Consider the following 115,343-nt stretch of genomic DNA (forward strand, 5'->3'; position numbering starts at 1 on the left):
GGGCTCGCCAAATAAAGATGACATTGGCGGGTCAGTTTCAAGTTGTCTACAATTTAAAGCGTATCCGTAGAATCATGAAGAAATACGAGATTGTCTGTCCGGTTCGCAAAGCGAATCCTTATAAAAGAATGCTGAAAGCTACAAAAGAACATCGTGTAGTACCGAATCGATTAAATCGGGAATTTAAACAAAACGCCCCAGGAAAAACACTTCTTACAGATATCACCTATTTAGTTTACGGTAAGAATAAAAGGGCCTATTTGTCTACAATTTTAGATGGCTCAACCAATGAAATTCTAGCTTACCATGTTTCAGAACAGATGACATTAGACCTCGTAACGACAACCCTTCATAAACTGAAAAGGAATCAGAGGATTCGATTGACTGAAGGTGCATATATTCATTCAGATCAAGGAGCCCATTACACAAGTCCTACTTATCAAAAACTAGTCAAAAAGCTAAATCTCGGGCAATCCATGTCAAGAAGAGGAAACTGTTGGGATAACGCTCCACAAGAATCGTTTTTTGGTCATCTGAAAGATGAAGCACATATAAAACCTTGCGAGTCTTTTATTAAATTAAAAGAAGAGATTAAGAAATATATGACATACTATAATCACTATAGATATCAATGGAATTTAAAAAAGATGACTCCTGTTGAATACAGAAATCATCTTCTTGATATTGCCTAACTTTTTTCAAAATGTTCTTTACAAAGGGTACAGATTAGTATTTCATCGCTTCTTTTTTACTAAATCATTTTCAAAATCACAATCCCTACATAACCCTCTTAAACATCTTCTCCAACTCATAAGTAGAATGATGCACAAGAATCGGTCTTCCGTGCGGGCATGTATATGGATTTGTTGTTGTACGAAGTTCTTCCAGCAAAGCAAATATTTGATCGTTCGTTAAATATTGATTTGCTTTAATCGATGCTTTACAACTCATCATAATCGCTGCTTCTTCACGCAATTTTTTAATATCCACTTTTTTTAGTTTAACAACTTGCTCCATCATTTCATCAATAATTTCAGTTTCTTGTCCTTTCGGGAACCACGTTGGATGCGAACGGACGATAAAGGATTGATGGCCGAATTGCTCTAAAAATAGTCCGACTTTTTTTAGTTCTTCTAGTTGCTCTTCGACACGTAAAAATTCGGTAAGAGATAAATCGATACGATACGGTACAAGTAGTTCTTGTACTTCTTGTGCTACCCTTCCTACTTTATCACGGAAGTATTCATAATTGATACGTTCCTGCGCTGCATGCTGATCAATCATATATAGCCCGTTATCATTTTGAGCGAAAATATATGTTCCGTGCATTTGTCCAATTGGATAAAGTGGTGGTAAGTCATTACCGTTCATTTCAATCTCTTTTATTTCCCCGACTTCTTCTTCCAATTCCTCTAATTCAAAGTCGTCATCGTTACTATTCCACGAGTTCTCTTCTCGAATTGGTTCTTCGATTATCGGTTTAGTAGATGGCTGCCAACTTTGTTCTTCTCTTACGAGTGATTGTGGTGGTTGCCATTCTTGCTTCGGCGGTTGCCAAAGTTGTGCTGGCTGTTTCACAATCATTGGTTCTTCTTGTTTTTCATCCATTCCAGTCGGTAAAACAATGTTTGGCACCTGTGGTTCTTTCGGTTTTGTATGCTCAAACTGGAACTGTCCTTGCACACTTTCATCTTTTTCTTTTTTCTTCGTTGTTACACCTGCATCTGGGATGAGCTGTATTTTTTTGAATGCAGCTTGTAATGTCTCTTCGATAAGCTTTAGCAATTCTTGTTCTTTACTAAAACGAACTTCTAATTTCGCTGGATGTACGTTTACGTCAACAAGCATTGGATCCATTTCAATTGATAAGAAACCGATTGGATATCGTCCAACTGGCAGTAATGTATGGTACCCTTGCTGAACTGCTTTCATTAATGTGTAATTTCGAACGTAACGGCCATTTACAATCGTTGACATATAATTACGAGATGCTCTCGTTACTTCTGGTAATGTTACATAACCTTTAATTGTGAAGTCTAAAGATTCGGCTTCAATTGGAATAAGCTTTTTTGCAACTTGAATGCTGTAAATCGCCGCAAGTACTTGTCTTACATCACCGTTTCCTGATGTATGAAGCAATTTCTTCTCATTATGAAACAATTTTAGCGATACTTCTGGATGTGACATTGCAATACGATACACGATATCTGTAATATTCCCAAGCTCTGTATGAATGGTTTTCATATATTTAAGACGCGCTGGTGTATTAAAGAATAAGTTTTGTACTGTAATATCTGTTCCTTTTCGGCTTGCCGTTTTCTCTTGTTTTATAATGTCTCCACCTTTAATGATAAGGTGTGTACCAGGCGCATCACCTGTGCTTGTGATTAATTCTAATTCACTTACAGAGGCAATACTCGGCAGAGCCTCCCCGCGGAAACCGAGTGTTCTAATGCGAAATAAATCATTTTCATCTTTAATTTTGCTCGTTGCGTGGCGTTCAAATGCAACGATACAATCTTCTTCTGCAATGCCATCTCCATTATCTATGATGCGAATTTTCGATAACCCAGCTTCTTCTAAGTGGATTTCAATAGATGTACTATTCGCATCGATGGAATTTTCCACAAGTTCTTTTACGACTGAGGCAGGGCGTTCTACTACTTCCCCTGCCGCAATTAAGTTAGAGAGTTGATCATCGAGTTTGCGAATTTTCCCCATCTACTTACTCATCCTTTCTTTAACTTTTTCTGCAAGCGATACAGTTCGTTCATCGCTTCTAAAGGTGTCATATCAAGTAAGTCAATTTTTTTAATTTGCGCAAGCACTGCCGTTTCTTTTGCATCTAAAACTGGCTTGTCTTGTTTTTTCGTAGGCTGTTCTCCACCAAAGAAAGATAATTGTGAGTCTTCTTCATTCACTTCTTTCTCTTCTTGTACTTCTACTGGTGTTTCTTTTACAACTACAGGTGCTGGAATAACTTCTTGTACTTTCACTTCTGCACGCTTTGGAATAATAATTTCTTCTTGTCCTTCGAGCTGCGCTAACACTTCTTTCGCACGAGCGATTAAGCTATCTGGAAGCTCAGCAAGTTGCGCCACGTGAATTCCGTAACTTTTATCTGCCGCTCCATCTTGAATTTTATGAAGGAACACTACTTTCCCGTTCTCTTCAATAGCTGAAACGTGTACATTTTTCAATTGATCTAAACTTTCTTCTAACACCGTTAATTCATGATAGTGTGTTGAGAATAATGTTTTCGCACCAATTTGGTCATGAATATGTTCAATGATTGCTTGTGCAAGTGCCATACCATCATACGTAGATGTACCGCGTCCAATTTCATCAAATAAAATTAAACTTCTTTCTGATGCGTTTGCAATTGCATTTTTCGCTTCTAACATTTCGACCATAAATGTACTTTGACCTGAAATCAAATCATCCGCTGCGCCAATTCTCGTAAAGATTTGGTCAAATACAGGTAATACCGCTTCTGTCGCTGGTACGAAACAACCAATTTGCGACATAACCGTTACAAGTGCTAATTGTCTCATATACGTACTTTTACCAGACATGTTCGGTCCTGTAATTAAAAAGACATCCATATTCTCCGGCATAATACAATCATTTGGTACATACAATTTCCCGTTCAATACTTTTTCAACGACTGGATGGCGACCATCTTTAATAAAGATTTCACGCTTCGTTGTTAAAACAGGTTTTACAAACTGTTCCTCTTCACTCACTGTCGCAAAGCTTTGTAGTACATCCAATTCACTAATTACTTTCGCTAAATGTTGTAATTTCGGAATAAATACCTTTACTTCTTCACGAAGTGCTGTAAATAAATCGTATTCTAGTTGTACAATTTTCTCTTCTGCTTCTAGAATTAACGTTTCTTTTTCTTTCAGTTCATCTGTTATGAAACGCTCTGCATTTGCAAGTGTTTGTTTACGCTCATAGCGACCTTCTGGAAGTGCTGCAAGATTCGCTTTCGTTACTTCAATGTAGTAACCGAAAATACGGTTGTACCCGATTTTTAATGATTTAATTCCTGTAATATCACGCTCTCGTTTTTCAAGCTCAGCAATCCACGTTTTTCCGTTTTTACTAACGTAACGATATTGATCAAGCTTGTCATTATAACCGTCTTTAATAATATCTCCATCTTTAATAGAAAGCGGTGGGTTTTCTTGAATACTTCTTCCTAGTAATTCAGTTAAACTCTCACATGGATCCGCACCTTGAATCAACCTTGCTGCATAAGCATTATCTAAAAGACTGATCGCTTCTAAAATAGCTGGTACTTGAAGTAAAGAGCGTCTTAATTGTAATAAGTCCCGTGCATTTACATTACCAAATGCAACTTTCCCTGCTAAACGTTCTAAATCATATACCTCTTTTAACTTTTCTTTTAAATCTTCACGTAAGAAGTAATCATTTACAAATGTTTCAACCATTTCTAAACGCTCTTCCACTTTTTCTTTTTGGATAAGTGGACGTTCCATCCACTGTTTTAACATACGCCCACCCATAGCCGTTTTTGTTTTATCTAATAGCCATAATAATGAGCCTGTCTTTTCCTTCGTGCGAAGAGTCTCTGTTAACTCTAAATTTCGTTTTGAATGAACATCAATTTTCATAAATTGGTTCGTGTAATAAATTTCTACTGGTTGTAAGTGATCTAACGAACGTTTTTGCGTTCTTATCACATAGTTAAATAAGCGTCCAATTGCTTTAATTAACTTTGCTTGTGAAACATTTTTTACAAGATGTTCTAATCCTTCTGGGATAGTTGTTGCATCTTCATACGAAATCGTCATCTTTAATGTTTCAGTTAATTTATTTAATTCATCTTTTGAAAATGTAGAGTCTACAACAATTTCTTTTGAACCAGTTGCATACACTTCTAATAAAATGTCTTCTACTGAACCTGTTAATAACGTTACTGTGTTTTGTCCAGTCGTTAAATCATTACAAGCTAACGCATAAGACCCATCTTCAAAATGTGTTAATGCTGCTAAGAAGTTATTCTCTTTCTCATCTATTGTACGCCCTTCCATCATCGTTCCTGGCGTAATTAGTTGTACTACTTCACGACGTACTACACCTTTAGCTGTTTTTGGATCTTCCACTTGCTCACAAACAGCTACTTTATATCCTTTTTCAACAAGTTGTTCAATATAGTTTTTAGCCGCATGGTATGGTACACCGCACATTGGTATACGCTCACTACTACCACCATCTCGGCTCGTTAATGTAATTTCAAGTTCGTGAGCTGCTTTAACAGCATCTTCAAAGAACATTTCATAAAAATCACCTAAGCGAAAAAATAAAAAGGCATCTTGATAGTCTGCCTTAACCTTTAAATATTGCTGTATCATAGGGGTATATTGAGTCATACTTTTCCTCCATAATTCTTACATAATAATCTATTTTCACATATGTCACATTTCACGGACATCCATTTCTCCTATTTCAGGAGTCTTTCCTCATTATAGCACATTTCATAAGGAATCATGTTCATTCAGCACCACTTATGTATTGTAAAAAGCTAGGAAGAACTTCTCCCTAGCTTTCTATTACTCTTCTTCTGCATCAACGATAAAGTTCGGATCTAATTCTTCAAACTCGTCATCATCGATTTGGAAATCCTCGTCTGATTCTACGCAACCTTCAGGATTTACACTTACACAAATTTTTGTTTCTCCAACTACTTCTGTTACAAATTCACGTTCTACCGTCACAACAATTTTATTACCATTTGGTGATACAAGAGCTTCTAAACAATTTGGCGGCTGAATTACACGAGCGATAATTTCTAAATCGTCACCAGAGAAGTTTTTATCACGATACCCTATGCTTACTTCATCAGTGTAGTTAACACGTTCTGTTACAACCTCAGTCTTTGTATTTCCATCAAATGAATACCAAGTGTTTACATCATAGAAACCTTCAATTTCCACATGCTTTCCATTCTTTCTAGCTTCGTACGAATGGTTAATTACCCAGCACCCTAAAATACTTGTTGGCTCATTATTCGATTCACATGTATGCGTTGACTTTGTATACTTACGTCCTTTTCCAACCACTGCTTTTGTAATAATCTCTCTAAATTCGGACATTCGTAACCCTCCTCAATCACTATTCACTTAATCATATGCGTGACAATAGCGGAATGTGTCATTCTTTTTTTGAGAAGAATTTACGATATAACCCACTAAAAAAAGAGATGTCAATAAGACATCTCTTTAACAACCACAATTTCCTTTTTTACTTTCTACCGCTGCACCAGTTTCACCCTTCAACACATCGCCGCCAGTTGAAACTAATATTTCATCTGTTACATTGTTAGAAATCGTACTAGCAACTAGCTGTAGTAAGTCATTTACATATGTTTGTGAAGATTTAAACTCCTGTACAACAGGGATATTATCTAACTTATCCTGAAGCGCATCGATTTCAGCTTCTACTTTTTTCAAAGCTTCCCATTTCCCGTAATGTTGCAAGTTTACTGCTTGTTTTTGCAATGCTTTAATTTCATCAATTGCGCGCTTTACATTTTCATTTTTATGAATTTGCGCCTCTGCTCGCTTAAAAAAATCAACTTCTTCTGTTTCAGAAATCATTTTTGCTAGTTCTTTCGCTTGTTCAACAATTTCATCTTTCGTATATGCTTTCATCTATTATTTCACCTCAATCGGCTCTTCAACTAATTCCCCGTTAAGAGACCAAGTTTTTGCGTCCGTTACTTTTACTTTGACAAGCTGACCAATTAAAGATTTTGAAGCAACGAAGTTTACAAGTTTATTCGTACGTGTATACCCCGCAAGTACTTCAGGATTATTTTTACTTTCTCCATCAACTAATACTTCTACAATTTGTCCTATATAACGCTTATTCTTATTCACTGCATATTCATTCACTAGTGTATTTAAGCGTTGTAATCGCTCTTTCTTCACTTCCATCGGAACATTATCTTTCATTTTCGCAGCTGGTGTACCCTCGCGCGGAGAATAAATGAATGTAAATGCAGTATCAAATTCTACTTCACGATATAGCGACATCGTTTCTTCAAACTGCTCATCCGTTTCATTTGGGAAACCGACGATAATATCAGTTGTTAATACTGCGTTTGGAATTGTTTCTTTAATTTTTCTTACAAGCTCTAAATAGTGTTCTCGTGAATATTTACGCGCCATAATTTTAAGCATATCTGTACTACCAGATTGAACTGGTAAGTGGATATGTTCTACTAGGTTGCCACCTTTTCCAAGAACCTCAATTAAATGATCGTCAAAATCACGTGGATGGCTTGTTGTAAAACGAATACGGGCAATATCAATTTTACGGAGTTCGTCCATTAAATCGCCAAGACCATATTGTATATCTTCAAAGTCTTTACCATATGCGTTTACATTTTGTCCAAGTAACGTAATTTCTTTATAACCGTTCGCTGCTAAATGGCGAATTTCTTTAATAATATCTTCCGGACGTCTGCTACGCTCTTTTCCGCGTGTATACGGTACAATACAATATGTACAGAACTTATCACAACCATACATAATATTTACCCAAGCTTTAATATCACCACGACGTACTTTCGGAAGGTTTTCAATTACATCCCCTTCTTTTGACCAAACTTCAACTACCGTCTCTTTTGAAAACATTGCGTCCTTTAAGATATACGGTAATCTATGGATATTATGTGTACCAAACACCATATCTACATGCTGATTTTTTTGCATAATTTTATTTACAACAGATTCCTCTTGAGACATACAACCACATACACCAATTAAAAGATCCGGGTTTCTTCGCTTTAATGATTTTAAATGACCAAGTTCACCGAATACTTTATTTTCAGCATTTTCACGAATTGCACAAGTATTTAATAAAATTACATCTGCCTCTTCAGTTGAAAAGGTTGGCTCATATCCAAGTGTTGTAAAAATTCCAGCCATTACTTCAGTATCATGTTCATTCATTTGACAGCCATATGTACGAATGTAAAACTTTCTTCCTGCGCCAAAATCGCGGAACTCTTCAGGTAAGCCAAAATCTCGTTCAATTTTAACTTCTTCTTTCCCACGCTTTTTCGCATCTTTCAAGGAAGGTGGTTGGTACACACTTTCAAAGTATTTACTATAATCTTTCTCTTCTTTTTTCGTAGAGGAATTTGCTTGTCGACTTGCTAATCGTTGTTGCTCGTTCATCGGTAATCTCCTTTCACCCTTAACCTATACATTCTGTAGTCCATTTTAATGCGCTTAGACTCATCTCAATGATGTTAGATAGCTTGAGAGATAGCTTGCCCTTTGAAACTTGAGTAACCGATCTAATCATCCTTAAGAATGAAGTCTTCCCCACACAAATAGACATTCCCTTTTATTATTTCATCTTGTCCTATTGAAAAGCATATTGCTTTATCCCTATACACATTATCATAGTATAGAGCCTTTAGCCAACTTTAACGAAGAAGAATCATTATCCTATATTACACTTCACAGTTAATGAACATGCTATTTCTATACAACGATTTATTTATTATTTTATCATTCTGAATTTTCCAAGTAAACAAATCTATTAATTATTTTTATTCAATCAAAAAAGGTTGCCAAGTGGCAACCTTCTCTTTAATCATTACATAAATTCAGCAACAAGCTCATCAAACATTTTCTGATCCATATTCAAATCAGCTTGCACTAAAGGCTTTTCACTATAGTCTTTTACAAGCTCTTGGTAAGAAGGCTGCTTTGTATTTTGATAAATTAAACCAGTTACTAACCCGTTATTTTCCATTAATGTTTGCATAGCCATCATGCGGTTAGATGGATCATATCCTTCTACCGTACTTAGTTTCGTTAAATTCTCTTTAAACCAATCATAAGTATTTACTTTATTGTAAGTAACACATGGACTAAATACGTTAATTAATGAAAACCCTTTATGGTTAATACCAGCTTCAATAATTTGTGTTAATTCTTTTAAATCACTTGAAAAACTTTGCGCCACAAATGTCGCACCAGCTGTTAAAGCCATTTCCATAACATTTAGTGATGGTTCAATTGAACCTTGTGGTGTACTTTTCGTTTTAAATCCAGCTTCACTTCGTGGTGAAGTTTGACCTTTTGTCAATCCGTAAATTTGGTTATCCATTACGATATACGTAATGTCAATGTTACGACGAATAGAATGGATTGTATGTCCCATACCAATCGCAAAACCATCACCGTCACCACCGGATGCGATAACTGTTAAATCACGATTTGCCATTTTCACACCTTGTGCGATTGGAAGAGCACGTCCATGAATACTATGCAAACCGTATGAATTAATATAACCTGAAATACGACCTGAACAGCCGATACCAGAAATAACAGCTAGTTCATCTGGATTTAAACCAACGTTAGCTGCCGCACGTTGAATCGCAGCTTGTACTGAGAAGTCTCCGCAACCTGGGCACCAGTTCGGTTTTACACTGTTACGAAAGTCCTTAAATGTTGCCATTTAATACAACCCCTTTTTTACATTCGTTGTAAATCTCTTTCGGTAAGAATGGGTTTCCGTCATATTTTAAAAGACTAGAAATTTTCTCACCATTACCAAGATTCATTTTCATAATGTTAGCAAGCTGACCAGTTGCATTGTTTTCTACAACTACAACACGCTTCGCATTTTTCACAAGTGGATCGATTTCAGCTGTTGGGAACGGGTGAATTAAACGTATATGAGCATGGTTTACTTTCATTCCTTCTTGTTCCAAACGCTGCATTGCCTCTTCGATCGCACCACGAGTTGAGTTAAATCCAACTAGCAATACGTCTGCTTCTTCATGCTTAACATTTTTATAAACAGGGGTATTAAACTTTAAGTTCTCCATTTTACGGAAACGTTTGTCCATTTGATCTTTACGGTTTATTGCTGATTCAGATGGTTTACCCGTTTCATCATGTTCTACACCTGTAACATGGTGAATACCATTTTTCATACCAGGTAAAACACGTGGTGAAACGCCATCTTCTGTTACTTCATAACGCTTGAAGTATGCTTTATTCTCACGTTCTGGTATTTCTATGTCTAAATCAAGCTTACCACGACGAATTTCCACTTTATCTAACTTAAGTGGTTCTACAGTTTGTTTCCCTAAAGAAAGCTGTAAATCTGTTAAGAAGATAACAGGAACTTGATATTCTTCAGCTAAGTTAAACGCTTCTACAATATCATAGAAAGCTTCTTCAACTGTACTTGGTGCCATTACGATTTTTGGAATCTCACCATGCGTACCGTAAATCATCGCCATTAAATCAGACTGCTCTTGTTTCGTTGGTAATCCCGTACTTGGACCACCACGTTGTGTATCAACAATTACTAATGGTGTTTCTGTAATACCCGCTAAACCAATCGCTTCCATCATTAAAGAAAGACCAGGACCAGCAGATGCTGTTAATGTACGAACACCAGCATAGTTTGCACCGATCGCCATTGTACAAGCTGCGATTTCATCCTCTGTTTGGATTACTGTCCCGCCGACTTTCGGTAATTTTTTAATTAAGTATTCCATAATTTCAGATGCAGGTGTGATTGGATATGCTGACATAAAACGAGCACCACCAGCTACCGCACCAAATGCGATTGCATCGTTTCCAATCATAAACATGCGTTTCTGACCATCAGCTTTTTCAAGCTGCATCATGTTTACTTTCTCACCTAGCAATTCTTTCATATATTGAGAGCCACGTTTAATTGCGTCCATATTCTTTTGAACGACTTGCTCTCCTTTACGACCAAAGATCTCTTCAACAACATCTAAATAAGCCGTTTCATCTAATCCTAATACCGCACTTGATGCCCCAACAGCCACCATGTTTTTCATTAATGATGTGCCTAATTCTGAAGCAATATCTGTAAACGGTATCACATATAGATTTACATCTGTATTATCAGGTATTGTTGGATTAAATTTCGCATCCGCAACTACAATTCCGCCCGGACGTAGTTCATGGAAGTTAAAATCAATTGTTTCTTGATCAAAAGCAATTAAAATATCTAAATCATCTGAGATCGCGCGTACTTCTGTTGTACTTACACGAATTTTATTATTTGTATGGCCGCCTTTAATACGTGATGAGAAGTGGCGGTAACCGTATAGGTAATACCCTAATCGGTTTAATGCAATACAGAAGATCTCCCCTGTACTTTCAATTCCTTCACCTTGTTGGCCTCCAACTTTCCATGAAAGTTGACTAATCATCTCCTACACCCCTTTTGGCTGCATTCATTGTAGTGTATTTTTTTACAGTAATAGTTTAGCATTTTTTATGCAAATAAACTACAACGGACGCAAATTATGCCTCTTCTGATTTCCCTGAATCTTTAGTATAAAGCTATTTCGTTTTTCATTCTAGTATTAGGTCTTAAAAAAAGCAATAATATAGAATGAATTTATTTTAATTTTTCTGAATTTTTAAAAATGAAAACTCAGAAACTTATACGTTCGACAAAATTATCATACAAAAATCGTTCTACAGTAGATGTATCATAGTGTTTATAAAGCTCATTAACTACGTTTTCATACTCCCTATACGCCGTTACATTTACAACCGTCTCCAAAATACCATCAAAATCCGAACCAAATCCTACATTCTTTTCTCCACCTATTGAACAGATATATTCGACATGTCTTAATATATCTGTTATATGTGCCTGTCTTTCACTTGTTAAAAATTGCGGTACAAACGTAACGCCAATCATACTATTTCGCTTTATGAGGGCGCCAATTTGTTCATCATTTAAATTACGTGGATGCTGACAAATTTTATAACAATTTGAATGGGACGCAATAGGGTTTTTAGCAATTTCTATAACATCCCAAAAGCTTCTTTCATTCAAATGAGATACATCGGTCCATAAATGTAACATATTAAGTTCTTGTACAACTTGTTTACCAAAGCTCGTTAAACCTGCCGCACGTGTCTCTAGCGCACCGTCAGCTAATAAATTGGCATAGTTCCATGTCAGTCCAAAGGAGCGTACTCCTAAGCGATAAAACAGCCGTAATTTCATTACATCTTTTCCAATGGCTTCGCATCCTTCTAATGTTAATAGTGCTCCGATCTCGTCCTGTTTTAACATATTAATATCATCTTTTGTCTGAATAAACTTCATTCCTGGTAGCGATAGAATTTCACTGTGAAAGATATCTATCATTTGTAACGCGACTTCAAAACGCCTTTCGTAAGCCACTGTTTCTGGTACATATATAGCAAAACATTGTATACTTCCTTTTCTATTCTTTAATTGTTCAAATGTAATATGTAATTGTGAATCATTTCGAAAGTCTTTTTTTCCCTTTGCACTCCATAATTGAAAGAGCACATCACAATGAGCATCAAAAATTTTCATTTTCATTCCTCCATTATAAAAACAACCTGTTTGCATACTGCAAACAGGTTGTTTAAACTTAACGAGGTTCTACAATTAATTTTATTGCTGTACGTTCTTCCCCATCAATCATAATATCTGTAAACGCTGGGATACAAATCAGGTCCAAACCACTAGGCGCTACAAATCCTCTTGCAATTGCTACTGCCTTTACCGCTTGGTTCAATGCACCTGCACCAATGGCTTGAATTTCTGCTGTTCCGCGTTCGCGAATAACACCTGCAAGTGCACCAGCTACAGAATTAGGGACCGACGTTGCTTTAACTTTTAATATTTCCATTCCGCGTTTCCTCCTCGTTTCTATAAAAAGTATTAGCAATTATTTCACTTTAACTTATATTCACGAGGAATGGCACGTATTCCTGCTAAATCTTTGTAATTTTTCTAAAAAATTAAAATATAATAACTTATCTAAATTTTAATAGGACTTACTCAAAAAATGGTTGATCGTCATTGATTAAAATACGCTCAATTTTCTTAGCTTTTCCTGTGTTAGGATCCACATCAATTAGTACTGCACTTAATTGTGTTCTACCACTTGTCACTTCAAAACGTACTGGTAAGTTTGTTAAAAACTTCTTCAATACTGCTTCTCGATCCATACCTAAAATCCCATCGTACGGTCCTGTCATACCAACATCCGTAATATATGCCGTTCCGCTTGGTAAAATGCGATTATCCGCTGTAGGAACATGCGTATGTGTACCTACTACCGCTGTAGCACGGCCATCTACATACCAGCCTAACGCTTGTTTTTCACTTGTAGTTTCCGCATGAAAATCAATAAAGATAATATTCGTACGTTTTTTTGCAATGCTAATTAATTCATCCACTTTACGGAATGGACAATCAATCGGAGGAAGGAAAGTACGTCCTTGTAAGTTAATAACCGCAACTTCTGTTCCATTGCAATTCACAAAGATAAGCCCTTTTCCTGGAGTTCCTTCTGGGAAGTTAGCTGGTCTTGCAAGGTATTTTGCATCATCAATAAATTCAAATACTTCACGATTATCCCAAGCATGGTTTCCAAGCGTAACCGCTTGTGCCCCGCACTCCAAAAAGTTTCGATATATTTTTTCTGTAATACCACGTCCACCTGCTGCATTTTCTCCATTAATGATTGTTACTGTAGGTGTATATTTTTTCTTTAATGCCGGTACGTACTGTTGAATCATGTCTCTACCAGGAGATCCTACTACATCTCCAACAAATAATATTCTCATATGTCTTACCCTTTCTATGTACTGCATTTTTTATTACTATAACTTCAAGTGATTTCCTTACAATATATTTATTATAAGTTTGTTTCACTTGTATACTAGGTATAACTAATTTCCTTTATTTTATCCAATTCCAACACAAAAAAATAAAGTGGTATTTCACCACTTTATTTTGCGTATTCCACTGCACGTGTTTCACGAATAACAGTTACTTTAATATGTCCTGGGTAATCCAGTTCATTTTCAATACGTTTTCGAATATCACGAGCTAAACGATGAGCTTCTAAGTCATCAATTGTATCTGGTTTTACCAGAATACGAACTTCACGTCCTGCTTGAATTGCGAAAGATTTTTCTACACCTTCATAAGACTCTGAAATCTCTTCTAGCTTTTCAAGACGACGAATATAGTTCTCAAGTGTTTCACTACGAGCTCCCGGTCTTGCAGCTGATAATGCATCTGCTGCTGCAACTAAAACTGCAATGATAGAAGTTGGTTCTGTGTCACCATGGTGAGATGCAATACTGTTTATAACTACAGGATGCTCTTTATATTTCGTTGCGAGTTCAACACCAATTTCAACGTGACTACCTTCTACCTCATGATCAATCGCTTTTCCGATATCATGTAATAGACCAGCACGTCTTGCTAGTTTTTCATCCTCACCAAGCTCCGCTGCCATAAGGCCAGTTAAATATGCAACTTCCATAGAGTGTTTTAAGACGTTTTGTCCATAACTTGTACGGTATTTTAAACGACCTAAAATCTTAATTAAATCTGGATGTAATCCGTGAACACCCACTTCAAACGTTGTTTGCTCTCCGACTTCACGAATATACTCGTCCACTTCACGTCTTGATTTTTCGACCATCTCTTCAATACGCGCTGGGTGAATACGTCCGTCCTGTACTAGTTTATCAAGAGCGATACGAGCTGTTTCACGACGAATTGGATCGAATCCAGAAAGGATAACCGCTTCTGGTGTATCATCGATAATAAGGTCAATACCTGTTAACGTTTCTAACGTACGAATATTACGACCTTCACGTCCGATAATACGTCCCTTCATTTCGTCATTTGGAAGATTTACAACCGAAACGGTTGTTTCAGCAACATGATCAGCTGCACATCTTTGCATAGCAAGAGATAAAATCTCTTTTGCCTTCTTATCCGCTTCTTCTTTCGCACGAACTTCACTTTCTTTTACCATAACGGCAATTTCATGAGAAACTTCACTTTCTACTTTACCAAGAATAATTGCTTTCGCTTGTTCGCGTGTCAGATTGGAAATGCGCTCTAATTCTGTTTGTTGCTTTTGAACTAACTCTCCCACTTTGCTTTCCAACTCTTCAATCTGCTGTTGTCTCGCTACAAGAGAATCCTCTTTCTTTTCTAACTGTTGCTCGCGCTTATCGAGCGTTTCGTCTTTTCGATCAAGGTTCTCCTCTTTTTGCATTAAACGATTTTCTTGTTTTTGTAATTCGCTTCTACGGTCACGAATTTCTAATTCAGCTTCTGTACGAAGTGTATGAATTTCATCCTTTGCTTCTAAAAGCGCTTCTTTCTTAAGTGCTTCAGCATCACGATTCGCTTCGTCTAGAATACGTTTTGCTTCATTAGCTGCACCATTAATCTTCGCTTCAGCAATAGACTTTCGAACAAAAAAGCCAACAACTGCACCGACTGTTGCAAGCAAAATGGAGATGAGTATCCAAACTGTACTACTCATGATTTCACCTCCCCTTGCTATGAATGAAAAAAGACTGTCGGCATGTACATTGAATTTCAACGTACAGCAAAGACCGTCGTCCCGCTTTTTTAAGGGACTTTCTTCATTTCACAATTAAAATGTCATATTATTATTTCGGCAAGATTTAAGTCTTACTCCGAATATTACTTCTCTTCTTGAGAAGAGTGTATCGTATATAAGAAAAAATATACATTCTCATTGTATCTATCGCAATTTTCATTGTCAAGCGTTGTCTACTTTTACTTTCTTTACCTTCAGCCCTGAATCTTATATGGATTTAAAAAACAGACGGCATATTATCCTGGAAAACCTTAGTAAACCCCAATTTATTCCGTTAAAACATATAAATATTCCCCTATACACATTGCCTTTTGGATAGAATAAATATTTTATCTCTAGCGATATACAACGCTTTCATAATGCATTAAAAAATAAAAGACACGCTCCCGTGTCTTTTATTTTTTAATCTTGAAGAGTTGCATCTTCCGTGTCTTCAACACCAGAATCTTCACCAATTCCGTGATGTTCACGAACAAAGAAGGCAATTTCTTCTCTTAAATCCGTATTCTCTTTTAAGAATTGCTTCGAATTTTCACGACCTTGCCCTAAGCGTTCTTCATTATAAGAGTACCAAGCACCGCTCTTTTGAACGATATCAAGTTCAGAAGCCATATCTAAGATTTCGCCTTCTCTTGAAATACCTTCTCCGTACATAATATCAACTTCAGCAACACGGAATGGTGGTGCTACTTTATTTTTAACTACTTTTACTTTCGTTTTATTACCAACGATGTCGTTACCTTGCTTTAATTGCTCAGCACGACGTACTTCAAGACGAACAGTTGAATAGAATTTCAACGCACGACCACCTGGAGTTGTTTCTGGGTTCCCGAACATAACCCCAACTTTTTCACGAATTTGGTTAATAAAGATTGCGATTGTTTTTGATTTGTTGATTGCACCTGAAAGCTTACGAAGTGCTTGTGACATTAAACGTGCTTGTAAACCAACGTGAGAGTCACCCATGTCCCCTTCGATTTCCGCTTTTGGTACAAGTGCTGCTACAGAGTCAATTACGATAATATCAACCGCGCCACTTCGTACAAGTGCTTCTGCGATTTCTAGTCCTTGTTCCCCTGTATCAGGCTGTGATAATAGTAATTCATCTATGTTAACACCTAATTTTTGTGCATATACAGGATCCATCGCATGCTCCGCATCAATGAACGCCGCTTGTCCACCTTGACGCTGCACTTCTGCAATTGCGTGTAATGAAACTGTTGTTTTACCTGAACTTTCAGGTCCGTAAATTTCGATAATACGGCCGCGTGGGTATCCGCCTACCCCTAGTGCCACATCAAGTGCTAAAGAACCACTTGAAATCGTAGAAACTCTACGCTCCGCTTGTTCTCCTAATTTCATAATTGAACCTTTACCGAATTGCTTCTCTATTTGTTTTAACGCCATATCTAATGCCGCTTGACGATCACTCATTCAAAATTCCTCCTTAACTGAATTGCTAATCTTATTATACCTATTTTCAATTCAATTTGCCAACAAAAATCGAACATTTATTCGTTTTTTTTATTTTCCATCAAATAAAACTGAATTTAGTCATAAAAAAAGCTAGAAGAAACTTATATCTCTTCTAGCTTTTTATATAAATGATAAAATCCATATTTTGCCGATCGTTCCCTTATTTGTTGACGACTCCCACTTAAATTAAGAGGAAAGACTACAGTTCGTTCATCCTTAATCGCCAAGCCAACAAATACTGTTCCCGGCTCTTTATGTTCTGAAGCGTCTGGTCCTGCTACCCCAGTGAAACTAACTCCGATATCTGCTTTTAATAATCCTTTAACATTTTCCGCAAGATAACGAGCACATTCTTTACTAACCGCACCATCACTATGCAACACTTCTTCAGGCACATGTAAAATATGCTGTTTCACATCATTATGATAACAAATAACACCGCCTTTAAATACTGAAGACACACCAGCATGTTCTGTTACTTGATTTCCGAAGAGACCACCTGTTAAACTTTCTGCACACGCTAAAGTTAATCCTTTTTTCTTCAATAACTCTATCACCTTATGATGCAGAAATTCTTGGTCATATCCGTAGAAAAATTCTCCTACTCTTTCTAAAATCAAATCTTCCACATGCTGAATTAGCTTCTCCGCCTCATCAACATTTTGATGTTTCGCAGTTAAGCGCAATGTCACTTCTCCATCATTTGCGAGTGGGGCGATTGTCGGGTTTGTTTGCCCATCAATTAAATCTTGAACTTTCACCTCTAATTGGGACTCCCCGATACCAAAAAAGCGAAGCACTCGAGAATAAATGTTTTCTCCCGTTGTAAAGTTACGTAAAAACGGTTCTACATAACTTGCATACATCGGCTTCATCTCTTTCGGTGGTCCTGGTAATAAAATATAAACTTTTCCATTCTTATTTAAACCCATGCCAGGTGCCATACCGTGATCATTCGCAAATACTGTCGATCCATTTAAAACGAGCGCCTGCTTTTTATTATTCTCCGTAAATTCACGGCCTGTACGCTTAAAATAATCGCTTATCGATGTTAATGCCTTTTCATCATACACAAGCTCTTCACCTAAGCTAGACGCTATCGTTTCTTTCGTTAAATCATCTTTTGTCGGTCCTAATCCACCTGTGAAAATAAGCATATCAGCGCGTTCTTCAGCAACTTCAATTGCCTTCTGTAATCTCTTGTTATTATCACCAACGACAGTATGATAATACACATTAATTCCGATTGAAGCTAACTTTTCAGATAAAAACTGGGCATTTGTATTTGCAATTTGTCCAAGTAATAATTCCGTTCCAACCGCAATAATTTCAGCATTCATCCCAATTCCCCCATAAACTTCTATTTTGAGTTTACAAAAGCAGCTCTATTTTTCCAGAAATAATCCCATCCTGAAATAACAGTAAAGAATAGTGCAATCCATATAAAAATATCAGCAACCGGAATATGGATTAAATTTAAAGGTACATCGTGTAATAAATATGCTGCAATCGCGATAATTTGTGTCCAAGTCTTAATTTTCCCTAGCTGATTTGCTGCAACTACTTCTCCTGTTCCAGCAAGTACAAGACGTAAACCTGTTACTGCAAACTCACGGCTTATAATTACAATGACGATCCAAGCAGGTACGTATTGCATCTCTACTAATGTGATAAGTGCTGCCGAAACAAGTAATTTATCTGCTAACGGGTCAAGGAATTTCCCTAAGTTTGTTACAAGATTATACTTTCTTGCGTAATGTCCATCAATCCAATCTGTAGCTGAAGCAACAATAAAGATCAGCGCTCCTACTAAATGTTGAATTGGCAAATCAACATCACCAATTCTATATGAGCCCCAATTAAAGGGCGCTAACATAATTACCATAAAAATTGGGATTAAGAAGATTCTAGATATTGTAATTTTATTTGGTAAATTCACAGCTATTCCTCCATCATATCAAAAACATTTGTTCATTGAAAAAAGTCATCGAAGCGATGACTGTTATTGTGCAGGTTGATTTATCCCTAGATTTTTAATCAAGAATTTTTGATGATAATTCTCTTCTGGATTCAACGGGAATGAAACGACTTGGCCATTCAATTTAAATTCAACATTCGGTGCACTTCCTATATTAAGGTTTACCTCTTTCGCTGTTGATAAATCATATTTTTGGGTCTGGCCTTCCTCTATTGTACCACTAAAGATATCATTTCCTGCCTCATTTTTAATACCTACGTAACTTGCGCCTTTTGTTGTAATTTCTAGCTCTAACGTTTTATTATTATGAATTTCCAAAGTGGATTCCTTTCCAGTTGTCCCAACTACTTTTATCTCTTGCTGTCCAGTTGGTTGCGCTGGTTGTTCCTCTTTCTTTGGTTCTTCTTTTTTAGGTTCTTCTTTCTTTGGTTCCTCTTTTTTAGGCTCTTCCGCTTTCGCTTCTTCTTTTTTCGTATCTAGTGGAGAATTTTCCGCTTTTTTAACTTCAATTTTCTCACTTTGAGCACTCGGAACTTTCTCCTCATCTTTTCCAGTTAATGCTTGAAAAACAAACCAAACTACCACTCCAAATGCGATTACTAACAACGCAATCAACATTTTCGGCATATGATCTGCAATTGGCCATGATGAAGATTTTTGCATTGTTTCTTGTGTTTTTTGTCCAGTTGATACTTGTGGGACTTCACGTTTTTCAGATTGTGGTATCGTACTCTGATATTCTACAAGCAGTTCTTCTCCATTTAATCCAATCGCATCTGCGTATTGTTTAATGAACGCACGCGCATAAAAAGCTCCTGGCAATACATCATAATTGCCTTCTTCAATCGCTATTAAATGGCGTTTTTGAATTTTTGTAATCTCATGCAGCTGATCAATAGACAAGCCTTTCGCTTCTCTTACTTCTTTCAGCTTTTGTCCTAATTCTGTCACTACTAACACCTCAATATTTCTTTAAAAGTCAAACATAGAGAAATTATTTTGCGTACCTTGCTCAATTTCATCTACTAAATTATATTGAATTTCTTCATCATAATCGTTACGCAATTCGATAATATAATCAAAATCATCCAATGTGTATTCTGACTGACTCACAAACACATCAGGATGTTCCACAACTTTCGTTGCAGGCAATCTCATAATTTCACGAACAAGTTGCCAATGTCTTTCATTCGCACGCTTTGTTGACACAATTCCATCTAGGATGAAAATATTATCGTCGCTATACTCATCTTCAATCAATTGGCTACGAACAGTTTGCTTAATAAGAGTAGATGATACGAATAACCATTTCTTATTTGCACACACACTTGCGGCAACAATAGATTCTGTTTTTCCAACACGAGGCATTCCTCGTATCCCAATTAGTTTATGACCTTCTTTTTTCATTATTTCCGCCATAAAATCTACCAGTAATCCTAATTCATCACGCACAAATCGAAATGTTTTCTTATCATCTGCATCTCGTTGGATGTACCTGCCATGTCTAACCGCTAGCTTATCTCTTAACTTTGGCGGACGATATTTCGTTACCGTTATGTTATCCATCGTATTTAAAATTGATTCAAGTCTAGAGATTTGCTCTTGATTATCACACATAAGAAGTAACCCACGTCGTGCATTATCTACACCATTAATTGTGACAATATTAATGCCGAGCATACCGATTAACGAAGAAACGTCACCAAGCAAGCCAGGTCGGTTTTTATGTATTTCATATTCAAAATACCATTCAATCATCCAAGATCACTCCCCTTGCTTACTTTACACCTACGTACTATATTATATGATTTCACCTTAATAGGGAAGCTAAATGTATAATCTATCCTGTGTAATTATTATACAAAAAAAATAGAGAGGAGAATCTCCTCTCTATTTTTACTTATGTTGTACAAACTTCACCATTAAATTTGCGATTGTATGTTGCTCTTGTTCATCAGCAACTTTCCAAAGCTCAGACAATAATTTTTCTTGATCATTGCGCGCTTCTACTTCATTTGCTAAATAATCACCAACACGAAATGCCATATCTGATACGGCACCACCATCAAGCCCTTTTCCTCCCGCTTGTTCTAAACGTTCTCCTAAAAAGCTCTTCCACTGATCAAAATTATCTAACACTGACATGTTTAAGCACCTCACTATTGAGTAATAGAATCATGCTTAATTTGTACAATTTCTTGTTTTTTTATGTAAATATTTTTAGCAATGCCAACCGCCATTGACTCCAATAATTTGCCCGGTAATATAAGAAGCTCCTGGAGAAACAAGGAAGGAGACTGTTTTTGCTACCTCTTCCGGTAGTCCTATTCTACCTAATGGAATATCTTCAGCAATTCCAATTTTTTCTTCTTCAGAAAAGACACTTAACATTTCAGTTTCAATTGCCCCTGGCGCTACTGCATTCACACGTATTCCACTTAAAGAAACCTCTTTCGCTAAAGCTTTTACATAAGAGTTTTGTGCTCCCTTTACCATTGAATATAGTACTTCACAAGAAGCACCTATTTGCCCCCATATAGACGAAACAATTACAATATTACCACTTCTCCTCCCAATCATAGGTGGAAGTGCCATTGAAAGCAGTTTATATACATTCTTCACTTGAAGTTCTACCATATAATCCAATTCGTCGTTTGTTACATCTGTTACTAGTCCAAAGATACTCTTCCCAGCTGCGTATACAATCACATCAATAGGATGTTCAATTTGTTTCCACAATTGCTCGGCCCCATCACTAGAAGCTAAATTAGCTTTAACAGGGATTACTCCATCCCATTCCTTCTGTAACTCAATTACCTTCTCTTCACTGTTATTGTAATGAACATAAACTGTATATCCATCTTGAATTAATTGTTTCGAAATAGCAGAGCCAATCCCTCCGCTCCCTCCAGTTACTAACGCATACTTTTTCATAAATTCCCTCTCTTATCTCTACAAGTTCAATTTTCACACAACTAAATAATACCCTCATCTTACAATTTTTCAATAATAAGATGAGGGTATCTTTAAAATTTTATTTTTTCGGTAAAACCTGACAAACGCTCATTTGTTCTTCTGATAATAATATTTTTGCTACTTCCTGTAAGTCTTGAACGGTTAGCCCTTCTAATACAGTCAATGCATCGAATAGGCTAGATTCATTAAACGCATATCGTGTAAACTGATTTGCAATATATTCCGGTGAATTCAACGAGCGTAAAAAACCACCAATTTTCTTTTTCTTCACTCGCTCTAATGCTGCTTCATCTAATTGATCATAATTTGTTTTTAATAAAATACCTTTCAAACGTTCTGCCAATTCATCTGGTTGCTTCGTATCGCCGCCAACCATCGCAAAACCGAAGTTATTTTCTTCCGTATAGTCATACGAGAACGAATCATCAATAAGCCCTTCATTATATAAAGATTCGTAATCAACGGAACTTTTTCCAAATAAATAATCTAAAAGTAAAGTAAGCGCAATTTCTTGCTTTAAAAGAGCTTTCCCTTTTTCTTTTAAATTTGTCGCTTTAATACCTACTAAACATTTCGGTGTTTGTACAGGCATTGAAATAATTTTTTTCTTTTCATTTACCTCATCTGGTTCTTCTTCAAATGAACGTACAATTTCTGGTTGGTTTTTATAATCTTTTTTCGCTTGATTTTCACGTATTAAATCCATTGTTTTCTCTGGATCAATTGCACCAACAACAAATAATAACATATTACTTGGATGATAAAATGTTTCATAACATTCATATAATAAATCTTTCGTAATTTTACTAATAGACTCGATTGTTCCTGCAATATCAATTTTAATTGGGTGCTTTACAAACAAACTATCAATTAACCCAAAGTATAAACGCCAATCTGGATTATCTTGATACATTTGAATTTCCTGTCCGATAATCCCTTTCTCTTTTTCAACGGTTTTTTCAGAGAAGTAAGGCTCTTGTACGAAGTTTAACAATGTATTTAAATTTTGTTCTACATTTGATGTACATGAAAAAAGGTAAGCTGTTCGTGCGAAAGATGTAAAAGCATTTGCCGATGCCCCTTGTTTACTAAACAATTGGAAAGCATCATGATCTTCTTTTTCAAACAATTTATGCTCAAGAAAATGAGCAATTCCATCAGGCACACGAATCATTTCTTCTTTACCTAATGGTACAAATGTATTATCCATAGAACCATATTTCGTCGTAAACGTCGCAAATGTTTTATTAAACCCTTGCTTCGGTAAAACGTATACATCTAATCCATTAGGAAGTTTTTCATAATAGAGCGTCTCTTTTAATTGCTCATAAACTATTTTCTCCATTTATTCTCCCTCCGTTCCATGTAAAAAGTAAATTGTATCTAGTTCAATATTTTTAGCAATTTTCACAATTTCTTCTTTCGTCACACTTTCAATACCAGTAAGCCATTCTTCAACTGGACGCGTACGATCTGAAATAATGCCATGATACAGCATTTCCACAAATCCACGTGGTGTATCAATCGCCTCTAAAATTTGATTTTGAATGACACTTTTTGTTTGATGCATCTCTTCTTCAGAAAAATCTCCGTTTTGCATCGCCAGCATTTGTTCTTTAATAATCTCAACTGCTTTTTCATAATTTTTCGCTTCGATTCCTGACATAACAAACAATAAGCCTTTATGACTTTCAAAGCGTGATGCTGCATAGTACGCTAAACTATTCTTTTCACGAACATTTACGAATAACTTCGAGTGAGAAAATCCTCCAAACAATCCATTGAACAATTGCAGTGCAAAATAATCTTCATCTTTATACGTGACAAACGTACGATAACCAATGTGTAATTTACTTTGTTTTAATTCTTGTTTTTCAACAACTTCTTTTTCTTCATTATTTCGCTTATGAAGAAGTACATTTCTCTCTTTCACAGGACGCGGTGAGATAGAAAAATACTTACTTACAAGATCGACTGCGTTTTCTGAAATATCGCCAATAATATAAAGATCCATTTCATCTTCCGCTAACACTTTTTGATAATATTGATACAGACTTTCATTTGTAATAGAAGAAACACTTTCTTTTTTTCCATTTGCACTTAAGCGGTATGGTTCTACTTTACACATTTCTTCAATTAAACGTTCATTTGCATAACGCATTTTATCATCATAAGTAGCTTCAATTCGCTGTAAGAGCGCTCTTTTTTCACTTTCTACAATAGAGGGTAAAAAACCATTTCCTTCCGTTGCCGGGTGCAAAACAATATCTGATAACATAGAAAGCGCTTTTTCAAATAACGGTGGTGCATCATGTAAATATACTTCATTTGCAATGTCTACATAAATGGAGATGATATGGTCTTCTCCTTTTTTACTTACATCCACCGCTAAAGAAGACCCGTATAATTCTTCTAAATATTGACGAAGACGAATTACAGAAGGCAATTTTTCTGTCGCACTTTGCAATACGTATGGCAATAGGGCACGCTCTGTCACCGTCTCCTCATTTAAAGGCGCTTTAAAACGAAATACAAAGGTATTCGTTTTATATTTATCAGTCGGAATAATATGTACGCGCAAACCACCTAACTCATGTAGTTGTTGTTCCATTAGTTTCATTTATAGCCCTCCTTTACGTATATAGGAATATTCCTCTTCAATATACAGTTTTTAGAAATAAAAAATCAACTTTTCTTCCTTATTATGCTTACAAACGACTCTTTCTAAAAACTTTAATATGTAAGGAACATCGTAAAACTCCGTATTACATATATTCTATGTAAAAAAGCCCGCACTAATGTGCGAGCTTTTCTTATACTTTCTAAATACTCATCGTTTTCCTTTTTCATAAGGCGTTCCTAATGCTTTCGGAGCTTCAGATCGGCCTACAAAACCGACAAGTGCTAATATTGTGAATACATACGGTAATATCGTTAATAAAACACTTGGAATTTGGTCTAATACAGGAATTGTTCCGCCAGTTACACTAAGAGACTGCGCAAAACCAAAGAATAGAGCTGCACCTAATGCACCTAGTGGATTCCACTTTCCAAAAATCATAGCAGCTAAAGCTAAGAAACCTTGTCCTGTAATAGTTGCTCCTGAGAAGTTATTAGAAATTGACATTGCAAAAATCGCCCCACCGATTCCAGCAAACACCCCTGATATACAAACTGCAATATAACGCATTTTATATACATTAATCCCCATCGTATCCGCTGCCATTGGGTGTTCACCAACAGCACGTAGACGAAGCCCGAACGGCGTTTTATAAATAACATACCAAACAACGAATGCTAAAATAATGGCAATATACGACGTTATTGGTACGTTTGAGAAGAATATTTTCCCTATAACCGGAATATCCGAAAGGCCTGGAATGTCAATCTTTTCAATACGATACTGAATAAAGTCAGTCTGTCCTTTATCAAAAATCTTCTTAATTGCAAATACTGTTAAACCAAGAGATAAGAAGTTAATCGCTACACCACTTACAACTTGATCAGCTCGGAATGTAATAGATGCTACCGCATGAAGTAATGCGAATAATCCACTACCAATTGCCGCAAATAATAATGCAATCCACGGAGTCATCGTTCCCCAAGTATCGCCCATTAATAGGTTTGTAACAACTCCAATAAATGCACCAAATATCATTAGTCCTTCTAATCCAATATTTACAACACCCGATCGTTCACTAAATACACCACCTAGTGCTGTGAAAATTATAGGTGCTGATGTATATAACGTACCCGTCACAAGAATGGCTAATATATCTAAAAAGCTCATTTATTTCCCCTCCTTGCTCATGCGTGTAAGCGCCCATCTTAGCACATAACTACATGCAACAAAGAAGATGATGCACGCAATAATTACGTTAATAAGCTCTGATGGTACATCTGCCTCAAAGTTCATTTGAGGGGAAGCACTTTTCAAACCACCAAATAATAATGCTGAAAGAATAATACCAAACGGGTTATTTCCTCCAAGGAGCGCTACGGCAATCCCGTCAAATCCTACTCCTGTAAACGAAGACATCGCTGTCATGCTTTGGAATGTTCCTAGCCCTTCCATTGCTCCACCAATCCCTGCAAATGCACCAGCAATTGTCATGGAGATTACTACATTACGAGAAACTTTCATACCTGCATATTGAGAAGCATGTTGATTAAATCCTACTGACTTTAATTCGTAACCTAAAGTTGTTCGATCTAATAAGAACCACATTAAGATAGCTACTAAAATAGCCACAACAATTCCCCAGTGAAGGCGTGAACCATCGGTAATGGAAGCAAGCCAATCTGAAGATAATGACGCACTCTCTTTAATATCGTACGTTTTATCATTACCCTCGTGTAAGAAACGCTTAATAATGTCATATGTTACATATAACGCGATATAGTTCATCATAATTGTTACAATAACTTCATTAACTTGAAACTTTCCCTTTAAATATCCAGGGATGAAACCCCAAATCCCGCCTACCAATGCTGCGAATAAAATAGATAATGGAATATGAAGGAAAGCTGGTAGTGAGACTGCATAACCGAACCAAACCGCTGCAAGCCAACCAACTAACAATTGACCCTCTACCCCGATATTAAATAAACCTGTACGAAATGCAAACGCCACTGATAATCCAGCAAGAATAAGCGGTATCATTGTACGAAGCGTCTCACCAATCGCACTTGCGCTACCAAACATCCCCGTCCAAAGTGCACTATAACCAACAATTGGGTCATAGCCACTAACTAGCATTACAATTGCTCCTACAAGTAGACCGAAAATAACGGATAGTACTGGGACTAAAATATTTATCGTTCGTTCTGTTAAAAGTTTTTTAGCCATTTGTACCCACCTGCTCCTTCTTTGTTCCTCCAGCCATTAACAATCCAAGCTGTTGTTCATTCGTTTCTTTCGCATCAACAATTGCTACAATTTTCCCTTCATAAATAACAGCAATTCGATCGCTAACATTTAAGATTTCCTCTAACTCTAGTGATAAAAGTAATACACCTTTTCCTTTATCTCTTTGCTCTATTAATCTCTTATGAATAAATTCAATTGCGCCTACATCTAAGCCACGTGTTGGCTGTGCTGCAATTAACAAATCTGGATCACGGTCTACTTCACGTGCAATAATTGCCTTTTGCTGGTTTCCTCCAGATAGTGCACGAGCTAACGTTTGCTCACCAGGTGTACGTACATCAAACTGCTCAATAAGCGCCTTTGCTTTTTCTGTAATTTTGCTGAAATTTAAAATCCCTTTCTTTGAAAACGGATTTTTATAGTACGTTTGCAGAACTATATTATCTCTAACAGAAAAATCAAGAACGAGTCCGTGTTTATGACGATCTTCTGGAATATGACCAATTCCTTCTTCTGTTATTCTTCTAACAGGCCAATTCGTTATTTCTTTCCCTTTAATTGCAATAGAACCTGACTCAACTTTTCGTAAACCAGTAATTGCTTCTATTAATTCACTTTGTCCATTTCCATCAATCCCTGCAATACCAACAATCTCCCCCGCACGAACAGTTAAGTCAAGGCCTTTTACAGCAGGTAGTTGACGCGCATCGTGAACAACAAGGTTTGCAATTGAAAGTACCTCTTCTTTTGGTTTCGCGTCTATTTTCTCTGTTTTAAAATTCACTTGACGTCCGACCATTAATTCTGCAAGTTTATGTTCATCCGTATTTACAACGTCAACGGTTCCAATCCCTTTTCCTTTGCGAATAATTGTACAACGATCGCAAACTTCCATAATTTCTTTTAACTTATGTGTAATAAGAATGATAGATTTTCCTTCTTGTACAAGCTTCTTCATAATTTGAATCAACTCATGTATTTCTTGAGGTGTTAACACAGCAGTCGGTTCATCAAATATTAAAATTCCCGCCCCGCGATACAATGTTTTCAAAATTTCAACACGCTGCTGCATACCTACAGAAATATCTTGTATTTTTGCATATGGATCCACAGATAAACCATATTGCTCAGACAGTTTTTGAATCTCTTTCGCAGCATCTTCAATAGCAATTTTCCCTTTTTTCTTCGGTTCATTTCCGAGAATAATATTCTCTGTAACTGTAAAATTATGAACAAGCATAAAGTGTTGATGGACCATTCCAATACCTAGGTCATTTGCTATATTCGGATTTGTAATTTTTACAGTTTTTCCTTTAATTTTAATTTCACCTTGTTCTGGTTGGTACAAACCAAATAGTACATTCATCAATGTGGATTTCCCTGCACCATTTTCTCCAAGTAAAGCATGTATTTCTCCCTGCTTTACTTGCAGCGTAATATCATCATTCGCTACAATGCCTGGGAATACTTTCGTAATGTTATTCATCTCAATTACGTATTCCATTGTGTTCCTCCTTTTAACAGGGAACATTCCCCTATTACACTATTAACTTATTAAGCAATTCGGAAGTTTTATACATACAAAGGTTAGTTCTATGAACTAACCTTTGCTATTTCTCTATTTATTTTTTTAGAGAAGCTTCATATTCTTTATACTCTTTATCTGTAGCTGGTACTTTAATTTCACCATCTGTAATTTTCTTTTCAAACTCTTCTACTTTTGTTAAAATTTCAGGGTTAACTTTTTTCACATTGTCAGTTGTTTTTGAAATACCAACACCGTCATCTTTTAAGCCAAACGCTTCTACTTTACCGCCTTCTAATTTACCGTCTTTTGCTTCTTGCGCTACTTTTTCTACAGCGATATCAACGCGTTTTACCATTGAAGTTAATGTTACGTTTTCAGGCATACCTTCTTGATTTTGGTCACGGTCAACACCGATTACCCAAACATTTTCACCTTTTTTCTTACGGTTTTTCGCTTCAGTAAATACTCCATTACCTGTACCACCAGCAGCATGATAAATTACATCTACACCTTGACCGTACATTGCCGACGCAAGAACTGTACCTTTTTCAGGTTTATCGAATGCTTCTGCATATTCAGATACAATTTCAATGTTTGGATTTACTGCTTTTGCACCAGCTTTAAATCCATTTTCAAATTTACTAATTAAGTCACTCTTCATTCCACCAACAAATCCTACTTTATTCGTTTTTGTTGACATAGCTGCCACCGCACCTACAAGGAATGATCCTTCATGATCTTTAAATGTAATACTCGTTACATTTGGTGCCTCTACTACAGTATCAACGATTGCAAATTGTTGTTTTGGAGATTCTTTTGCTACTTCTTTAATTGCACCTTCTAATTTATAACCAATTCCGAAAGTTAAATCATATTTATCTTTTGAGAATTTCTTTAAATTCGGAATATAATCAGCTTCTTTTTCAGACTGAAGATAACGATAATTTGTCTTTTCTTTTAAGTCATTATCTTTACCAAATTTTTGTAATCCTTCCCAAGAAGATTGGTTAAATGACTTATCATCAACGCCCCCAACGTCTGTTACCAAACCAACCTTGAAGTCTTTATTGTCTTTCGTGTCTTTCTTGTCACTGCTCGCCTTATCCGAGTTACCACATGCACCTAACACTGTACTTGCTGCTAACGTTAACGATAATAATAGACCTGTTTTTTTCTTCATACTAGAAACCCCTCCTAAAATGATATATATATCTTTATTCTTACGCTGCTGTCCCTAACTTCTTGCTGTCACCTCCCTAAAATGGAACTTACCTACATACGCTTTCTTAATACATGGAAGCTAAACTTATCAGCTCTAAAGTAATTGATAGAATACAAGATTGGTTCATCATTTTGATCATAATGCATTTGCTTTAGAACTAGCAGCGCTGTTTCAGGTTCACATTCTAAAATCGGTGAAATTTTCGGATGATAACCTATTGGCTCAATGTGAGCAACAGCGTACGTGATACGCTTGTGCGTATTATTATGTATAACAGTTAGCAACGATTCCTCATTGTATCCAGATAAATCTGGTAAAATCTCTTTTGCCAGTTTATCAACGCAATATACAACTGGTTCGCCATCTGCTGTACGCACACGCTCTATCATTACTGCATTAAATCCATCTTCACAATTAAATTTCTCTTTTTCTTCTTCTGTTAAAGTTGTTGTAGATGATGATAAAAAGATTGTTCCCGGTGTTTTCCCCACACTAGAAATCATATCTGTAATACTAGAAAGTTGCTCAATTCCAGAAGAAAACAACGGTTTCGCATTTACAAATGTCCCCACACCGTGTCTACGAATGACAACATTTTCTTCCTCTAAAATACGCAGTGCTTCCCTTAAAGTTGCTCTACTTACGCCAAGCTCTTTCGCTAAATCAAACTCTGATGGTAACTTTTGTCTTTCTTTGTAAGCTCCATCTTTAATTTTTTCTTTGATGTGATCTATCACCCGTAAGTATAGGTGACGACTATCGGATTTTACTGACATAAGACTCCCCCGCATTTCAATTATTCGACCTCTGATGTAAGACTTCTTTTCTCTTTTTTCAACTTACAACATAGCAAATTACTAAATACTAAAAATAAGCATAATTGTCGAATAAATATTAATAATTTTTCAAGAATAAATTTTCACTCTTTACTCTATAAAAAAACTTTGCACCATAAACATTCCTCATATCGAGAAAAAGTTCGGCACAAAGATCCTTTACATCCTTTGTTACACACTTTTCCCCTCATAGTCCAGCAATTCATGGTTGCCAGGTAGAAACTTATGGACCTTATCTCCAAGATTATATGAGGCAGTGATTCTTTTCGAAGTAATCTTACCACTTGCTCCCATACGTGTCAACAAAATCTAACATTTTTCTACATTGAATATCGAACGTTTATAAAAATTATAATCATAGTATTCGTATTCTAAAGAATCGCCCTAAATGTAAGCCCTTTCTTTATCAATGACTATAGTATATAACAAAAACAGCATATAAAAAAGCCTAATTGTAAAAACAATTAGGCTTTTTTTTAAGAACTTTTTTCTTGTACATCATTAATGAGCACTTCTCTCGGTTTACTACCTTCATAAGGACCTACTACACCGTTCATTTCCATTGCATCAATTAAACGAGCAGCTCGCGTATAACCTACTCTAAACCTACGTTGCAGCATAGAAACAGATGCCGTTTGCATTTCCACTACAAGCTGAACTGCTTCATCATATAATTCATCTTCTACTTCCCGCTTTGTATCAGGAACATCTTGCGGAATCATATCTTCTTGATACTGTGCTTTTTGCTGTCCAATAACATATTCTACAACTCTTTCAACTTCATCATCTGATAAAAATGCCCCTTGTACACGTACTGGCTTTGATGCACCAATAGGTATAAACAGCATATCTCCTCGACCTAGTAATTTCTCCGCGCCACCACCGTCAAGAATTGTACGGGAATCCGTTTGCGAAGATACAGCGAATGCAATACGTGATGGAATATTCGCTTTAATAACACCCGTAATAACATCAACTGACGGACGTTGCGTCGCTATAATTAAATGAATACCAGCAGCACGAGCCATTTGCGCTAGTCGCATAATCGCATCCTCTACATCTGAAGAAGCAACCATCATTAAGTCCGCTAACTCGTCCACAATTACTACAATATACGGTAATTCAGGTTGTTTTGCCTCTGATTGACTATTGTGTTCTTTAATATAATCATTATATCCTTCAATGTTACGTGTGCCACTATGAGCAAATAATTCATAACGACGCTCCATCTCACTCACAACTTTTTTCAAAGCTTGTGATGCCTTTTTCGGATCAGTCACAACTGGCGTTAATAAGTGCGGAACACCGTTATATACATTTAACTCTACCATTTTCGGATCGATCATCATCAATTTTACTTCATGCGGTTTTGCACGCATTAAAATACTAACAATAATACCGTTAATACATACACTTTTCCCACTACCAGTCGCACCAGCTACTAGTAAATGGGGCATTTTATTTAAACGAGCCAATACAGCTTCACCTGTAATATCTCGTCCAAGACCAATTAATAGCTTCTCTTCCGGGTGATTATTAGCCTTTGAATCCAGAACTTCTCTAAGCGTTACCATCGAAACTTCCGAATTTGGAACCTCAATCCCTACAGCTGATTTCCCGGGAATAGGTGCTTCAATACGAATATCTTTTGCCGCCAACGCAAGCGCTAAATCATCACTTAAACTAACAATTTTACTTACCTTCACTCCCATATCTGGATACACTTCATACTTCGTAACTGCCGGACCTCTATGCACTTTGGTTACTTTCGCTTTCACACCAAAACTTTGGAATGTCCGTTCTAATTTACGAGCATTCTCATAAATCTCCGCATTTTCATTTGTTACTTGTTTATTTTTTGGGAATTTCAATATCTCAAGAGAAGGAAGCTTATAGTCTTTATTTTCCACATTTGAAAATTGCATAGGAGGTGCTTGCGTTTCACTCTCTAGTGATTCAACGATTTTTCCTCCACGTTTCTTTTGCGGTTGCTCTACTGGCGTAGACGGAGCTGCCTCTTCAATAAACGGCGAAGTAATTAAGTCATTTTCATTTTCTTCTATACGCTCTTCCGTCTCTTCACTCACTGGATAGTTCTCAGTAAAGTTCGAAATAATTGGCGGCCCAATTTCTATCTCCTCTACTGGTTCAATAGCGTCTTCTCGCTCTACAGCACGTTCACGCCTTGTACTTCTTGTTGTTTTTTTCTTTTCTGTTTGTTCAGCGGTTCTTTTGGATCTCCAATCTTTATAATCCTCTTGCATCACTTCAAATTGACTTCTAAGAATTCTACCAACCGGAGCTAACACTTCTCCAATATGTTTATTTGTTATACAGAGTATTCCAAGAATCACTAAAATAATTCCAATGATATAGGCTCCTACTTCGTCAAATAGGAAGTAACATGTTGCAAACATAAGTGCACCAAACATACCACCGCCTAAATGAACGCTATCTGGCCCCTTTTTCATTTCAAGAAAGAAGTTATCTTTCGTACTCACAATAACAGAAGTATTTTGCACTGCTCCATCTTTCGTAAGAAGGTTAAATAATGTAATATGACTAAACATTAATATCGCCAATACAATTAAATAAACTCCGATTAACCGTTTATTTAAAAGGTTTGGCCATCCACGTTTTATAACAAACGAAACAGATAAAGCTATCACACCTAACACACCAATTATGTACCACTCACCAAAGAAGAAGCGAAAAAACAACACAAACGATTTTCCTACAACACCTAGCTGTAAAATCGTAATGATTGAAAGTGCAAAAAGAGTTAAACCGACGATTTCATAATACAAAGTTGGCTTTATCGTACGTCTTGCCTTTGCCTTCGTCCCTCTTTGCTTTTGTTTTGCCATTTCTTCACCTCACGTTCTACATATAAGTAAACTTCCTTTTAAAAAAGCCCTACTTATATGTCTGTTTTCTCTATTTTTCAGGTCTTTGTATCTTCTATTTTTACACTTCTTGTAAAATGTTAAATAAACAGAAGAAAGCAGCCTACTCATGGCTGCTCAACCGTCTTGTTTTTTATATTATACCATAGCTTCTAAACAAAATCCTTCTTTTTGCTAAAAGGTTATTTTCTGTCCAGGCTCATAATCTAAGTAGTCAAACGGGTTTGTACTTAACACACGTACAATAGAATAACATTGATTATTTTCCTCAGAAACCATTAATTCCACGCCATTTATATTCACAACTTTTTGGCTTTCGCATTGTGAATAATCGGCCGGATATACAAGTTGCTCTGGCATAATTGTATATAAAATCATTGTAACATTGTCCCTTCTGTATGATTGTCTGTGCGTTCATCAATTAATTCGTTTAATTTTCGAAGTGCACTACCAATACCACCGACATCATCTATAAGACCATACTTCACCGCATCTCCACCAATTACATTCGTCCCAATATCTCGCGTCAAATTTCCTTTCGCAAACATAAGCTCTTTAAAACGATCTTCCGTTACTTTCGAATGCTTCGTCACAAATCGACTGACTCTTTCTTGCATTTTATCCAAATACTCAAATGTTTGTGGCACACCTATGACAAGACCCGTTAAACGAATTGGATGAATTGTCATCGTCGCGGTTTCCGCAATAAATGAATAATCAGTAGAGACAGCAATTGGTACACCAATGGAATGTCCCCCGCCCAAAACAAGAGATACCGTCGGCTTTGAAAGCGAAGCTACCATCTCAGAAATCGCTAATCCAGCTTCAACGTCACCTCCAACTGTGTTTAATATTAAAAGCAAACCTTCAATTTTCGGATTTTGTTCAATCGCGACAATTTGCGGAATGATATGCTCATATTTTGTTGTTTTGTTTTGCGGAGGCAACTGAATATGACCTTCCACTTGCCCAACAATTGTTAAACAATGAATACGCGATTCATTCATTTGTGGTACATTTGTTTGTCCAAGTTGTTGAATTTTCTCTACTATCGAAGCTTCTTTCCCAGTTTCTTTTGGCTCAGCTTCTTTCTCCTCATTTGTATAACGATCACGTTCTGTCATATCGCATCCCCTTTCACTCGTATATAACTATTATTTCTTAAGTTATAAATTTCATTCGATGGAGTTAGAAAAGAAAAAAGATCACCCGTAAAGGTGATCTTTTTTACACTTCCATAATAATCGGTAAGATCATAGGCTTTCTCTTTGTCTCTTCGTACAAGAACTGTCCTAATAACTCACGGATATTTTGTTTTAACATAGACCATTCAATCGAATACTCTTTAATTGATTGCTCAACAATCATACGTACAATCTCTGTAGATCGGTCAATTAACGCTTCTGATTCACGAACATATACAAAGCCACGTGAAATGATTTCTGGACCAGAGATTATTTTCTTTTCATCTTTACCAAGTGTTACAACAACTACTAATATTCCGTCTTGAGATAACATCTTTCTATCTCGAAGAACGATATTTCCAACGTCACCTACACCTAGTCCATCAATTAAAACATTACCAGCTTGTACTTTACCAACTAAGTTTACTTCATCGTCACCAAAAGCAATTACATCGCCTTTTTCTACGATAAAGATATTTTCTCTTGCAATACCTACATCTTCAGCTAAATATGCATGTGCTTTTTGCATACGGAACTCACCATGTACGGGTACAAAATATTTCGGTTTCATTAAATTTAACATTAGTTTTAATTCTTCTTGGCTACCGTGACCTGAAACGTGGACTTTTCTCTCACCATAATAAACAACTTCCGCACCAGCTCTAAATAATAAGTCAATAATTTTTGATACAGAAATTTCATTACCTGGAATTGGAGAAGCCGCAATAATAACAGTATCACCTTTACGAATTGAAATTTGTTTATGTGCTTGCTTCGCCATTCTAGAAAGGGCTGCCATCGGTTCACCTTGGCTACCTGTCGTTAAAATAGCTACCTTTTTCTCTGGGAAATTATCTACTTCTTGCAGTGAAATAACCATACCTTCTGGAACATCTAAATAACCAAGACGTCTAGCAATGTCTACTACTTTCACCATACTACGTCCCACTACTGCCACTTTTCTTCCCGTTTCAGCAGCTGCATCAAACACTTGTTGAATACGGTGTACATTCGATGCAAATGAAGCAACGATAATACGACCTTCTGCGCCGTAGAATACTTTAGAAATTTCTACCCCAACTTCTTTTTCCGAACCTGTATAGCCTGGACGCTCAGCATTTGTACTATCAGATAATAAGCAAAGTACGCCTTCATTTCCGATTTGTGCCATCTTTCCAAGGTCTGCTCCACTATTTCCAATTGGAGTTTGATCGAATTTAAAGTCTCCCGTATATACGACAGCACCTTTTGATGTATGGAAACAAACACCAACAGAATCCGGAATACTATGTGTCGTTCCAAAGAATGAAACTGTTGTAGTATTAAACTCTACTGTTGAATTTGAGTCGATTGTTTTTAAGTCTACACGGCCTAACATGCCCGCTTCGCCAAGTTTTTCTTGTATAAGTCCTACCGTTAATTTCGTTGCATACACTGGAATAGATAATTTACGAAGCACGTAAACAATTCCACCAATATGATCTTCATGACCGTGAGTAATAAATAAACCTTTTACTCGCTCTTGATTTTCCACTAAGTATGTAATATCAGGAATAACGATATCAATTCCAAACATTTCATCTCCTGGGAACATTAATCCTGCATCTACAATAAAGATTTCAGAATCAATTTCAACACAGTACATGTTTTTCCCGATTTCACCTACTCCACCAAGAGCAAATACTTTAACAGACTCATTCTCTTTTCTCTTCATGTTGTTGCCTGGTTTAAAAATCTTGCAAACACTGATTTCACTAAAATTGTAGAGACACCAGGGGAAACTCTACAACCACCATATATTCACCGTCCAAGACGAATGTCCTTACCGTTATGCGATATCATGTCCTTGTTTATTTTTTAAACCAGGTTTCACCTCTCTTTCATTATATAAATCAAATATCTTATTCGATATGATATGAAAATTTAATTAAATTATAATTTTTTCCAATTTTGCTAAGCATACCCGTACTAAGCTACTTAGCCATATTATACCTGATACAAGAAATAGAACACAAGTGAAATCGTGAGAAAGAAAAAGTAAAAGGAAGGAGTTACAATAAAAGTATTCAACATACTTACTTAGCTTTGATGCTCCATATTTTCCGAAGAAATCCCCCTACATACTCTAAATTAATTTCATTCTATAGAATTTCTAGACTTATTCTTCTAGAATTGAACAAAAATACTTATGAAATGAAGCTTTTCCATGAATTACGTCACATTTGAAACAATTTCTCCTAAAAACTTAACCGAAAGTTTACTACACTTACACAAAAGTATTTTCTTTAATAGCAACTACTCTTTAAGGAAACTAATAATACAATATTCTTTCCTTATAAACGTTGCAGCATGATGAAAAAGTTGTAGATAACAAAATTGAATACGAATTTAATAAAGTTAAATCTCACATTTGACTTGGCGGGGGTGACAGTCACTACATAAATTAAAGGATTTCCTCCAAATTAATGTAAGAACAACATAATACTTTGACAAACAAAAACAAAAAAACAAGTGGCATAATATAAAAATGATTTTGATATTATGGGAGCATATACAGATGAGAGAGGAGAACCTAAATTTTTTTACAAAAAACTCCACTTTAAAGCAGATTAAAGCATTGTCATGCTAATAAAAAAATGACCTAGTTTCACACTAGGTCATTTTTATTAACGAGGAATAGATTGCATTACAGATTGTAACGTCACTCTTTCTTCTTCTGTTAATGGAAGAAGTGGTAAACGTACAGAACCTACATCTAATCCAACCATTTGTAACGCTGTTTTTACTGGAGTTGGGCTTGGCGCCATAAATAATGAATCTGTTACTCTTACAAGTAATTGATGTAACTTTTGCGCCTTCTTAAATTCTCCTGCTTGGAATGCTGCAATCATTTCTTGCATTTCATTTCCAATAACATGAGACGCTACAGAAACGATACCTTTCGCTCCAACTACCATAGCCGGTAACGTTAAACCGTCATCACCGCTGTATACCGCAAAGTCGTCCGCTGTTTTTTCAATGATTTCTGTCATTGTTAACACATCGCCGCCTGCATCTTTAATCGCAACAATGTTTTCTATTTCTGATAAACGAACAACTGTATCAACGGAGATTTGTACAATAGATCGTCCTGGAACGTTATATAGCATAACCGGAAGTGGAGTGCTTTCAGCAATAGTTTTAAAGTGCTGATACATCCCCTCTTGACTCGGTTTGTTATAATACGGCGCTACTAGCATTACTGCATCAACACCAACTTCAGTTGCCTTTTTAGTTAAGTCAACAGAAGCATGTGTATTATTGCTACCTGTTCCAGCGATTACGGGCACCCTTTTATCGACAACAGATACGACATGGCGATATAACGCTACTTTTTCTTCTGAAGTTAATGTAGGAGATTCACCTGTCGTTCCTCCTACCACGATTGCTGTTGTACCGTTATCAATTAAATAATTTACCAATTTCGTTGTCTTTGCAAAATCGATATTCCCGTTTTTATCAAACGGTGTTACCATCGCGGTTGCAATTGTCCCAAAATCTATCATGGTCTCACTCCTTATTGTTCCAGTTGCTTTTCTTTTGAAAGCTCAAACGCACTATGTAATGCATTTACAGCTTCCACTAAATCGGTTTCTTTTACAAGAACCCAAATTGTCGTATGACTATCTGCAGATTGCAGAATTTGAATACCTTTTTCAGCTAAAGCTGTAACGATTTTCGCAGTAACCCCTGGGTATCCTGCCATTCCAGCTCCTACAATAGATACTTTTGCACAATGCTCTGTCACAATTGGCTCATATCCAAGGTTCTTTAATAGTTCAACTGCATGACTTGATACATTATCACTCACCGTATAAGCTACACCAGTAGGTGAAATGTTAATTAAATCGACACTTATTCCTTCGTTCGCCATTTCTTTAAACACATGCTGTTGCAAATCATATGCCGTTTCTTTTGCAAGTACTTTAATTTGCGTCACATTTGATACATGAGCGATACCTGTAACAGGACGTTCTTCTACATCACGGCCTTTTGTAGCACCATCAGATGCTGAAATCAGCGTACCTTCACTATCAGAATACGTAGAACGTACACGAAGCGGTACTTTTGCATGCATCGCAATTTCAACTGCACGTGGATGAACAACTTTTGCACCTTGGTAAGCCATGTTACAAATTTCGTTATACGTTACAGTTTGAAGGTGGCGTGCATCCTTTACAATACGAGGATCTGCAGTCATAACACCTTCTACATCTGTGAAGATATCAATATATTCAGCATGAAGCGCAACACCTAATGCTGAAGCTGAAGTATCACTACCTCCGCGTCCAAGTGTTGTCGTATCCCCTTTTTTCGTTTGCCCTTGGAATCCCGTAACAACTACTACATCTACATTTTCTAACTCTTCATGTACGCGATCACAGTTCATTTCAACAATTTTCGCATTCGTAAAATCATCGTTTGTTACAAAACCAGCTTGTGCACCATTTAATGCCGCTGCTTTTATACCGTTCTCATTCAACATATTAGAGAACACGATTGCTGAGATTAACTCTCCGCATGATAGTAATAAATCTTGCTCTCGTTTAGAAATAGTAGATTCCTCTTGATTTACAAGACTTAATAACGTATCAGTTGCATATGGTTCGCCTTTACGGCCCATAGCAGATACGACAGTAACTACTTTATAACCCGCAGCTAACGATTTTTTTATATGATGAAGCGCATGCTTACGTCCATTTTCATCACGTACTGATGTGCCACCAAATTTTTGAACAATTATTTTCATATTTTGCACCTTCTCTTAGCCGTTTACACTAATTGTAATTTTACTAAGCGCTCTGCAATTTGAACAGAATTCCATGCAGCGCCTTTTAATAAGTTATCAGATACGACCCAAAGATGGAATCCTTTATCGTTATTTAAATCTTTACGGATTCTTCCAACGAATACTTCGTTTTTACCTACTGCAGTAGCTGGCATTGGATATAACTGCTCTTCTGGATTATCTTGCAGAACAATACCTTCCGCATTTGCAAGTAAGCTCTTGAATTCTTCTACTGTTACGCCTTCTTTTTCTACTTCGATGTAAACAGACTCAGAATGTCCTGATACGACCGGTAAACGTACACATGTCGCCGCTACTTCTAGTTCTGGCATATGCATAATTTTTTTCGTTTCATTAATCATTTTCATTTCTTCAAATGTAAATCCATTATCTTCGAATTTGTCAATCTGTGGAATCGCATTAAAAGCGATTTGGAAATGTTTCTTATCACCTGATACAGGTAAAACATTCGCTTTAACTTCTTCCCCATTTAAGATTGCTTGTGATTGTTCATGAAGTTCTTCAATCGCTGCAGCACCAGCACCTGATACAGCTTGGTATGTGGAAACGATTACTCGTTTTAAACCATATTGCTGACGAACTGGCTCAAGAGCTACTACCATTTGAATTGTAGAACAGTTTGGATTTGCAATAATTCCATTATGTTCTTTTAAATCATTTTCATTTACTTCAGGTACAACAAGTGGCACGTTTTCTGTCATACGGAATGCACTTGTATTATCAACAACAATTGCACCACGCTTTGCTGCTTCTGGCGCTAATTGTTTCGATACAGATCCACCAGCACTAAATAATGCGATATCTACTCCTTCAAAACTTTCAGGAGTTGCCTCTTGAACTGTAAATTCTTCGCCTTTAAATACAAGTTTCTTACCTGCAGATCGTTTAGATGAAAGTAACGTTAACTTCCCAATTGGAAATTCTCGTTTCTCTAAAGTATTTAACATTTGTTCACCAACTGCGCCGGTTGCTCCAACTACAGCGACATGAAAAGTTTTTTGCTTTTCCATCACTATGCCCCTTTCTAGATACCAATCCTTCTATAACTTAGAATCAGAAGGAGTATACAATACCCCTTCTAATCTTAATAACGTTAATTTTATCATATTCTACAGTAAGAATGATGGTTTCATCAAAAATTGTCCGTTTTTTTTCGTTTTTTAATTCATATATCTGAATTTTTCTACAACAACTGGTTGCAATTGCTTCCCTTGTAGCGCCTCTAATACTGTATCTTCAAGTAGCTCCATGCGAGCTACCATTGAGTTCGGTTTTTTCTCTGGTGCGTCTTGACCGAATGGGACGAAGTAGATGTTTTTTGTAGCCATTAGGCGCATGAGATTTACCCCATTTAACCCTAAAGCATCATTCGTCGAAACTGCCAATACGACAGGCTTGCCATTTCTTAGCGTCGCTTTTGCTGCCATTAGTACAGGAGAATCTGTCATTGCGTTCGCAAATTTACTCATAGAATTCCCTGTTAAAGGAGCGATTACCATGCAGTCTAATGGAATTTTAGGTCCAAGTGGTTCTGCTCCAACGATTGAATTAATTGCTTTAAAACCTGTTACTTCTTCAATTTTTTTAATCCACTCTGCCCCTTCTCCAAATCTAGTATTTGTTGATTGAACAGTATAAGAAACAACAGGGCGCACTTCTGCTCCTTCTGCAATTAACTTCTCTAAATGCGGCATAACTTCCTCGTACGTACAATGTGAACCTGTAAACCCGAAACCAATTCGTTTCCCCTTCAAATTCATTTCTTTTCCTCCCCCTTTGCGATTGCGTCTGCTGTTAATAACTGAGAAAGAACGTTCGCTAAAATTTGTCCTGCCGTTTTTGGAGCAACAATACCTGGCAATCCAGGTGCTAACAACGCTTTGACTCCTCTTTTTTCCGCATATCTAAAGTCGGTACCGCCTGGTTTAGAAGCTAAATCAATTACTAACGTATGAGCTGGCATTTTTGAGATAACATTGGCTGTTACAACGAGATGCGGAATTGTGTTAATCACAATATCGATATTCCCTACTTCTTTCTCAATATCTTGCATATGAAAAGGAGAAAACATCATTTCTGTAATACGTGCAATATGTTCAGATCGTCTTGCTCCAACTTTAACGTGAGCTCCTAATGATTGAAATGCTCTGGCAACACTCATCCCTGTTCTACCAAATCCTAAAACCATTACATTGGACCCATGAATTGTATAGTCGGTATGTTGAATTACCATCATTAATGTACCTTCTACAGTTGGAATAGAATTGTAGATTGCCACATCATCACGATCAAATAATTTGACAAGTTTTCGGTTTGTAGTAGATACGAGATTTTCCAAGTAAGGCGTACCAATACCTGAATATATAGTAAAGTGTTCTGGTGTATTTTCAATTTGTTCTTTCGTTATAGAAACTTTTTCGTTTGAAAAAATAGTATCTACTTCTCCTCTGGTATTTGTACCTGCAACTGGCAAAATAATTGCATCTACAGAAGTGAAATCTAAATTTTGTATACTTTCTTTTGCTGCCCCTGTGAAACCATGATCTAACTGATCAAACCCTATCAATGAAAGTTTCGCATCCAATTCAACTAGCTTGCGAATTACTTCTAGCTGTCTTGCATCTCCTCCTATGACAGCAATATGCATCTCAGTCAACATTCCCTAATTCACCTTCTTTTTCTGTCATTTATAAGAAAAGTGCCTACTTTTTCTTTTTCCTCCACATCTTATGTAATGTACGAGTTTTAGGTGATTGAAAATCAAAAAGCACATATGATTTATCCCGCTATTTATGGGCAGTAAGACTCCCATCTCAAAATTCGAAACATGCGAGGAAGTTAGGTGGGAGTTTTACTGCCCGTAAAAACCCCATTGGCGAAGGCTTTATATGCAGATAAAAAAAACGACCAAAATGGCCGTCATTCATTTCGAATTTGAATGATCTGTAATATCGCAAAGGATCATATCATGTCCCACTTTCTTAATTTGCCTCCACGCTACTCTTACTTCTTGTGGTTCCTTTTTAAAGCCCCCCCATTTTCCAGCAGGTATTATAAGTGTTTGTATTTGTCCATCTCTCTCATTAATCTCTAAATCCACATAACCTAAAACCCCCATTTTTTCTGCTCTTTCTAAATTTACAATCTCTTTACCACTTAATTCACTTAATCGCATACACTCTCCCCCTACCGAATTTTTCATTTAAACTATCTATGTTTAGTACCTATTCTGTATGGCTAAAAAAAATAACCGTATCTCATTTAAAAGAGATACGGTTATTTTCGAATATCGCATAAAAAGCAATTATAGTTTTATTCCTTTTGGAAGTTTTCCATCTGGACTAATAAGTGCTGCAGAGAATTCATCTGTAAACATGTTACGAATTAACCCGTCTACATTTTCTTTTGTTACCGTGTTTACACTTTCAATAATCTCATCAAGTGAACGATGCTTACGAAGCAGCAATTCATTTTTACCATTACGGCTCATACGACTATTCGTACTTTCTAAACTTAACATTAAGTTTCCTTTTAATTGTTCCTTACTATTTACAAGCTCTTTTTCTGTAATACCTGTATTTTTCAATGTCTCTAACGTTTCTTGCATTGTTTCATACAGTGTATCTAGTTGTTGGCTACCTGTTCCACCATACAGTGTTAACATACCTGTATCTTCATAAGAAGAATGGTAAGAAAATACTGAGTAGGCTAACCCACGTTGTTCACGTACTTCTTGGAATAAACGGCTACTCATACTACCGCCTAAAATATTATTTAATACAATTAAGTTATAAATATCTTCGTGTCCCATTTGTAAACCTTTATATCCTAGACATAAATGAGCTTGTTCTGTTTCCTTTTTACGCGCTACCTTATTAAAATGGAAAATTGGGCTATGTACTTTTTCACGGTTTGTCGTTCCTTCATAACTACCGAAATATTGCTCCACTGTTTGTAAAAATGCTTCATCAATATTTCCAGCAATTGATACAACTACATTTTCAGGTGTGTAATGGTCTTTTATATATTGACGTAACGTATCACCTGTAAACGTATCAAGTGTTTCTTCTGTTCCTAAAATAGGATATCCAAGTGGATGCGTTTCATATGTCGCTTTCGTTAACATATCATGGACAATATCATCCGGCGCATCTTCGTACATTTTAATTTCTTCACATACGACATTCTTCTCTTTTTTCAGTTCTTCCTCATCAAATGTTGAATTAAAGAACATATCAGCTAAAACATCTAAAGCATATTTAGCATGCTCATCTAACACCTTTGCATAGTAACATGTATATTCTTTTGAAGTAAACGCATTCACTTGCCCACCAATGCTATCAAATGATTCTGCAATTTCTCGTGCGCTACGTGTTTCCGTCCCTTTAAAGAACATATGCTCTAAAAAGTGAGAAATCCCGTTATTTTTTTCATTTTCATTTCTTGATCCTGCATGGATCCAAATACCAATCGCAACCGATCTCACAGTTGGTATATTCTCCATAACAATTCTTACACCATTTTTACACGTATATTTTTTAATCAAAAACTTTCCTCCTACTGCCAGTTTCTCTAAATAAATGCTATTATTTAATGATAACAAGTTTAAGGATGAATGTCATGCAAATGTATTTAATCTACACGTTTTTCATCCAATAATTCTGTTATATTCCCTACTTTATATCCTTGTTCCTTCAATTTTGTAATCATTGTATCTAATGCTTCCGCTGTAGATGAAGTAGGATGCATTAATACGATAGCACCTGGATGTATTTTTCGCATTACTCTCTGCAATAGTACGTCTGGCTCTGGTCGTTTCCAATCGATCGTATCTACTGTCCACATAATCGTACCCATTTGAAAATCATCTGCTATTTTCACTACTTCATCTCGAAAACTGCCACTTGGCGGAGCAAACCATTTCACTTTTTGATTCGTAGCAGCTTCTATCATTCGATTTGTTTTTTGTAACTGATCTCGTATTTCACCAGACGATAGCGTTTTCATATTAGGATGTGTGTAAGAGTGATTTCCGACTTCTTGATTTGCATCGACAATCATTTTTGCAAACCGTAAATTTTCTTTCACCCAACGCCCTTCTAAAAAGAAAGTCGCCTTCACATCATGTTTTTTCAATATCTCTAATATACGAGGTAAATACTCATTTCCCCATGCCACATTTATTGTTAATCCCACCATCTTTTTGTTTGGATGTCCCCTATAAATTGGGGCTGGTGATAAATCTTCTAAGTGAACACTTGGTGATACTTCCTTGAATTCAAGATATTCCTGATCAAATTCCTTTCGCTTCTTCATATTATTATAAGATGCTCCAATATCCACTTGTCTTCCATTATATCCAGGTGTTGCCTTCCATATTTTATCAATTATTGCATTTTGAGGTGCAATCTCATATTGTTTTGCATGTTGTTGAATTTCTTCATACAAATTATCCTGTGCAAAAACGGAATAAGAGCCTAAACTGACATATAAAGAAAATATACATATGTATGCCCATATACGAGCTTTCATATAAACCCTCCCATTAACTATATAAAAAACATTTTTCTTCTTATCTTTGTTAATTTGAGCGTTATAATGAAAACTATACCTATACTGACATAAAAATATATGTAAATCATATTTTTACATAACAAAAAAAGCCAGTTTAACTGGCTTTTACTTATTGCTGCTCTTGCTTGTTTTCTTCTTTAGCAGCTTCTTTTTCTTGCTCTTCTTTTAGCAATACTTTTCTAGATAGATTTACGCGACCTTGCTTGTCAATCTCGATAACTTTAACTGTAATTACATCACCGATTTTCACAACGTCTTCTACTTTACCTACACGTTCAAGTGCAAGTTCAGAAATGTGAACTAATCCATCTTTCCCACTGAATAATTCAACGAAAGCACCGAATTTCTCGACACGTTTTACTTTTCCTTCGTAGATTTCATCTACTTGTACTTCGCGAACGATATCTTCGATAATTTTCTTAGCTTTGTCATTCATTTCTTGATTTATTGATGAAATAAATACCGTACCATCTTGCTCGATATCAATTTTAACACCAGTTTCTTCAATAATTTTATTAATTTGTTTACCGCTTGGTCCAATAACGTCACGGATTTTATCTGGGTTAATTGTCATTGTAATAATCTTTGGAGCGTAAGCTGATAATTCAGTACGTGGCTCTGCAATAACAGATAACATATGATTTAGAATGTGCACACGTCCAATTTTCGCTTGTTGTAATGCCTCTTCTAAAATTTCACGAGATAGACCATCGATTTTAATGTCCATTTGCAGTGCAGTTACACCTTTTGCTGTACCTGCTACTTTAAAGTCCATATCACCTAAATGATCTTCCATACCTTGAATATCAGATAAAATTGTGTAATGCTCACCAGATTTAACTAGACCCATTGCAATACCTGCAACTGGAGCTTTAAGTGGAACACCAGCATCCATCATCGCTAAAGTACTACCACAAATACTTGCTTGTGAAGTAGAACCATTTGATTCTAACACTTCAGATACAAGACGTACTGTATATGGGAAATCTTTTTCAGATGGAATTACAGGCTCAAGAGCACGTTCTCCTAGTGCACCGTGACCAATTTCACGACGACCTGGTCCACGCATCGGTCTTGTTTCACCAACACTAAATGATGGGAAATTATAATGATGCATGAAGCGTTTTGATTCTTCTACACCAAGACCATCTAAAATTTGCACATCGCCTAATGCGCCTAATGTACAAATACTTAATGCTTGTGTTTGTCCACGTGTGAATAAACCAGAACCGTGTGTACGCGATAAAATACCAACCTCTGATGCTAAAGGACGAATTTCGTCACCTTTACGACCATCTGGGCGGATTTTTTCAACTGTAATAAGACGACGTACTTCTTCTTTTACAATTTTATATAAAATTTCACTTACTTGTCCTAATGTATCAGAGTCAACTTCCTGAGCTTCGTAATGCTCAATTACACGTTTTTTCACTTCATTAATTGCATCTTCACGTGCATGTTTTTCGTGCACTTGAATTGCAGAATGCATATCCTTCTCAGCCATTTCACGTACAGCTTGATTAAGATCAGCATCTACTTCATAAAGTTTCACTGCTGTTTTCTCTTTACCAACAGCTTGTACAATCTCTTCTTGGAATGCGATTAGACGTTTAATTTCGTCATGACCAAACATAATTGCCTCTAACATTGTTTCTTCAGGCACTTGATCTGCTCCTGCTTCAACCATGTTAATTGCATCTTTCGTACCAGCTACAACAAGGTGAATATCACTTTGTTCTTGCTGTTCTACTGTTGGATTAATAACGAACTCGCCATTAATACGACCTACTGTCGCACCTGCGATTGGACCTTCAAATGGAATATCTGAAATAGATAATGCTAATGAAGAACCAAGCATAGCTGCCATCTCAGAAGAACAATCTTGATCAACACTCATTACGATGCTGACAACTTGTACTTCATTACGGAAACCATCTGCGAAAAGCGGACGGATTGGGCGGTCAATTAAACGGCTTGCTAAAATTGCTTTTTCACTTGGACGGCCTTCACGCTTAATAAAACCGCCTGGGATTTTTCCAACTGCATATAAACGCTCTTCATAGTTTACTGTAAGTGGGAAGAAATCTACATTTTTTGGCTCTTTTGATGCAGTTGCTGTAGATAGAACTGCTGTGTCGCCATATCTTACTAATACTGCTCCGTTTGCTTGTTTTGCAAGCTGACTTGTTTCAATTGTTAGCTGACGACCAGCTAAATCTATCGAGAAGACTTGCTTTTCCTGACTCATTTAAGTACCCCTCTCAATTTAAAATATTCAATTCTTCTATGTAAATGGATAGTATATCACAATATTCTTTCCTCTAGTATTGCCGAAAATTAAGTAAGCTATAAAGAGTAGAAAATATATTTTTACCTAACAAAAAAGCGGGAATATTCCCGCTTCTTTGACTATCGACGTAAGCCAAGCTTTGTGATTAATTCACGGTAACGTGTGATATCGCTATTACGAAGGTAAGTAAGTAAGTTACGACGTTTACCAACCATCTTTAATAGACCACGACGTGAATGATGATCCTTCTTGTGAGTACGTAAGTGCTCGTTTAGAGTGTTAATTTGCTCCGTTAGGACAGCAATTTGAACCTCTGGAGAACCAGTATCAGTCTCATGAGTTCTAAATTGTGCAATGATTTCATTTTTACGCTCTTGTGTTAAAGCCATCCTATTTCACCTCCTAATAATTAAACCCCCAGTTACCTAGCAAGCGTCGGTGAGTCGCAATGCCAAGCAATGGTTGTCATAAAGTACATAACATAGAATACTACTTTTCATTTGAAAAAGCAAGTATATTCTTTGCGCTTGAAAAATATTCTTGGGCAGTTTTTTTATCTTGCGCGATTTGTGCAACTAGCTCATCAATACCATTAAACTTTTTTTCTTCTCTTATGCGCATATGCCACTCCACCGTGATACTTTGATCATATATATCTTTATTAAATTCAAATAGATGTACTTCAATAGATAATTGGCGCTCGTTCTCTTTAAAAGTTGGTTTATATCCAATATTACATACGCCATCGTGCCATTCATCGTGAACTTTTAATCTCACTGCATATACACCTACTGGCGGAAGTAGATATTCATCACTTAACCCTACATTTGCAGTTGGAAAACCAATTTGGCGCCCACGCTTATCACCGTGCACAACTGTTCCTTCTACCGTATAAGCTCTCCCTAAAATAGATGGGATCTGCTCCATTTCACCATTTCGAATTAATTTTCGTAATGAAGTAGAACTTACTTTTTCTTCTTGATATTCAACTTTTTCGATCACGGTCTGTGTAAACTCCCCTCTTGCATGAAATGGTAAAGTCTCCATCTTCCCTTTTCCTAAACGTCCATATGAATAATCAAACCCTGCTACTACATGCTTTACGTTTAAATCAATAATATAATCATCTACAAATTGTTGTGGCAATAATCCTGCAAATGATTCATCAAATTTAATAACATATAATATATCGATTCCTAAGCTCTCGACTATTTTTTCTTTATCACGCATTGGTGTAATATACTCCACGTGCGCTTCCTTTTTCCCTAAAATAACAGATGGATGAGGATGAAATGTCATAACTGCACTTTTATATCCCCGTTCATCCGCTATTTGTTTCGCAGTTCGAATCACACATTGATGTCCTAAGTGAATGCCATCAAAAAACCCTAATGCCATTACAGTGGGTGGTAATTCTAATTTATTTTGTTCATGTGGATGAGTTAAATGAATAAGTTTCACGCTTGAATTCACCTTTTTCTGTAATAATCCTTCCAATAATTCATTATAGCTTTAGTTCTTGATTATTCACAAGTACTTTCATTGGCTTTAGCATACCAGGGTGTTTTGGGTGATGCTCATAAATTGCTAAGCAGCGATTATTATTATCAAATACTGTAATAAATGGGGCTGTTATTTCTAATTCATTCTTTAAGAACATACCATTTTTTATTTTCTCTGCTTGCTTTTCATCTACGACCATTTTTGGAAACTTACTTAACGCTTCATCAATTGAAATGAAGATAGACTCTACTGTTCCATTTTGCACGTTTTCTTCAATTTCTTCAAATGATATGCAATCTTCTAATAAAAATTCACCCGATGCTGTTCTTACAAGGTGAGACATATGTGATGGAAAACCAAGTTTTTCCCCAATCATTACTGCTAGTGTTCTTACATATGTCCCTTTACTACACGTTACGCGGAAACGGAATGAAATATTTTCTCCCTCAAATACTTCTCTATCGTCTAATAAAACAAATTCATGAATTGTTATTGTGCGTACAGGTCGCTCAACTTCTTGTCCAGCTCTCGCATATTCATATAATTTTTTTCCGTTAACCTTTACAGCTGAGAACATAGGTGGCATTTGTTCGATCGTACCTGTTAATTCCGCAAGAACTCGCTCTACTTCCTTACGAGTAATAACACGGTCAACATTTTTTGTTTCAACAACTTCACCAGAAGCATCTTCAGTTGTTGTTGAAAACCCTAATGTCACTTCACCTTCATATGTTTTCGTCTCACTCGTTAGAAATTGTGCAATCTTCGTTGCTCTACCAACACAAATCGGTAATACGCCCGTTACATCTGGATCTAATGTTCCCGTATGACCAATTCTCTTTTCTCGCAATATCTTTCTTAATTTAAATACACAATCATGCGACGTCATGCCTTTTGGCTTATGTAATAATACTACACCTTCCATATATGTTCACCTCATCAGAATTCTTTCATAGTAAATATCCAAAATTTATTTTGCATTGAAAAAATGGATAGACAAATGTCTATCCATTATTCTTCACGTTTACCGTCTTTATTAATTTCATGTAAAAGTGTATCAATTCGATGACCATATCCGATAGACTCATCAAATTCAAAGGAAATTTCCGGTGTTTTACGCAGACGAATACGTTGGCCAATTTCTGAACGAATGAAGCCTTTTGCCTTCGCTAAACCTTTTAATGTACTTTCTTTCTGTTCTTCATCACCTAAAACAGAAATATACACTGTAGCAATTTGTAAATCTCCACTCACTTGTACATCTGTTACTGTAACAAATCCGATACGTGGGTCTTTAATTTTACGACTGATGATGTCGCCTAATTCTTTTTTCATTTGCTCGCCTACACGGTTTGCACGTAATTTCATAACTCTTCACCTCATTCAATACCATTCCAATTGTGTTATCGTACGTTCAATTTCAGGAAATGAATCGATGTACTCAAGTACACGATTCATTTCTTTTTCACAGATAACACGATTTGAGGATACGGAAACAATCGCAATTTCTGTACGTTGCCATACATCTTGATGCCCTACTTCTGAAACAGCTACGTTATAACGCTGCTTCACACGAGTTAGCACTCGTTGCAAAATTGCCCGTTTCTCTTTTAAAGAATGTACATCGTAAATCATACACTCGAATGAGAGTGAAGCGACAATCATCGCTTCACTTCTTCCATAACGTATGCTTCAATGATGTCCCCTTCTTTAAGGTCATTATATCTCTCAATTGTAATACCACACTCATAGTTTTGTGCAACTTCTTTTACGTCGTCTTTGAAACGTTTTAACGTATCAAGTTGTCCTTCGAAAATTACTACACCATCGCGGATAATACGAACGCCACTATCACGTGTAATTTTACCGTCTATTACGTAACAACCTGCGATTGTTCCCACTTTTGTTACCTTGAATGTTTGACGAACTTCCGCTTGACCGATTACTTTTTCTTCGAATTCTGGATCAAGCATACCTTGCATTGCTGATTCAATTTCTTCGATTACTTTATAGATAATGCGGTGTAAACGAACATCAACGTTCTCTAATTCAGCTGTACGCTTCGCGTTCACATCTGGACGTACGTTAAATCCAATTACAATTGCATTAGATGCAGAAGCTAAAATAATATCAGATTCTGTAATCGCACCTACACCAGTGTGAATGATTTTAACTTTTACGCCTTCAACATCAATTTTACGAAGTGATGCTGCCATCGCTTCAACAGAACCTTGTACATCTGCTTTTACGATTAAGTTGATTTCTTTTACATCGCCCTCTTGGATTTGTTGGAATAAATCTTCAAGGCTTAATTTAGATTTCTCACCACGTTGTGCAACTAACGCTTCTTGTGCACGTGATTCACCGATTTGACGAGCTTTCTTCTCATCAGCGAATGCCATGAAACGATCTCCAGCCTGTGGTACTTCATTTAAACCTGTAATTTCAACAGGAGTTGATGGACCAGCAACTTTTACTCGACGACCAATATCACTTACCATTGCACGAACACGTCCGAATGAAGTTCCAACAACGATTGGATCTCCAACTCGAAGCGTACCGTTTTGAACAAGTAATGTCGCGATAGTTCCTTTACCTTTATCAAGCTGTGCTTCAATTACAGTACCCGTTGCATAACGATTTGGATTTGCTTTATATTCTTCTACTTCACTTACAAGTAGAATCATTTCTAGCAAGTTGTCAATTCCTTCGCCTTGAATTGCAGAAATTGGTACGAAAATCGTGTCTCCGCCCCAAGCTTCTGGAACTAATTCATATTCTGTTAATTCTTGCATTACACGATCAGGATTCGCCGCTGGTTTATCCATTTTATTCACAGCAACAATAATTGGTACTCCAGCTGCTTTCGCATGGCTAATCGCTTCAACTGTTTGTGGCATAACACCGTCATCAGCTGCAACAACAAGGATTGTAATATCAGTTACTTGCGCACCACGAGCACGCATTGTTGTAAATGCCGCGTGACCAGGAGTATCTAAGAATGTAATTTTCTTATCATTTACTTCAACTTGGTATGCACCGATATGCTGAGTAATTCCACCCGCTTCGCCAGCAGTTACTTTTGAGTTACGAATAGAGTCAAGTAATGTTGTTTTACCATGGTCAACGTGTCCCATAATTGTAACAACAGCTGGACGCTCTCTTAAGTTTTCTTCATCATCTTGCTCATCGATGAATGTTTCAAACTCAGTTTCACTTACAACTACTTCTTCTTCTACTTCAATACCGTAATCAGTAGCAATTAACTCAATTGTATCTTTATCTAAATCTTGGTTAATTGTTGCCATAATTCCTAGCATGAAGAGCTTCTTAATAATTTCAGATGGCTCTTTGCTTAATTTTTTAGCAAGTTCACCTACTGTAAGGCTTCCAGCGAAAGTAATTTTATCTGGTGTTTCTACTATTTGCGTTTGTTGTCTTCCAGCAAAGTTATCTTGACGTTTGTCTTCAGTTCCTTTGCCTTTTTTCTTCTTCTTATTGCTGTTCTTTTTACTGCGAACAACTTTCTCTTCTACTTCAAACTCATCTGCAACAGAAGGTTTTTCCGCTCCAGTGTTATATTCATTATCTAATTTGTTTACTACTTCATCTTCTAACATTGTCATATGATTCGAAACCTCGATATTCATCTCTTTTAGTTTTGTCATAAGATCTTTACTTGAGATATTATTTTTTTTTGCATATTCATGTACTCGAATTTTACTCATACCTTCACCCCCGGTAATTTGTATCGAGCATGCTACGTAGCTTTTTCGCAAAGCCTTCATCTAACACAGCTACAACGACTCGCTCGTCTCTCCCAATCGCATGCCCTAATTGTTGTCGATTTTCGACTTTTTTCATTGGTACGTTGTAGTACGTCGTTTTATCAGTGATACGTTTTGTAGTGTTCGCTGACGCATCTTCAGAAAGCAATACGAGCTTCGCTTTACCACTTCGTACTTCTTTTAAAACGAGTTCTTCACCCGAAATGAGTTTTCGAGCGCGATTTGCTAGTCCTAAAAACGATTTCCAATCGGACACTTAATTCGACTCCTTCTCAACAAGCTCAAGAAGCTCTTCGTACAGAGAACTGTCGATTTTCGCTTTTAGATGATGTTCCAAAATGTTTTTCTTTTGGGCTTGAATTATGCATTCTTTATCTTTTGACAAATATGCACCTCGTCCTGATTTTTTTCCAGATAAATCAATAGACACTTCGCCCTCTTTGGAACGAACAATGCGAACGAGCTCTCGTTTTGATTTCATCTCTTGCGTCGCAATACATTTTCGTAACGGAACTTTTCGATTGCTCATACTCATCACCTCTATTCGATTTCGTCTTCAACTGAATCGAATCCGAATGCGATTACGCTATCTTCTTCTGTCACAATACCAAGTTGTTTCGCATCAGACTCACTTTTAATATCAATTTTCCAGCCTGTTAATTTAGCTGCAAGACGCGCATTTTGTCCACGCTTACCAATTGCTAATGACAGCTGGTGGTCTGGAACAACAACAGTTGTTGCTTTTTCTTCTTCATCTACAAGTACTTTAACAACTTGTGATGGGCTTAAAGCATTTGCAACATATTCAACTGGGTCATTTGACCAGCGAACGATGTCAATTTTTTCACCTTTTAGCTCATCTACAACGCGTTGTACACGTTGTCCTTTCGGTCCTACGCAAGAACCAACTGGATCAACATCGATGTTTTCTGCATGCACAGAGATTTTAGAACGATCTCCTGCTTCGCGCGCTACAGAGCGAATTTCTACCGTTCCATCATAAATTTCTGGAACTTCCATTTCGAATAGACGTTTTAAAAGACCAGGATGTGTACGTGATACGTAAATTTGTGGTCCTTTTGTTGTCTTTTCTACTTTTGTAATAAATACGCGAATACGATCATGTGGTTTATATTGCTCATTTGGCATTTGCTCACTTACAGGTAATAAAGCTTCTACTTTTCCTAAGCTTACGTAGATGAAACGAGCATCTTGGCGTTGTACAATACCAACCATAATGTCTTCTTCACGATCACTAAATTCTGAATAAATAACACCACGTTCCGCTTCACGAACTCGTTGTGTTACAACTTGTTTTGCAGTTTGCGCTGCAATACGACCAAAATCTTTTGGCGTTACTTCAATTTCTAGTACGTCGCCATCTTGGTAGTTTGGATTAATTTGTCTTGCCTCTTCTACAGAGATTTCAAGACGTGGATCAAACACATTATCAACAACGTCCTTACGTGCTAAAACTTGAATTGTTCCCACTTGTGGGTTAAAGCTCACACGAACGTTTTGTGCTTGGTTAAAATTGCGTTTATAAGCAGAGATTAATGCTGCTTCAATCGCATCAATAATAATATCTTTACTAATACCTTTTTCTGACTCTAATACGAGCAAAGCATCTAACAACTCAGTGCTCATGAAGATCCCCCTTCTTACTAAAACGTAACAGCAAGTCGCGCATTTGCAACTTTATCCATTGGAATTTGGATTTCTTTTTTACGTGTTTTAATTGTTAATAGTAGTGTAATTGTAGTACCGTCGTAGGAAAGTAACTTTCCTTCAAACATCTTTTCGCCATCAATCGGCTCATATGTTTTAATTGCCACTTGTTTTCCTACCGCTTGCTGGAAGTCTTTCTCTTTCTTTAATGGGCGTTCTGCTCCAGGAGATGATACATCCAAAAAGTAAAGGTGAGGAATTGGATCCTCTTTATCTAAAGCTTCGCTTAAACGTTCACTTACCGCACCGCATTCTTCAATGTCGACTCCCTTTTCAGAATCGATGAATACGCGTAAGAACCAGTCTTGTCCTTCTTTCACATACTCTACATCTACAAGTTCAAGATTTAACTCTTCAACGATCGGCTGCGCAAATGCTTCTACAACTTCTGTGACTTTCTTATCCATAAACAGCCTCCTTCCTGCCGCCATGTACCATTTACAAGAAAAGATCCCGTTCATAAAGACGGTCTATCTTATTCTTTCTCGTTAGCTAACAAAAGCCCCTGCCGTTAAGCAGGGAATATCTGTCTTAGTATTACCAAATTTAAGAAGTAAAACTTGTAACAAAATATGTATATACGACAGAAATGTCTTTACTATCTACACGAATAAAATGTAGATAGTAACACGAAAGAGTGGGTTTCCCCACTCTCTTTTTCACAAAATATACATGACATGGTTATCTCGGTTTATAGTATACCATAGCAAATATTGATTTGCAAAGACTTTTCCTACCTATTAGAACAGCGATAATTGGTTTTGATCCGGTAAGTCTCCTAAACAACCTTGGCTATCTAAATACTCAATAATTGTTTTTGAAACCTTACTTCGCTGCTGTAAGTCTTCTTTTGATAAGAAATCTCCATTTTTGCGCGCTTCCACAATACTTAATGCTGCGTTTGTACCAAGACCAGGCACTGCATTAAATGGAGGAATTAAAGTATCCCCATCAATAATAAACTCAGTTGCATGCGAGCGGTATAAATCAACCTTTTGGAATGAGTATCCACGCTCACACATTTCAAGTGTCATTTCTAGTACCGTTAATAAACTCTTCTCTTTCGGCGCTGCATCCAATCCTTTTTGTGCAATTTCATCAATTTTTACACGTATAGATGCTGAACCTTTTGCCATCGCCTCTACATCAAAATCATCTGCACGAACTGTAAAATATGCCGCGTAGAATAAAAGTGCAAAGTGTACTTTAAAGTATGCAATACGAACAGCCATAAGTACATAAGCAGCCGCATGGGCTTTAGGGAACATGTACTTAATCTTTTTACATGAATCAATATACCAACCTGGTACATTGTTATTTTTCATGTCCTCTTCCCATTCTTCGGGTACGCCTTTACCCTTACGCACCGACTCCATAATTTTGAAAGCTAATGATGGATCTAAACCTTGATAAATTAAATATACCATGATGTCATCACGACAACCGATAACTTCACTTAGCGTACATGTACCGTTATAAATTAACTCGTTTGCATTACCGAGCCATACGTCAGTACCATGCGATAGTCCAGAGATTTGGACTAGCTCTGAGAATGTTGTTGGCTTTGTCTCTTCTAACATCTGTCTTACGAATTTCGTCCCAAACTCTGGTATACCAAGTGTACCTGTTTTACAATTAATTTGCTCTTCGGTTACTCCTAATGATTCCGGGCCAGAGAAAATTTTCATTACTTCTGGATCATCCGTTGGGATTGTTTTCGGATCAATACCACTTAAATCTTGTAACATACGAATAACGGTCGGATCATCGTGTCCTAGTATATCAAGTTTCAATAAGTTATCATGAATCGAGTGGAAGTCAAAGTGCGTTGTTCTCCACTCAGCCCCAATTGAATCCGCTGGAAACTGTATTGGTGAAAAATCAAAGATGTCCATGTAATCAGGAACAACGATAATACCGCCTGGATGCTGTCCAGTTGTACGCTTTACTCCTGTACATCCTGAAACTAAACGATCAATCTCTGCATTTCGAATCGTTAAATTATGATCATTTGCATAACCTTTTACATACCCATAAGCAGTTTTTTCTGCAACCGTACCAATCGTTCCAGCACGATATACATAATCTTCACCAAACAATACTTTCGTATAGTTATGGGCACGTGGTTGGTATTCCCCAGAGAAGTTCAAATCGATGTCGGGCACCTTATCTCCTTTAAATCCAAGGAATGTTTCGAACGGAATATCATGTCCATCTTTTACATATGACACATTACAAGTTGGACATTCTTTATCTGGCAAGTCAAAACCAGAACCAACCGAACCGTCATTAAAGAATTCTGATTGCTTACACTTTGGACATACATAATGTGGTGGTAATGGGTTTACTTCTGTAATTTCCATCATCGTTGCAACAAATGATGACCCTACCGATCCACGCGAACCTACTAGATAGCCGTCGACTAACGATTTTTTCACAAGCTTATGCGAAATTAAATAAATAACGGCGAATCCATGTCCAATAATACTTTTCAATTCTTTTTCCAAACGAGCTTCTACAATTTCTGGTAGTTCTTCACCATAAATGCTACGCGCCATTTTATAACTCATATCACGCGTTTCATCATCGGCACCTTCAATCTTCGGTGTGTATAAATCATCTTTTACTGGATGAACATCACCAATTAACGATGCAATCTTTTGTGTATTCGTTACAACAATTTCTTTCGCTGTGTCTTCACCTAAGAATGAAAAACACTCTAACATTTCATCTGTTGTACGGAAATGTACAGGCGGTAATGAATGACGATTTAATGGATTTGCTCCACCCTGCGAACTTACTAAAATTTTACGATACATTGCATCCTCTGGGTCTAAATAATGCACGTTCCCTGTAGCAACAACTGGTTTGTCTAACGTCTCACCTAGCTTTACTAAGTTAGAAATAATTGTTTTTAATTGTCCCTCATCTCTAACAAGTTCACGTTCTACTAAATGACGTAACACCTCTGGAGGCATAACCTCAATATAATCATAAAACTGTGCAATTTCTTCTACTTCTTCAGGTGCTTTTTGCATCATCGCTTCAAACACTTCACCTTTATCACAAGCCGTTCCAACTATAATACCTTCACGATATTTTTTTAATAGTGATCGTGGCACACGTGGTACACGGTAAAAGTAATTAAGATGAGAATATGAAACAAGTTTATATAAATTCTTCAATCCAACGTCTGATGTAGCAAGTAATGTCATATGACTTGGGCGCCCTCGTTTATATGCATCCCCTTGTCCCATACTATCGTTTAATTGATCGTGATATTCAAATCCCTTTTCAATCACATCTTTTAACATTTTCACAAGTAAATATCCCGTTGCTTCTGTATCATAAATCGCACGGTGATGTTGTGTTAATTCAATATCGAGCTTTTTACACATCGTATTTAATCGATGATTTTTCATTTCTGGGAATAAGAACCGTGCAAGTTCTAACGTATCAATAACTGGGTTTTTCGTTTTTTCTAGCCCTGCCTTTTTAAAGCCTACGTTAATGAATCCCATATCAAAGCTTGCGTTATGAGCAACAAGAGTATGGTCACCCATCCATTCCTCAAACTTTTTAAATACTTCGTCCACTTCTGGTGCATCAGTTAACATATCATCTGTAATCCCTGTCAATTCAATAATTGTCGCAGATAATGGTTGATGGGGATTTGCGAAAGATTCAAAGCGATCGATGATTTCGCCACCTTTTACTTTTACAGCCGCTAACTCAATCACTGTATCATATACAGCCGATAAACCTGTCGTCTCAACGTCGAAAACAACATACGTTTCATCTGCAAGTAGACGATGTGCTTCGTTATATGCTATCGGTACACCATCATTAACTAAATTTGCCTCTACACCGTATATAACTTTAACCCCAGCCTTCTTACCCGCAGAGTATGCTTCTGGGAAAGACTGAGCAACGGCGTGATCTGTAACTGCAATTGCCTCATGCCCCCATTTCCCTGCTTGAGCAACAAGCTTAGAAACAGGAGTAACAGCATCCATTTGGCTCATCGGTGTGTGAAGGTGCAGCTCTACACGTTTTTCGCCTTCTGGCGCTTTATCTTTACGAGACGGTCCTGTTATTTCATTTATATCATTTGCAATCATTACTAAATCTCGAACGAATGTATCATTTTGAACAGAACCACGTGCTTTCACCCACATTCCTTTTTTCAAGGATTGCAGCATCGGAATATCTTCTTTGTCACGTGAGAACATTTTTATCATAATAGAATCCGTATAATCTGTTATTTTTAAAGTTAATAACGTACGTCCACTACGAAGCTCTTTTGTTTCTACATGGAAGACATACCCTTGAACTGTTTTTCTTCTTTCTTCATCTTGAATTTCTCGCATCGGTGTAATCTCTTCATCTGGCTTAATAAGATACCCAAGTACAACCGGTCCTTCATGTACAACGCTGCTTTCTTCAGCTTGCTTCTTCGCCATTTCTTCCATAGCTTGTATTACACGTTCGCGGTCTTCTTGCTGAGTTTGCTCACGAAACTTTTGCATTTCTTCTGTATTTTGCTTTATATGTGTATCTAACTGAAAACGCGGAAATCCAAAAGCTTCATATTGATCACCTACTGGTTTCGCAACGTTTTTCTTTAATGCAGTAGATTCCAGATCATTATTCACATTTATTAGCAACTTCACGCCATTCACCTGCGGAAGTTGTTTTTTTAAGTACGCAAACATAGGTGAAAATGTAATTCGTTCCGTACAAAGCGGCCAATACGCCCTCACTTCTTCTTCTGTAAACTGTTTATTCTCTGCTTCTAATGCAAATGTTGTTCTTGCAATATGAGAAAATGATTGCTTAAGCTTTGTTTCTAGCAATTCATATAATTCTGTCGGCAAAATACGTGGCACTTGTAAATCAAAATGCCAACTTTTATTCGCTTTATCAATAACTAGCCTTTCAATACCACCACCATGTAAATATTGATTTATAAGGTCTTCTGGTATTTGCAACTGTTGGAGCAAGATTTGAAATCGCTCTTGTTGTTCATTTGTTAATGACATAAGCACTCTCCTTCCATTTGCTATTATAAATTGAAACGTACTACAAAGAAAGATTTCTCCTTTCTTCTTTTATAAAATACGTTTACAAAGAAAGAGAAGGTACCTCGTAACGAGGTACCTCTTCTTATTTTAAAATATTAGCAATATATGTTTGAAGTTCTTCTACTTTCACTTCTTCAGATTCGCCTGTAGCACGTACTTTCACTTCTACAATGCCTTCATCTGCTTTTTTACCAACTGTAACACGAACTGGAAGACCGAATAAATCTGCATCTGCAAATTTAACGCCTGCACGTTCTGCACGATCATCTAGTAATACTTCGTATCCTTGCTCTTGTAATGAGCTGTAGATATTTTCACCCATTTCACGTTGTGCATCAGATTTCATATTTACTGGAATTACATGCACATGGAATGGTGCTACAGCTTTAGGCCAAACTAAACCATTCTCATCATTAAACTGCTCTGCAATGGCTGCCACCGTACGAGATACACCAATGCCGTAACAACCCATAATAAGTGATTGTGTTTTCCCATTTTCATCTAGGAACGTTGCGTTCATCGCTTCACTATAGCGAGTTCCTAATTTGAATACATGACCAACTTCAATTCCGCGTGCGAAAAGAATTGTTCCGTTTCCATCTGGAGATTGGTCTCCTTCTTGGATGAAGCGTAAATCTGTATATTGACTTACTTTAAAGTCACGTTCTGGATTTACATTTACATAATGGAATCCTTCTTCATTCGCTCCTGAACATCCGTTTACAATTGATGCTACAGCATGGTCAGCAATAATGTCTACATCGCCTGTCACACCAATCGGTCCTAATGAACCAATTTCACAATTTAATAACGCTTTTACTTCTTCATGAGAAGCAAGTTCAACAACTGAAGCGCCGTATACATTTTTCACTTTTACATCGTTTACTTCATGATCACCACGAACAAGTACAACTACTAATTTCTCATCTACTTTAAATACCATAGACTTAATGCACTTTTCCGCTGCAATGTTTAAGAATGCAGATACTTCTTCAATAGCCTTTTGATCTGGTGTTGCTACTTTTTCAAGTGCCTTTTCTTCTTCGTCACTCTTTGTATACGAATCTACAACAGGAGCCATTTCGATGTTCGCTGCATAATCAGATGTATCAGAGTAAGCGATTGTATCTTCCCCAACATCAGATAACACCATAAATTCATGTGTATCTTTTCCACCCATTGCTCCAGAGTCAGCAATAACCGCACGGAAATTCAAACCACAACGAGCAAAAATATTAGAGTATGCTTTATATAAACGATCATACACTTCATCTAAGCTCTCTTGCGTAGCGTGGAAAGAGTATGCATCTTTCATCAGAAACTCTCTTCCACGTAATAAACCAAAACGAGGTCTTTGTTCATCACGGAACTTTGTTTGAATTTGATATAATGTTAACGGCAATTTTTTATATGATTTTACTTCATCACGTACAAGATCAGTAATTACTTCTTCGTGTGTAGCTCCTAATGCAAATTCACGAGAGTTACGATCTTTCATACGCATTAATTCAGATCCGTAAGAATACCAACGGCCTGACTCTTGCCATAATTCTGCAGCTTGCATAGCCGGCATTAATAATTCTACAGCTCCTGCACGCTCCATTTCTTCTCGAACGATACGTTCTACTTTGTGTAGTACTTTTAAACCAAATGGTAGAAAACTATAAATACCAGAAGCATTTTGACGCATAAAACCTGCACGAAGTAATAGTTGATGACTCTTAATTTCAGCATCAGCTGGAACTTCACGTAATGTAGGACTGAATACCATACTTTGTTTCATTTATTCGCACCTCTTCATTTTACTCTTACACGCAGTAAAACCCCTCACCTCGAGTTAGGTGAGGGATTTTATTCTACGAGCTCTATTTCATTATAAGTTTCACTTTATTTTACAAGAAAAACTTACGAATGTCATTCCATGTTACAACTAACATAAGTAACATTAATAATGCAAAACCAATAAAGTGAACCATTCCTTCTTTTTGACGGTCAATTGGTTTCCCTCGTAACGCTTCAATTAAGAAGAAGAATAAACGTCCACCATCTAAAGCTGGAACTGGTAATAAATTAAATAAACCAAGATTAATACTTAAAACTGCCGCTAAACTTAGTACACGCGTAAATCCATAATCTACGACTTGATCCGTTAGATTATAAATCCCTACTGGACCTGACAACTCATTAATAGAAAATTGACCAGTTACTAATTTCACAAGAGACTCAAAAATTAATTTCGTCCATTGGTACGTTTGTTCAAATCCTGATTTAATAGAACCCATTACTGTTTTCTCTACAGGAGAGTAAACACCAATTCTACCAACTTCGTCTTTTCCTTCTTTATCGAGTGTTGGCGTTACTTTCACATTAAGCTGTTCACTATCACGCTTTACCTGTAACGTAATTTCTTTATTTGGGTTTTCACGTACAATATTTACAACATCTTTCCATGTACTTGTGTTTTTCCCATCAATTGCTTGAATTGTATCATTTTCTTTTAATCCAGCTTGCTGTGCTGCACTATTCTCCATCACTTTTCCGACCATTGGTTTGTCAACGGGAACCCCTTGTACAAATCCAAGAATCACAAAAATAACAAATGCTAAAATGAAGTTCATTGCAGGACCCGCAAAGATTGTTAAAGCGCGTTGCCCCAGTTTTTTTGAGCCGAATTGTCTATTATACGGAGCGATTTGAATTTCTTCTCCCGCAGTAATAATACGAGCCTTTTCATTCACACGGAACGTTTGAAGCTCTTCCTCGTACTCTTCATAGCCCGAAATTGTTAGATTATGCTCTAAATCAGCTTGTTCGACTTCAATGACACGAACATTTGGATACTTTTCATACCCATCAAAAACTAATTTCACAACTTCGTCTTTTTCATTTAGTACAAGGCCAACCTTTTTGCCGGGCTTTAACTCAACTGTGTCTGCATCCTCGCCAGCCATTCTTACATAGCCACCAAGGGGCAGTAATCGAATCGTATACACCGTTTCATTCTTTTCAAATGAGAATATTTTCGGACCAAAACCAATTGCAAACTCGCGGCATAAAATACCTGCTCTTTTTGCGAAATATAGATGTCCTAGCTCATGGAAAAATACGAGTGCACCGAAAATTAATATAAAGGCAATCGCTGTATCCAATTCCATAACCACCTTTGCTAAATTTGTTCCATCACAAACCGTCTTGTGGCTGCATCAATTTCCAAAATTTCCTCTAAGCTCGGTCGCGCAATAACATTGTGATGGTTCATTGCTTTTTCAATGAGGTCTTCCACTGTTAAGAAACCAATTCTCTTTTGTAAAAAAGCTTCAACAGCTATTTCATTGGCTGCATTCATTACAGCTGGCATACTTCCACCTGCTTTTCCAGCTTCATACGCAAAACGTAGGCAACGGAAACGTTCTTGGTTCATTTTCTCAAAATGCAATGTTCCCATTTCCCATAAATTTAACTGTTTTGTGTCTGAAAGAGGTAATCTGTCAGGATATGTAAGTGCGTATTGAATTGGTACTCGCATATCAGGTGAGCCAAGCTGCGCCATTACACTACGATCTTCAAATTCAACCATAGAATGGATAATACTTTCTTTATGTAAAACAACATCAATTTGCTCGTAAGGGATACCAAAAAGCCAATGTGCTTCAATTACTTCTAGTCCCTTATTCATCATTGTAGCAGAATCAATTGTAATTTTCGAACCCATTGACCAGTTTGGATGTCGAAGCGCATCTTCTACGGTCACATGATGCAATTCATCCCTCGTTTTATCACGGAAACTTCCACCTGAAGCCGTTATAATTAGTCGAGAAATTCTTTTTTCATTTTCACCATTCAAGCATTGAAAAATAGCTGAATGTTCACTATCTACTGGAAGTAACGAAACATTATGTTTTCGTGCCGCTTCCATTACAAGATGCCCTGCAGTTACTAACGTTTCTTTGTTTGCAATTCCAATTGTTTTTTTCGCCTCAATTGCACGCAGTGTTGGTAACAACCCTACACTACCTACAACAGCATTTACTACAATCTCTGCATCTGGATGTAATGCTACTTCTAAAAGACCTTCACTACCATATACAATTTTTGTATTACCAGAAACAGCTTGTAATTTTAAAACATCTTCTTCTCTTTGCACAGAGACGATTTGCGGAGAAAATTCTTGAATTACCTTTACTGCGTAGTCAATGTTTTTCCCTACAGAAAAAGCAACGAGACGGAATTGGTCTGGGTGCGAGCGTAATACATCTAGAGTTTGTGTACCGATTGATCCGCTTGCACCTAATAAACTTATGTTTTTCATGATTCCAACCCCTCGTTCATTTATTAATTATATTGTAATAAAAAGTAGAGAATTGGTAAAACAAATAACCAACTATCTGTTCGATCTAATATACCACCATGTCCAGGTAAAATTGTACCTGAATCCTTTACACCATAATGGCGTTTAAATGCAGATTGCACTAAATCACCAATTTGTCCAAAAATAGAAATGATAATCGTCAGAACGATTAAAATCCATACATTCGCTTCAACCGGGAAGAACATATTGTACACAAGTGCAACAACAATTCCACAAACAATTCCGCCTAATGAACCTTCAATCGTTTTATTTGGACTAATTTCTGGCCACAATTTTCTTTTTCCTATTGCTTTCCCTACGAAATATGCGCCTGAATCAGTAGCCCATATAACAAATAATGCGCAAAACACATATTTAATTCCTAATATTCTTGTTTCATTTAAATATAAGAATCCCATTGCAACATATGTCGTTGCCATCAGTAAAAATGAAGCATGGTCAAAAGTAAATGTATTCTTAGAAAGGACCGTATATGATAAAAGTAATAAAACAATCACAAATGTGATTTCTAATTTACCTAATCCAATCCACGTAAACAGTTCTGATGCACTACTTGGAATTAAAATAATCCACAATAATATTGCAGCTAAAACTGTTGGTACTGAAATAAGCGTAAGCTTATTCATACGAATTAATTCATATAAACCTATAGAAGCAAGTGCATACACTAAAACCGTAAAAGGCACGCCACCGTAAATTACGATGGGAATGAATAGCGCGGCAGCAACCACTCCAGTAATAATTCTCTGTTTCACTACCAAACCCTCTCTTTCTACACGCCTCCGAATCTGCGCCCTCTATGCTGAAAGTCTGTAATTGCATTTAGCAAATGTTCTTCGGTAAAGTCTGGCCAATACACATCTGTAAACCAAAATTCCGAATAAGCAATTTGCCATAACATGAAATTACTAATACGTAGCTCTCCGCTTGTACGAATTAACAACTCTGGATCGGGTAAAGAACTCGTCATTAAGTACGAAGAAATCATTTCTTCACTTATTTCTTCAGCACGAATTTTCCCTTCCTCACTATCTTTCATCATATGTTGCACAGCAGAAACGATTTCATCTCGACTTCCATAGTTTAACGCGAAATTAAGAATTAATCCCGTATTCTCTTTCGTATCTTCCATGGCCTTCTCCATCGCTCTGCGTGTATGCGTAGGAAGACGATCTTGTTGCCCTATTACTCGGACTTGTACGTTTTCTTCAATCAATTCTGGTAAAAATGTACCTAGAAATTCTTCTGGAAGCTTCATTAAATAATCAACTTCCTTTTTCGGTCTTTTCCAGTTCTCAGTTGAAAAAGCATAGAGAGTTAATACTTTCACATTAAGTTTACTTGCAAATTTTGTAATTTTCTTTACAACTTGCATGCCTTCATGATGTCCCGCAATACGAGGCATCGCTCTCCTCTTTGCCCATCTTCCATTGCCATCCATAATGATGGCAATATGTTCTGGGATATATCCTTTTTTCACTTCTTCAACGAGATGATCAAACGATGTGTCCTTTTTACCTTTAAAAAAAGGAAAGTTTTTAAACATCATTCATACCCTCCAACAAGCAGACGTATGCCTAAAAGTGTAAAAAGACCCCCTTAAGAAGAGGGTCATATTTGCGAAGTTATCGCTATTACACTTCCATGATTTCTTTTTCTTTGTTTTTTGCGATTTCGTCAACTTTTGCAATATATTTATCTGTTTCTTTTTGGATATCTTCAGTATATCCTCTTAAATCATCTTCTGTAATATCGCCAGCTTTTTCAAGCTTCTTAAGATCATCGTTACCGTCACGACGTACGTTACGAACAGCAACTTTTGCTTCTTCAGCATATTTTTTCACAACTTTAACAAGATCACGGCGACGCTCTTCTGTTAATGCAGGGAATGCAATACGAATTACAGTTCCATCATTAGAAGGGTTTAAGCCTAAATCTGCTTTTAAAATTGCTTTTTCGATATCACCGATAGAAGTTTTATCATAAGGCTGAATTACAAGTAAACGTGCTTCTGGAACTGTAATGTTCGCTAATTGCACAACTGGTGTTGGTGCACCATAGTAATCAACTTGTACCTTATCTAATACAGATGAGCTTGCACGACCAGCGCGAACTGTTGCTAATTCACGAGAATAAGCTGCAACTGCTTTTTCCATTTTTTCATTTGAAGATTTCAATACTTGTTGTCCCATATTTATTTCCCCCTTACAACTGTTCCAATATTTTCGCCTAAAACGGCACGTTTAATGTTACCTTTTTCCATAACCGAGAATACAATTAATGGAATATCGTTATCCATACATAAAGAAGAAGCTGTAGAATCCATTACACCTAAACCTTCTTTTAATACATCTAAGTAAGTAAGTGTTTCGTATTTTGTAGCTGTTGGGTCAATAGATGGATCCGCACTATATACGCCATCCACATTATTTTTCGCCATTAAAATAACGTCCGCTTCGATTTCTGCTGCACGTAATGCTGCCGTTGTGTCTGTAGAGAAGTACGGGTTACCTGTACCTGCGGCAAAGATCACAACACGTTTTTTCTCTAGGTGACGAACTGCTTTACGACGAATGTAAGGCTCTGCAACCTGACGCATTTCGATCGAAGTTTGGACACGAGTTTGAATGCCAATGTTCTCTAAGCTATCTTGAAGAGCTAATGAGTTCATAACTGTTGCTAACATACCCATGTAATCTGCTCCAGCACGATCCATTCCCATTTCACTTCCGATTTTTCCACGCCAAATGTTTCCGCCACCAACAACAACAGCAACTTCTACATCAAGTTCTGCAATTTCCTTCACTTGTTCCGCAACTGATTTAATAACAGCTGGGTTAATTCCAAATCCTTGTTCGCCAGCTAACGCTTCTCCGCTTAGCTTTAATACGACACGATTATATTTCGGTTTACTCATAATGAACCTCCAATTGCTTACATCTTTATTTTAAAAAAGGGAACACAAAGTGTTCCCTAATCTGTATTAGTTGCTACCTTTTACTTGGTTCATTACTTCTTCAGCAAAGTTGTCTTCGCGTTTTTCGATACCTTCACCAACAGCATAGCGAACGAATCCTTTTAATGTTCCGCCTTTAGACTCAACGAACTGACGAACTTTCATATCAGGGTTTTTAACGAACGCTTGGTCAAGTAAGCAAATTTCTTCGAAGAATTTGCCAAGACGGCCTTCAACCATTTTTGCAACGATTTTTTCAGGCTTGCCTTCGTTTAAAGCTTGTTGTGTTAATACTTGACGCTCATGCTCAACTTCTTCAGCTGTTACAGCATCGCGGTCGATGTATTTAGGGTTAACTGCTGCGATGTGCATTGCTACATCTTTAGCAGCTGCTTCGTCAGTAGAACCTTCAAGAACTGTTAATACACCAATACGTCCACCCATGTGTAGGTAAGCGCCAAATGCATCAGCATCAGTTTTTGATACGATTTCGAAACGACGAAGTGTAAGTTTTTCACCAATTTTAGCGATTGCTTCGTTGATGTGCTCTTCTACTGTTTTGCCGCCTTCGATTGTTTGAGCCATAGCTTCTTCAATGTTAGCTGGTTTGTTAGCTAATAAGTGAGCAGCTAATTCTTTAATTAATGCTTGGAAACCTTCGTTTTTCGCAACGAAATCAGTTTCAGAGTTTAATTCTAAGATTAAACCTTCGTTACCGTTTGTTTCGATGAAAGTTAAACCTTCAGCAGCGATACGGTCTGCTTTTTTAGCAGCTTTCGCAATACCTTTTTCACGTAAGAAGTCAATTGCTTTCTCCATGTCGCCATTAGTTTCAGTTAAAGCTTTTTTGCAGTCCATCATACCTGCGCCTGTTTTTTCACGAAGTTCTTTTACCATTTGTGCAGTGATTGCCATGTTTTTCATCCTCCTAAAATATGTATTTATACCTTTTAAAAAGGTGTTTATACCTTAAAAAAGGTGATAAAAGGCCGAACCCCTTATCACCTTTCCAAATTTGTTACGCAGTAACAGTTTCTTCACCTTGTTTTGCTTCAAGGATCGCGTCTGCCATTTTAGATGTAAGAAGTTTTACAGCACGAATTGCATCATCGTTTGCTGGGATAACGTGATCGATTTCGTCTGGATCACAGTTTGTATCAACGATACCGATGATTGGAATGTGTAATTTGCGTGCTTCAGCAACTGCAATACGCTCTTTACGAGGGTCTACTACGAATAATGCACTTGGAAGACCTTTCATATCTTTAATACCGCCTAAGAATTTCTCAAGACGCTCTAACTCTTTTTTAAGTTGAACAACTTCTTTCTTAGGAAGTACTTCGAAAGTACCATCTTCTTGCATTCTTTCGATGTCTTTAAGACGCTTGATACGCTTTTGGATTGTTTGGAAGTTTGTTAAAGTTCCACCTAACCAACGTTGGTTAACGAAGTACATACCAGCACGAGTTGCTTCTTCTTTAATAGCTTCTTGTGCTTGTTTTTTAGTACCTACGAATAAGATGTCTCCACCTTCAGCAGCGATGTCGCGCATCGTTCTGTAAGCTTCCTCAACTTTTTTCACAGTTTTTTGTAAGTCGATGATGTAGATACCGTTACGCTCTGTGAAAATGTAACGCTTCATTTTTGGGTTCCAACGACGAGTTTGATGTCCGAAATGAACACCAGCTTCAAGCAATTGCTTCATAGAAATTACTGACATAATTTAGTTCCTCCTAAATGGTTTTTGATATCCTCCGTTTACTTCAACTCTAAGCGAAACTACAAACGTAGCACCAACACTTAAATCAGTAAACGTGTGTACTTTGTACTGACACCACTGCTTACTATATCATACTGAAATATTACAATCAAGTCGAAAATGCGAACAATGTAAAACTTTCTTTTTTCCATGCTCGAATTCTAGTATTCCCAATCTTCACTTTCTTTAAGCAAGGGGGTGACATTCATTTAATAGTTTCTAAAAGAACATTGCCATGATGCTTCACATAAGCAACATCAACCTCTTACAAAGCAAAAAACTCTCCTCAACCGAGGAGAGTTTTTTATAAATTAGTTTGTTTTTAATTTAGCAAGTTCTTGTAAAAACTTGTCGTTTAGCACTTTAATGTATGTTCCTTTCATACCTAAAGAACGAGACTCAATAACACCAGCACTTTCTAATTTACGTAGTGCATTTACGATTACAGAACGAGTAATCCCTACGCGATCAGCAATTTTACTTGCAACAAGTAAACCTTCTGTTCCATTTAATTCTTCGAAGATGTGCTCAATCGCTTCTAACTCACTGTAAGATAATGAGCTGATTGCCATTTGAACAACAGCTTTACTACGTGCTTCCTCTTCGATTTCTTCTGCTTTTTCACGTAAGATTTCCATACCTACAACAGTTGAGCTGTACTCAGCAAGGATTAAATCATCATCTAAGAACTCTTGACCAAGACGAGCTAATACTAATGTACCTAGACGCTCACCGCCACCAACGATTGGTACGATTGTAGTTAAACCTTGACCGAATAATTCACTGTTTTCTACCGGGAATGCTGTGTAAGCACTATCCACACCTAAATTTGAAGATGTTTCTGTAACATTGAATAAACTTTGCGTATACTCCTCTGGGAATTGACGCTCCGCTAGCATTTGCTTCATACGTTCGTTCTCAATTTGTTGGTGAATAGCATATCCTAGTAATTTACCACGGCGACTTACAACGAACACGTTTGCTTCAATTACTTCACACATTGTGTCAGACATTTCTCTAAAGTTTACAGGCTTCCCTGCTGCGCTCTGTAATAACGCATTTAATTTTCTTGTTTTTGCTAATAATTCCATTTCAAAAGTTCCTCCTACATGTTACTTACATATTTTTTCATCACTTGGAAACTAGGGCGAGTCACCTGATGACACTATTACAAAATAAACTGGCTCACATCTTTATTCTTAGCAATTGTTGCTAATTTCTCCTCAACGTATTGAGGTGTTATCGTTATTTTCTCTAACGTAATTTCAGATGCTTCAAACGATAAATCTTCAAGGAGTTTCTCCATAATCGTATGAAGTCTTCTTGCTCCAATATTATCTGTATCCTGATTAACTTGATAAGCAATCTCAGCAATCTTACGAATAGCTTCGTCTGAAAATTCAATTTCTATACCTTCAGTCGCTAATAATGCCATATATTGTTTAATTAGCGCATTGTCAGGCTCGATTAATATTTTAACAAAATCATCTGTCGATAATTTTGTTAATTCTACTCGAATCGGAAATCTCCCTTGCAATTCCGGAATTAAATCCGACGGTTTAGACATATGGAACGCTCCAGCTGCAACGAATAAAATATAATCCGTTTTTACTGATCCATATTTTGTCGCAACATTCGACCCTTCTACAATTGGCAAAATGTCACGTTGCACACCTTCACGTGATACATCTACGCTATTCGACTGCTTACCAGCAATTTTGTCAATTTCATCGATAAAAATAATCCCGAGCTGTTCAGCACGATAAACAGCCTCTTGTGTAACTTCATCCATATCAATTAAGCGCTGTGCCTCTTCATTTGTCAAGAGTTTTCTCGCTTCTTTTACAGAAAGTTTACGTTTTTTCGTTTTTTTCGGCATAAAACTTCCTAATGCATCTTGGAAATTCATCCCCATTTGTTCCATACCAGTTCCTTGTAACATATCAAACATTGAAGACTGCTGCTCTGTCACTTCAATCGATACAATTTCTTCTTCAAGAAGTCCTGCAGCAAGCTTTTTTTCTACGTCTAGACGTTTCTTTTCGATTTCAGCATCTTCCTGTGCATCAGATGTTTGATTCGAATTTTGAGCGCCGCCAAAAAGCATTTCTAACGGGTTTTTAAATCCAGATTGCTTCTCCGGACTCGGCACTAAAATTTCAACAAGACGTTGATTCGCTTGCTCTTCTGCTTTATCTTGAACTTTCACTACCATTTCTTCTTTCACGATGCGAACTGACGTTTCCACAAGGTCACGCACCATCGACTCTACATCTCTACCTACATATCCAACTTCTGTAAATTTCGTAGCTTCAACCTTAATAAAAGGTGCTCCAACGAGTTTCGCCATTCGTCGTGCTACCTCTGTTTTCCCAACACCTGTCGGTCCAATCATCAAAATATTTTTAGGTGCTATTTCATCACGTAAATTTTCAGCTAATTTACTGCGACGGTATCGATTTCTCAACGCTACAGCAACCGCTTTCTTTGCATCTTTTTGACCGATGATGTATTGATCTAATTTTTCCACAATTTGGCGCGGAGTAAAATGTAAATGCATATAAAATGCCTCCCTTACGATTCTACAATTCTTCAACAATTATGTTGTGGTTCGTATAAACACAAATATCGCCAGCAATCTCTAAACTCGCTTTCGCAATTTGTTTCGCTGTTAAGTGTTCACTTGCATATTGCTTTAAAGCACGACCTGCAGAAAGTGCATAATTCCCACCAGATCCAATTGCTAAAATACCATCATCCGGTTCAATCACTTCTCCTGTACCTGAAACAAGGAGCATAGTTGTTTTATCCATGACAATGAGCATCGCTTCTAGCTGACGTAACATTTTATCGCCACGCCATTGTTTTGCCATTTCAACAGCAGCACGCTGCAAGTTGCCATTATACTCTTCTAATTTCCCTTCAAACATTTCAAAAAGAGTAAATGCGTCAGCAACTGAACCTGCAAAACCAGCTAAAACTTTACCTTGGAAAAGTCTGCGAACTTTACGAGCTGTATGTTTCATTACAACAGCATTTCCCATTGTCACCTGACCATCTCCAGCCATTGCACATTCTCCATTATGATGAACTGCAAATATCGTTGTAGCGTGGAAATTTCCCATAGAAAAAACTCCTTTATATGTTTTTATAGCTTTAAAAGCAATTTATGCCCGCGGGTGATGCTTCATGTAAACAGAACGCAATCTTTCTTTAGAGACATGCGTATAAATTTGTGTCGTCGACAAATTTTCATGACCTAACAGCTCTTGTACAGTACGTAAATCCGCCCCCTCATCTAACATGTGTGTAGCAAATGTATGCCTTAACATATGGGGACTTATCCGCATTGTCAATGAAGCCTTCTTAATGAGTTCGTTTAATACATAACGTACACCCCGACTTGTTAGCGGCGTACCTTTCGCATTTAAAAATACCATATGAGAATGTTCTTCAGTCTTGTTAGCTAACTGTTTTCTCCCGTTCTCTATATAAGTAATTAAAGCATCTTGCGCATAACTTCCGAACGGAATATACCTTTGTTTTTTTCCTTTTCCCATCACTAAAATCGTTCCCACTGCGAAGTCAATATCGGTAAGTTGTAAATTGATACATTCACTCACACGGATCCCAGTCGCATACATCAACTCTAATAATGCTTGATTCCTTTGACCTAGCGGTGTTTCCATGTCAGAAACTTCAAATAATTCCTCTAATTCTTCAGCGTATAAAAACTTTGGGATTGACAATTCTTTTTTGGGGAGTGACGCAAGTGCAAATGGGTTATCTTTCCGATAACCTTCTCGCATCAAAAAACGATATAGACTTCGTAAGCTTGATACTTTTCTTGCGACAGATTTACGGGCTAACTTTTCATCGTGCAACGTCGTTAAGTACAAACGAACATCCGCGTATGTAACATCTAAAAAAGAGGATATGCCTTCTCGCTCCATAAATTGCACAAAATGTTCTAAATCATTTTGATAACTTGCAATTGTATATTTTGAATAATTTCTTTCAATTTGTAAATATCCAACGAATAATTGTAACAATTTCTTCACATTCACATAACTCACCTCAATAAAGGCTACTAAATCGTATCACAACTTAGTAGCCTTTGCAAGAAATTTAACTAAATATTTACAAAATTTTGAATTGTTTCTAAAGCACGTGTAGCATACGCTTCATTTCGTTCTACTTTCTTTTTAATCTTCTTCTCTAACGGTGCGAATAGACCGAAGTTCGCATTCATTGGTTGGAAGTTTTTCGCATTTGTTGCTGTAATATAATTCGCCATACTTCCCATTGCAGTTACAGGTGGTAATACAACCGGCTCTTCGCCTCGTACAAGACGAGCGGCGTTAATACCTGCCAATAATCCTGATGCTGCTGATTCAACATATCCCTCTACTCCAGTCATTTGACCAGCGAAGAATAAATCATCTCGTTGTTTATATTGATATGTTGGACGAAGCAAATTAGGTGAATTAATAAACGTATTACGATGCATTACACCGTAACGTACAATCTCTGCGTTTTCCAGTCCCGGAATTAACTGTAACACTTCTTTTTGTGGTCCCCATTTTAAATGTGTTTGGAAACCTACAATATTGTATAACGTTCCCGCTGCATCATCTTGACGTAACTGAACAACAGCATATGGCGTTTTCCCTGTTTTCGGATCTTCTAATCCAACAGGTTTCATTGGTCCAAATACTAACGTCTGTCTTCCTCTACTTGCCATAACCTCTACCGGCATACAACCTTCAAAGAAAATTTCTTTCTCAAATTCTTTTAAAGGTACTGTCTCAGCAGCAATTAAAGCTTCATAAAAACGGTCAAATTCTTCTTCTGTCATCGGACAATTTAAATATGCCGCTTCACCTTTATCATAACGTGATTTTAAATATACTTTATTCATATCAATGCTGTCTTTTTCAACGATTGGTGCCGCAGCATCATAGAAATAAAAATAATCTTCACCCGTTAGTTCTTTTAATTGCGCCGAAAGATCAGGAGACGTAAGCGGACCTGTCGCAATAACAGTTGGTCCTTCTGGAATTTCAGTGATTTCTTCATTCATAACAGTTACGTTTGGATGATTTTTCACATACTCAGTTACTTTTGCCGCAAATTCATGACGGTCTACAGCTAAAGCCCCTCCTGCTGGTACAGAACACTCATCAGCTGCACGAATAATAACAGAGTCCATTAGGCGCATTTCTTCTTTAATAACACCAACAGCATTCGTTAATGTATTCGCACGAAGAGAGTTACTGCATACTAGCTCCGCAAATTTATCTGTGTGGTGAGCTGGCGTTTGTCGTACCGGTCTCATTTCATATAATTTCACTTGGACACCACGTTTTGCAATTTGGTAAGCTGCTTCACTTCCTGCAAGACCTGCGCCAATGACGTTTACTACTTGTGTTGTCATATATATCACCTTTCCTTTTCTTCCCGAAAAAAATGTGAGCAGTTACGCTCACATTTGTTGTTCTTCTTCATAGTCACACGAAATACATTGTACTTGCACGCCTTTTTTCAACTTCTTCTCTACGAGCATACCTTCGCACTTCGGACATTTACGGCCAATTGGCTTATCCCAAGATACAAAATCACATTCTGGATACGTACCACATCCATAGAAAAGACGTTTCTTTTTATTACTACGACGTTCAATAATTTGTCCTTCTTCACACTTCGGACAAGTAACACCAATTTCTTTCACAATCGGCTTTGTATTACGACACTCAGGGAAATTCGAACATGCCATAAACTTCCCGTATTTACCCATCTTAAAGACCATTGGGTGATTACATAATTCACAATCTTCCCCAGCTGGTTCATCTTTAATTTCCACTTCACGCATTTCTTTTTCCGCTTTTTCTAAACGCGGTTCAAAGCCTACGTAGAAATCATCAACAATTTTCACCCAATTCGCGTTTCCTTCTTCTACTTCATCAAGGCTTTGCTCCATATTGGCAGTAAATTCAATGTTAATAATTTCCGGGAAAAACTCTAAAATAAGTTCAATTACTATTTCACCAAGTTCAGTTGGAACGAAGCGTTTATTATCCAAACCTACATATCCACGTTTTTGAATCGTTTCAAGCGTCGGTACATAAGTAGATGGTCTTCCAATCCCAAGCTCTTCAAGTGTTCTTACTAAACGAGCCTCTGTATAGCGCGGAGGAGGTTGTGTAAAATGTTGCTTTGGTTCTAAATCCTTTGAAAATACGGTTTCCCCTACTTCTAAAGGTGGCAACATCTTATCCTTTTCTTCAGCACCATCATCTTTCGACTCTACATACACTTTCATAAATCCTGGGAACTTTACAACCGATCCACTTGCACGGAACTGAACATTGTTATTAATGAGTCTCGCTGTAACAGTATCCATTATAGCAGATGCCATTTGACTTGCAACAAATCGCTCCCAAATCAGTTTATACAAACGAAGTTGATCACGACTCAAGAAAGTTTTTAATTCCTCTGGCTTTCTCATTATCGAAGTAGGACGAATCGCCTCATGCGCATCTTGTGCTTTCGACTTTTTCGTTTCTTTCTTCTTCTCTGTTCCTATGTATTCCTCACCAAACGCCTCAGTAATATAAGCACGAGCCTCTGTTTGAGCTGTTTCTGAGATACGCGTTGAATCGGTTCTCATATACGTAATAAGACCTACAGTCCCTTGTTTCCCAAGATCGATCCCTTCATACAGCTGCTGTGCAAGCATCATTGTTTTCTTTGCTCGCATATTTAATTTACGCGCAGCCTCTTGTTGCAAGGAAGATGTTGTAAACGGTAATGCAGGATTACGCTTTCGCTCTTTTCGTGTTACATTTTCAACCGAAAAAGCATTATCTTTCATCTTTTCGATTATTTCATTTACTTGTTCTTCGTTCGTTAATTGAACTTTTTCTCCATCTACACCGTAAAAGCTTGCCTCAAATGTGTCTTTTCCTTTCACAAATTCTGTTTTAATTGTCCAGAATTCTTCAGGTTCAAAGTTTTGAATTTCTCTTTCACGTTCGATAATTAAACGAACTGCTACAGATTGTACGCGTCCTGCACTTAATCCTTTTTTTACTTTCTTCCATAATAAAGGACTAATATTATAGCCAACAAGACGATCGAGTATACGCCTTGCCTGTTGTGCATCAACTAAATCCATATTAATTGCACGAGGATATTTAAATGATTCTTTTATTGCATCTTTTGTAATCTCATTAAATACAACTCGGCAATCTGATTCAACGTCCACATTTAACGTATTCGCTAAATGCCAAGCAATTGCTTCCCCTTCACGATCCGGATCGGCCGCGAGATAGACTTTCTTTGCTTTTTTCGCCGCTGATTTTAAATCTTTTAAAACGGGACCTTTACCACGAATGGTAATATACTTCGGGGTGAAGTTATTCTTTACTTCTATCCCCATTTGGCTTTTAGGTAAATCGCGGACATGTCCCATGGACGCGACGACTTTGTATTTTTTCCCTAAATATTTCTCAATGGTCTTCGCCTTAGAAGGCGACTCCACGATTACGAGGTAATCTGACATGCTAGTGCCTCCTTAAGAGGTGGATTCAAGTCTTCATTAATCTTATTGACTTCTCTTGTTTTTGTCAATCAAGAATGAATATACCATACAGCGACAATCTACCATTTGTCAATAATTGTTTAATAAAAACATAAAAATATAAGGTTAATTTTAAATTTCTTCGAGGATATCATCTGCATTTCGTACTAGTTTTGCCCCTTGTTGAATAAGATGATTCGTTCCCGATGCATTATCTGTAAATATAGGTCCAGGAAGGGCAAATACCTCTCTATTTTGCTCTAACGCAAGGTCCGCAGTAATAAGTGTTCCACTTCTCGATTTTGCTTCTACAACTAAAACCCCTTTACTTATACCACTAATTATCCGATTCCTTTTTGGAAAATACCATTTTTTCGGTGCATAGTGCGGGGGATACTCTGTTAATAACAATATATACTCCTTCCACATTTCATATAAATACCTATTCTCTTTTGGATACATATAAGATAATCCGTGTCCCAATATCGCAATAGTCGGGCACTGCTGTCTTACTGTAATTTCATGAGAAATTGTATCTATCCCTCTTGCAAAACCACTGACAATAAGCCATTCCCTTTGTAATAAGGGGTGTAAAATAAACTTTATACTCTCATGCCCATATAAAGTTGGTTCTCTCGTTCCAACAACTGCTAGTTTATTTGCTTTATTGAGAAAATCCTTCTCTCCTTTTCCATATAAAACAAATGGAGGGTCTTGTATTTCACGTAATAATTTTGGATATTCTTCATCCCATATAGTTATATAAAAGATTCGATTTTTCTCTAAATCAGAGATATATTGCGGGAGATTTGAACTTCGAAGAAAATTCACTAATTCTGAAGATTTTTTTGAGGATATTCCAGTGTAGTATTCAATTTGTTTGGAATTAAACGTGTATATTTTCTTCAATTCTGGATCGACATATAGTAGCCTCTCTATCGCCTTCCAATGATCTGCTAACATATAATGAAGATGTAATAATCGTTCTCGTTTCATCTCATTTCTCCTTACCCATAATTTTTATTATGTAAACAGAAGAAGTATAAAAAGACACCTCTAATAAGAAGGTGTCTTTCAAAAAGATTAATAGTTTTTACAAGTTTCAAATAATCCCTTTTCTTTTAAAACAGAGATTAATGTTTCACCCATAACAGCTGGTGTTTCAGCTACTTTAATACCACAAGCTTCCATTGTTTTAATCTTTTCAGCAGCAGTTCCTTTACCACCAGAAATGATTGCACCAGCATGACCCATACGTTTGCCTTCAGGCGCAGTTTGACCACCAATGAAGCCTACAACTGGTTTTGTCATATTAGCTTTTACCCATTCAGCTGCTTCTTCTTCTGCCGTACCGCCGATTTCACCAATCATAATTACAGCATGTGTTTCTTCATCTTCATTAAATGCTTTTAACGCATCAATAAAGTCTGTACCGTTAACAGGGTCCCCGCCGATACCTACAGCAGTAGATTGGCCAATACCTTCTTGTGTTAACTGATGTACAGCTTCATACGTTAATGTACCAGAGCGAGATACGATACCAACATGACCTTTTTTATGAATGTATCCTGGCATAATACCAATTTTACATTCATCAGGTGTAATGACACCAGGACAGTTTGGTCCAAGTAAACGTGTATGTTTACCCGCCATATATCTCTTTACATTTACCATATCTAATACAGGGATTCCTTCAGTAATACATACTACTAAATCGATCTTTGCATCAACTGCTTCCATAATTGCATCAGCCGCAAAAGCGGGTGGAACGTATACAACTGAAGCGTTTGCGCCTGTTGCTTTCACTGCATCTTCTACAGTATCAAATACTGGTACACCTTCAATATCAGTGCCACCTTTACCTGGTGTTACACCACCGACAATTTTCGTACCGTATTCAATCATTTGCTTTGTATGGAATAACCCTTGAGAACCTGTAATACCTTGAACAATAACTTTTGTATCTTTATTAACTAATACGCTCATTTTTCTCCCCCGCTTTCTATTAGCCCACTAGTGAAACAATTTTTTGTGCACCGTCTGCCATAGATTCTGCTGCAACAATATTTAAACCAGACTCATTTAAAATCTTCTTACCTAACTCTACGTTTGTACCTTCAAGACGTACAACTAAAGGTAACTCAAGACCTACTTGCTTCGTTGCTTCAATAACACCTTCTGCGATAACATCACACTTCATAATGCCACCAAAAATGTTAACGAAAATACCTTTTACATTTTTGTCAGAAAGGATAATTTTAAATGCTTCTGTAACTTTTTCAGCTGTTGCACCGCCACCAACATCTAAGAAGTTAGCTGGGTCACCATGGTAATGTTTAATGATATCCATTGTAGCCATCGCTAAACCTGCACCATTAACCATACAACCGATATTTCCATCTAAAGGAATGTAGTTTAAGTCATATTTAGAAGCTTCAATTTCTTTTGAATCTTCTTCATCAAGATCACGAAGTTCTAAAATGTCTTTATGACGATATAACGCATTAGAATCAAAGTTTAATTTTGCATCTAAAGCCATAACTTTACCGTCACCTGTTGTAACAAGTGGATTAATCTCAGCGATAGAGCAATCTTTTTCGATAAACGCACTATATAAGCCCATCATAAACTTCACAGCTTGTCCTACAAGCTCTTTTGGAATATTGATGTTAAATGCGATTCGACGTGCTTGGAAACCTTGTAAACCTACTGCTGGATCGATATATTCTTTAAAGATTTTTTCAGGTGTTTTTTCTGCTACTTCTTCAATTTCTGTTCCGCCTTCTTCAGACGCCATTAAAACAACTTGAGAAGTTGCACGATCTAACACAAGACCTACGTAATATTCTTTTTTAATATCGCAACCTTCTTCGATAAGTAAGCGTTTTACTTCCTTACCTTCAGGACCTGTTTGATGTGTTACAAGTGTAGTTCCTAAAATGCTCTCTGCATATGTACGAACTTCATCTAAATTTTTCGCAACTTTTACACCGCCAGCTTTGCCGCGTCCACCAGCGTGAATTTGCGCTTTAACTACACATACATCCGTTCCTAATTCCTTCGCTGCTTCTACAGCTTCTTCTACTGTAAATGCAACCTTCCCGTTCGGAACGCTAACCCCATAGCTTCTAAGGACTGCCTTACCTTGGTACTCATGGATATTCATGGTCCCATCCTCCCCTGTTTTCCTGTTTTACTCGAAAAGTTTTTTAATGTTTAAAAAACATTACATTGCCATTGTATAAGATGATTGCCACGCTGTCTACAATAAAGTGTCAGAAAACTGAAATCGCTTTATTCTTTTTTGAAAATAATAATGTTCATATACCAAAATAAAAAAATAAGCTGCGAAAACACAGCTTATTTTTGGATCATATCTTTAATTGGCGCAAACGATTTCCGATGTTCCTCTAAAATACCATGCGCTTCAATCGCTTCTAAATGTTGTTTTGTTCCATATCCCATATGTTGCTCAAATCCGTATGCAGGATACTTTTTTCCAAACTCTTTCATCATTCGATCTCTCGTTACTTTCGCAATAATTGAGGCCGCTGAGATCGAGACACTTTTCGCATCACCTTTAATAATTGAAGTTTGTGGAATTGGTGTCGGCAACTTCATCGCATCAATTAATAAATATTGCGGTGTACAAGATAAATTCGCAACAGCATCTAACATTGCTTGTTTCGTTGCTTGATAAATATTTATTTCATCAATAATTTGTGGTGATACAATTCCAACTCCAATTGCAATCGCATTTTCTTTAATTTCATCATAAAAACGCTCACGTTTCGCTTCACTCAGCTTCTTTGAGTCATTTAACCCTGGAATATAAAAATCTTCCGGAAGGACAACAGCCGCCGTCACAACAGGACCAGCTAGCGGTCCACGTCCCACTTCATCAATACCCGCGATATATATAAGACCTTTTTCACGTAACGCATTTTCATACTTTGACATTTCAATAAACTTCTCTTTTTCCTTTTGGGCTAACTCTTTTTGTTTGTACCACTTCAAAATGAGTTTTTGAATACCTTTTCGTTCATCATTCATTAACATTTGAAAGCGGTCGTCTTCTTCATTCATAATTTCTTGCAGTACATTTTCTGCTTCTTGTATAGTCATTTTTTGCATATATATACACTCCTTTTTAAACGTATTCAAAAAGAAAAGACGTACAAACGCACGTCTTATACTTCTTATACTTCTTCTACTTTTTTCCCATCTTCTACCTGCTCTGCAAACTCTTCTGGTGTTTCAAACGTCATTTTTCCAAGTTTACCACCACGAAGCTCACGAAGTACAAGTTCAGATGTTTTATCATAATCAATCATTCCGCCGCCCATTAAGCAACCTCTGTTTTTTCCAATTGCATCAAATAACTCCACAATATCTTCTGGAATGTCATTTAAATTATATCGCTCTTTTAATCGCTCTGGATAATGTTTTTCCATAAAACGCAATGCATAAACAGCTACATCTTGTAGATTTAAAATAGAGTCTTTAATTGCACCAGTCGTAGCTAGACGCAAACCAACTAATTCATCTTCAAATTTAGGCCATAGAATACCTGGTGTATCAAGTAACTCCATTTCTTTTCCAACTTTAATCCACTGCTGAGCTGTAGTTACGCCAGGACGATCTCCTGTTTTTGCTATATTCTTCTTCGCTAACTTATTAATCAAAGTAGATTTACCAACGTTTGGAATACCTACAATTAAAGCACGAATTGCTCTCGGTCTAATACCTTTAGCAACCATTTTATCAAATTTTTCTTTAACCAACACTTTACAAGCTGCTGCAATTTCCTTCATACCTTGTCCAGCTTGTGCGTTAATTGAAATGGCCATATGACCTTTTTCTTTAAAATATGCGATCCATTGTTTTGTTAAACGGTCATCGGCCATATCCGCTTTATTTAAAACAACAAGCCTCGGTTTATGTGTAATAATCTCATCAATCATTGGATTTCGAGAAGATAAAGGTAATCGAGCGTCTACAAGCTCAATTACAACATCAATTAACTTTAATTTTTCTGTTACTTGGCGTCTAGCCTTTGCCATATGTCCTGGGAACCATTGAATTACCATGTTGCCACCTTCTTTTCTTTTATTTCACAATACGAGCATCTTTTAACGGCCAATATAGTATATTTGCTTTTCCAATCACTCGGTCCATTGAAATTGTACCAATCGAACGGCTATCTTTACTGAAACGACGATTATCGCCTAGAACAAATAATTGACCTTCTGGAACAGTTTTCTTCCCTGTCATTTCTTCAAGAGTAAAATCATATGTAAGTGGCCCATCAGCAATTTGTTTTTTCTGCTTGTCTAGATACGGCTCCTCATAAGCCTTTCCGTTAACATATAGTATATCATTGCGATATTCTATTTCATCACCTGGCAGGCCAATAATACGCTTAATATAATCTTTATCTTCCGTCGCTCGGAATACGATAATATCAAATCGTTTTGGATCTCCTATGTGATAACCAATTTTATTGACAATCATTCGATCACGATCATGTAAAGTAGACGCCATCGATACTCCATCTACGAGAATTGGCGCAAAGAAAAACTGTCTAATAACGCCCGCTAATACAACAGCAATTAAAATTGCCTTGATCCATTCCCAAAGTGAACTCTTTTCTTTCTTCATGTATTTCCCCTCCACGGTTATGTAAGCTGCTCGTATTATATCAAAAATTTATATAGATTGGAAAAAGGGAGCTTGTGTATTTACAAGCTCCCATACATGTCTTATCGAATTTCTTTAATACGTGCTTTTTTACCGCGAAGGTTACGTAAGTAGTATAACTTAGCACGACGTACTTTACCACGGCGAAGTACTTCGATGTTCGCGATTCTTGGCGTGTGAACTGGGAATGTACGCTCAACACCTACACCGTAAGAAATCTTACGAACTGTGAATGTTTCACTGATTCCGCCACCACGACGTTTAATTACAACACCTTCGAAAAGCTGAATTCTTTCACGAGTTCCCTCAACTACTTTTACGTGTACACGTAAAGTGTCTCCAGGACGGAATGAAGGAAGGTCAGTTTTTAATTGGCCTTTTGTAATTTCTGCGATTAATTGTTGCATATTAAATTCTCTCCTTTAAACAGATGCTCTTATAAAGTCTTAATAAATTACAGCGGAACATCGTTAATACGGCTACTGATTTCAGTAACACAAATGTTATAATAGCATATTGCTAGGACTGTTGCAATAGAAAATATATCAAGCCCTTATTTGTCTTCTTTAATCTGTTTCAACCATTTCTCTTCTTGTTTAGAAAATTCTCGGTCTTCCAGTAAATCCGGTCTACGTGTATACGTGCGACGCAAGGACTCTTTATGTCGCCATTCATCAATATTTTTATGATTTCCCGACATTAGTACATCCGGTACCTTCATACCCCGAAAATCAGCTGGACGCGTATAGTGAGGATGCTCTAATAAACCTGTACTAAACGAATCTTCCACTTGTGAAGCATGATTCCCTAACACTCCTGGCAAAAGACGTACGACACTATCAGTAATCACCATTGAGGCTAATTCCCCGCCTGTTAATACGTAGTCACCAATAGATATCTCATCTGTTACAAGATGTTCACGAATTCGTTCATCGTACCCTTCATAATGGCCACATACAAAAATAACATGCTCTTCTTCAGCAAGCTCTTCTGCTTTCTTCTGCGTAAAACGCTCTCCTTGTGGACACATTAAGACGATCCTCGGTTTACGGTCCGTTTCCTTCGTTAACTCTTCCACCGCATCAAAGATAGGCTGCGGGGTTAATACCATCCCAGCGCCACCACCATACGGATAATCATCTACACTATTATGCTTACTAGTCGTATAATCACGGAAATTGACAACACGAAGCTCTACAGCTTCTTTTTCTTGTGCTTTCTTTAAAATTGAAGACCCAAACACACCCGTAAACATATCTGGAAACAACGTTAAAATGTCAATTTTCATTATAGCAATCCTTCCATTACATGAATGGTTACTAATTTATTTTCAATATTAACTTGAAGTACAACGTCATCAATATAAGGAATTAAAAGATCTTGACCTTTTGGTCGTTTAATCACCCAAACATCATTTGCACCAGGAGATAGAATCTCTTTGATTGTTCCTAACGCTTCTCCTTCTTCCGTTACAACGCTGCAACCAATAATTTCATGATAGTAGTATTCACCTTCAGCTAGTTCGCCTAACTGCTCTTCTGGTACTTTTATTAAAGAACCTTTGAACTTCTCTACTTCATCTACATTGTTGTATCCTTCAAATGTTAATAAATCAAATGTCTTATGTTGACGATGAGAAGTTACCTTTACCGGAAGATAGTCTGTACTTTTCTCATTCGATATGTATAACGTGTTTCCTACTTTATATCGCTCTTCCGGAAAATCAGTACGAGAAATAACACGAATTTCTCCTCTTACGCCATGAGTATTTACAATTTTCCCTACGTTAAACCATTTTGTCATAAATAGTATGTCACCCCTGGTTTCTATATAAATTAAGCATCTCCATTTCATGTATGGAACATGCAATCTCTCTTTAAATGTTAAAAAAGGGAGAGGAAATAACTCCTCGCCCTTTTTACATTTATTGAATTTCCAGTGTTACTTTTTCATCATTATGATGTCCCACTGAATACAAGAGCATTCGAATCGCTTTCGCAACTCTCCCTTGCTTTCCAATGACTTTTCCAACATCCTCAGGATGTACAGTTAATCGATACTTTATCTCTCCGTTGTAAAGTTCCTGTGTAACTTTTACATCTTCAGGATGATCGACAAGAGGCTTGACAATCGTCTCGACTAACTTCTTCATAGTCATTGCCTCAATTACTTACCTTGTTTAGATAAGTGGAATTTCTCCATGATACCTTGGTTAGAGAATAGGTTACGAACTGTATCAGATGGTTTAGCACCGTTTCCTAACCATTTTAATGCTGCTTCTTCGTTGATCTTAACTTCAGCTGGTTGAGCAACCGGATTGTAAGTACCGATTTCCTCAATGAAACGTCCGTCACGAGGAGAACGAGAATCTGCAACAACTACACGATAGAAAGGAGTTTTTTTAGCTCCCATACGTTTTAAACGAATTTTAACTGCCATTTATAAAGCACCTCCGAATTTATTTCACACAGATAATTATATTAGCAAAAAGACTATTGCTTTGTAAAGTATTTTTTCTTAACAGAGCCATCTTTTTTCCTTACATGAATGGAAATTTCAATCCACCTAGTCCTTTTTTCTTACCTTTTTGCATTCCCGTCATCGTTTTCATCATTTTTTTCATATCATCAAATTGCTTGATTAGACGATTGATTTCTTGTACCGTTGTACCGCTACCTTTGGCAATGCGTTTTTTACGACTAGCATTGATTATTTCCGGTTGTTCTCGCTCTAATTTAGTCATAGAACGAATAATTGCCTCAATATGCCCAATTTGTTTTTCATCAACTTGCGCATTTTTCAGCCCTTTAATTTTATTTGCACCAGGAAGCATTCCTAACAATTCATCAAGTGGTCCAAGTTGACGCACTTGTCCAAGTTGTTCTAGGAAATCGTCAAGCGTAAACGAAAGCGTACGCATTTTTTGCTCAAGTTCTTTTGCTTTCTCTTCATCAACTGTAGCTTGCGCTTTTTCAATTAATGTTAAGACGTCGCCCATCCCTAAAATACGGGATGCCATACGTTCTGGATGGAACGCTTCAATTGCATCTAGTTTTTCACCCATACCAGCAAATTTAATTGGTGTGTTTGTTACAGCCTTAATAGATAATGCCGCACCACCGCGCGTGTCACCATCTAATTTCGTTAATACAACACCTGTTAAACCTAACTGCTCATGGAAACTTTGTGCAACATTTACCGCGTCTTGTCCTGTCATCGCATCGACAACAAGGAAAATTTCATCCGGTTTCGCAACTTCTTTCACTTTCGCTAATTCATCCATTAGTTCTTCATCAATATGCAGGCGACCTGCTGTATCGATTAAAACATAATCGTGATGATCTTCTTTCGCTTTTGCAATCGCTTGTTTCGCAATTTCAACAGGACTTACTTGATCTCCTAAGGAGAAAACAGGCATGTCCAATTGCTTCCCTAATGTTTCAAGCTGTTTAATCGCTGCTGGACGGTAAATATCCGCTGCAACAAGCATCGGTTTACGATTATGCTTTTTACGAAGCAAATTCGCAAGTTTACCTGTTGTCGTCGTTTTACCCGCACCTTGCAGACCAACCATCATTATAACAGTAGGTGGCTTATTAGCAACAGCAATTTTGCTTTGCTCTCCGCCCATAAGTTCTGTAAGTTCTTCCTGTACGATTTTAATTACTTGTTGTCCAGGTGTCAAACTTTTCATTACATCTTGTCCGACAGCACGCTCAGACACACGCTTTATAAAATCTTTTACTACTTTAAAGTTAACATCTGCTTCTAAAAGAGCTAGACGAACTTCTCTCATCATTTCTTTCACATCGGCTTCAGAAACTTTTCCTTTGCCGCGGATTTTTTGCATTGTCTGTTGAAGTCGGTCGGCTAATCCTTCAAATGCCATATTGCCGCCCTCCTAATCTAATTTTTCGATAGCTTCAACAACTTGTTTCATTTCTTCATTCACATGCTCTTCTTCGCTGATTAGCTGTTTTAGCTTTGCAACAAGTCGCTGTCGCTCTTGAAACTTTTGAAGTAATACTAATTTATCTTCATATTCTTCAAGCATCGCTTCAGTCCGTTTAATGTTATCATACACGGCTTGGCGGCTTACATCAAATTCTTCCGCAATTTCACCAAGAGATAAATCATCTAGATAATAAAGCGACATATAACTTCTTTGTTTTTGCGTTAACAACGATTGATAAAAATCAAATAAGTAGTTCATTCTCGTTGTTTTTTCGAGCATGTTGGATCATCCTTTGTTAAGTGATTTCCCTTTACATGAATTAGTTTACATGGAGTACAAAAGAGTGTCAAGTTTTTTTCTTAACATCACATATTTTTATAGAAAAAGAAGCGGAAATACCGCTTCTTTCACTTATACTTCTTCTGTTTCTACTAAGTTCGCAAATAAGCCATACACATATTGTTCTGGATCAAATTGCTGCAGATCATCCATTTGCTCTCCTAGTCCAACAAATTTCACCGGTACATCCATTTCGTTACGAATCGCTAATACGATACCACCTTTAGCAGTTCCGTCTAACTTCGTTAAAACAATACCAGTAACATTCGTTGCCTCGCGGAATGTTTTTGCTTGGCTTAAACCGTTTTGTCCAGTTGTTGCATCAATAACAAGTAATACTTCATGAGGAGCCCCTGGTACTTCACGTTCGATTACACGCTTCACTTTCTCTAATTCTTTCATTAAGTTCACTTTATTTTGCAGGCGACCTGCTGTGTCACATAGCAATACATCTACTTTACGTGCTTTCGCAGCTTGTACAGCGTCGTACATAACCGCCGCTGGGTCAGACCCTGATCCTTGTTTAATCACTTCTACACCAACACGATCGCCCCATACTTCTAATTGTTCAATCGCCCCAGCACGGAATGTATCTCCTGCCGCTAATAAGACAGACTTGCCCTCTGATTTAAATTTATGTGCCAACTTACCAATTGTCGTCGTTTTCCCTACACCATTAACACCAACAAATAAAACTACTGTTAATTGATCCTCTTGTATATTAACTTCATTACTAAAGTCGCTATCACCTTTGTAAATTCCTACTAACTTTTCTGAAATAACAGCCTGTACTTCTTTCGGATCTTGAATATTACGACGTTGCACTTCTTCTTTCAACTGATCAATTAATTCCATTACCGTCGAAACTCCGACATCTGCACTAATTAAGATTTCTTCTAATTCCTCAAAGAAATCTTCGTCTATTTTGCGGTAACGATACACTAAATCATTTACTTTATCAGCAAATGAATTTCTTGTTTTTTCTAATCCTTGTTTAAACTTCTCTGTTACCGTATCCGTTTGTTTTGAAATTTTTTCTTTTAATTTTTTAAAAAAGCTCATACTTCCCATCCTTCCTATTTGCTTGCCACAAGTTCTTCGCCATCATCCAAACGAACAGAAACAAGCTTAGACACCCCTGATTCTTGCATTGTTACACCGTACAATACATCAGACTCTTCCATTGTACCTTTTCTGTGTGTAATTACAATAAACTGTGTTTCATCACTAAATTTCTTTAAATACTGCGCAAAACGAGCTACATTCGCCTCATCAAGAGCCGCTTCTACTTCATCTAGCACACAGAATGGAACTGGGCGTACTTTTAAAATACCAAATAAGAGCGCAATTGCCGTTAAAGCACGCTCTCCACCTGAAAGTAAACCTAAGTTTTGTAGTTTCTTCCCTGGCGGTTGCGCCACAATATCAATACCCGTATTTAATAAGTCCTCTGGGTTTGTCATTACTAAATCCGCTCTTCCGCCTCCGAATAATTCAGAGAATACCAATTGAAACTCCGTTCGAATTCCTTCGAATGTAGTAGAAAAGCGTTTTTTCATCTCTTCATCCATTTCCGTAATAAGTTGATGCAATGTCGATTTCGCTTCTTCTAGATCATCTCTCTGCTCTAGTAAAAATGTATGACGCTCCGCTACACGTTCGTATTCATCAATTGCCCCTAGGTTCACTGTACCTAACTCTTCTATGGATAATTTGATTAATTTTACTTTCTTACGTGCATCTTCTGCTGGCATCGTCATTGTATATTTTAGCTTCGCTGCTTCAAATGAGATCGTATATGTTTCACGTAAATGTTGCAATCTATTTTCTAGCTCTACATCAAGTCGGTTTATTTTCACTTCTTGATCTTTCAACATCTCAAGAATATATTTATGTTTACCTAATGTGTCTTTCACATTGCGCTCTAAACGCTCAACTCTTTCTTGCAGTGATACGCGTTGTTCACGGCGAGAACGAATCAGCTCCGAAGTTTGATTACGATCATACGCTTTCTTCTCAATCATATTCGTAATTTGTTCTTCACCACTTGAATTAGACGTCATTTCTTGTTTTAAGAACGCTAAATCCTCTTTTGTTTTTACAAGCGTTGCATCAGTTTCTTCTTTTTCCTTCGTCAATCGTTCAACTTTTTCTTTTTGATTAGATAAGCGTTGTTGCTTTTCAGCTGCCAGCACCTTTAACTCAGTCATTTCTTTTTGAACGTTTTCTTTCGAAGAGTGTTGCTCACTTTTTTGTTTTGTTAAAGCGACAATTTTACTATCTAACTCCGCAATATCAGCTTGAAGGTTCGTTAAAATACCTTCTAACTCCCCTTTACGCCCTTGGATTTTTACTCGATCTTGTAAAAATCCTTCAATCTCTAAATCATAAATAGATAAGCGATCGTTGATACGATGTTCTTCTAATTCTAAGCGATTAATCTCTTCTCTTAATTTTTGCTCATCTACACGCTCTGCTTCTACACTTTGCCTTAGTTCGCGTATTTTCACTTCTTTTTCTTGAATTTCTTGTTTTACTGCTTTAACAAAGTTTTCTAGCTTTGTTGTTTTTTCTTCCATATCAGTTAGCTTACTCGTCCACTCTTCTAGTTCGCGTTGACGTCCTAATAAAGACGATTTCGCTTGTTTTACCGCTCCACCAGTCATAGAACCACCAGGGTTCACTACATCACCTTCAATTGTTACAATGCGATAACGGTATTGCAGTTGTTTCGCTAACTCATTTGCTCCGCGTAAATCTTTCGCAACTATAACCGTACCTAATAAATTTGAAACTACATTTTCATATTTATTGTTGTACTGCACAAGTTCTGCCGCCACACCTACAAACGACGGGTGTTGATTTACGATACGCAATTGCTCAAATGATAACGATCTACTTTTAATAACAGATTGCGGTAAAAACGTTGCTCGTCCATGTTTATTTTGCTTTAAAAATGTAATTGCATTACGAGCATGTTCCTCTTTTTGTACGACGATATGCTGCATCGCTGCACCTAGAGCAATTTCCATTGCAATTTCATATTCTTTCGGTACCGTTAACAGTTCTGCAACAGCACCCTCGATACCTTGCAACCTATTTTCTCTAGCTTTCAACACTTCACGTACTCCTTGATAGAAGCCAGAGTAATCTTCTTGCATCTCTTCTAGCATTTCTTTTCGAGAACGTGCCTGTTGTACAAATTGATACGCTTGATACAGTTTTGTTTCATTTTCACTATACTGCGCCTTACATTTCCCAAGTGCCGCTTCTGTCTTCTGTATATTTGTAAGGATACCAGCTACTTTTTCTTTCACTTGTTCATAACTTTCCACAAGTTTCGTCTTTTTCGCTGTAATTTCCATACGCATTTCTACATATTTCGCATTTTCTTCATCAAGACGTTCGTTTTTAGAGCTTTGCTGTTTAGATTGTTCTTCAATCATAGATAACTCATTACGATGACTAGCTTGTTGATTTAAAAGTTCAATATAATCACCTTTTAAATTCTCAATTTGTTCCTCTAAATTATCGGCGAAAGTTGCAAGAAGTAGCTCATTATCATGTAGTTTTTTCTCTAACTCTTTTACTTGATTTACAAATTGCATCAACACTTCTGTACTTGATGCAATTTCACCATCATAACTTGTAGCTTTCTCTGTTAATTCAACAATTAACTGTTCAAGTTGTGCACAATGCGTTGTTGCATTTTGCTTCCTCTCTTTTAACAACTCACGTTGTCCTTCTAATTTTTCTAGTTCTTTACTAGAAAGAAGAAGTACTTCTTGCAGAGAGTCTACAGACTCATCTACCGCTTGTAATTGCCCTCGTAATTCCTCAAGCTCTTCTTCACCTTTTTGTAAATCCGTTGACATTTTTGCTTCTTCATTTTTATTATGCCCAAACTGATTTCGAAGCGCTTCCCATTTCTCATGTAATTCTTCAATTTCATGTACAATAAGCGCCGCTTCTACTTTCTCTAATTCTTCTTTATTCTCGAGATAATCTTTCGCAATAGAAGCTTGTCTTTCTAAAGGTTCTACTTGACTACTTAATTCGTGAATTATATCTTGCACACGATTTAAGTTTTCTTGTGTTTCTGCTAATTTCCCTTCAGCTTTCTTTTTACGAAGTTTATATTTCAGCACACCCGCAGCTTCTTCAAATACACCACGACGTTCTTCTGATTTACTACTTAAAATCTCTTCAACTTTCCCCTGGCTAATAATCGAAAAAGCTTCTCTTCCCATACCAGAGTCCATAAATAAATCGATAATATCCTTCAATCTACATGGTTGTTTATTTATATAAAAATCACTGTCACCCGAACGAGATACACGGCGCGTTACACACACCTCATTATATTCAATCGGTAACCGTTGATCTTCATTGTTTAAAGTTATTGTTACTTCAGCAACATTAACCGCTCTTCTCGTATCACTGCCCGCAAAAATAATATCCTCCATCTTTGCACCACGTAATGATTTTGCAGATTGTTCACCAAGTACCCAGCGAATTGCATCCGTAATATTACTTTTCCCACTACCATTAGGTCCTACTACAGAAGTTACACCTGGAACAAAATCAACAGATACACGCTCAGCAAAAGATTTAAATCCTGCTATTTCTAATCTTTTTAAAAACACGAAAGGCCTTCCTCCTATTCTCCGTTGTTACAAATGTTGTCTGTACAAAAACAAGCTATTATACGGATTCCCTCTCCTTTTATTTACAAATAAAAGGAAATTTTTATTCTATGCACAAGGAATCCCCCTCGTTAAAAGGGGGATTCCTTATAGTTGTTCTTTTAATTTTTTCAATGCTTCTGCAGCAGCTTGTTGCTCTGCTTCTTTTTTCGACTTTCCACTACCAAGACCTAATGCCACGTTATTTAACGTAACACGAGACACAAATTCCCGATTGTGGGCCGGTCCTTTTTCTTGTAAAATTTGATACTCAATATTGCCACTACCATCACGCTGAATCAATTCTTGTAATTGGCTCTTATAATCCATCACATGAGAAAAAGCACCTTCATTAATTTTCGGATATACAACTTCTTTTAAGAATCCCCAAACTGTTTCTAGCCCTTGATCAAGGTAAAGGGCTCCAATAAACGCTTCAAAGACATCCGCTAATAAAGCTGGTCGTTCACGTCCACCCGTCATTTCCTCACCTTTTCCTAATAAAACAAGGCTACCAAATGACAACTCGTTTGCAAAACGAACAAGAGATGGTTCACATACAATAGCTGCACGTAGTTTTGTTAACTCTCCTTCGCTCATTGTCGGATATTTTTGAAACAGATACTGTGATACAGTGAGTTCCAATACAGCATCACCAAGAAATTCAAGACGCTCATTGTCCTCATGCGGTTTTTTTCGATGCTCATTCACATACGATGAATGCGTAAATGCTTGAATCAATAATTTTTCATCTGAAAACGTAATACCTATCTCTTCTTGAAATACTTTAAACGCTTCACGATATTTTGTTTCATATTTTTTTTCTCTATGTTTTCGGTACGGCATAAGTCCCTCCAGATATAAGCCGAGAAGCCCCGCTAAAAAACGGGACTTCACTTAAGCATTATAGATGACTCTCTATGTAAGTCACAGCATCGCCAACAGTAGCAATCTTTTCAGCATCTTCATCAGAAATTTCCATTTCGAATTCATCTTCCAATTGCATTACAAGTTCTACTACATCTAGGGAGTCTGCGCCTAAATCTTCTTTAAAGCTCGCAGCTGGTACTACTTCAGTTTCTTCTACACCTAAACGATCAACGATGATTTTTGTTACACGCTCTAAAACATCTGCCATTCCATTCACCTCCCCTCAAATATTATATTAAATATTGGCCAAAAAAACTAGTTGAAATCGATTCTTTTATTACATTACCATTCCGCCATCAACATTTAACGTTTGTCCTGTAATATATTTGCTTTGATCAGAAGCAAAAAATGTTACAGTATTTGCGATATCTTGCGCTTCACCAAACTGAGCTGCAGGAATTAATTTTAACATTTCTGCTTTTATATTTTCATCTAATACATCCGTCATATCAGTCGCAATAAACCCTGGAGCAATTGCATTCACTGTAATATTTCGGCTCGCTAATTCTTTTGCTGATGTTTTTGTTAATCCAATTACACCCGCTTTAGCAGCAACATAGTTTGCTTGCCCTGGGTTTCCTGTTACTCCGACAACAGAAGCGATATTAATAATACGTCCATGACGTTGACGCATCATATAACGAGATACTGCCTTCGTACATAAGAAAACACCTTTTAAGTTTGTATTAATAACTGTATCCCATTCTTCTTCTTTCATACGCATTAATAAATTATCTTTTGTTACACCAGCGTTATTTACAAGAATATCTACTTGTCCAAACGTATCTACAGTTTGTTTCACCATTGCAGTAACATCATCAGTATTTGCAACATCCGCTCTTACTGCAATAGCATCTGAACCTAATTTCTTTATTTCATCAACTACTTCATTCGCCTTTTGCTCATTACCAGCATAATTTACTACTACATTTGCCCCTTGTTTCGCTAAATCAATCGCAATCGCACGACCAATCCCACGTGAAGCACCCGTTACTAATGCAACTTTCCCTTTTAACATCAGTTTTCTCCTCTCAAATTTGAAATGGTATCTTGTAGTGTCTCTTCATCGTATATCGCATATGCTTTCACTGATGAATCAATCGACTTCATAAGTCCAGCAAGCACTTTCCCAGGTCCAATTTCAATAAATGTATCTACCCCTTGATTCACCATATATTCAATGGATGGATACCATAAGACAGGCGAATAGAGCTGTTCAATTAGCTTTTCTTGAATATCTGTACCACGTGTAATAACGTCCGCTGTAACATTTGCGATAACAGGAATATTCGTATCTTGAATTGTAATTTCATTTAAAACATTTTGGAATCTCTCAGCAGCTGGCTTCATAAGAGAGGAATGAAATGGTCCACTTACCTTAAGCGGAATTGCTCTCTTTGCACCATTTTCTTTTGCTCTTTGAGAAGCAATCTCTACTCCTTGTTTTGTTCCCGAAATCACAATTTGCTTCGTACTATTCATATTAGCAATTTGTACCGCATACCCTTCACTTGTTACTTCTTCTGTAACTCGTTTCAGCATATCCGGATCAGCACCTAAAATAGCTGCCATAGCCCCTTCCCCACCAGGAACGGCCGCTTCCATATATTCGCCACGTTTCCTTACAGCGTATACAGCTTCTTCAAAAGTTAATGCACCAGCTGCTACAAGAGCGCTATATTCACCTAAACTATGTCCCGCGACAAAGTCTGGTGTAATATCATACTCTTTCAAAGCTGTCAAAATAGCAAAACTCGTTGTTAATAATGCAGGCTGCGCGTTTGTTGTTAATGTTAGTTTTTCCTGCGGCCCTTCAAAAATCACTTCTGAAAGTGAATCTTGCAGCACCTCATCTGCTTTTTCAAATACTTTCGCAACCTCTTTATTATTCTCTGCTAACTGTCTACCCATTCCAACTGCCTGTGAACCTTGGCCCGGAAAAAGAAATGCTAGTTTACCCATTTCAAATCCTCCTCTTATTGGAGTGACTCTTTCTCCATTACACTTGAAATTGTAGGAATAACTTCTTTCGCTACCATTTCTCTCGTTTGACGAATCGCACTAAATATCGATTGGTCATTTGAAGAACCGTGAGCCTTAATGACAGGAGCTTTCAATCCAAACAACGCCGCTCCCCCATACTCCGAATAATCCATTTTATCTTTTAATACCATAAGTTTTGGTTTTAATACTGCTGCTGCTAATTTGCTCGTAAACGAACTCATTAATTGCTCTTTTAACATAGAGAATAATGCAAGTGCTGTTCCTTCTAGTGATTTTAGAGCTACGTTACCTGTAAAACCATCACATACAACAACATCTGCTACACCTTGCAATAAGTCTCTTGATTCAACGTTTCCAACAAAATTAATTGGTGCATCCTTGAGCATAGCAAATACCTGTTTTGAAAGCTCGTTTCCTTTACCATCCTCTGTTCCAACATTTAGAAGTCCAACGCGAGGATTTTTAATTCCTCTTACCTTCTCTGCATAAACAGAGCCCATTACTGCATATTGATATAAATGAATTGGTTTTGCATCAACGTTTGCTCCAACATCTAACATCACAAAACCTTCTCCATCAACAGTTGGCATTGTAGGTGATAAAGCTGGTCGTTCAATTCCTTCCATACGACCAACAACAAACAATCCAGCTGCCATTAAAGCTCCTGTACTTCCTGCTGATATACAAGCATCCGCTACGCCGTTCTTTACTTGCTCTGCCGCTAGTACCATTGATGCTTGTTTTTTTCGGCGAACCGCTCTTACTGGTTCATCTGTCGATTCGATTTTTTCGTCTGTATGAAGTATAGTAATTCGCTCTTCACTCGTTAAGTATTGGCGAATGTCCTCTTCTTTTCCTACTAACGTAATATGTAAATCTGAATATTCCTTAATAGCTTTCATTGCCCCTAATACGACAGCCTTTGGAGCATGATCGCCACCCATTGCATCTATTGCGATTTTCATAAGTTGTTACCTTCCTCACTATAATTACTAGATCGATACATTTCAAAAGTGCCTGTGAAAACAAGTTCTTCTCCAACAAAGCTTCGCACTTTGACAACCGTCCGTCCTTTATCATTCTCTACATCTTCAACGCGCGCTTTTGCAACAACACGTTCTCCTAATTTTACAGGACGAATGTATCGAATGGTAGACTTTGCAGTTAAAGCTAATTCTTCATCAATAACCGCAACAGCTAGTGAGTTTGCTTGTGCAAACAAATGATGCCCACGGGCAATTTGATTTCTTTTAAATACATGTTCTACCTTTACTTCAAAGATAGAAATCGCATGTCTATCTAATTCTATATCGATAATTTCTCCGACAACCTCTTCTAACGGTAAAGATTTCACATCTTCTTCATGTTGTTTTGTAGCTACATGCTTAATTCGTTCTCTTAATTCAGGAATAGATAATTCCATACGATCAAGACGAACAGTTTGTATGCTCACTTGAAATTTTTCTGCCAAATCTTCATCCGTAATAAAAGGATTCGTTTCTATAGTTTGCTGTAATAATTCTTGTCTTTCTTTTTTGCTTCTTCTTTTTTTCATACCGCACCATCCGTTTTTATGACTAGGTACTAACAGTAGTATATAATCATTAAAAGTAGAATGCAACAAAAATTTTTGTTGACTCCCTTTAATCGAGCTTCTCTCCCTGGAACACACCTGTTCCATCAAGATACGTACGCAAGGCAGCATACTGATCGTTGTGCCAAAACGCTTCTGAATCTACTAGTATCGCCGCATCTTGTCTTGCTGTTTCTAACGCTCGATAATCATGTACCATATCAGCGACCTTAAATTCTGGTAAACCACTTTGCTTACTTCCAAAGAAATCTCCAGGACCTCGTAACTCTAAATCTTTTTCTGACAATACAAATCCATCATTCGTTTCAGTCATAATACGCATTCGCTCTTTTCCCGTTTCCGATTTTGGATCCGCGATTAATAAACAATATGATTGTTCACTACCACGCCCAACACGCCCCCTCAGCTGATGAAGCTGCGATAAGCCAAAACGTTCTGCGTCATAAATAACCATAACAGTCGCATTCGGTACGTTCACACCAACTTCGACAACTGTTGTCGATACAAGAATTTGTACTTTATTTTCACTAAATTGCCCCATTATCTCTTCTTTTTCCTGAGATGATAATCTTCCATGCATTAATCCAACTTGACATTTCCCTTGATAATGATGAGTCAACATACTATGTAAGTCGATAGCATTTTGCACATCAAGTTTCTCAGACTCTTCAATAAGAGGACAAATAACATATGCCTGTCTTCCTTTTTTTATCTCTTTCTCAACAAAGCCAAGAACACGATCTAACATATCATGTTTTGCCCAGTACGTTTCGATTACCTTTCTACCAGCTGGCATTTCATCGATTATAGAAACGTCCATCTCTCCAAATGCAGTGATAGCTAACGTTCGCGGAATTGGGGTCGCCGTCATAAACAATACATCTGGACTTTCACCTTTCTCCCGTAAAACCCGGCGCTGCGCTACACCAAATCGATGCTGTTCATCGGTAATAACGAGACCTAACCTATGAAATATAACTTCATCTTGAATTAAAGCATGCGTTCCAACAAGGATATCTACTTCCCCTTGCTCTAATCTTGCCAAAATTTCTCGACGTCTTGCACCTTTAACAGAACTCGTTAACAGTTCAACCGTCATACCGAAATGCGAAAATGTCTCAGCAAGTGACTGATAATGTTGTTCAGCTAAAATTTCTGTAGGAACCATCAAAGCACCTTGATAACGAGCTAATTTCGCCGCATAAAGAGCAATCGCAGCAACGACTGTTTTCCCGGAACCTACGTCACCTTGCAATAGACGATTCATCCTATAAGGAGATGTCACATCTTTCATAATTTCATCTACAACCCGTCGCTGCGCACCAGTTAACGGAAACGGAAGTGCATCAATAAACTCTTGTAATTCTAATAGCGGGATTTCTTTCTTCGTCCCTTTGGAATTCTCTCTCTCCATTTTCCGTAGAGTTTGCATTTTTAGCTGAAATAAGAAAAACTCCTCATATACAAAACGACGACGCGCTTGCTTTAAATCTTCTTGCCCTACAGGAAAATGCAACGCCCTGAGCGCTTCATAGCGTGGTAGTAATTTATACCGACTTAATAAACCGTCTGGTAACACTTCGATTATAGAATCTCCATACTCCTTAAATGCTTGTGCAACAAAACGGCGCATCTGTTTTACTGTAAGTTTTCCTTTCACTGAGTATACAGGCTCTACTTCTTGTTGACGTACAACCGGCCCAAAATGAAGCTCTGATACAGCAATTGTTTGACGATGCTGATCCCATTTACCAGTAATCGTTACTGTTTCATCTAACTTTAACTTTTGTTTATAGTACGGTCTATTAAAACATACAGCAGTAATTAAATAACGACCGACAAGGACACGAACTGTAAGTCGTGACTTCTTCTTCCCATAATATTGTAGTAAAGGAGCACTATGAACTTTCCCCTCAACTGTTACACGTTCATCATGCTTTACTTCAGCAAGATCTTTCATCGCATAATCTTCATAACGGTACGGAAAATGCTCTAATAGATGAGAAACTGTATAAATTCCCATCTCGTGTAGTAATTCAGATGTTTCTCCTCCGATTCCCTTTACATCCGTAACAGGAACTTGTACAACTTCATTCAAGATTCTCACACTCCGTTACATTATTTTCTTTGTGCACTCTACCTGGACCTGGGCATCAATTAACATCTGTAATCGCTCTCTTTCACCTTATATATTCTATCATAGGCATTCTAAGAGAAACTACTCAAACCCATCATAAACAACACGAAAGAAAAGAGCCCCACTATTAGCAGCAAGGCTCTTTTTCATCTTCAATATGCTAGCCTTTTGAATAAAAACTAGCAATAAACTTCATATTACTACTTCTTAATCCATTAGCAAATAAGTAATCCATTTATTTTCAAAACGAATCTTTTCTTATTCTACAGAGAAGATGAAAGAATATACTGGTTGGTTTCCAGCATGTACTTCTACTTCTGCATCTTCAAAGTTTTCTTCTACAAATTCAACTAACTCAGCTACTTCTTCGTCAGTTGCATCTTCACCTTGTAGAATCGTTACGATTTCAGAATCCTCATCAATTAGTGCCTCTAGTAATTGCTTCGCAGCTCCTACTTTTTCAGCGTTTGTTGATACGATTTTCCCATCTGCAATACACATGAAATCATCTTTTTGAATTGTCACACCGTCAATTTCCGTATCACGAACAGCATACGTAATTTGACCTGTTTTCACATGAGATAAAGCTTCTTTCATGTTTTCTTCATTCTCTTCTAACGTTCCAACTGGATTAAATGCTAACATTGCAGCCATACCTTGAGGAACTGTTTTCGAACGAACAACAATAACTTCTTGATCTACAACTGATGCCGCTTGTTCTGCTGCCATCACGATATTTCCGTTATTTGGTAAAATGATAATTTTATCAGCATTCGCCTCTTCAATCGCCTTCACGATATCCTCTGTACTTGGATTCATCGTTTGGCCACCTTCGATAACTTTCGTCGCACCAATGCTCTCAAATAAAGTTTTAATACCAGATCCCATAGCTACAGTTACAATACCGTACGGTTGCTTCTCTTTTGATTGGCTTGGTTGCTCAGGCATCATAGTAGGTTCATCTAATAAAGCAGTATGCTGTTCACGCATATTTTCTACTTTAATCTTAATTAAGCTACCATAACGTTGTCCGTAGTTCATAGCGTCTCCAGGATGCTCTGCATGGATATGAACTTTTACAATTTCATCATCAGAAACAACTAATAATGAATCACCGTACACACTAATATCTTCACGGAATTTTTGCTCAGAGAAATTATGCTCTTTCACTTTTTCGGCTTCTAATTTCACCATGAACTCCGTACAATATCCATACTTAATATCTTCTGTACTCAATTGGCTTTGTACACTACGGTGATGTTCTGCGCGTACCATTTCATTCATAGATGGTTGCGTCGGCGCATCAGAAGAAATTGTTTCTCCTTTTAAGTCAGCTAAAAATCCTTCGTATACTACAACAAGACCTTTACCACCGCTATCTACAACGCCAACTTGTTTTAATACAGGTAATAAATCTGGCGTACGATTTAACGATGCATTCGCTTCTTTCACAACGTCTTCCATAAACAAAACAAAGTCGCGCTGTTTTTTCGCAACTGTTACTGCATATTTACCCGTTTCTCTTGCAACCGTTAAAATCGTTCCTTCAATCGGTTTCATAACCGCTTTGTAAGCTGCCTCTACTCCAGCTTCTAAAGCTGCAGCAAAATCAACCGTTGTTAATTCTTCTTTTTGTTCAATGGATTTTGAGAAACCACGGAACAACTGAGATAAAATAACTCCAGAGTTACCACGAGCTCCCATTAATAATCCTTTGGCTAAACTTACGCCGACTTTACCAGCATGCTGTGAAGGATTTGCTTTCACTTCACGTGCGCCTGAAGTCATAGATAAGTTCATGTTTGTACCGGTATCGCCATCTGGAACTGGAAATACGTTTAATGCATCAACAAGCTGAACATTATTTGTTAAATTATTCGCTCCTTGCATGATCATTTGTGATAAACGTTTTCCATCAATTTTTTGAATTGACACAGATTTTCCTCCTTAATGCACATTACAAGTTTATTACTTTAACTCCTTGTACGTAGATGTTTACAGAATCTACTGCTAGTCCTACAGTTTGATCTAATGTATATTTCACTTTCGTCTGCACGTTATGTGCTACTTCTGAAATTTTCGTACCATAGCTCACAATAATATACATATCAATATGTACTTCATCTTCACCTTTACGAACAATTACGCCTCTAGTGAAGTTTTCTTTTCGCAAAATGTCTGTTAATCCATCTTTTAACTGATTTTTTGATGCCATACCTACGATACCGTAGCAATCTACTGCGGCACCTCCAGCAATTGTTGCAATTACATCTGTACTAATATCAATTTGACCGTACTTCGTTTTAATTTCAATTGACATCTCGTTTCCCCCTTCATAAATGGTGAAAGTGAGCTAGACTACTTTAGTTACTATCATATAATCTTTTCAAAGAAAATTCCATCGTTCTTTCTTTTCACTCACATATTTTATGTTTTATACTACACTTTTCTATGATGAGCAAAATAGTCCATTGTTATTATACAACATGTACCACTATAGTATGTCAAGTAATTTTTCTTGATTTCAGCTTTTCCGCATTGGCATATGGTGTCAAGTAATTTTTCTTGATTTCTTTTTTCTACGGTGTTGCATTCTCTTTTTAGTTGTGTTAAATTATAGTAGTGTTTTTAGCATCGCATAAAAGACTAACATTGAAAAATTACGTATGGTAAGGTATCAAGGGAGGGAAATATAAATGGCTCGTGTTTGTGCTATCACTGGAAGAAAAGCTCGTTCTGGTAACTCTCGTTCTCACGCAATGAACGCTACAAAACGTAAATGGGGCGCTAACCTTCAAAAAGTTCGCGTACGCATCGACGGAAAAGTTCAACGTGTTTACGTTTCTGCTAGAGCATTAAAATCTGGCAAAATCGAACGTGTTTAATAATAAAAAAAAGAGCCGCTAGGCTCTTTTTTTATTATACCAATGGAAAAAGCACCGGTGATAGGTGCTTTTTTTAGTCTTTTTTGAAGGTATTTAACATCGCGCGAACAATTCCACCAAGAAATTTAGGTAACTTAATTGTATAAAATCTCATGGTTTCCCTCCTAATCCCCATTACTCCACTTGTTAACTATATGATGCAAGGAGCAAAATTGTTTCTTCAATCAGTGCTTCTTATCATCATTAATATGCCAGAAGTAAATGAAAAAGTACCTTTTTCCACAATGAGTTCATTACTAATACAAAGCGTCGATCCCCACTCTATTGTTTTATTAGTAAGAGGGTACTTAAATCCAAGTAATGTAATCCCTTCCACTGTTTCAGTAACCGGTACAAAAGATACATAAGGAAAATTTTTATTTTCTTCAATTATATGTGTACCAACTTTTTTTACTGTTATTTCATTTTTATTGTCTACAATACTCATTTCTATCTCTACTTCTAACCCTTTTAGAAGCATCTGTATATTTGCTAAACCGTGATCAAGCCTTCCACCGGTAGCACCAAAAATACGAATGAGTGCCGGATTCTGTTCTAATGCCCAGTTAATTGCAATCTCTAAATCCGTTTGATCTTTTTCCCGCGGAACAATATGTAATTCATTTGTTTGCTGTCCCATCCATACTAGTTCCTCTTCTGTAACTGAATCGTAATCTCCAAACGCAACAGCCGGAGTGATTCCTCTTTTTAATAAACGGTATACTCCTCTATCAACGGCTGCCCACACTACTTTCTCATTTTCATATCGAGAAAAATCTGCGCAGTATTCTACAGGTCCTCCTGCCAAAATATGAATAATCATTTTTTCTTCCCCTTCTATTGTAAAAAGGCAATCTGCCATTCGGTAGATTGCCTTTTTACATATTTTTCTCTATCCTGTGTAAATAGTGAAATCTTACTGAACTAAAAGATTCACTAGGCTAGTGATAAAATTTCGTTCATTATCCACGAATTACACAAATTGCTTCACCGCGGTCTTTTTGATTATATACCGCTGATCCAGCTACAAGTACATTTGCTCCTGCTTCAATACAAAGTCTTGCTGTTTCAGCGTTAACACCACCATCAACTTCAATTTCCACTTCTAGATTTCGCTCTTTAACCATTTCTGCGACTTGTTTAATTTTCGGTAATACTGAATGGATAAATTTTTGTCCGCCAAATCCAGGGTTTACTGTCATAAGTAATACCATATCTATATCTTCTAATACATGCTCAATCGTTGAAACTGGCGTATGCGGATTTAATACAACTCCCGCTTTAATGCCATGAGATTTAATTAACTGAATTGTACGATGCAGATGAGGACAAGCTTCTACATGAACAGTAATAATATCTGCTCCCGCTTGTGCAAAAGTTGGGATATAATTGTCAGGATTTTCGATCATTAAATGCACATCTAACGGTAATGATGTAATCGGACGAATTGCTTCTACAATTAATGGACCAATCGTAATATTTGGTACGAAATGTCCATCCATTACATCCACATGAATGTAATCCGCTCCGCCCTTTTCTACATCTTTAATCTCTTCCCCTAATTTTGAAAAATCTGCTGATAAAATCGATGGTGCAATTTTAATCATGACTAATACCTCGGCTTTCTCTCTCTAATTTCTTCTACGAATTGTTTATAATTCTTATAGCGATATTCGGTAATCTTCCCTTCTTCAACTGCAGCTTTCACCGCACACTTCGGTTCAGAAAGATGTGTACACCCTCTAAATTTACAGTATTGGCTCGCTTCTTTCAACTCTGGAAAACAATATGTAAGATCTTCTACTTCTATATCTATGAAATCAAGTGAACTAAAACCAGGCGTATCCGCAACAAGTCCACTTCCAACTGTGATTAATTCCACATGTCTTGTCGTATGTTTCCCGCGCCCTAAATGTGAGGAAATATCATTAGTTTTCAGTTCTAAATCTGGACGTAATACGTTTAACATGGAAGATTTCCCAACACCAGATTGGCCTGCAACCACAGAAACACAACCTTCTAAAAATGGCTTTAAAATATCAATACTTTCAGATGTATTTATAGAAGTAAACAATACATCATAACCCATTTCACGATAATCATTCGCATAAGCTTCAACGGTTGTTTTCATTTTTTCATCTACTAAATCCATCTTGCTAATACAAATAATCGGCTTAATGTTATGGTATTCAATCAGCACTAAAAATCGATCTAACAGTCCCGGATTAAAATCTGGTTCTACTGCAGAGAAAACGAGGATCGCTTGATCAACATTAGCAATAGGAGGCCTAACAAGTTCATTTTTTCGATCAAATACTTCAAGCACGTAGCCTTCCGTTGGGTTATCTGCTTGAAAAACGACTTGGTCTCCTACAAGTGGCGTAATTTTATTCTTTCTAAATACACCACGCCCACGACATTGTGTAATCCCTTCTTCATGCTGCACATAATAAAACCCACTTAGAGCTTTTACAATTTTTCCTTCTGGCATATAATTCTCCTTTATTTTGTATAAAGTGAAGCTGTAATTAATATTGAATGGACTAGGATTCTTTAAACAATTAGTTTAAAACCCACCAAACTTAATATATTTAATCTACCATCAAATTCGAAATATTATTTATAACAGTATCACTTTTATAGCTTTTTGAATCATATATTTTTGCCTGCTATACCATCCACTTTGTAGATAGCATAACAGGCAAGAGTAATAAATCATATTCTTTATAAAAAGCAAGACGTTCACTATTATTGAGTTGGATATGGTACTTCTTTGTCAATAATCGTAACTCCATCTCGTACGATTTTATAGTGGCCCTTTGTATCTTCTTGAATTATAAATTCTAAAGAAATTGTTGCCGACTCTGTAATCGTTCTTGTTTCAATTGGTCTATCCATTTTTTGTTGCATATCTTCTTTATAAATTTCTATTGTTTGCGGTTTTTTCTCACCTATTATAGAAGACTCATATGGGATAGAAATGTTATCCACTTTTACTGTTTTCGTTACTTTCGGCTTAGGTCCATCTGAGATGATAATCGTCACTTTATCACCTTCTTTTAACGGTGTTCCTGGCTTTGGTGATTGAGAAATTACAAGTCCTTTATCAACTGTATCTGAATACTCTCGTTTTACATCTGGAGTTAGTTTTCTCTCATTCAAATAACCAATTACACTATTTTCAGTCCATCTTGAAAAATCGCCTGCTCTAATTTGATAAGGCCCTTTACTAATCCAAACTTTCAGTTCTTGCTCTGCCTCTATCACCATTTGATCAGGCGTCGGGATTTGCTCTACAATTTCACCTTTTGGCCTATCATTTTCAATATAGTTTTCTGTAACCTGTTTATATCTTTCTTCTAATTCAGTTTTTACACTCTCGAAGTTTTTTCCTGTAAAGTCCTTCATCTTACTTTTCTTTTTTCCACCTGATTGATAGATAGTAATTTTAGAGTTTTCTTTCACGACTCTGCCTGCTACAGGGTCTGTTTTGATCACATCCCCCGCCTCAACATCATCTGTATATACAATATTAGGTTCCGTTATTTCAAAACCCTTTTCTACCAATTTATTTACAGCTGTCGTATATTTCATACCGGCTACATCAGGAACTTTTACATCTTTCGGAATAAAGAATCCCGGAATAACAGTAAGTGCTAACGTTATTCCAATTGCTAAAAGTAAAAATGTTGTAATTAAAACTTTGAGCCATTTGTTACTTCGTTTTTTCTTCTTACTTAATTCAGCTTCTTCTCTTACTTGTTCGTCCACTTTACTCCCTTTTAAAACAATTGTTTCATCAGTTACATTTTCAAATAATTGTTCTTGTTGAATAATCGGAATCGCTTTTGTCGCTTCCATATCTTCCGGTATGTAAAATGGTTGCTCATTTATCCTCTCTGGATATAGCGCAGTTTCAATATCTCGTTTCATCGCATTGGCAGATTGATATCGATGGAACGGATCTTTTGCAGTTGCCTTTAATATAATATTTTCGACACTTTGCGGAATATTTTCATTCCATCTTTTTGGAGACGGAATTTCATTTTGTAGATGTTTTAAAGCTATAGCCACAGCAGATTCGCCAGAAAACGGTTGTCTTCCTGTTAACAATTCAAACATAACAATACCAAGAGAATAAATATCTGATTGTTTATTTGCTATCCCGCCGCGTGCTTGTTCTGGTGATAAGTAATGCACCGAACCGAGTACCGAATTTGTATGTGTAATTGTTGTTGCACTTGTAGCTGTCGCAATTCCAAAATCTGTTACTTTTATTACTCCATCAGCTCGAATTAAAATATTATGCGGTTTTATATCACGATGCACAATTTCAAAATGATGGGCGTGTGCCATGGCGGATGTTAACTGCTCCATAATATCAAGAGCTTCTCCTATAGGTAGCATCCCTCGCTCAATTATGTATTGCTTCAATGTTTGTCCAGGTACGTACTCCATGACAAGATAATATATACCATCCTCTTCCCCAACATCATACATATTCACAATATTTGGATGCGACAACGTTGTAACAGATTGCGCTTCTCGATGGAAACGTTTAATAAACTCTTCATTATTTGAATAGTCGAGTCTTAATATTTTCACCGCTACATCTCGGCCGAGTATATCATCATGAGCTAAATATACATTGGCCATTCCGCCGCCGCCAATCATTTTCAGCAGTTTATAACGGTCATTTAAGCGTTTTCCAATCAGCACGTTGCACTTCACCTACTTTCGTTTGTCGAATCCGCATAATCAATAAGAACAAGGGTGATATTATCTTCTCCACCACGATCATTTGCTAATTGAATGAGACGCTCTCCCTTTTCCTCGAGCTGTTCATTCAATTGTAAAATTTGTTGCATATCAGTCATCTGGACTTTGTTAGATAATCCATCAGAACAAAGAAGTAATTGATCGTCTTCTTCGAGCACTAATGTTTTTACATCTAATCCGACTTTTTCTTCATTTCCTAACGCTCTTAATAGAACATTCTTTTTCGGATGATATTCTGCGTCTTCTTTTGAAATTTCACCGTGCCTAACTAGTTCATTTACAAGTGAGTGATCTTCCGTTACAAGCGATATTTTTCCTTCTGATACCATATAACAACGACTATCTCCTATATGACCTATTGTTACAAAACTAGGTGTACAAATTGCTACGATAACCGTCGTTCCCATGCCTTTACATTCTACATGTTGCTTAGAGTAAGCATATATACGCTCATTAATAATTCCAACGTTAGTATGTAACCACTTTTCTATCTTTTTAGGCTCATTCATATTATGCGTTTGCTTCCAATAATCATGGAATAATTGAATAGCCATCGAGCTAGCTACATCGCCAGCTCGATGACCCCCCATTCCATCTGCTACTACCGCTAAAATATTTCCATCTAAATTGTGAAAAACTCCTGCACTATCTTCATTATGTTGACGAACTTTCCCTTTATCCGATAGAAACACGGCTTTCATCTCGTCACCTCGTCTCTTCTTTGCGCTCCTTTGCACGCAACTGACCGCAGGCTGCATCAATATCATGACCTTGTTCACGGCGAATTGTTACATTCACTCCACGATCTTTTAGCGTCTTTTCAAATAAGAAAATTTGCTCTCGTGGCGTACGTACATAATCACGTTCTGGCACGTAGTTTACCGGAATTAAGTTTACATGACATTTTACACCTTTTAAGAGCGCAGCAAGTTCTTCAGCGTGCTCAACTTGGTCATTTTCTCCTCCAAATAAGCCATATTCAAATGTAATACGACGCCCTGTTCTATTTACATAGTATTTAATAGCTTCCATTAAATCCGGTAGCTTATAAGCACGGTTAATCGGCATTAATTTTGAACGTAACTCTGTATTTGCAGCATGCAATGAAATCGCAAAATTAATTTGCATATCTTCTTCAGCGAACTTATAAATTTTTGGAACAATTCCACTTGTTGAAACTGTCATATGTCTTGCACCAATATGAATTCCTTTTTCATGATTTACAATGCGTAAGAATGACATTAAGTTATCGTAATTATCAAACGGCTCTCCAATTCCCATAACAACAAGAGAACTTACACGTTCTTCCGTTTCATCAAGCGCACGCTGCACTTCTACTACTTGCGCTACAATTTCTCCAGCTTCTAGGTTTCGTTTTAGCCCACCAAGTGTAGAAGCACAGAACGTACAGCCAATTCGACAACCAACCTGTGTTGTTACACAAATGGAATTTCCATATTCATGTCGCATTAATACCGTTTCAATGGAGTACCCATCGTATAACTGGAATAAGAATTTAATTGTTCCATCCGAAGACGTTTGTTTTACTAACGTGTTTAAAGTAGTAATATCAAAGGAATTCGACAATTTATCACGCAATCCTTTAGAAAGGTTTGACATATCCTCATAATTTTTTACACGTTTTTTATATAACCAATCAAAAATTTGTCCAGCACGGAACTTTGGCTCTCCTTGCTCCTTTAACCAATCTTGCATTTCATGAAGTTGTAAAGAGTAAATTGATGGTTTCTTTGTTTCTAGATTTTTCTTTTGTTTTCTCACAGTTGTTTCCATGATGCTACACCTTCTTCCTTAAACAAGCAATATAAAAGCCATCTGTTGCAAAATAATGCGGTAAAATTTGTACTTGACCTTCATCAATATACGGATTTAACTTTTCTGGCATGCGCTCTTTTATCGTAGTATCCCACTCAAATTCAGGATGCTCTTGTAAAAATTGCTCTATTACTTGTTCATTTTCTATTTTTTCAATTGTGCACGTACTATAAACAAGGCGACCACCTTGTTTTAATAATGGTGCTATTTTTTCTAGTATCGCAAGTTGAATCGTCGATAATCTTTCACTATCGCCTTTATCTTTTCCTAATTTAATGTCAGGTTTACGTCTAATTACACCAAATCCAGAACACGGTGCATCTACTAATATTTTATCAAACGTTTCATTTTCGAAATGCTCTTGAACTTTTCTAGCATCTAATGCCTTTGTTTCTACATTCTCTAGACCAAGTCGCTCTGCTTGTTGTTTAATTAAACGTACTTTGTGTGCATGTAAATCAAGAGACATGACCTTACCAGTCCCTTTTAATCGTTCTGCGATATGCGTTGTCTTTCCGCCCGGAGCAGCACAACTATCAAGAACTACATCTCCCTCACTCGGTTCTAAAGCACGTGCTACCAGCATAGAGCTTTCATCTTGAATAGAAAGGAATCCTTTTTTAAAAGCTTCTGTATGTGCTACATTCCCTCGTTCAATTTGAATTGCATCCTCTGATAATTCGCCACGCTTTGCTTCTATACCCTCATCAGCTAATAATGCAATTGCTTCTTCTACCGTTACTTTATCAACATTCACGCGTGCTGTTGGTACAGGTGGCAACATGTTTACTTCACACATTTTCTCTGCTGTCTCTAAACCATATTCAGATGCCCATTCTTGTACAAGCCACATTGGATGACTCTTTGCAACTGCAAGACGTTCTACCGGATCCTTAATTTCGTCTAAAGAAGGTACACCTTCTCTTTGAACTGAACGTAACACACCGTTCACCATACCGGAAATACCTTTGTGACCACGACGTTTCGCAATTTCAACCGCTTCATGAATAGCCGCTCTTTCTGGCACTCGGTCTAAATAGATCATTTGATATAAAGATAGGCGAAGCAATACTCTTACCCACGCCTCAACCTTTTTTCTTAAAAAGGGTTGTAAATAATAATCTAATGTGTCACGACGTTGAATCGTTCCGTATACAATTTCAGTTAATAACCCAATATCTTTTCTATCAATTGCACTTTTTTCAATTAGATTATTTAAAAGTAAGTTGCTATACGCACCACTTTTTTCTACTTGAATTAAACCATCAAGAGCTAACTCACGAACATTTTGTCTCATGCATTTTCTCCTAACTTCGTTCCAATTTCAGGTGTTGTGCCACGTAAAAATTGCGAACAACTCATACGCTTTTTACCAGAAGGTTGCAATTCGGTAATTTTAACACCTGTCTCATTACCAGTTGCTACAACAAAACCATCTTCTTCAATCGCAACAATCGTACCTGCTTCAGCCGCTTCAGTTACGGGTACTTTCTCTCCCCACCACACTTTAACAACTTGTCCTGCTAAAGTTGTATAAGCAACTGGCCATGGGTTCAATCCACGAATGTGATTGTATACTTCCTCACCTGTTTTTGTCCAATCGATTTGCTCTTGCTCACGTTTTATATTATATGCAAACGTTACTTCTTCTTCGTTTTGTTTAATTGGTTCTAACTTACCTTGAATTAATAAAGGTACTGTTTTAGATAGAAGGTGTGCTCCTGCTTCACTTAACTTATCAAATAACGAGCCTGTCGTTTCACGTTCTTCAATTTCTACTTCCACTTGCGTTAAGATATCACCAGCATCCAATTTTTCTACCATATACATAATTGTAATGCCTGTTTTTTCTTTACCTTCCATAATCGCATAATGAATCGGTGCACCACCGCGTAGTTCTGGAAGTAAAGAGGCATGGACATTAATACATCCGTACTTTGGTGCTTCTAAAATTTCGTTTGGTACAATCTGACCGAACGCAGCTGTTACAATTAAGTCTGCCTCTAGTGCTAATACTTTTTCATATTCGTCTTTTTCACGAATTTTTAATGGCTGTAATACTGGAATACCATGTTTTTCTGCTTCCACTTTAACAGGAGTAGGTGTTAAAACCTTTTTTCTGCCTACTGGACGATCAGGTTGTGTTACAACACCAACTACGTCATATCCGTCCTCGATAAGACGACGAAGCACCGGAACAGAAAAGTCCGGTGTTCCCATAAATACTACTTTCATCATTCAAAAACCGCTCCTTTTAAACCTATTCTAATTCGCCTTCTTCATAATATCTCGTCACTTTCGATGTAAATAAAACACCGTGTAAATGATCGATTTCATGTTGAATTGCACGCGCTAAAAATCCTTCCGCTTCTAATAAAAACACTTTACCTCGGCGGTTCTGCGCACGTACTTTAATATAATCCGCACGTTCCACTTCACCATAAAGTCCCGGGAAGCTTAAACAGCCTTCGGGACCTACTTGTTCACCACGTTTTTCTAGTATTGATGGATTGATTAACTCGATTTTTCCAGTATCATCACCAATATCAACTACCGCTACTTGCAAGCTTACACCTACTTGAGGAGCAGCTAAACCGACGCCGTCTGCAATTAACATAGTTTCATGCATATCTTTTAACAATTTCACTAACTTTTTATCAAAGTTAATTACTCTTTCACATGGTGTTTCTAACACTTCATTTGGATGCTTTACAATTTCTAATACTGCCATATTTCCCTCCGCTACATTAACATTGTTGGATTAAAATCAATTGAGATTTGTAGCTCTTTTTGCATTTCTGCTTGATAATGTTCATTTACCATTTTGAGCACGTTCTTTAAGTTTGGTTCCCGTTTGTATTTTATCATGCATTGATAACGATATCTATCTTTTATCCTTGGAATTGCTGAAGCAACTGGCCCTAACACCATTGTTTGCTCCGTGCAATGCGTTCGTAAATGTCCGACAATTTTTTCTGTCACTTGGACTGCCTTTAATAATTCTGGATGAGACACCGTTACAAGCACAACGTAATAATACGGTGGATATTGTCTTGTTCGTCTCATTTGCATTTCTTGTTCAAAAAACACATCATATTGTTGATTCTTTGCTAATTCTACACTGTAATGTTCCGGTGTATACGTTTGAATTACAACTTCTCCTGGCAATTCATGTCTCCCCGCTCGTCCACTCACTTGCGTCAATAGCTGATAGGTCTTTTCACTCGCCCGAAAATCAGGTAAGTGAAGCATCGTATCTGCGGTTAAAACACCAACAAGCGTCACTTTCGGAAAATCAAGTCCTTTAGCAATCATTTGTGTTCCAAGTAATATGTCTGCTTTCTCTTCACCAAATGCCTTTAATAATTTTTCATGCATTCCTTTACGGCTTGTTGTATCCACGTCCATTCGAATAACTCGCGCCTCTGGGAATAATTTTGTGATTTCTTCTTCTACCTTTTGTGTTCCCGTACCAAAGAAACGAATATGAGTACTATTACAAGCAGGGCATGCAGTTGGCATATTTTCTTCGTGACTGCAATAATGACATTTTAAACGATGATTCATTTTATGATAGGTTAGCGAAATATCACAATGTGGACATTGCACAACATACCCACAATCACGGCACATAACAAATGTAGAATGACCTCTTCTATTTAAAAAGAGTACCATTTGTTCTTTCTTTTCTAATCGATCTGCTATTTTTTCATGCAGTGCTTTCGAAAACATTGAGCGATTACCCTCACGAAGTTCTTCACGCATATCAACAATTTCTATCGTTGGCAAAGCTTGCTCATTCATGCGTTTTTCCATTGTCAGTAGTTCATATACACCTTTTTTCGCTCTTGCAAACGATTCAAGTGTCGGTGTTGCACTACCAAGAACAATTGGACATTGATGATACTGTCCTCTCCATACTGCCACATCTCTCGCATGATACTTTGGATTATCTTCTTGCTTATAACTCGATTCATGCTCTTCATCGATAATGATAATTCCTAAATTTTCAAAAGGAGCAAAAACAGCTGAACGTGCACCAACTACAACTTTCACTTCTTTTCTTAATATCTTACGCCATTCATCATATTTTTCTCCAACAGACAGCGCACTATGAAGAACTGCAACTTGCGAGCCAAATCTACCTTTAAAACGATCTACCATTTGAGGCGTTAGCGCAATTTCAGGAACAAGTACAATAGCTTCCTTTCCTTTCTCGAGCACTGCTGCTATAGATTGTAAATATACTTCTGTCTTCCCACTTCCTGTAACACCATATAGTAAAAATGGATTGTAAGTTTCATTTGTAATTGATGATAAAATCGGTGTAATGACTTGCCTTTGTTCCTCTGTAAGCGGAAATGGTTTCGTTTGTTCAAAATCATCATCGTCATACGGATTCCGGTATACTTCCACATACTTTTCTGAGATTAGCCCCTTTTTAACAAGTGATTTTATTGGAGCATCTGTTATTTGCAACTCTTCTGTTATTACTTTCAACGGTACACTTTTATAATTTTCCACAAAGTAATAAAGTACATCTTGTTGTTTTTTACTTTTCAGTTCAAATGCCGCTAATTCTAATTTATCTTCCGATACCTCGGGCTGAACGACTCTTTGTTTCTTCTTCTGCACTTTATCCTTTACCTGATAAACAACTTCAATCGTGCCATTTTTAATTTCTTGTTGAATTATTCGGTATAAATTCGGCTGCGCCTCGATCGCTTCAAAATCTAGCACTTCCTTATCTTGAAACAAATATAATATTTCAGGTGCTACTTCTTCTTGTTTACGAAGTTGTAGACTCTTTTTATACGTTGCTTTTATCGCTGTGGGAAGCATGACTTGAAAAGCTGAAATCATATAGCATAACGTTTCACTTGTAAGCCAATATCCAAGCTTTAATAATTCCTCATTTAAAACCGGTGTTACATCTAGTATTTCATGGATTGTCTTTAATTTCTTACTTTCTACATCAACCGAATCCTTAATCCCAATAATAAATCCTTGCAACTTCCTTGGGCCGAACGGAACAACTACACGCATTCCTGTCTGGACAATATCTTCCCATTTTTTTGGAATAATATAATCAAATGGGCGATCTGTCTGACGAGCAGGTACATCAACAATTACACTCGCAAATTTCATAAACGATCATCTTCTAGCATCATTTCGATTTGCTTTAATATTTCACGAGCAACCTCTTTCTTCGTTAAAAGTGGCAACTCAATAACTTCTCCATCTTTTCTATACATTGTTACAATGTTCGTATCTGTACCAAATCCAGCTCCTTGCGCTTTTACATCATTCGCAACAATCATATTTGCATTTTTTTCGCGTAATTTTCTCGTTGCGTATTCTTCTACATTTGTCGTTTCAGCCGCAAAACCGATAAGTAACTGTTTGTCCTTCTTTTCACCTAACGTTTTTAAAATATCTACTGTTCTCTCTAATTCAATTACAGCATCACCGTTTTGCTTTTTCATTTTATTGTCATGAACATATTTCGGGCGATAATCTGCAACTGCTGCTGTTTTGATAACAACATCTACATTTTGATAATGCTGAAGGACCGCTTCTAACATATCTTGTGCAGACTCTACTTGTATCGTTGTTACATGTAATGGCAGACTTAATGCTGTCGGTCCTGAAACAAGTATGACCTCAGCACCTAATTTTGCCGCCACTTCTGCAATCGCATATCCCATTTTCCCAGAAGAAAAATTCGTCATAAAACGAACTGGGTCAATTTTTTCACGTGTTGGGCCAGCAGTTATTAATATTCTTTTTCCTTGCAATGGTTTTTGTTCCGAGAAAGCCTCCTCTAACCGTGCAATAATTGCTTCAGGCTCTTCAAGTCTTCCCTTCGCTACATAACCACACGCTAAAAAGCCTTCCCCAGGCTCAATAAATGTATATCCTAACTCTTTTAACGTCATCATATTTTTTTGAACAATTTTATTTTCATACATATGCACATTCATAGCAGGTGCAATCCACACTGGGGCTGTAGTAGCTAACAAAGTAGTTGTAATCATGTCATCCGCAATACCGCCAGCTAACTTTCCAATACAATTGGCTGTAGCAGGTGCAACAAGTACAACATCTGCCCAATCTGCTAAATCGATATGCGCAATAACAGCTGAGTCTTTCTCATCGAATGTATCTGTGTATACATCATGGCGAGAAAGTGCTTGGAATGTAAGAGGCGTAACAAATTTCATTGCTGACTCACTCATCATTACTTTTACAATGGCCCCTGCCTGTGTCAATTTACTTGTTAACGCTGCTGCTTTAAAAACCGCAATACCTCCTGTTACACATAGAAGTATTTTTTTCCCTTTTAGCATATGACTCGTCCTCTTTCTTTTTCAAACTTATTCTGCTGAAATGGAACTTTTCCAGCTCGTCAGTGCTAGCATTTCGTTTCTTCTTTATCCAAGTTCTTTTCAGCTCTGTCGTAAAAAAATAACAACCTACTTGTAAATAGGTTGTTACCGTTACATAGAAAATTATAAAGTCTATGTTTTAATTTGTCGAAAAGAAGGTCTTAATCGATTATTTTGTCTTCACTTGGTACATATTTTAATACTTCTGCATCGATTTCTTCTAATGATTTACCTACACATTTATGAGAAACAGGCTTTTCAATAACACAATTGTCTGCAAGTTGCATTTCACGTGCACGCTTTGCAGCTACTGTTACAAGCGTATATTTAGAATCGATTTTTGTTAATAATGAGTCAATTGATGGATTTAACATAATTATAGACCCTCCGTCATTTCTTTATAATATTTTGCTACTCTTTCGCGGCGGCAATGTTCCCCAACCACAATTGCTTTAATTCTGTCGCAAGCTAATTCAACTTGATCGTTTTCTACAACATAGTCATAAGCGTCCATCATTTCGATTTCTTCTTTCGCTACAGTTAAACGATTTTCAATAACATCTTCAGTTTCTGTACCACGACCGACAATTCGGTTCTTTAGCTCAGATAAACTTGGAGGTGCTAAGAAAATAAAAACACCTTCAGGGAAGGCTTTCTTAACTTGAATTGCCCCTTGTACTTCAATTTCTAAGAACACATCTTTTCCTTCTTGTAATGTTTTTTCAACATAATCAATTGGTGTTCCGTAATAATTACCAACGAACTCAGCCCATTCAAGTAATTTTTCATTACGAATCATTTCTTCAAATTCTTCTCTCTCTTTAAAGAAATAATCCACACCATCTACTTCACCTTCACGCGGTTTACGTGTCGTTACTGAAATAGAGTACTGAAAACGTGTATCCTCATGGCTAAACAGCTCTTTTCGAACCGTTCCTTTTCCGACACCCGAAGGTCCTGAAAGAACGATGAGCAATCCTCTTCTACTTCTCATAAATATGTAAAACCTACCCTTCCTCACTTAAATCTTCTTTATTATTCAAACGATGTGCAATCGTCTCTGGTTGAATTGGACTTAATACAACATGCCCATCATCCATAACAATAACCGCCCTTGTTTTTCTCCCATACGTAGCATCAAGCAAAGCATTATGTTCACGTGCTTCCTGTACTGTTCGTTTAATAGGAGCTGACTCCGGACTTACAATAGCAATAATTCGATGGGCAGATACAATATTACCATATCCAATATTTAAAAACCGCATGGCCATAGTTTGCGCCTCCTAGTAAGTCTTTCCGATTTCTCCACCACGTATAACTTTATATATTTTTTGAAAGCTACTCAATATTTTGTACTTGTTCACGAATTTTTTCAAGGTTATTTTTCATTTCTACAACATATTTTGAAATTGTTAAGTCATTTGCCTTAGAACCAATCGTATTAATTTCTCTATGCATCTCTTGCACGATGAAGTCCATTTTCCTTCCAACAGGCTCTTCAATCTGCAGTGTTTCATGAAATTGATCTAAATGACTTTGCAAACGAACTAACTCTTCATGAATATCACAACGCTCTGCAAACATTGCGACTTCTGTTAGCAATCTTTGTTCATCTAGATCTTGATTATGTAATTCTTTTAAGCGATTTTCTAATCGTTCACGATATTTTTGTGTAACAATTGGTGCATGTGGAATAATTGCATCTACACAATTATGAATCTCTTGTAAACGGTACGCTATATCTTTATGTAATCGTTCTCCTTCGCCATCTCTCATCGTTTTTAACATTTGAGCAGCTTGGCGAACAGCCTCATATAAACTGTTCTCAAATTGTTCATTTACATTTTCTACTTCTTCAATTGCCGTTACTTCTGGCATTGCCATTAGTTGTTGCAATGTAATAGAATCTTGTAATTGAAATTTTCCTTTTATATCTTCCATAATGGATTGGTACTGCTTGAGAAGCGCCCAATTCACACTTAATTTTCTTTCAACAAGCCCTTCACCCACTATGCTAATGGACACTTCAATGCGTCCACGGCGAACTTGTTCAGCAATTATTTTACGAATTTTGTCTTCAAACATTATCATTTGCTTCGGAAGTCGAACACTCATTTCTAAAAAACGATGGTTCACCG

General features: G+C 37.0%; 106 protein-coding genes and 1 riboswitch (1 of these 107 running past the window's edge). Of the genes, 2 read left to right on the plus strand and 104 right to left on the minus strand.

What is annotated here, in order from left to right; all coding sequences use genetic code 11:
- On the plus strand, positions 1-692 hold a 692-nt coding region (locus MR065_RS11130), incomplete at its 5' end, for an IS3 family transposase (protein WP_242213696.1).
- 85 nt (positions 693-777) lie between these two features.
- On the opposite strand, the gene mutL is transcribed toward MR065_RS11130, so the two are convergent.
- The 88 genes from mutL to MR065_RS11570 form a co-directional block, all read right to left on the minus strand.
- Positions 778-2,721, minus strand: coding sequence for a DNA mismatch repair endonuclease MutL (gene mutL / locus MR065_RS11135; protein WP_242213697.1), 1,944 nt, complete (start codon positions 2,719-2,721; stop codon positions 778-780).
- 8 nt (positions 2,722-2,729) lie between these two features.
- Positions 2,730-5,402 (minus strand): DNA mismatch repair protein MutS, encoded by a 2,673-nt coding sequence (mutS, locus tag MR065_RS11140; RefSeq protein WP_242213699.1) that lies wholly within the window; start codon positions 5,400-5,402, stop codon positions 2,730-2,732.
- A gap of 180 nt (positions 5,403-5,582) precedes the next feature.
- Positions 5,583-6,125: an outer spore coat protein CotE gene (gene cotE / locus MR065_RS11145; protein ID WP_001288800.1), complete on the minus strand. Its 543-nt coding sequence runs from the start codon at positions 6,123-6,125 to the stop codon at positions 5,583-5,585.
- 126 nt (positions 6,126-6,251) lie between these two features.
- The gene (locus MR065_RS11150; protein ID WP_097902901.1) at positions 6,252-6,683 is read right to left on the minus strand and encodes a YlbF/YmcA family competence regulator; all 432 of its coding nucleotides are present in this window, start codon (positions 6,681-6,683) and stop codon (positions 6,252-6,254) included.
- A 3-nt stretch (positions 6,684-6,686) separates the two neighbouring features.
- Positions 6,687-8,216 (minus strand): tRNA (N6-isopentenyl adenosine(37)-C2)-methylthiotransferase MiaB, encoded by a 1,530-nt coding sequence (miaB, locus tag MR065_RS11155; RefSeq protein WP_242213701.1) that lies wholly within the window; start codon positions 8,214-8,216, stop codon positions 6,687-6,689.
- A gap of 427 nt (positions 8,217-8,643) precedes the next feature.
- Complete coding sequence (locus MR065_RS11160) at positions 8,644-9,510, minus strand: 2-oxoacid:ferredoxin oxidoreductase subunit beta (protein ID WP_098267824.1); 867 nt, start codon at positions 9,508-9,510, stop codon at positions 8,644-8,646.
- Complete coding sequence (locus MR065_RS11165) at positions 9,497-11,254, minus strand: 2-oxoacid:acceptor oxidoreductase subunit alpha (RefSeq protein ID WP_242213703.1); 1,758 nt, start codon at positions 11,252-11,254, stop codon at positions 9,497-9,499. The genes MR065_RS11160 and MR065_RS11165 overlap by 14 nt, the downstream gene beginning before the upstream one ends.
- Positions 11,255-11,481: 227 nt before the next feature.
- Positions 11,482-12,405 carry a dipeptidase gene (locus MR065_RS11170; RefSeq protein WP_242213704.1) on the minus strand — a complete coding sequence of 308 codons (924 nt, stop codon included), beginning with the start codon at positions 12,403-12,405 and terminating at the stop codon, positions 11,482-11,484.
- A gap of 58 nt (positions 12,406-12,463) precedes the next feature.
- Positions 12,464-12,724, minus strand: a complete 261-nt coding sequence (gene spoVS, locus MR065_RS11175; protein WP_000404341.1) for a stage V sporulation protein SpoVS — start codon at positions 12,722-12,724, stop codon at positions 12,464-12,466.
- A 148-nt stretch (positions 12,725-12,872) separates the two neighbouring features.
- The gene (locus tag MR065_RS11180; protein ID WP_097902906.1) at positions 12,873-13,667 is read right to left on the minus strand and encodes a TIGR00282 family metallophosphoesterase; all 795 of its coding nucleotides are present in this window, start codon (positions 13,665-13,667) and stop codon (positions 12,873-12,875) included.
- 164 nt (positions 13,668-13,831) lie between these two features.
- Positions 13,832-15,394, minus strand: a complete 1,563-nt coding sequence (gene rny / locus MR065_RS11185) for a ribonuclease Y (protein WP_097902907.1) — start codon at positions 15,392-15,394, stop codon at positions 13,832-13,834.
- Between the two features lie 483 nt (positions 15,395-15,877).
- On the minus strand, positions 15,878-16,909 hold the full coding sequence (gene recA, locus MR065_RS11190) for a recombinase RecA (RefSeq protein WP_098990066.1): 1,032 nt from the start codon (positions 16,907-16,909) through the stop codon (positions 15,878-15,880).
- A gap of 143 nt (positions 16,910-17,052) precedes the next feature.
- Positions 17,053-18,291: a competence/damage-inducible protein CinA gene (gene cinA, locus MR065_RS11195; protein ID WP_242213705.1), complete on the minus strand. Its 1,239-nt coding sequence runs from the start codon at positions 18,289-18,291 to the stop codon at positions 17,053-17,055.
- A 20-nt stretch (positions 18,292-18,311) separates the two neighbouring features.
- Positions 18,312-18,890, minus strand: coding sequence for a CDP-diacylglycerol--glycerol-3-phosphate 3-phosphatidyltransferase (gene pgsA / locus MR065_RS11200; RefSeq protein ID WP_098769144.1), 579 nt, complete (start codon positions 18,888-18,890; stop codon positions 18,312-18,314).
- Between the two features lie 63 nt (positions 18,891-18,953).
- The gene (locus MR065_RS11205; RefSeq protein WP_097902910.1) at positions 18,954-19,880 is read right to left on the minus strand and encodes a helix-turn-helix domain-containing protein; all 927 of its coding nucleotides are present in this window, start codon (positions 19,878-19,880) and stop codon (positions 18,954-18,956) included.
- 21 nt (positions 19,881-19,901) lie between these two features.
- The gene (locus MR065_RS11210) at positions 19,902-20,687 is read right to left on the minus strand and encodes a DUF3388 domain-containing protein (RefSeq protein WP_097902911.1); all 786 of its coding nucleotides are present in this window, start codon (positions 20,685-20,687) and stop codon (positions 19,902-19,904) included.
- Positions 20,688-20,825: 138 nt separating this feature from the next.
- Entirely contained in the window at positions 20,826-21,074 is a 249-nt protein-coding gene (locus tag MR065_RS11215) for a DUF3243 domain-containing protein (protein WP_000114449.1), read from the minus strand.
- Positions 21,075-21,149: 75 nt separating this feature from the next.
- A complete protein-coding gene (ymfI, locus tag MR065_RS11220; RefSeq protein WP_097902912.1) occupies positions 21,150-21,863 on the minus strand; it encodes an elongation factor P 5-aminopentanone reductase in 714 nt (237 codons plus the stop codon).
- 100 nt (positions 21,864-21,963) lie between these two features.
- A complete protein-coding gene (gene yfmH, locus MR065_RS11225; protein ID WP_242213707.1) occupies positions 21,964-23,250 on the minus strand; it encodes an EF-P 5-aminopentanol modification-associated protein YfmH in 1,287 nt (428 codons plus the stop codon).
- Entirely contained in the window at positions 23,251-24,525 is a 1,275-nt protein-coding gene (gene yfmF / locus MR065_RS11230) for an EF-P 5-aminopentanol modification-associated protein YfmF (protein ID WP_097902914.1), read from the minus strand. It lies immediately after the preceding gene.
- Positions 24,526-24,735: 210 nt separating this feature from the next.
- Complete coding sequence (locus MR065_RS11235; protein ID WP_000008850.1) at positions 24,736-25,695, minus strand: ABC transporter permease; 960 nt, start codon at positions 25,693-25,695, stop codon at positions 24,736-24,738.
- Positions 25,696-26,754 carry an ABC transporter permease gene (locus MR065_RS11240; protein ID WP_097902915.1) on the minus strand — a complete coding sequence of 353 codons (1,059 nt, stop codon included), beginning with the start codon at positions 26,752-26,754 and terminating at the stop codon, positions 25,696-25,698. It abuts the gene before it with no gap.
- A complete protein-coding gene (locus MR065_RS11245) occupies positions 26,747-28,279 on the minus strand; it encodes an ABC transporter ATP-binding protein (protein WP_000456932.1) in 1,533 nt (510 codons plus the stop codon). The genes MR065_RS11240 and MR065_RS11245 overlap by 8 nt, the downstream gene beginning before the upstream one ends.
- A 118-nt stretch (positions 28,280-28,397) precedes the next feature.
- Complete coding sequence (locus MR065_RS11250; protein ID WP_000730602.1) at positions 28,398-29,483, minus strand: BMP family lipoprotein; 1,086 nt, start codon at positions 29,481-29,483, stop codon at positions 28,398-28,400.
- Between the two features lie 92 nt (positions 29,484-29,575).
- Positions 29,576-30,301 carry a GntR family transcriptional regulator gene (locus tag MR065_RS11255; protein WP_000114180.1) on the minus strand — a complete coding sequence of 242 codons (726 nt, stop codon included), beginning with the start codon at positions 30,299-30,301 and terminating at the stop codon, positions 29,576-29,578.
- 230 nt (positions 30,302-30,531) lie between these two features.
- A riboswitch (purine riboswitch) is annotated at positions 30,532-30,633 on the minus strand.
- Between the two features lie 204 nt (positions 30,634-30,837).
- On the minus strand, positions 30,838-33,228 hold the full coding sequence (locus MR065_RS11260; protein ID WP_242213709.1) for a DNA translocase FtsK: 2,391 nt from the start codon (positions 33,226-33,228) through the stop codon (positions 30,838-30,840).
- A 213-nt stretch (positions 33,229-33,441) separates the two neighbouring features.
- Complete coding sequence (locus MR065_RS11265; protein WP_000605030.1) at positions 33,442-33,645, minus strand: YlzJ-like family protein; 204 nt, start codon at positions 33,643-33,645, stop codon at positions 33,442-33,444.
- Positions 33,642-34,391, minus strand: coding sequence for a translocation-enhancing protein TepA (gene tepA, locus MR065_RS11270; RefSeq protein ID WP_097902918.1), 750 nt, complete (start codon positions 34,389-34,391; stop codon positions 33,642-33,644). The genes MR065_RS11265 and tepA overlap by 4 nt, the downstream gene beginning before the upstream one ends.
- 103 nt (positions 34,392-34,494) lie before the next feature.
- A complete protein-coding gene (locus MR065_RS11275; RefSeq protein WP_242213710.1) occupies positions 34,495-36,165 on the minus strand; it encodes a ribonuclease J in 1,671 nt (556 codons plus the stop codon).
- 952 nt (positions 36,166-37,117) lie between these two features.
- Positions 37,118-37,996: a 4-hydroxy-tetrahydrodipicolinate synthase gene (gene dapA, locus MR065_RS11280; RefSeq protein WP_097902920.1), complete on the minus strand. Its 879-nt coding sequence runs from the start codon at positions 37,994-37,996 to the stop codon at positions 37,118-37,120.
- 11 nt (positions 37,997-38,007) lie between these two features.
- The gene (gene dapG / locus MR065_RS11285; RefSeq protein WP_097902921.1) at positions 38,008-39,240 is read right to left on the minus strand and encodes an aspartate kinase; all 1,233 of its coding nucleotides are present in this window, start codon (positions 39,238-39,240) and stop codon (positions 38,008-38,010) included.
- Between the two features lie 23 nt (positions 39,241-39,263).
- Positions 39,264-40,310 (minus strand): aspartate-semialdehyde dehydrogenase, encoded by a 1,047-nt coding sequence (gene asd / locus MR065_RS11290; protein ID WP_000414852.1) that lies wholly within the window; start codon positions 40,308-40,310, stop codon positions 39,264-39,266.
- A gap of 150 nt (positions 40,311-40,460) precedes the next feature.
- Positions 40,461-41,060 carry a dipicolinate synthase subunit B gene (gene dpaB / locus MR065_RS11295; RefSeq protein ID WP_001049480.1) on the minus strand — a complete coding sequence of 200 codons (600 nt, stop codon included), beginning with the start codon at positions 41,058-41,060 and terminating at the stop codon, positions 40,461-40,463.
- Positions 41,057-41,959 carry a dipicolinic acid synthetase subunit A gene (dpaA, locus tag MR065_RS11300; RefSeq protein WP_097902922.1) on the minus strand — a complete coding sequence of 301 codons (903 nt, stop codon included), beginning with the start codon at positions 41,957-41,959 and terminating at the stop codon, positions 41,057-41,059. The genes dpaB and dpaA overlap by 4 nt, the downstream gene beginning before the upstream one ends.
- A 264-nt stretch (positions 41,960-42,223) precedes the next feature.
- Positions 42,224-42,475: a YlmC/YmxH family sporulation protein gene (locus tag MR065_RS11305; protein ID WP_097902923.1), complete on the minus strand. Its 252-nt coding sequence runs from the start codon at positions 42,473-42,475 to the stop codon at positions 42,224-42,226.
- A gap of 129 nt (positions 42,476-42,604) precedes the next feature.
- Complete coding sequence (locus MR065_RS11310; protein WP_242213711.1) at positions 42,605-43,846, minus strand: M16 family metallopeptidase; 1,242 nt, start codon at positions 43,844-43,846, stop codon at positions 42,605-42,607.
- Between the two features lie 86 nt (positions 43,847-43,932).
- Positions 43,933-44,832 carry a polysaccharide deacetylase family protein gene (locus tag MR065_RS11315; protein WP_071746774.1) on the minus strand — a complete coding sequence of 300 codons (900 nt, stop codon included), beginning with the start codon at positions 44,830-44,832 and terminating at the stop codon, positions 43,933-43,935.
- 151 nt (positions 44,833-44,983) lie between these two features.
- Positions 44,984-47,122, minus strand: coding sequence for a polyribonucleotide nucleotidyltransferase (gene pnp, locus MR065_RS11320; RefSeq protein WP_242213713.1), 2,139 nt, complete (start codon positions 47,120-47,122; stop codon positions 44,984-44,986).
- Between the two features lie 161 nt (positions 47,123-47,283).
- Positions 47,284-47,553, minus strand: coding sequence for a 30S ribosomal protein S15 (rpsO, locus tag MR065_RS11325; protein WP_001229392.1), 270 nt, complete (start codon positions 47,551-47,553; stop codon positions 47,284-47,286).
- Positions 47,554-47,653: 100 nt separating this feature from the next.
- Positions 47,654-48,625 carry a bifunctional riboflavin kinase/FAD synthetase gene (ribF, locus tag MR065_RS11330; RefSeq protein ID WP_242213719.1) on the minus strand — a complete coding sequence of 324 codons (972 nt, stop codon included), beginning with the start codon at positions 48,623-48,625 and terminating at the stop codon, positions 47,654-47,656.
- A gap of 43 nt (positions 48,626-48,668) precedes the next feature.
- Positions 48,669-49,592, minus strand: coding sequence for a tRNA pseudouridine(55) synthase TruB (gene truB / locus MR065_RS11335; protein WP_242213720.1), 924 nt, complete (start codon positions 49,590-49,592; stop codon positions 48,669-48,671).
- Positions 49,593-49,678: 86 nt separating this feature from the next.
- Complete coding sequence (gene rbfA, locus MR065_RS11340) at positions 49,679-50,035, minus strand: 30S ribosome-binding factor RbfA (RefSeq protein WP_000776438.1); 357 nt, start codon at positions 50,033-50,035, stop codon at positions 49,679-49,681.
- Positions 50,036-50,050: 15 nt separating this feature from the next.
- Positions 50,051-50,332 carry a DUF503 domain-containing protein gene (locus MR065_RS11345; protein WP_000634349.1) on the minus strand — a complete coding sequence of 94 codons (282 nt, stop codon included), beginning with the start codon at positions 50,330-50,332 and terminating at the stop codon, positions 50,051-50,053.
- Positions 50,329-52,395: a translation initiation factor IF-2 gene (gene infB, locus MR065_RS11350; protein WP_242213722.1), complete on the minus strand. Its 2,067-nt coding sequence runs from the start codon at positions 52,393-52,395 to the stop codon at positions 50,329-50,331. Before infB ends, MR065_RS11345 begins: the two co-directional genes overlap by 4 nt.
- A gap of 4 nt (positions 52,396-52,399) precedes the next feature.
- Positions 52,400-52,711: a YlxQ family RNA-binding protein gene (locus MR065_RS11355; RefSeq protein WP_001286527.1), complete on the minus strand. Its 312-nt coding sequence runs from the start codon at positions 52,709-52,711 to the stop codon at positions 52,400-52,402.
- A complete protein-coding gene (gene rnpM, locus MR065_RS11360; protein WP_000071124.1) occupies positions 52,712-52,984 on the minus strand; it encodes an RNase P modulator RnpM in 273 nt (90 codons plus the stop codon).
- An 11-nt stretch (positions 52,985-52,995) separates the two neighbouring features.
- Positions 52,996-54,102: a transcription termination factor NusA gene (gene nusA / locus MR065_RS11365; RefSeq protein ID WP_098267842.1), complete on the minus strand. Its 1,107-nt coding sequence runs from the start codon at positions 54,100-54,102 to the stop codon at positions 52,996-52,998.
- A gap of 17 nt (positions 54,103-54,119) precedes the next feature.
- Positions 54,120-54,590, minus strand: coding sequence for a ribosome maturation factor RimP (rimP, locus tag MR065_RS11370; RefSeq protein WP_000359095.1), 471 nt, complete (start codon positions 54,588-54,590; stop codon positions 54,120-54,122).
- 333 nt (positions 54,591-54,923) lie between these two features.
- A complete protein-coding gene (locus MR065_RS11375; RefSeq protein ID WP_242213724.1) occupies positions 54,924-59,225 on the minus strand; it encodes a PolC-type DNA polymerase III in 4,302 nt (1,433 codons plus the stop codon).
- A 124-nt stretch (positions 59,226-59,349) separates the two neighbouring features.
- Positions 59,350-61,050, minus strand: coding sequence for a proline--tRNA ligase (locus tag MR065_RS11380; protein WP_242213726.1), 1,701 nt, complete (start codon positions 61,048-61,050; stop codon positions 59,350-59,352).
- Positions 61,051-61,159: 109 nt separating this feature from the next.
- Complete coding sequence (gene rseP / locus MR065_RS11385) at positions 61,160-62,416, minus strand: RIP metalloprotease RseP (protein WP_242213729.1); 1,257 nt, start codon at positions 62,414-62,416, stop codon at positions 61,160-61,162.
- Between the two features lie 17 nt (positions 62,417-62,433).
- The gene (gene dxr, locus MR065_RS11390; RefSeq protein WP_098267846.1) at positions 62,434-63,576 is read right to left on the minus strand and encodes a 1-deoxy-D-xylulose-5-phosphate reductoisomerase; all 1,143 of its coding nucleotides are present in this window, start codon (positions 63,574-63,576) and stop codon (positions 62,434-62,436) included.
- Positions 63,577-63,599: 23 nt separating this feature from the next.
- A complete protein-coding gene (gene cdsA, locus MR065_RS11395; protein ID WP_242213730.1) occupies positions 63,600-64,391 on the minus strand; it encodes a phosphatidate cytidylyltransferase in 792 nt (263 codons plus the stop codon).
- 17 nt (positions 64,392-64,408) lie between these two features.
- On the minus strand, positions 64,409-65,185 hold the full coding sequence (gene uppS / locus MR065_RS11400; protein ID WP_097902937.1) for an isoprenyl transferase: 777 nt from the start codon (positions 65,183-65,185) through the stop codon (positions 64,409-64,411).
- Between the two features lie 85 nt (positions 65,186-65,270).
- Positions 65,271-65,828 carry a ribosome recycling factor gene (frr, locus tag MR065_RS11405; RefSeq protein ID WP_000531504.1) on the minus strand — a complete coding sequence of 186 codons (558 nt, stop codon included), beginning with the start codon at positions 65,826-65,828 and terminating at the stop codon, positions 65,271-65,273.
- 2 nt (positions 65,829-65,830) lie between these two features.
- Positions 65,831-66,553, minus strand: coding sequence for a UMP kinase (gene pyrH / locus MR065_RS11410; protein ID WP_000042664.1), 723 nt, complete (start codon positions 66,551-66,553; stop codon positions 65,831-65,833).
- A 66-nt stretch (positions 66,554-66,619) separates the two neighbouring features.
- Positions 66,620-67,507, minus strand: coding sequence for a translation elongation factor Ts (gene tsf, locus MR065_RS11415; RefSeq protein ID WP_001018584.1), 888 nt, complete (start codon positions 67,505-67,507; stop codon positions 66,620-66,622).
- Between the two features lie 103 nt (positions 67,508-67,610).
- Complete coding sequence (rpsB, locus tag MR065_RS11420; RefSeq protein WP_000111485.1) at positions 67,611-68,312, minus strand: 30S ribosomal protein S2; 702 nt, start codon at positions 68,310-68,312, stop codon at positions 67,611-67,613.
- A gap of 350 nt (positions 68,313-68,662) precedes the next feature.
- A complete protein-coding gene (codY, locus tag MR065_RS11425; RefSeq protein WP_000421293.1) occupies positions 68,663-69,442 on the minus strand; it encodes a GTP-sensing pleiotropic transcriptional regulator CodY in 780 nt (259 codons plus the stop codon).
- 77 nt (positions 69,443-69,519) lie between these two features.
- The gene (hslU, locus tag MR065_RS11430; protein ID WP_097902938.1) at positions 69,520-70,911 is read right to left on the minus strand and encodes an ATP-dependent protease ATPase subunit HslU; all 1,392 of its coding nucleotides are present in this window, start codon (positions 70,909-70,911) and stop codon (positions 69,520-69,522) included.
- Positions 70,912-70,933: 22 nt separating this feature from the next.
- Positions 70,934-71,476, minus strand: a complete 543-nt coding sequence (gene hslV / locus MR065_RS11435) for an ATP-dependent protease proteolytic subunit HslV (RefSeq protein ID WP_000526274.1) — start codon at positions 71,474-71,476, stop codon at positions 70,934-70,936.
- A gap of 42 nt (positions 71,477-71,518) precedes the next feature.
- Entirely contained in the window at positions 71,519-72,418 is a 900-nt protein-coding gene (xerC, locus tag MR065_RS11440; RefSeq protein WP_242213731.1) for a tyrosine recombinase XerC, read from the minus strand.
- A gap of 65 nt (positions 72,419-72,483) precedes the next feature.
- Entirely contained in the window at positions 72,484-73,788 is a 1,305-nt protein-coding gene (gene trmFO / locus MR065_RS11445) for an FADH(2)-oxidizing methylenetetrahydrofolate--tRNA-(uracil(54)-C(5))-methyltransferase TrmFO (protein WP_242213732.1), read from the minus strand.
- A gap of 48 nt (positions 73,789-73,836) precedes the next feature.
- Entirely contained in the window at positions 73,837-75,915 is a 2,079-nt protein-coding gene (topA, locus tag MR065_RS11450) for a type I DNA topoisomerase (RefSeq protein WP_097902941.1), read from the minus strand.
- Positions 75,916-76,065: 150 nt separating this feature from the next.
- Positions 76,066-76,929, minus strand: coding sequence for a DNA-processing protein DprA (dprA, locus tag MR065_RS11455; RefSeq protein ID WP_242213733.1), 864 nt, complete (start codon positions 76,927-76,929; stop codon positions 76,066-76,068).
- A gap of 87 nt (positions 76,930-77,016) precedes the next feature.
- A complete protein-coding gene (gene sucD, locus MR065_RS11460; RefSeq protein ID WP_000115185.1) occupies positions 77,017-77,919 on the minus strand; it encodes a succinate--CoA ligase subunit alpha in 903 nt (300 codons plus the stop codon).
- Between the two features lie 19 nt (positions 77,920-77,938).
- Complete coding sequence (gene sucC / locus MR065_RS11465) at positions 77,939-79,099, minus strand: ADP-forming succinate--CoA ligase subunit beta (protein ID WP_098990012.1); 1,161 nt, start codon at positions 79,097-79,099, stop codon at positions 77,939-77,941.
- A gap of 194 nt (positions 79,100-79,293) precedes the next feature.
- The gene (locus MR065_RS11470) at positions 79,294-80,067 is read right to left on the minus strand and encodes a ribonuclease HII (protein WP_242213734.1); all 774 of its coding nucleotides are present in this window, start codon (positions 80,065-80,067) and stop codon (positions 79,294-79,296) included.
- Between the two features lie 65 nt (positions 80,068-80,132).
- On the minus strand, positions 80,133-81,023 hold the full coding sequence (gene ylqF, locus MR065_RS11475; protein ID WP_097902945.1) for a ribosome biogenesis GTPase YlqF: 891 nt from the start codon (positions 81,021-81,023) through the stop codon (positions 80,133-80,135).
- 19 nt (positions 81,024-81,042) lie between these two features.
- Entirely contained in the window at positions 81,043-81,594 is a 552-nt protein-coding gene (lepB, locus tag MR065_RS11480; protein WP_097902946.1) for a signal peptidase I, read from the minus strand.
- A gap of 101 nt (positions 81,595-81,695) precedes the next feature.
- Positions 81,696-82,040 carry a 50S ribosomal protein L19 gene (gene rplS, locus MR065_RS11485; RefSeq protein ID WP_001186517.1) on the minus strand — a complete coding sequence of 115 codons (345 nt, stop codon included), beginning with the start codon at positions 82,038-82,040 and terminating at the stop codon, positions 81,696-81,698.
- 146 nt (positions 82,041-82,186) lie between these two features.
- Complete coding sequence (trmD, locus tag MR065_RS11490) at positions 82,187-82,921, minus strand: tRNA (guanosine(37)-N1)-methyltransferase TrmD (protein WP_097902947.1); 735 nt, start codon at positions 82,919-82,921, stop codon at positions 82,187-82,189.
- A complete protein-coding gene (rimM, locus tag MR065_RS11495) occupies positions 82,921-83,436 on the minus strand; it encodes a ribosome maturation factor RimM (protein WP_088230132.1) in 516 nt (171 codons plus the stop codon). The genes trmD and rimM overlap by 1 nt, the downstream gene beginning before the upstream one ends.
- Before the next feature lie 121 nt (positions 83,437-83,557).
- The gene (locus MR065_RS11500; RefSeq protein WP_000737399.1) at positions 83,558-83,785 is read right to left on the minus strand and encodes a KH domain-containing protein; all 228 of its coding nucleotides are present in this window, start codon (positions 83,783-83,785) and stop codon (positions 83,558-83,560) included.
- A 14-nt stretch (positions 83,786-83,799) separates the two neighbouring features.
- Entirely contained in the window at positions 83,800-84,072 is a 273-nt protein-coding gene (gene rpsP / locus MR065_RS11505) for a 30S ribosomal protein S16 (protein ID WP_000268750.1), read from the minus strand.
- 100 nt (positions 84,073-84,172) lie between these two features.
- A complete protein-coding gene (gene ffh / locus MR065_RS11510) occupies positions 84,173-85,522 on the minus strand; it encodes a signal recognition particle protein (RefSeq protein ID WP_002173106.1) in 1,350 nt (449 codons plus the stop codon).
- A gap of 12 nt (positions 85,523-85,534) precedes the next feature.
- A complete protein-coding gene (locus MR065_RS11515; protein ID WP_000891061.1) occupies positions 85,535-85,867 on the minus strand; it encodes a putative DNA-binding protein in 333 nt (110 codons plus the stop codon).
- Positions 85,868-85,999: 132 nt separating this feature from the next.
- Entirely contained in the window at positions 86,000-86,989 is a 990-nt protein-coding gene (gene ftsY, locus MR065_RS11520; RefSeq protein WP_000007653.1) for a signal recognition particle-docking protein FtsY, read from the minus strand.
- A gap of 14 nt (positions 86,990-87,003) precedes the next feature.
- On the minus strand, positions 87,004-90,573 hold the full coding sequence (smc, locus tag MR065_RS11525) for a chromosome segregation protein SMC (RefSeq protein ID WP_098267856.1): 3,570 nt from the start codon (positions 90,571-90,573) through the stop codon (positions 87,004-87,006).
- Positions 90,574-90,720: 147 nt separating this feature from the next.
- Positions 90,721-91,458, minus strand: coding sequence for a ribonuclease III (rncS, locus tag MR065_RS11530; protein ID WP_001146868.1), 738 nt, complete (start codon positions 91,456-91,458; stop codon positions 90,721-90,723).
- A 58-nt stretch (positions 91,459-91,516) separates the two neighbouring features.
- Complete coding sequence (acpP, locus tag MR065_RS11535) at positions 91,517-91,750, minus strand: acyl carrier protein (RefSeq protein WP_000786062.1); 234 nt, start codon at positions 91,748-91,750, stop codon at positions 91,517-91,519.
- A gap of 69 nt (positions 91,751-91,819) precedes the next feature.
- Entirely contained in the window at positions 91,820-92,560 is a 741-nt protein-coding gene (gene fabG, locus MR065_RS11540) for a 3-oxoacyl-[acyl-carrier-protein] reductase (protein WP_242213735.1), read from the minus strand.
- Complete coding sequence (gene fabD / locus MR065_RS11545) at positions 92,560-93,504, minus strand: ACP S-malonyltransferase (protein ID WP_242213739.1); 945 nt, start codon at positions 93,502-93,504, stop codon at positions 92,560-92,562. The genes fabG and fabD overlap by 1 nt, the downstream gene beginning before the upstream one ends.
- A gap of 14 nt (positions 93,505-93,518) precedes the next feature.
- Entirely contained in the window at positions 93,519-94,511 is a 993-nt protein-coding gene (gene plsX / locus MR065_RS11550) for a phosphate acyltransferase PlsX (RefSeq protein WP_242213741.1), read from the minus strand.
- Positions 94,508-95,101: a transcription factor FapR gene (fapR, locus tag MR065_RS11555; RefSeq protein WP_000747352.1), complete on the minus strand. Its 594-nt coding sequence runs from the start codon at positions 95,099-95,101 to the stop codon at positions 94,508-94,510. The genes plsX and fapR overlap by 4 nt, the downstream gene beginning before the upstream one ends.
- 88 nt (positions 95,102-95,189) lie before the next feature.
- Positions 95,190-97,238, minus strand: coding sequence for an ATP-dependent DNA helicase RecG (gene recG, locus MR065_RS11560; RefSeq protein WP_242213743.1), 2,049 nt, complete (start codon positions 97,236-97,238; stop codon positions 95,190-95,192).
- A gap of 297 nt (positions 97,239-97,535) precedes the next feature.
- Positions 97,536-99,212 carry a DAK2 domain-containing protein gene (locus MR065_RS11565; protein ID WP_098990007.1) on the minus strand — a complete coding sequence of 559 codons (1,677 nt, stop codon included), beginning with the start codon at positions 99,210-99,212 and terminating at the stop codon, positions 97,536-97,538.
- Between the two features lie 22 nt (positions 99,213-99,234).
- Positions 99,235-99,597, minus strand: a complete 363-nt coding sequence (locus tag MR065_RS11570; RefSeq protein ID WP_097902954.1) for an Asp23/Gls24 family envelope stress response protein — start codon at positions 99,595-99,597, stop codon at positions 99,235-99,237.
- A gap of 376 nt (positions 99,598-99,973) precedes the next feature.
- Between MR065_RS11570 and rpmB the strand changes: the two genes are divergently transcribed.
- Entirely contained in the window at positions 99,974-100,162 is a 189-nt protein-coding gene (rpmB, locus tag MR065_RS11575) for a 50S ribosomal protein L28 (RefSeq protein WP_000124776.1), read from the plus strand.
- Positions 100,163-100,235: 73 nt separating this feature from the next.
- Here the strand turns inward: rpmB and spoVM are convergent, their stop codons facing one another.
- The 16 genes from spoVM to MR065_RS11655 all read right to left on the minus strand — a co-directional run.
- Positions 100,236-100,316: a stage V sporulation protein SpoVM gene (gene spoVM, locus MR065_RS11580; RefSeq protein WP_001213599.1), complete on the minus strand. Its 81-nt coding sequence runs from the start codon at positions 100,314-100,316 to the stop codon at positions 100,236-100,238.
- Positions 100,317-100,382: 66 nt separating this feature from the next.
- Entirely contained in the window at positions 100,383-101,063 is a 681-nt protein-coding gene (locus MR065_RS11585) for a thiamine diphosphokinase (RefSeq protein ID WP_141436268.1), read from the minus strand.
- A gap of 100 nt (positions 101,064-101,163) precedes the next feature.
- Complete coding sequence (gene rpe / locus MR065_RS11590; RefSeq protein WP_242213744.1) at positions 101,164-101,808, minus strand: ribulose-phosphate 3-epimerase; 645 nt, start codon at positions 101,806-101,808, stop codon at positions 101,164-101,166.
- 2 nt (positions 101,809-101,810) lie between these two features.
- On the minus strand, positions 101,811-102,692 hold the full coding sequence (gene rsgA, locus MR065_RS11595) for a ribosome small subunit-dependent GTPase A (RefSeq protein ID WP_097902957.1): 882 nt from the start codon (positions 102,690-102,692) through the stop codon (positions 101,811-101,813).
- A 257-nt stretch (positions 102,693-102,949) separates the two neighbouring features.
- On the minus strand, positions 102,950-104,920 hold the full coding sequence (gene prkC, locus MR065_RS11600) for a serine/threonine protein kinase PrkC (protein WP_242213747.1): 1,971 nt from the start codon (positions 104,918-104,920) through the stop codon (positions 102,950-102,952).
- A gap of 8 nt (positions 104,921-104,928) precedes the next feature.
- Positions 104,929-105,681: a Stp1/IreP family PP2C-type Ser/Thr phosphatase gene (locus tag MR065_RS11605; RefSeq protein WP_242213753.1), complete on the minus strand. Its 753-nt coding sequence runs from the start codon at positions 105,679-105,681 to the stop codon at positions 104,929-104,931.
- 4 nt (positions 105,682-105,685) lie between these two features.
- Positions 105,686-106,774 (minus strand): dual-specificity RNA methyltransferase RlmN, encoded by a 1,089-nt coding sequence (gene rlmN / locus MR065_RS11610; protein ID WP_242213754.1) that lies wholly within the window; start codon positions 106,772-106,774, stop codon positions 105,686-105,688.
- Between the two features lie 4 nt (positions 106,775-106,778).
- Positions 106,779-108,113, minus strand: coding sequence for a 16S rRNA (cytosine(967)-C(5))-methyltransferase RsmB (rsmB, locus tag MR065_RS11615; RefSeq protein ID WP_242213756.1), 1,335 nt, complete (start codon positions 108,111-108,113; stop codon positions 106,779-106,781).
- Positions 108,110-109,054, minus strand: a complete 945-nt coding sequence (fmt, locus tag MR065_RS11620) for a methionyl-tRNA formyltransferase (RefSeq protein ID WP_242213757.1) — start codon at positions 109,052-109,054, stop codon at positions 108,110-108,112. The genes rsmB and fmt overlap by 4 nt, the downstream gene beginning before the upstream one ends.
- Before the next feature lie 22 nt (positions 109,055-109,076).
- Positions 109,077-109,547, minus strand: a complete 471-nt coding sequence (gene def, locus MR065_RS11625) for a peptide deformylase (RefSeq protein ID WP_098267869.1) — start codon at positions 109,545-109,547, stop codon at positions 109,077-109,079.
- Positions 109,548-109,558: 11 nt separating this feature from the next.
- Positions 109,559-111,964, minus strand: coding sequence for a primosomal protein N' (gene priA / locus MR065_RS11630; RefSeq protein WP_242213758.1), 2,406 nt, complete (start codon positions 111,962-111,964; stop codon positions 109,559-109,561).
- Positions 111,961-113,166 carry a bifunctional phosphopantothenoylcysteine decarboxylase/phosphopantothenate--cysteine ligase CoaBC gene (coaBC, locus tag MR065_RS11635; RefSeq protein ID WP_242213759.1) on the minus strand — a complete coding sequence of 402 codons (1,206 nt, stop codon included), beginning with the start codon at positions 113,164-113,166 and terminating at the stop codon, positions 111,961-111,963. Before coaBC ends, priA begins: the two co-directional genes overlap by 4 nt.
- Positions 113,167-113,366: 200 nt before the next feature.
- A complete protein-coding gene (rpoZ, locus tag MR065_RS11640; protein ID WP_097902966.1) occupies positions 113,367-113,579 on the minus strand; it encodes a DNA-directed RNA polymerase subunit omega in 213 nt (70 codons plus the stop codon).
- Between the two features lie 2 nt (positions 113,580-113,581).
- The gene (gene gmk / locus MR065_RS11645) at positions 113,582-114,199 is read right to left on the minus strand and encodes a guanylate kinase (protein ID WP_001257739.1); all 618 of its coding nucleotides are present in this window, start codon (positions 114,197-114,199) and stop codon (positions 113,582-113,584) included.
- Positions 114,200-114,212: 13 nt separating this feature from the next.
- Positions 114,213-114,476 carry an extracellular matrix/biofilm regulator RemA gene (gene remA, locus MR065_RS11650; RefSeq protein WP_001251456.1) on the minus strand — a complete coding sequence of 88 codons (264 nt, stop codon included), beginning with the start codon at positions 114,474-114,476 and terminating at the stop codon, positions 114,213-114,215.
- A gap of 67 nt (positions 114,477-114,543) precedes the next feature.
- Positions 114,544-115,343, minus strand: partial view of a YicC/YloC family endoribonuclease gene (locus tag MR065_RS11655; RefSeq protein ID WP_097902967.1) — the 3' portion only. 76 nt of this gene lie beyond the right edge of the window; 800 of the gene's 876 nt are visible here — the last part of the coding sequence; the start codon falls outside the window, past its right edge — the gene reads right to left on this strand; its stop codon occupies positions 114,544-114,546.

This window comes from Bacillus cereus group sp. BfR-BA-01383, from assembly GCF_022663495.1.
Taxonomy (GTDB): domain Bacteria; phylum Bacillota; class Bacilli; order Bacillales; family Bacillaceae_G; genus Bacillus_A; species Bacillus_A cereus_AU.

Excerpts from the sequence above, each read along its gene's own strand:
- mutL (WP_242213697.1), bottom strand. The coding sequence starts at position 2,721 with ATGGGGAAAATTCGCAAACTCGATGATCAACTCTCTAACTTAATTGCG.
- mutS (WP_242213699.1), bottom strand. The coding sequence starts at position 5,402 with ATGACTCAATATACCCCTATGATACAGCAATATTTAAAGGTTAAGGCA.
- cotE (WP_001288800.1), bottom strand. The coding sequence starts at position 6,125 with ATGTCCGAATTTAGAGAGATTATTACAAAAGCAGTGGTTGGAAAAGGA.
- MR065_RS11150 (WP_097902901.1), bottom strand. The coding sequence starts at position 6,683 with ATGAAAGCATATACGAAAGATGAAATTGTTGAACAAGCGAAAGAACTA.
- miaB (WP_242213701.1), bottom strand. The coding sequence starts at position 8,216 with ATGAACGAGCAACAACGATTAGCAAGTCGACAAGCAAATTCCTCTACG.
- MR065_RS11160 (WP_098267824.1), bottom strand. The coding sequence starts at position 9,510 with ATGGCAACATTTAAGGACTTTCGTAACAGTGTAAAACCGAACTGGTGC.
- MR065_RS11165 (WP_242213703.1), bottom strand. The coding sequence starts at position 11,254 with ATGATTAGTCAACTTTCATGGAAAGTTGGAGGCCAACAAGGTGAAGGA.
- MR065_RS11170 (WP_242213704.1), bottom strand. The coding sequence starts at position 12,405 with ATGAAAATTTTTGATGCTCATTGTGATGTGCTCTTTCAATTATGGAGT.
- spoVS (WP_000404341.1), bottom strand. The coding sequence starts at position 12,724 with ATGGAAATATTAAAAGTTAAAGCAACGTCGGTCCCTAATTCTGTAGCT.
- MR065_RS11180 (WP_097902906.1), bottom strand. The coding sequence starts at position 13,667 with ATGAGAATATTATTTGTTGGAGATGTAGTAGGATCTCCTGGTAGAGAC.
- rny (WP_097902907.1), bottom strand. The coding sequence starts at position 15,394 with ATGAGTAGTACAGTTTGGATACTCATCTCCATTTTGCTTGCAACAGTC.
- recA (WP_098990066.1), bottom strand. The coding sequence starts at position 16,909 with ATGAGTGATCGTCAAGCGGCATTAGATATGGCGTTAAAACAAATAGAG.
- cinA (WP_242213705.1), bottom strand. The coding sequence starts at position 18,291 with ATGAATGCTGAAATTATTGCGGTTGGAACGGAATTATTACTTGGACAA.
- MR065_RS11210 (WP_097902911.1), bottom strand. The coding sequence starts at position 20,687 with ATGATTGAATGGTATTTTGAATATGAAATACATAAAAACCGACCTGGC.
- MR065_RS11215 (WP_000114449.1), bottom strand. The coding sequence starts at position 21,074 with ATGTCAGTGTTAGATAATTTTGATCAGTGGAAGAGCTTTTTAGGAGAA.
- ymfI (WP_097902912.1), bottom strand. The coding sequence starts at position 21,863 with ATGAAAAAGTATGCGTTAGTAACTGGAGGGAGCGGAGGGATTGGCTCT.
- yfmH (WP_242213707.1), bottom strand. The coding sequence starts at position 23,250 with ATGGAGAAAATAGTTTATGAGCAATTAAAAGAGACGCTCTATTATGAA.
- yfmF (WP_097902914.1), bottom strand. The coding sequence starts at position 24,525 with ATGAAACTAATGGAACAACAACTACATGAGTTAGGTGGTTTGCGCGTA.
- MR065_RS11235 (WP_000008850.1), bottom strand. The coding sequence starts at position 25,695 with ATGAGCTTTTTAGATATATTAGCCATTCTTGTGACGGGTACGTTATAT.
- MR065_RS11240 (WP_097902915.1), bottom strand. The coding sequence starts at position 26,754 with ATGGCTAAAAAACTTTTAACAGAACGAACGATAAATATTTTAGTCCCA.
- MR065_RS11245 (WP_000456932.1), bottom strand. The coding sequence starts at position 28,279 with ATGGAATACGTAATTGAGATGAATAACATTACGAAAGTATTCCCAGGC.
- MR065_RS11250 (WP_000730602.1), bottom strand. The coding sequence starts at position 29,483 with ATGAAGAAAAAAACAGGTCTATTATTATCGTTAACGTTAGCAGCAAGT.
- MR065_RS11255 (WP_000114180.1), bottom strand. The coding sequence starts at position 30,301 with ATGTCAGTAAAATCCGATAGTCGTCACCTATACTTACGGGTGATAGAT.
- MR065_RS11260 (WP_242213709.1), bottom strand. The coding sequence starts at position 33,228 with ATGGCAAAACAAAAGCAAAGAGGGACGAAGGCAAAGGCAAGACGTACG.
- MR065_RS11265 (WP_000605030.1), bottom strand. The coding sequence starts at position 33,645 with ATGATTTTATATACAATTATGCCAGAGCAACTTGTATATCCGGCCGAT.
- tepA (WP_097902918.1), bottom strand. The coding sequence starts at position 34,391 with ATGACAGAACGTGATCGTTATACAAATGAGGAGAAAGAAGCTGAGCCA.
- MR065_RS11275 (WP_242213710.1), bottom strand. The coding sequence starts at position 36,165 with ATGAAGAGAAAAGAGAATGAGTCTGTTAAAGTATTTGCTCTTGGTGGA.
- dapA (WP_097902920.1), bottom strand. The coding sequence starts at position 37,996 with ATGATAGATTTTGGGACAATTGCAACCGCGATGGTAACACCGTTTGAT.
- dapG (WP_097902921.1), bottom strand. The coding sequence starts at position 39,240 with ATGAAAATAATTGTTCAAAAATTTGGTGGCACATCAGTACGTGATGAA.
- asd (WP_000414852.1), bottom strand. The coding sequence starts at position 40,310 with ATGGAAAAGCAAAAAACTTTTCATGTCGCTGTAGTTGGAGCAACCGGC.
- dpaB (WP_001049480.1), bottom strand. The coding sequence starts at position 41,060 with ATGAATTTGAAGGGGAAACGAATTGGTTTCGGGTTTACAGGTTCACAT.
- dpaA (WP_097902922.1), bottom strand. The coding sequence starts at position 41,959 with ATGTTGACTGAGATGCATATTGCTGTCATAGGAGGAGATGCAAGACAG.
- MR065_RS11305 (WP_097902923.1), bottom strand. The coding sequence starts at position 42,475 with ATGCGATTAAGTGAATTAAGTGGTAAAGAGATTGTAAATTTAGAAAGA.
- MR065_RS11315 (WP_071746774.1), bottom strand. The coding sequence starts at position 44,832 with ATGAAAGCTCGTATATGGGCATACATATGTATATTTTCTTTATATGTC.
- pnp (WP_242213713.1), bottom strand. The coding sequence starts at position 47,122 with ATGAGTCAGGAAAAGCAAGTCTTCTCGATAGATTTAGCTGGTCGTCAG.
- rpsO (WP_001229392.1), bottom strand. The coding sequence starts at position 47,553 with ATGGCTTTAACACAAGAGCGTAAAAATGAAATCATTGCACAATTTAGA.
- truB (WP_242213720.1), bottom strand. The coding sequence starts at position 49,592 with ATGGAAGGTGTAGTATTATTACATAAGCCAAAAGGCATGACGTCGCAT.
- rbfA (WP_000776438.1), bottom strand. The coding sequence starts at position 50,035 with ATGAAATTACGTGCAAACCGTGTAGGCGAGCAAATGAAAAAAGAATTA.
- MR065_RS11345 (WP_000634349.1), bottom strand. The coding sequence starts at position 50,332 with ATGATTGTCGCTTCACTCTCATTCGAGTGTATGATTTACGATGTACAT.
- infB (WP_242213722.1), bottom strand. The coding sequence starts at position 52,395 with ATGAGTAAAATTCGAGTACATGAATATGCAAAAAAAAATAATATCTCA.
- rnpM (WP_000071124.1), bottom strand. The coding sequence starts at position 52,984 with ATGAGCAATCGAAAAGTTCCGTTACGAAAATGTATTGCGACGCAAGAG.
- nusA (WP_098267842.1), bottom strand. The coding sequence starts at position 54,102 with ATGAGCACTGAGTTGTTAGATGCTTTGCTCGTATTAGAGTCAGAAAAA.
- rimP (WP_000359095.1), bottom strand. The coding sequence starts at position 54,590 with ATGGATAAGAAAGTCACAGAAGTTGTAGAAGCATTTGCGCAGCCGATC.
- MR065_RS11375 (WP_242213724.1), bottom strand. The coding sequence starts at position 59,225 with ATGTCATTAACAAATGAACAACAAGAGCGATTTCAAATCTTGCTCCAA.
- MR065_RS11380 (WP_242213726.1), bottom strand. The coding sequence starts at position 61,050 with ATGAAACAAAGTATGGTATTCAGTCCTACATTACGTGAAGTTCCAGCT.
- dxr (WP_098267846.1), bottom strand. The coding sequence starts at position 63,576 with ATGAAAAACATAAGTTTATTAGGTGCAAGCGGATCAATCGGTACACAA.
- uppS (WP_097902937.1), bottom strand. The coding sequence starts at position 65,185 with ATGATGTTTAAAAACTTTCCTTTTTTTAAAGGTAAAAAGGACACATCG.
- frr (WP_000531504.1), bottom strand. The coding sequence starts at position 65,828 with ATGGGACAACAAGTATTGAAATCTTCAAATGAAAAAATGGAAAAAGCA.
- pyrH (WP_000042664.1), bottom strand. The coding sequence starts at position 66,553 with ATGAGTAAACCGAAATATAATCGTGTCGTATTAAAGCTAAGCGGAGAA.
- tsf (WP_001018584.1), bottom strand. The coding sequence starts at position 67,507 with ATGGCAATCACTGCACAAATGGTAAAAGAACTTCGTGAAAAAACAGGC.
- rpsB (WP_000111485.1), bottom strand. The coding sequence starts at position 68,312 with ATGTCAGTAATTTCTATGAAGCAATTGCTTGAAGCTGGTGTTCATTTC.
- codY (WP_000421293.1), bottom strand. The coding sequence starts at position 69,442 with ATGGAATTATTAGCAAAAACAAGAAAATTAAATGCGTTATTACAGAGC.
- hslU (WP_097902938.1), bottom strand. The coding sequence starts at position 70,911 with ATGCATTTACATTTTACTCCGCGCCAAATTGTGGAAAAATTAGATCAA.
- hslV (WP_000526274.1), bottom strand. The coding sequence starts at position 71,476 with ATGGGAAATTTCCACGCTACAACGATATTTGCAGTTCATCATAATGGA.
- trmFO (WP_242213732.1), bottom strand. The coding sequence starts at position 73,788 with ATGACAACACAAGTAGTAAACGTCATTGGCGCAGGTCTTGCAGGAAGT.
- topA (WP_097902941.1), bottom strand. The coding sequence starts at position 75,915 with ATGTCAGATTACCTCGTAATCGTGGAGTCGCCTTCTAAGGCGAAGACC.
- dprA (WP_242213733.1), bottom strand. The coding sequence starts at position 76,929 with ATGAAACGAGAACGATTATTACATCTTCATTATATGTTAGCAGATCAT.
- sucD (WP_000115185.1), bottom strand. The coding sequence starts at position 77,919 with ATGAGCGTATTAGTTAATAAAGATACAAAAGTTATTGTTCAAGGTATT.
- sucC (WP_098990012.1), bottom strand. The coding sequence starts at position 79,099 with ATGAATATCCATGAGTACCAAGGTAAGGCAGTCCTTAGAAGCTATGGG.
- MR065_RS11470 (WP_242213734.1), bottom strand. The coding sequence starts at position 80,067 with ATGCAAAAAATGACTATACAAGAAGCAGAAAATGTACTGCAAGAAATT.
- ylqF (WP_097902945.1), bottom strand. The coding sequence starts at position 81,023 with ATGGTAATTCAATGGTTCCCAGGACATATGGCAAAGGCTAGACGCCAA.
- lepB (WP_097902946.1), bottom strand. The coding sequence starts at position 81,594 with ATGAAGAAAGAAAAGAGTTCACTTTGGGAATGGATCAAGGCAATTTTA.
- rplS (WP_001186517.1), bottom strand. The coding sequence starts at position 82,040 with ATGCAACAATTAATCGCAGAAATTACAAAAGGCCAATTAAAAACTGAC.
- trmD (WP_097902947.1), bottom strand. The coding sequence starts at position 82,921 with ATGAAAATTGACATTTTAACGTTGTTTCCAGATATGTTTACGGGTGTG.
- rimM (WP_088230132.1), bottom strand. The coding sequence starts at position 83,436 with ATGACAAAATGGTTTAACGTAGGGAAAATTGTAAATACTCATGGCGTA.
- MR065_RS11500 (WP_000737399.1), bottom strand. The coding sequence starts at position 83,785 with ATGAAGAAGTTAGTCGAGACGATTGTCAAGCCTCTTGTCGATCATCCT.
- rpsP (WP_000268750.1), bottom strand. The coding sequence starts at position 84,072 with ATGGCAGTTAAAATTCGTTTAAAACGTATGGGAGCTAAAAAAACTCCT.
- ffh (WP_002173106.1), bottom strand. The coding sequence starts at position 85,522 with ATGGCATTTGAAGGATTAGCCGACCGACTTCAACAGACAATGCAAAAA.
- MR065_RS11515 (WP_000891061.1), bottom strand. The coding sequence starts at position 85,867 with ATGCTCGAAAAAACAACGAGAATGAACTACTTATTTGATTTTTATCAA.
- ftsY (WP_000007653.1), bottom strand. The coding sequence starts at position 86,989 with ATGAGCTTTTTTAAAAAATTAAAAGAAAAAATTTCAAAACAAACGGAT.
- rncS (WP_001146868.1), bottom strand. The coding sequence starts at position 91,458 with ATGCCGTACCGAAAACATAGAGAAAAAAAATATGAAACAAAATATCGT.
- acpP (WP_000786062.1), bottom strand. The coding sequence starts at position 91,750 with ATGGCAGATGTTTTAGAGCGTGTAACAAAAATCATCGTTGATCGTTTA.
- fabG (WP_242213735.1), bottom strand. The coding sequence starts at position 92,560 with ATGTTAAAAGGGAAAGTTGCATTAGTAACGGGTGCTTCACGTGGGATT.
- fabD (WP_242213739.1), bottom strand. The coding sequence starts at position 93,504 with ATGGGTAAACTAGCATTTCTTTTTCCGGGCCAAGGTTCACAGGCAGTT.
- plsX (WP_242213741.1), bottom strand. The coding sequence starts at position 94,511 with ATGAAAATCGCAATAGATGCAATGGGTGGCGATCATGCTCCAAAGGCT.
- fapR (WP_000747352.1), bottom strand. The coding sequence starts at position 95,101 with ATGAAAAAAAGAAGAAGCAAAAAAGAAAGACAAGAATTATTACAGCAA.
- MR065_RS11570 (WP_097902954.1), bottom strand. The coding sequence starts at position 99,597 with ATGTCAATTGAAATTAAAACGAAGTACGGTCAAATTGATATTAGTACA.
- rpmB (WP_000124776.1), top strand. The coding sequence starts at position 99,974 with ATGGCTCGTGTTTGTGCTATCACTGGAAGAAAAGCTCGTTCTGGTAAC.
- spoVM (WP_001213599.1), bottom strand. The coding sequence starts at position 100,316 with ATGAGATTTTATACAATTAAGTTACCTAAATTTCTTGGTGGAATTGTT.
- MR065_RS11585 (WP_141436268.1), bottom strand. The coding sequence starts at position 101,063 with ATGGCAGATTGCCTTTTTACAATAGAAGGGGAAGAAAAAATGATTATT.
- rpe (WP_242213744.1), bottom strand. The coding sequence starts at position 101,808 with ATGATTAAAATTGCACCATCGATTTTATCAGCAGATTTTTCAAAATTA.
- rsgA (WP_097902957.1), bottom strand. The coding sequence starts at position 102,692 with ATGCCAGAAGGAAAAATTGTAAAAGCTCTAAGTGGGTTTTATTATGTG.
- MR065_RS11605 (WP_242213753.1), bottom strand. The coding sequence starts at position 105,681 with ATGAAAGCCGTGTTTCTATCGGATAAAGGGAAAGTTCGTCAACATAAT.
- rlmN (WP_242213754.1), bottom strand. The coding sequence starts at position 106,774 with ATGGAAACAACTGTGAGAAAACAAAAGAAAAATCTAGAAACAAAGAAA.
- rsmB (WP_242213756.1), bottom strand. The coding sequence starts at position 108,113 with ATGAGACAAAATGTTCGTGAGTTAGCTCTTGATGGTTTAATTCAAGTA.
- fmt (WP_242213757.1), bottom strand. The coding sequence starts at position 109,054 with ATGATGAAAGTAGTATTTATGGGAACACCGGACTTTTCTGTTCCGGTG.
- def (WP_098267869.1), bottom strand. The coding sequence starts at position 109,547 with ATGGCAGTATTAGAAATTGTAAAGCATCCAAATGAAGTGTTAGAAACA.
- priA (WP_242213758.1), bottom strand. The coding sequence starts at position 111,964 with ATGAAATTTGCGAGTGTAATTGTTGATGTACCTGCTCGTCAGACAGAT.
- coaBC (WP_242213759.1), bottom strand. The coding sequence starts at position 113,166 with ATGCTAAAAGGGAAAAAAATACTTCTATGTGTAACAGGAGGTATTGCG.
- rpoZ (WP_097902966.1), bottom strand. The coding sequence starts at position 113,579 with ATGTTAAATCCATCAATTGACTCATTATTAACAAAAATCGATTCTAAA.
- gmk (WP_001257739.1), bottom strand. The coding sequence starts at position 114,199 with ATGAGAAGTAGAAGAGGATTGCTCATCGTTCTTTCAGGACCTTCGGGT.
- remA (WP_001251456.1), bottom strand. The coding sequence starts at position 114,476 with ATGGCCATGCGGTTTTTAAATATTGGATATGGTAATATTGTATCTGCC.